This window comes from Niallia sp. RD1 (assembly GCF_024219955.1).
Taxonomy (GTDB): Bacteria; Bacillota; Bacilli; order Bacillales; family Cytobacillaceae; genus Niallia; species Niallia alba.
The window spans coordinates 1,400,001-1,515,343 of record NZ_CP100420.1 but is presented as its reverse complement, the minus strand read 5'-3'; the positions used below and the strand labels follow the sequence as shown (position 1 = coordinate 1,515,343).

Genomic DNA, 115,343 nt, shown 5'->3' with positions numbered 1-115,343 from the left:
TCGAGCGATCGCTTTGCGTACTTCACGAATGCGAGCTGTATTTTCAAGTTGTCCAGTCGCTAATTGAAAGCGAAGGTTGAAAAGCTCTTCTTTTAAGGATTTAACTTTTTGTTCAATTTCAGCAGTGGTAAGGTCACGAATTTCATTAGCTTTCATTAGTTTCACCACCAATTTCTTCACGTTTTACAAACTTACATTTAACAGGAAGTTTGTGCGCTGCAAGACGAAGTGCTTCACGAGCGATCTCTTCAGATACACCTGCTACTTCGAACATAATTTTTCCAGGCTTAACTACCGCTACCCAACCTTCAGGAGCACCCTTACCGGAACCCATTCGGACTTCTAGAGGCTTAGCAGTGTAAGGCTTATGTGGGAAAATTTTAATCCAAACTTTACCGCCACGTTTCATATAACGTGTCATTGCAATACGAGCAGACTCGATTTGACGGTTTGTAATCCAAGAAGCTTCTAAAGATTGTAAACCATATTCACCGAATGCTACTTCTGTACCACCTTTTGCTTGACCACGCATTTTACCACGATGTACACGGCGATATTTTACACGTTTAGGTAGTAACATATTATTTGCCTCCTTCCTCAGTTTTCTTCTTCGTTGGAAGGATCTCTCCACGATAGATCCAAACTTTTACACCTAGTTTTCCATAAGTTGTATCAGCTTCTGCAGTAGCATAATCGATATCTGCGCGTAGAGTGTGCAATGGAACAGTTCCTTCGCTATAAGACTCTGAACGTGCGATATCTGCTCCGCCTAAACGACCTGATACCATTGTTTTGATACCTTTAGCGCCAGCACGCATTGAGCGTTGGATAGCTTGTTTTTGAGCACGACGGAAAGATACACGGTTTTCTAATTGACGAGCAATGTTCTCAGCAACTAGTTTTGCATCCATGTCTGCTCTTTTGATTTCTAAGATATTGATGTGTACACGTTTGCTAGTAAGTGAGTTAAGAGCTTTACGTAAAGCTTCAACTTCTGTACCACCTTTACCAATAACCATACCTGGTTTAGCAGTGTGGATAGTAACATTTAAGCGGTTAGCAGCACGCTCAATTTCTACTTTAGAAACAGAAGCATCGCTTAGGCGTTTTGTAATATACTCACGTACCTTTAGGTCTTCGTGTAAAAGATCAGCATAGTCTTTACCTGCGAACCATTTAGATTCCCAGTCACGAATGATCCCAACACGTAAACCGACTGGATTTACTTTTTGACCCACTAATTACCCCTCCTTCTTTTCTGATAAAACGATAGTGATGTGGCTAGTACGTTTGTTGATTTGGCTTGCACGACCTTGTGCACGTGGACGGAATCTCTTTAGAGTTGGTCCTTCATTAACGTATGCTTGCTCAACCACTAGGTTGTTAATATCCATTTCGTAGTTATGCTCTGCGTTAGCAACAGCAGATTTTAAAACTTTCTCTACGATTGGAGAAGCTGCTTTTGGAGTTAACTTCAAAATAGCTACCGCTTCACCAACTTGCTTTCCTCGAATTAAATCTACGACTAAACGAGCTTTACGAGGAGCAATACGAACTGTATTTGCAACAGCTTTTGCTTGCATTGGAATGCCCTCCTCTCATTAACGTCTTGTTTTCTTATCGTCACTTGCATGACCTTTGTAAGTACGAGTTGGAGCAAATTCTCCAAGTTTGTGACCTACCATGTCTTCAGTAACATAAACTGGAACATGTTTACGACCATCATAAACAGCGATTGTTTGACCGATGAATTGTGGGAAGATCGTAGAACGACGAGACCAAGTTTTAACAACTTGTTTCTTATCACTATCACTTAATTTTTCGATCTTTGTCAGTAAATGATCATCAACAAAAGGTCCTTTTTTTAAGCTGCGACCCATAATGGAACCTCCCTTCGTGATTGTTCTACGGTTCTATCATTGAACCGTAGTTCAACCCCGTTATTTTTTACGGCTACGTACAATAAATTTATCAGATTTATTTTTCTTGCTACGCGTTTTGTAACCAAGTGTTGGTTTACCCCATGGAGACATTGGTGATTTACGTCCGATTGGAGCGCGTCCTTCACCACCACCGTGTGGATGGTCGTTAGGGTTCATTACAGATCCACGTACAGTTGGACGTTTACCTAACCAACGATTACGACCTGCTTTACCAATGTTGATTAATTCGTGTTGTTCATTACCAACTTGACCGATTGAAGCACGGCAAGTAGCAAGAATTAAACGAACTTCACCAGAATTTAAACGTACAAGTACGTATTTTCCTTCTTTACCAAGCACTTGAGCGCTTGTTCCAGCAGAGCGAACTAATTGTCCACCTTTACCTGGTTTTAATTCGATGTTGTGGATTACTGTACCAACTGGAATGTTAGCAAGTGGTAATGCATTACCTGGCTTGATATCAGCCTCTGGTCCTGACATAACTTCTAATCCAACTTCTAAATTTTTCGGTGCAAGAATGTAGCGTTTCTCACCGTCTACATAATTGATTAACGCGATGTTAGCAGATCTGTTTGGATCATACTCGATTGTAGCAACGCGTCCTGGAATGCCATCTTTGTCACGTTTAAAATCGATTACACGATATTGACGCTTATGACCTCCACCTTGATGACGAACAGTTAACTTACCTTGGTTATTACGGCCGCCTTTTCTGTGTAAAGGAGCAAGCAATGACTTCTCAGGAGTACTTGTAGTGATTTCACTAAAGTCTGAAGACGTCATGTTACGTCGACCATTGGAGGTAGGTTTGTATTTTTTAATCGCCATTTGTGTTCCCTCCTCTTCTAAATATTATTATTAAGCTTCAAAGAATTCGATTTCTTTGCTGTCAGCTGTTAATTTAACAATTGCCTTACGACGTTTGTTTGTGTATCCTCCGAAACGTCCCATACGTTTGAATTTACCTTTATAGTTCATGATGTTAACTTTTTCAACTTTTACGCCAAAGATTTCTTCAACAGCATCTTTAACTTGAGTTTTATTAGCTCTTACATCAACTTCAAACGTGTATTTTTTATCAACCATTAAATCAGTAGAACGTTCAGTGATAACGGGGCGCTTAATCGTATCGCGTGCATCCATTATGCAAGCACCTCCTCTACTTTTTCAACCGCTGCTTTTGTCATGATTAATTTATCATGGTTTAAAACATCTAAAACTGTAATTCCAGTAGCTGTAACAACTGTTACCCCCGGGATGTTACGAGCAGATAATGCTACGTTCTCATCAAGGTCAGCAGTAACGATTAATACTTTCTTCTCAATAGAAAGGCCACCTAGTACCGCTTTGAAATCTTTTGTTTTAGGCGCATCAAAAGCAAGGTTTTGTAATACTAAAATATTTTCTTCTAATACTTTAGTAGATAATGCAGATTTAATTGCTAATCTACGAACTTTTTTAGGTAATTTGTAGCTGTAGCTACGTGGAACTGGTCCAAATACTGTTCCACCACCACGCCATTGTGGAGATCTGATAGATCCTTGACGTGCACGTCCTGTACCTTTTTGGCGCCATGGCTTACGTCCACCACCAGCAACCTCAGAACGAATTTTAGTTTTATGAGTTCCTTGACGTAAAGAAGCTCTTTGCATAACAACTGCTTCAAATAAAACATGTTTGTTAGGCTCGATACCAAATACTGATTCGTTTAATTCGATATCTCCAGCTTGCGTACCGTCTTGGTTGAATAATGCAACTTTAGGCATTCTTATTTCCTCCTTTCCAGATTAATAATTATGCTTTAACAGCAGTTTTGATTTTTAATAAAGCTTTTCTAGCTCCAGGTACATTACCTTTAATTAGAAGAAGATTGCGTTCTGCATCTACTTTAACGATTTCTAAGTTTTGAACAGTGATTTGCTCTCCACCCATACGTCCTGGCAATGCTTTACCTTTAAATACACGGTTTGGTGCTACAGGTCCCATTGAACCTGGACGACGATGATAACGAGATCCGTGAGCCATTGGTCCACGAGATTGTCCATGGCGCTTAATTGAACCTTGGAAACCTTTCCCTTTAGAGATACCTGTTACATCTACTATATCGCCCTCAGCGAAAATACTTACATTGACTTCTTGACCAACCTCGTACTCATCCACGCTAACATCTCTAAATTCACGAACGAAGCGCTTAGGAGCAGTACTTGCTTTAGCAACGTGACCTTGTTCAGGTTTGTTAGCTAACTTTTCACGTTTGTTTTCAAAACCGATTTGAACTGCAGTATAGCCATCAGCTTCAACAGTTTTCGTTTGAAGAACAACGTTCTCAGCAGCTTCAACTACTGTTACAGGGATAAGATTGCCATTTTCAGCGAATACTTGAGTCATACCTATTTTTCTTCCTAAGATTCCTTTGGTCATTTAAGTCACACCTCCTGATAGTTTAAATGTTTATTTCAATTATAATTTAATTTCGATATCTACACCTGACGGTAAATCCAGACGCATTAGTGAATCAACTGTTTGTGGAGTTGGGTTCACGATGTCGATTAGACGTTTATGCGTACGCATTTCAAACTGTTCACGAGAATCTTTATATTTATGAACCGCACGTAAGATTGTGTATATAGACTTTTCAGTTGGTAACGGAATTGGTCCAGATACAGCAGCACCAGAACGTTTTGCAGTTTCAACAATTTTCTCAGCTGATTGATCTAAAATTCTATGATCATACGCTTTTAAACGAATACGAATTTTTTGTTTTGCCATTATTTTCCCTCCTTTTCGCCTATTTTAGAATAGACATTCTCCGTAGGAATTTCCCACACACTCGCCATGGCAAAGCGGCCGGGTGTGTCAGCAACCTCCCACATCATCGCAGTCAAAGACCAACATTGTCTATTATACATAAAAACGCCTAGAAAAGCAACAACTATTATTATTTTTCTTTCGTTTTAGTACACTCAGATTATTATACATATACTGCCATGATATTTCAAGGCAATGTATAATAGTCAGTCAATTAAATATGAAAACGACTAATTTTAACTGATCTCTTAACAGCACTTTCTTATTCTAACAAATATCAATACTATATTATATAGAAAGATTTTGGAAACCTACTTTCTTCTATAATATGTACATCTATCTATTATAGCTTTTCTCTTAACTATTTAAACATGAAGCTTCAGGAGAATAATAGATATTTCTATACAATTTAACAAAAAAACAAGCTGACTAATCAGCTTGTTTTTTCTATTATAAGTTATTACTCAACGATAGTAGCAACGACACCAGCGCCTACTGTACGTCCACCTTCACGAATAGAGAATTTAGTTCCTTCTTCGATAGCGATAGAAGAAATTAATTCAACATCCATTTCGATGTTATCGCCAGGCATAACCATTTCTACGCCTTCAGGTAAGTTACAAATACCAGTTACATCAGTTGTACGGAAGTAGAACTGTGGACGGTAGTTTGTGAAGAATGGAGTATGACGTCCACCTTCTTCTTTTGATAATACGTAAACTTCAGCTTTGAATTTTACGTGTGGAGTAATTGTACCTGGTTTTGCTAATACTTGACCACGTTGGATATCTTCACGAGCAACCCCACGAAGAAGTGCACCGATGTTATCTCCAGCTTCTGCATAGTCAAGTAATTTACGGAACATTTCAACACCAGTTACAGTAGTTGATTTTTTCTCTTCAGCTAAACCGATGATGTCTACAACGTCACCAACTTTAACTTGTCCACGCTCAACACGACCAGTAGCAACTGTACCACGACCAGTGATTGAGAATACATCCTCAACTGGCATCATGAATGGTTTGTCAGTGTCACGAGTTGGTGTTGGGATATATTCGTCAACCGCAGCCATAAGCTCGATAACTTTTTCTTCCCAAGCAGCATCTCCTTCAAGAGCTTTAAGAGCAGAACCTTTAATTACAGGAATATCATCACCAGGGAATTCATATTCTGATAATAGGTCACGTACTTCCATTTCTACTAATTCTAATAATTCTTCGTCATCAACCATATCACATTTGTTTAAGAATACTACTAAGTGAGGTACACCAACTTGACGAGAAAGAAGAATGTGCTCACGAGTTTGTGGCATTGGACCATCAGTAGCAGATACTACTAAGATACCGCCGTCCATTTGTGCAGCACCAGTGATCATGTTTTTAACATAGTCAGCATGTCCTGGGCAGTCAACGTGTGCATAGTGACGAGTTTCAGTTTCATACTCAACGTGTGCAGTTGAGATTGTAATTCCACGCTCACGCTCTTCTGGAGCAGCGTCGATTTGATCATAACCGCGAGCTTCAGCTCCACCTGCTTTTGCAAGTACAGTTGTGATAGCAGCTGTTAAAGTAGTTTTACCATGGTCAACGTGACCAATAGTTCCAATATTTACGTGTGGCTTTGAACGATCGTATTTAGCTTTTGCCATTAGGAAAATCCTCCTTTGATTTGTAAAAAATTAAGTATTTTTATAGAGCTGTGATTATTCATCACAGCTTTATTGCTTACATAGTAGTTATACTTCATTAAAAAGGTAAAATCAACAATTACCCTTTATTTTTTTTGATGATCTCTTCAGAGATTGATTTTGGTACTTCTTCATAATGGTCAAATACCATTGAGAACACACCGCGACCTTGCGTGCTTGAACGTAATGTCGTAGCATAACCAAACATTTCAGATAGAGGAACCATCGCACGAACTACTTGTGCGTTACCACGAGCTTCCATACCTTCTACACGTCCACGACGTGAAGTGATGTTACCCATGATATCACCCATGTATTCTTCTGGAATGATAACTTCTACTCTCATAACAGGTTCAAGAATTACAGGATTACATTTAGATGCTGCATTTTTCAATGCCATTGAAGCAGCGATTTTGAACGCCATTTCAGATGAGTCAACATCATGGTATGATCCATCAAATAATTTAGCTTTGATGTCAACCAATGGGTAACCAGCAAGTACTCCTCTTTGTAATGCATCTTCTAGACCAGCTTGAACTGGAGCGATGTATTCACGTGGAACAACACCACCGACGATAGCATTTTCAAATTCGAATCCTTTACCTTCTTCATTTGGAGCGAATTCGATCCAAACGTGACCATATTGTCCACGACCACCAGATTGACGAGTGAATTTACCTTCAACTGCAGCAGATGAACGGAATGTTTCACGGTAAGCAACCTGAGGTGCACCAACATTAGCTTCTACCTTGAATTCACGACGCATACGGTCTACAAGAATGTCTAAGTGAAGTTCACCCATACCTGCAATGATAACTTGACCAGTTTCCTGGTTAGTATGTGCACGGAATGTCGGATCTTCTTCTTGTAATTTTTGTAGCGCAGTTGTCATTTTGTCTTGGTCAGCTTTTGATTTTGGCTCAATAGACAATTCGATAACTGGTTCTGGGAATTCCATGGATTCTAAGATTACTAAGTTCTTTTCATCACACAGAGTATCTCCAGTTGTAGTATCTTTTAAACCAACTGCTGCTGCGATATCACCTGCATATACTTCTGTGATCTCTTGACGGCTATTCGCATGCATTTGAAGGATACGTCCTACACGCTCACGTTTGCCTTTTGTAGAGTTTTGTACATAAGAACCTGAGCTCAATGTACCAGAATATACACGGAAGAATGTCAGTTTACCAACGAATGGATCTGTCATTACTTTGAATGCAAGAGCAGCAAATGCTTCATCATCACTTGAATGCTTTTCAATTACTTCATCAGAATCAGGAGCAGTACCTTTAATTGCAGGTACATCTAATGGTGATGGTAAGTAATCAATTACAGCATCAAGCATTGGTTGAACACCTTTGTTTTTGAAAGCAGAACCACAGATTACTGGATAGAATTCAACGTTAACTGTACCTTTACGGATAGCAGCTTTTAACTCATCAGTAGTGATTTCCTCACCACCAAGGTATTTTTCCATTAGATCTTCATCAAGTTCAGCTACAGCTTCAACCAATTTTTCATGGTATTCATCAGCTAACTCTTTGTACTCTTCTGGAATTTCACGTTCTTGAACATCTGTTCCTAGGTCATTACCGTAGAAAGTTGCTTTCATTTCAACTAAGTCAATGATACCTTCGAATTGATCTTCAGCACCAATCGGTAGTTGAATTGCATGAGCGTTTGCTTGTAAACGATCATGTAAAGTTTTTAATGAATAAAGGAAGTCTGCACCGATTTTATCCATTTTGTTTACGAATACTACACGAGGTACACCGTATGTTGTAGCTTGACGCCAAACAGTTTCTGTTTGTGGCTCAACACCAGATTGAGCATCAAGTACTGCAACCGCACCATCAAGTACACGAAGAGAACGTTCAACTTCAACAGTGAAGTCTACGTGCCCTGGAGTATCGATAATGTTTACACGGTTACCTTTCCATTGTGCAGTTGTTGCCGCTGAAGTAATGGTAATTCCACGCTCTTGTTCTTGCTCCATCCAGTCCATTTGAGATGCACCTTCATGAGTTTCACCAATTTTGTGGATACGACCAGTGTAATAAAGTACACGCTCAGTTGTAGTCGTTTTACCAGCATCAATATGGGCCATGATACCAATATTACGAGTGTTTTCTAAGGAGAACTCTCTTGCCATTTGGTCTTTCTCCTTTCATAATGAAAGTATTTTTGTATATTATAATCTTACCAACGGTAGTGAGCAAACGCTTTGTTCGCTTCAGCCATTTTGTGTGTATCTTCACGTTTCTTAACAGATGCACCAGTGTTGTTAGCTGCATCCAAGATTTCGTTAGCTAATCTCTCTTCCATTGTTTTCTCACCGCGAAGACGAGCATAGTTAACTAACCAGCGAAGACCTAAAGTTGTACGTCTTTCAGGACGAACCTCCACTGGAACTTGATAGTTAGAACCACCAACACGGCGTGCTCTTACTTCAAGAACTGGCATGATATTCTTTAATGCTTGATCAAATACTTCAATCGCTTCTTTTCCAGAACGCTCAGCAACGATTTCGAATGCTGAATATAGGATAGCTTGCGATTTTCCTCTTTTACCATCGATCATCATTTTATTGATTAAACGAGATACAAGCTTTGAATTGTAAATCGGATCTGGTAATACGTCTCTTTTTGCTACAGGACCTTTACGTGGCATTTGATTTCCTCCTTTCGATTATGCTATAAATTCTAGTTTATTATTTTTTTGCTGCTTTTGGTTTTTTCGTACCGTATTTAGAACGACCTTGCATACGGTTGTTAACTCCAGCAGTATCAAGCGCACCACGTACGATATGATAACGTACCCCCGGTAAATCTTTTACACGTCCTCCACGGATTAGTACAACACTATGTTCTTGTAGGTTGTGACCAATACCAGGAATGTATGCTGTTACTTCGATACCGTTTGTTAAACGAACACGTGCATATTTACGTAATGCAGAGTTTGGTTTTTTCGGTGTCATTGTACCAACACGAGTACATACCCCACGTTTTTGAGGTGATGATACGTTTGTTTGTGCTTTTTTGAAACTGTTATAACCTTTGTTTAACGCAGGAGACTTCGACTTCTCTTCAGCAGATTGACGAGGCTTGCGCACTAATTGGTTAATTGTTGGCATTTCTTTTTCCTCCCTTCCTTTATGTTTGAAGCCCACACATCCAGGTGGTTCATATTAGGGCAAAAACAAAGTTCTCATGGTTAATTCCATAAAAACAGTTTTAATTAATTATGGCAACAGTTGCTGCGCCTACTTCTATTCCGCATGATTCGCCAAGCTTCCTCATGGATTCAACAAGTATAATGGGAATATTCACTTCTTCAGCTACCTCGGATACCTTTCTCTTTAACATTGGATCAGCATCTTCTGCAACGATAACTTCTGTCGCTATTCCTTTTTTTAACGCTTTTACTGTTTGCTTTGTTCCTACTACTATTTTTCTTGCCTGTTGCACTTTTTCATAAGACATATTATATCCTCCAAAGTAACAGGTGAATAGGAGCACCTTTGATATAGTATCATCTATAATTTCAGATGTCAATTATTTTCCTAGAAAACTTTTATAGCGATAACTAGATTGTTTTCGAAAGGTCATGGCTTACGAGAGATTATATCTTCTCTTCTTTATGATAGAGTCGATATAATCCTCGTAATATCCAAGTCCTTATAGATATTAATCATTTATAGGAACGTATTATTCTACAGTAACTGATTCTTCTGTTAGTTCTTCTGCAGTAATAGGTTCAGCATGACGATATCTTGGCATACCCGTTCCAGCTGGAACTAATTTACCAATAATTACATTCTCTTTCAATCCTAATAACTCATCGCGCTTGCCTTTAATTGCAGCATCTGTAAGAACTCTTGTAGTTTCTTGGAACGATGCAGCTGACAAGAATGAATCTGTTTCAAGAGATGCTTTCGTAATACCAAGCAATACTGGTCTTCCTGTAGCAGGAAGTTTTCCTTCTCTTAAAGCTTTTGCGTTTGCATCAGTAAATTGGTGAATATCTAGTAGTGTACCTGGTAATACTTCTGTCTCACCAGCATCTACTACTCTGATTTTGCGAAGCATTTGGCGAACCATCACCTCTACGTGTTTATCACCAATTTCTACCCCTTGCATACGATAAACTTTCTGTACTTCACGAAGTAAATATTCTTGTACTGCTGTAACGTTTTTCACTTTAATTAATTCTTTCGGATCAATAGAACCTTCTGTTAATTCCTGCCCTTGTTCTACTACATCATCAACTTTCACTTTCAGTCTTGCTGTATAAGGAGCAGTATATGTTCTAGTTTCTAATTCACCTTGAACTACAATTTCGTGTTGACGGTCTCTACCTTCATTGATACCAACAACAACCCCTGCCATTTCAGTAATAACGGCTTGCCCTTTTGGATTACGAGCTTCGAATATTTCCTGAATACGAGGTAAACCTTGTGTAATATCATCTCCAGCAACACCACCAGTATGGAATGTACGCATCGTTAACTGTGTACCAGGTTCCCCGATGGATTGCGCAGCTATAATACCAACAGCTTCTCCTACTTCCACCTCTTGGCCAGTTGCTAGGTTGCGACCATAACATTTTTTACATACTCCATGACGAGTATTACATGTAAATGCAGAACGAATCCACACTTCTTCAATATTAGCTCCTACTATTTCCACAGCTAAATCTTCTGTAATAAGTCCATTTTCAGGAACAATAACTTCCTTCGTTTCTGGATGTTTAATAGCCTTTCTTGCATAACGGCCAATTAAACGCTCATCAAGAGATTCAATAATTTCTGTACCTTCTCTAAGAGCAGAAACTAACAATCCTCTATCTGTACCACAATCATCATCACGGACAATAACATCCTGTGCTACATCCACTAGACGACGAGTTAAGTAACCAGAGTCTGCTGTTTTCAGTGCTGTATCGGCAAGACCTTTACGAGCACCGTGAGTAGAGATAAAGTACTCTAATACTGTTAATCCTTCACGGAAACTTGAGATAATCGGTAACTCGATAATTCTACCAGCCGGGTTGGCCATCAAACCACGCATACCAGCAAGCTGTGTAAAGTTAGATGCGTTACCACGAGCACCTGAGTCACTCATCATAAAGATTGGATTTCGTTTATCCAATGATTTCATTAGCTTCGCTTGAATTGTATCTTTCGCAGCACTCCAGATAGAAATTACGCGATCGTAACGTTCTTCCTCTGTAATTAATCCGCGTTTAAATTGTTTCATGACATTATCAACTTTACTTTGTGCTTCGTCGATAATTTCTTGTTTTTCACCTAATACAACGATATCAGCCACACCAACTGTAATACCGGCTTTTGTAGAATGTTTAAATCCTAAGTCTTTCATTCTATCCAACATCTTAGAAGTTTCAGTGATCTTGAATCGTTTAAATACTTCAGCGATTATATTCCCTAAAATTTTCTTTTTAAACGGATCAATAATCTGTAACTCTCTGATAGCAGCAGGAACATCTACACCTGGCTCAACAAAGTATCTCTCAGGAGTTTTTTCTTCTAAATTTGTTTTAGTCGGTTCGTTAATGTATGGGAAAGATTTCGGCAAAATTTCATTGAATATTAATTTACCAACTGTTGTTAATAACAATTGTTTATTTTGCTCTTCTGTAAATGTTTCATTATTTAAAGAGCTAGCACGCACTGCTACACGTGTGTGTAAATGTACGTAACCATTTTGGTAAGCCAATATTGCTTCGCTCGTATCATTGAAGATACTACCTTCTCCAACTGCACCTTCACGTTCTAATGTTAGGTAGTAGTTTCCTAATACCATATCCTGTGAAGGAGTAACAACTGGTTTACCATCTTTAGGATTCAAGATATTTTGAGCTGCAAGCATAAGTAAGCGCGCTTCCGCTTGTGCCTCAGAAGATAAAGGAACGTGAACCGCCATTTGGTCACCGTCAAAGTCAGCATTGTACGCTGTACATACTAGCGGATGTAGACGAATCGCACGGCCTTCTACTAAAGTAGGTTCAAACGCTTGAATTCCCAATCTATGTAGAGTTGGGGCGCGGTTAAGCAATACTGGATGCTCTTTAATTACTTCTTCAAGTACATCCCACACTTCTGGTTGAAGTCTTTCGATTTTTCTTTTTGCAGACTTAATATTATGAGCAATACCTTTTTCAACTAACTCTTTCATAACGAAAGGTTTAAATAATTCAATTGCCATCTCTCTAGGCAAACCACATTGATACATCTTTAAGTTCGGACCAACAACGATAACAGAACGTCCAGAATAGTCAACACGTTTTCCTAGTAAGTTTTGACGGAAACGTCCTTGCTTACCTTTTAGCATGTGAGATAGTGATTTAAGTGGTCTGTTACCAGGACCTGTTACCGGACGACCACGACGACCATTATCAATCAATGCATCAACCGCTTCTTGAAGCATACGTTTTTCGTTTTGAACGATAATACTTGGTGCTCCTAAGTCTAATAATCTTTTTAAGCGATTATTACGGTTAATAACGCGGCGATATAAATCATTTAGGTCAGAAGTAGCAAAACGTCCACCGTCTAATTGAACCATCGGGCGTAATTCTGGAGGAATTACCGGAAGTACGTCAAGAATCATCCAAGAAGGTTCATTACCAGAACCACGGAATGCTTCTAATACTTCTAATCTTTTAATTGCACGAGTTCTTCTTTGACCTTGTGCAGTTTTCAATTCTTCTTTTAATGCTTCTACATCTTTATTTAAATCAATGTCAGATAGTAGTTTTTTGATTGATTCAGCTCCCATAGAAGCTTGGAATTTCACTCCGTATTTATCACGATATGCTCGATATTCTTTTTCAGAAAGAAGTTGTTTTTTCTCAAGAGCAGTATCACCTGGATCTGTTACTACGTAAGAAGCAAAATAAATAACTTCTTCCAACGCACGTGGAGACATATCCAACACAAGACCCATACGGCTAGGAATCCCTTTAAAATACCAAATATGTGAAACTGGTGCTGCTAATTCGATATGACCCATACGTTCACGACGAACTTTTGCACGTGTAACTTCTACTCCACAGCGATCACAAACTACACCTTTGTATCTAACACGCTTGTATTTACCACAGTGACATTCCCAGTCTTTTGTAGGACCAAAAATACGCTCACAGAACAAGCCATCTTTTTCCGGTTTTAAAGTACGATAGTTAATTGTTTCTGGCTTTTTAACTTCACCAAATGACCAAGAACGGATTTTGTCTGGTGAAGCTAGACCTATTTTCATATATTCAAAATTATTAACATCCAACAAGGGTCCTACCTCCCTTTCGATCTTCAGGCTTTTCGCCTTACTTAAAAACTTCTTAAAAACATTTATAATCAAAGACAGGCCGTCACAAAAGGGTCTGACCTCACGTGAATAATCTATTTATAAAAGATATATAAGGATCTTCTATCTAGATGTCTTCATGGTGGAGTCTGACCCTTTCGTTTTTAGACAGGCCATGTTCATTACTTTATTATTCTTGCATGCCTACCTTTTCTGACTCAGGCTCTTTTGTTTCCGAAACAATTGTTAGAGATTCAGCTTGATGAATTTCATCATCATCATCTGTGTCTCTCATTTCAATTTCTTCCTCTGTGCTAGATAAGATTTTTACATCTAAACCTAAGCTTTGCAGCTCTTTCATTAATACGCGGAATGATTCAGGTACTCCTGGTTCTGGAACATTTTCCCCTTTAACAATTGCTTCGTACGTTTTCACACGACCAACAACATCATCTGATTTAACGGTAAGAATTTCTTGCAAAGTATAAGCCGCTCCATAAGCTTCAAGCGCCCAAACCTCCATCTCTCCAAAACGCTGACCACCGAATTGAGCTTTTCCTCCTAGTGGCTGCTGCGTTACTAAAGAATATGGTCCAGTAGAACGTGCATGCAGTTTATCATCAACCATGTGAGCAAGTTTGATCATATACATAACGCCCACAGATACACGGTTATCAAATGGTTCACCTGTACGCCCGTCATATAGTACTGTTTTAGCATCTTGCGCCATTCCAGCTTCTCTAATCGTTTCCCAAACATCTTCTTCACGAGCTCCATCAAATACCGGAGATGCAACATGGATACCTAGGCTTCTTGCAGCCATTCCAAGATGCAATTCTAATACCTGACCGATGTTCATACGTGATGGTACACCTAGTGGGTTTAACATGATATCAACTGGTGTTCCGTCTGGTAAATACGGCATATCTTCTTCAGGTAAAATTCGGGAGATAACCCCTTTGTTACCATGACGACCTGCCATCTTATCGCCTTCATGGATTTTACGTTTTTGAACAATATATACACGAACTAATTGGTTAACTCCTGGTGGTAATTCATCTCCATCTTCTCTATTGAAGACTTTAACATCATGAACAATACCGCCTCCACCATGTGGAACACGTAAACTTGTATCACGAACTTCACGTGCTTTTTCACCAAAGATAGCATGTAACAAGCGTTCCTCTGCTGTTAATTCTGTTACCCCTTTAGGTGTAACTTTACCAACTAGCAAGTCTCCATCTTTCACTTCTGCACCAATACGAATAATACCGCGATCATCTAAGTTGCGTAATGCATCTTCCCCAACATTCGGGATATCACGTGTAATTTCTTCTGGTCCTAACTTTGTATCGCGAGACTCTGATTCATATTCTTCAATATGAATAGATGTATAAACATCATCTTTAACTAAGCGCTCGCTCATGATAATAGCATCCTCGTAGTTGTATCCATCCCATGTCATAAAGGCAACTAATACGTTACGTCCAAGAGCTAATTCTCCAAGTTCCATAGAAGGTCCATCTGCTAGAACTTCCCCTTTGACTACCTTATCACCAACAGCAACAATTGGGCGTTGGTTATAACATGTTCCTTGGTTTGAACGGGTAAATTTAAGCATTTTATACTTATCAAGATTACCTTTAACTTCTTGACCATCTACTTCAGAAATACGTCTTACCCAAACTCCACGTGCTTCTACATGTTCAACAATACCAGGATGCTTACAAATAACAGCGGCACCGGAGTCTTTTCCTGAAACATACTCCATTCCAGTTCCTACCATCGGAGCTTCTGGTTGCATTAAAGGTACTGCTTGACGTTGCATGTTTGCTCCCATCAGAGCACGGTTCGAGTCATCGTTTTCTAAGAACGGAATACAAGCTGTTGCTGGAGAAACTACTTGCTTTGGTGATACGTCCATATAGTCTACACGATCACGTTTGACAACAACGTTCTCATCACGGAAACGTGCAACAACATCTTCATCCAAGAAAGAACCGTCTTCTCCTAATCGAGCATTCGCTTGGGCAACTACATAGTTATCTTGTTCATCAGCAGTTAAGTAATCAATTCGTGATGATACTTTACCTGTTTCAGGGTCAACACGTCGATACGGTGTCTCAATAAATCCAAATCGATTCACTTTTGCATAAGAAGATAAAGAGTTAATTAAACCAATGTTTGGTCCCTCTGGTGTCTCAATCGGACACATACGGCCATAGTGAGAATAGTGAACGTCACGCACTTCCATTCCCGCACGTTCTCGCGTTAAACCACCAGGTCCTAATGCAGACAAACGACGTTTATTCGTTAATTCTGCTAATGGATTTGTTTGGTCCATAAACTGAGAAAGCTGAGAGCTTCCAAAGAATTCTTTAGTAGATGCAATTACTGGTCGAATATTGATTAATTGCTGCGGTGTAATTGTATTTGTATCTTGAATGGACATTCTTTCACGTACAACACGTTCCATTCGTGATAGACCAATTCGGAATTGATTTTGTAGCAATTCACCTACAGAACGAATACGTCTATTCCCTAAATGATCAATATCATCTGTTAAACCTACACCATGTAATAGGTTAAAGAAATAGCTGATAGACGCAATTATGTCTGCAGGAGAGATGTTTTTCACAGCTTCTTCTACATACGCATTACTAATAACATTAATTTCTTTATCACCTTCATCTAATGGTGAATAAATTTTTACCGATTGAACTACAACATCATCTTCTAAAACGCCGCCATATGGGCTTAACTTTTTAAATCCAATATTGTTTTCTAGATTCGGAATAATACGATCAAGTGCTCGGCGATCTAAAAGTGTTCCCTTTTCAGCAATGATTTCTCCTGTTTCAGGATCCACAAGTGTTTCAGCCAAGCGTTGACCGAACAATCTATTTTTAATGTGAAGCTTCTTGTTAATTTTATAACGACCTACATTGGCAAGATCATATCTTTTTGGATCAAAGAATCTTGAAACCAATAGACTTTTTGCATTGTCAACAGTAGGTGGCTCACCAGGACGAAGACGCTCATAAATTTCTAATAGCGCTTTGTCTGTTCCCTCGGTGTTATCTTTTTCTAAAGTATTGCGTAAATATTCATTATCACCAATCAATTCAATAATTTCTTGGTCAGAGCCGAATCCTAATGCACGTAACAGAACTGTAACTGGAAGTTTACGAGTACGATCAATACGTACATAAACAACATCCTTAGCATCTGTTTCATACTCTAGCCAAGCTCCACGGTTAGGAATTACAGTTGCTGTAAATCCTTTTTTTCCGTTTTTATCAATTTTCCCATTATAATACACACTTGGAGAACGTACTAACTGAGAAACGATAACTCGCTCCGCACCGTTAATAATAAAAGTACCAGTTTCAGTCATAAGCGGGAAATCACCCATGAATACATCTTGGTCTTTTACTTCTCCTGTTTCTTTATTCACAAGACGGACTTTCACACGTAAAGGCGCTGAATATGTAACATCTCGTTCTTTCGATTCTTCCACTGAATACTTAGGTTCCCCTAAGCTGTAATCAATGAAATCAAGTGATAAATTGCCAGTAAAATCTTCAATAGGCGAAATGTCCTGGAACATTTCTCGCAATCCCTCATCTAAAAACCATTGATAGGAAGAGGTTTGGATTTCAATAAGATTTGGTAATTCTAAAACCTCACTAATTCTTGCGTAGCTTCTGCGCTGGCGGTGTCGTCCATACTGAACAAGTTGACCTGTCAACTGATTCACCCCTCAAATCAAACGTTATAGTACATCTATTTACATCTTATCAAAAGGATATAAACCCTTTTTTATAAGACAAAAAGAAAAAGGGTTTTCCAATAAAAACCGCATTTTCATATTTCTAATATTATTCTGTTAGTTTTTCCTTTTAACACCAATTTTATACAATGAGTTAGATAAAATTGCGAGTTTCAGAAAAATATTATATTGGCATTATACAATGCTATCACAACAAAAAGGACTAGTCAATCTTTTTTGCTTGAATTATAAAATACCCTTTTTTCTTTTCTACTACATTTACTTCTTTAAAAAACGCTTCTAATTTCGCAATAGCAGACGGGGCTCCTTGTTTCTTTTGAATCACAACCCAAAGCTCACCATTTGCAGCTAAACGTTCATAACTTTGCTCAAGAATATCATGTACAACTTTCTTTCCTGCTCTAATCGGCGGATTCGTTAAAATGGAAGCAAACTTCTCACCTTTCACACCAAGAAGCCGATCACTTTCATAGATTTGAATATTTCCAACGCCATTTTGCCGCGCATTTTCTTGAGCCAATTCAATAGCACGTAAGTTGACATCTACCATATGAACCATTCTATCTGGAGCTTCCTTTGCAATAGAAAGACCTATTGGACCATAACCACAACCTACATCCAATATATCTCCATCTAGGTTCGGAAATGTATAAGTTTCTATTAATAGTCTAGAACCAAAATCTACTTCTCTTTTGGAAAAAACCCCATTATCTGTTTTAAAACGTATTGTATTGCCTTTGAGCGTAAAATTCCAGTAATTTGGATCGCTATTTACATTCTGGGTTCGGGAATAATAATGTTCTGACATACGAACACCTCCTTAGGAGAATTTATATAAGGAAGACTACTACTTGAGGATGATTACAACGCTCATTTGCATGGCAATCAATTAAAAAAGTGCAGATGACTCTTCAAGCTATCACATCCAATTAGAAGTTATTCATAACCTTTCCCATAAAGCAAATCATTCTTCTATAAAGCTAGAGAGTGAATTCACTTACACAAAAAGATGGTTTAGCTCCGTTCTAACTTAGCAGATTAGAATCAGCCTTTTTCTTCAGTCTCACGCACTTTAGGAAAAAAAAGCCCGCTATTATAGCGAGCTTCTTTTTAACTAACATTACTTAACTTCAACGTTAGCTCCAACTTCTTCAAGTTTAGCTTTGATTTCTTCAGCTTCTTCTTTAGAAGCTCCTTCTTTAACAGCTTTTGGAGTGTTGTCAACAAGTTCTTTTGCTTCTTTAAGACCAAGACCTGTGATTTCACGTACAACTTTGATAACTTTGATTTTTTGATCTCCAGCAGATGCAAGAACTACATCAAACTCAGTTTTTTCTGCAGCAGCTTCTCCGCCACCTGCAACTACAGCTACAGGAGCAGCAGCAGTTACTCCAAATTCTTCTTCAATCGCTTTTACTAAATCGTTTAATTCTAAAACAGTCATATTTTTAACTGCTTCTAAGATTTGTTCTTTAGACATTATATGTTTCCTCCTTGTTTTTTGGGTTTTTATGATACGTTTCCGTATAAAATATTAAGCGCCTTGTTCTTCTTTTTGATCTGCAACTGCTTTTGTAGCAAGAGCAAGGTTGCGGATTGGTGCTTGAAGAACGCTGAGTAACATAGAAAGTAAACCTTCGCGTGATGGAAGTTCAGCTAGAGCTTTCACTTCTTCAACAGTTGCTAAGTTTCCTTCGATTACTCCTGCTTTAATTTCTAACGCTTCATGTTTTTTAGCGAAGTCGTTTAAAATTTTTGCTGGTGCAACAACATCCTCATTACTGAACGCAATAGCGTTTGGACCAGTTAATGATTCGTTTAAACCTGCTAATTCAACAGATTCTGCAGCACGGCGAGTTAAAGAGTTTTTGAAAACTTTGAACTCGATTCCTGCGTCACGAAGTTGTTTACGAAGTTCAGTTACTTCTGAAACAGTCAAACCACGGTAGTCAACAACGATAGTTGATTTACTTGCTTTGAATTTCTCAGCAATATCAGATACTATTTGTTTCTTTTGTTCGATTACGCTGCTCATCTTTACACCTCCTGTAGAATTTCTACATTCATACCGACAAATAAAATCCTCCATATCTTTTTAGACATGGAGGTGTATACAATAGTCGTTCTCACAACTGATCAAATAATCTATCGTATTACCTCGGTAGGAAATTAAGCTTATATAAGCACCTACTGTCTACGGTACAAATGTTATTTATTTTTTCAACAAGATGAAGTATATTCTATCTATCTTGTTTTGTCAAATACCAATTTTTATCAAACAGTAGAAGGATCTACTTTTACGCCAGGTCCCATTGTTGAAGTAACAGAAACGTTCTTCATGTAAGTTCCTTTTGCAGCTGCTGGTTTTGCTTTTGACATTGTATCAAAGATAGTTTTGAAGTTTTCAACTAGTTTTGCTTCATCGAAAGAAACTTTACCAATTGGAACATGCACATTACCAGCTTTATCTACGCGGTATTCTACTTTACCAGCTTTGATTTCGTTAACTGCTTTTGTTACATCAAATGTAACTGTACCAGTTTTAGGGTTTGGCATTAAACCTTTAGGTCCTAATACACGACCAAGTTTACCAACTTCACCCATCATGTCTGGAGTTGCAACGATTACGTCAAAATCAAACCAACCTTGTTGGATTTTAGTTATATATTCAGCATCGCCTACAAAGTCTGCTCCTGCTGCTTCTGCTTCTTTTAATTTTTCACCTTTAGCGAAAACTAAAACGCGTTGAGTTTTACCAGTTCCGTTCGGAAGAACTACTGCTCCACGGATTTGCTGATCAGCTTTCTTAGGATCTACTCCTAGACGGAAAGCAACCTCAACTGATGCATCAAATTTTGTAGTGCTAGTTTTTTTCACTAACTCAATTGCTTCTTGAATTGGGTAAGTTTTAGTACGATCAACAAGTTTGATAGCTTCTAAATACTTCTTACCTTTTTTAGCCATAACTTTATTTCCTCCTTGAATTGTGGTTTTAGCGGAATTACCTCCCACGAATAAAGGTTGCGACTAAAGATTCACCGTCGTCACAACCTTAATCAACACCAAGCCTATATAGGTTTAGTCTTCAATAACAATACCCATGCTGCGGGCTGTACCTTCAACCATGCGCATAGCTGCTTCAACATCAGCTGCGTTTAGATCAGGCATTTTTGTTTCAGCAATCTCGCGTACTTTATCACGCTTAACAGTTGCTACTTTATTACGATTTGGTTCACCTGAACCAGACTCAATACCAGCTGCTTTTTTAAGTAAAACTGCAGCAGGTGGAGTTTTTGTAATAAATGTAAATGAACGGTCTTCGAAAACCGTAATCTCAACAGGAATAATTAAACCAGCTTGTTCAGCTGTACGAGCGTTGAACTCCTTACAGAATCCCATAATATTTACGCCAGCTTGACCCAATGCAGGACCAACTGGTGGTGCCGGATTCGCTTTAGCTGCTGGGATTTGCAATTTAACAACTTTAATTACTTTTTTAGCCACGAGACACACCTCCTTAAAGTCCGTGATGTGGTAATAGGGGTTTCCCCTCCCACTCAACTTATCGTCTTTATATGAAATAAAGAAATTTGACAATATCTTATCTCTTTATGAGATATACTGACCTATGAAATAGTAACACTTTTTCAATATCATTTCAAGTTTTCTGGTTAAAATTTTTCAATTTGTGTAAAATCCAGTTCTACCGGGGTATCTCTTCCAAACATATTTACCAGTACTTTAACCTTCGCTTTATCTTTATCAATTTCCTCAACAGTCCCAGTGAAATTAGCAAATGGTCCTTCATTCACCTTCACTGTTTCTCCTAATTCAAACTCAATTTCAATTCTTTGTTCCTCAACACCCATGCGCTTCAGAATTACTTGGACTTCTTCTGGCAAAAGCGGAGTTGGTTTAGACCCTGAACCAGCAGAACCTACAAACCCAGTTACCCCAGGCGTATTACGCACTACATACCAAGAATCATCTGTCATAACAATTTCCACCAGCACATAACCTGGGAAAACTTTTCTTTTCACTACTTTTGTTTTACCATTTCTGATATCTGTTTCTTCTTCTTCAGGTACAACAACGCGGAAAATTTTATCTTGCATCGCCATTGTTTCTACCCTTTTTTCCAAATTGGCTTTTACTTTATTCTCATATCCAGAGTACGTATGCACTACATACCAGTTTTTTTCCATAAAAGAGGACTACTTCGTCCGTCCCTCCCTATAACTTTATTTTTATTTTTCGTGCTGTTTTTTTATAGTATCTGTAAGGAACAAGTCATTTATTTTTCAGCAAATGAAAAAACCCGTTACCGGGCTTTTGTAAATGTTTCCTATCGTTTTACCATTATACCATGAGTAGACAACTGTTATTCAAGTATTAAACGAATAAGTTCAGAAATTCCTAAATCAACAACTGCGAAGAAGATAGCAAAAAAGACAACAGTCACAAGTACTGTGATTGTATAATTAGTTAACTCTTTCTTTTTCGGCCAACTAACCTTCCTTAATTCTCTACCAACTTCGCGAAAATACTTAACAGCACTTTGCATGTTTGGTTACCTCCATCTTTAAAGCGGGCAATTTATCCAAGATCGTTATTTTGTTTCTTTATGAACGGTATGAGCATTACAATTTTGACAAAATTTTTTCATTTCCAAACGTTCTGTTCCATTGTTACTCACAGTAGAATAATTTCTTGTCCCACATTTTTCACACGCTAATACAAGCTTTTTCCTCATTTTACCTACACCTACTACGTCCTTTATATCTACTCAAACTGTATCATGGACACGCGTAAGATGTCAATATCAGTAAATATTTGTTATTTCAAAAAACTATTTACGTCTATAGCGAAAATTCTCTTATTTCTAAATACCGCTCTAACTTTCTTTTCACCCTTTGCAAGGCATTATCAATAGACTTCACATGCCTATTCAACTCTTCAGAAATTTCTTGATAGGATTGACCATCAAGATATAGAGACAATACTTTTCTTTCTAAATCACTTAATAATTCAGACATTTTTATCTCAATGTGATCATACTCTTCCTGATTAATGATCAATTCTTCTGGATCAAGCACTTTTGCTCCAGATATAATATCCATTAACGTTCGATCAGATTCTTCATCATAGATGGGCTTGTCCAAAGAAACATACGAATTTAAAGGAATATGTTTCTGCCTAGTTGCCGTTTTGATAGCAGTAATGATTTGTCTTGTTATACATAATTCCGCAAACGCCTTAAACGAGGAGAGCTTGTCCTCCTTAAAATCACGGATTGCCTTATAGAGACCAATCATACCCTCTTGTACAATATCTTCTTTGTCTGCTCCGATTAAGAAATAGGATCTGGCTTTAGCTCGCACGAAGTTACGATACTTTTGAATTAAATAATCTAAAGCATCACTTTCCCCTTGGTGCACCAATTCCACTAACACTTCATCTTCAAGTTCCATATAATTTCCAATATATTCGTTACTCTTAGTCCAGTTGTCAGTACTCATACAGATCCCCCCGACCGTGCAATCATGGATAAATCCATTATACTCTAGCCTTTTTTTGAGCGTCAACAACTCATTTTTCTCCACGGCGCCATTTTTCGAAAATTTCTTCCACTTCTCTTGAAAGCGGAATCTTTGCAACCGGCTTTTTTTCTTTGATTTTCTTTACTTTTTTCCCGATTTCTTGCTCCATGCCAGCCATCTCTAACAATAATTCTCTCGCTGATTTTCGCAAAGCTCCTTGTCCAAAAATAGCCCATTGCTCTGTAAAATCAGATGTCGCAACATGTATTTGTGTTTTTCTGTTATTGAGCTCAATTGCTAATTTCTCAATACGTTCATCTGCGGTTTCATTTTCCCTAGTAAAAATAACTTCCACTTTATAATCCTTATATTTTTTCTCTGTGCCTTTTACATAGTACGCATCAAAAACAACAATTACCCTGTATCCAGAATAACCCTGATATTCTGCCATTTTCGCTACTAAAGTATCTCTCGCTGCTGCAAGGTCTCTATTCTTTAGGACGTTTAATTCTGGCCAAGCACCAATAATGTTATATCCGTCAACAATAAGAATGTCCATTATTATCCCTCAAGTGGATGGCGTTTCCGATATACCTCATACATTAAAAGTGCGGCTGCAACAGAAGCATTTAAAGAAGTAACAGCTCCGGCCATAGGTAAATGAATAAGAAAATCACATTTTTCCTTAATCAACCTTCCCATGCCTTTCCCTTCGCTGCCAATCACTAATCCTAATGGCATCGTTCCATCAAATCTGCGATAATCTTCACTTCCTTTTGCATCTGTTCCTGCAATCCATATCCCTCTCGTTTTAAGTTCATCTATCGTCCTTGCCATATTCGTTACACGTACAACTGGTATATGCTCAATAGCGCCAGTAGATGCTTTAGCAACAGTAGCTGTTAAGCCTACGGCTCTTCTTCGTGGAATAATAATCCCATGGGCACCTACTGCATCAGCAGTCCTCATAATGGAACCTAAATTATGTGGATCCTCAATTTCATCAAGCAGCAAGAAAAAAGGCGTTTCTTGCTTTTTTTCTGCCAGTGCAAACAAATCGTCTATTTCTGCATATTGATACGCAGCAACTTGAGCTACTACTCCTTGGTGATTTGCATCTACTAAGCTATCCAACTTTTTCTTCGGTACAAATTGAACAAGCACATTTGCTTGTTTCGCTAAACCAATTACGGTTTGCATTTGTCCCTTTTGAGAACCTTCAGCAATGAGTATTTTATTTACATCTCTTTCCGATTTTAACGCTTCAATTACTGCATTTTTTCCAACAATAAAGTCACTTGACACTTTTCGCTCCTCCTATTTGCTTTCAATGACAGAAAGAGCTGCTTTGATTATTTCTTCAAGTCGCTCTTCTTTCTTTGCTAAATATAAAAAACCTAATACCGCTTCAAAACCAGTGCTATATCGATAGGTCTGTACATCTGTATTTTTAGGTACTGTACCGGATTTTGCATTACGCCCTCTCTTCAGTACCGCTATCTCCTCTTCGGAAAAAAATCCTTTTTCAAGAAGCTCATGTACTACTTTAGCCTGTCCTTTAGCAGAAACATATTTGGTAGCCTCTCTATGAAGCTGGTTAGGTTTTACCTTTCCACTATACAACAAATGTCTTCTTACATATATCTCAAGAACAGCATCGCCCATATAAGCAAGGGCAAGGCTGTTCAATTGTTTTTCATCCACTTTTTTATCATAGAGGAGCATCTTTTACCCTCTTTTCCATCGTATACCTTGTGCGGTGTCTTCTAATATGATATTCATTGCTTTTAATTGATCTCTAATCTGGTCAGCAAGCACAAAGTCTCTATCTTTTCTTGCTTGTGTTCTTTTTTCAATTAGTGCTTCAATTTCCTCATCTAATAATTCTTCATTAGCAGATAAAGATAAGCCCAGCACTGCAAATAATTCTTCAAACTCTTGCATAAACGCATGAATAACAGCAGGAGAGGTTGTTTTTTCTAGTAAATAGTAATTTGCTTGTTTCGATAATTCGAACAAAACAGAAATGCCGTTTGCTGTATTAAAGTCATCATCCATACTTTCAACAAATTGTTTTCGAAGATCAGTAATTTTAGCAATCCATTCATCATTTGTATCAGTAAGATCAGTACTCGCTGTACTGCGATGCTTTAAGTTTTCATAAGAAGTTCTAATTCTTTCTAATCCAGCTCTTGTATTTTCCAATACCTCTTCACTATAATTAATCGGATTGCGATAATGTACGGAAAGCATAAAGAATCTTAGCACTTGCGGATCATGAATTTTAATTATATCGTTTACCGTAATAAAATTCCCAAGCGACTTAGACATCTTTTCATTATCAATATTAATATACCCATTATGCATCCAATAATTAGCAAAAGTCTTGCCTGTTAATGCTTCTGATTGTGCTATTTCATTTTCGTGGTGGGGGAATGCTAAATCTTGACCACCTGCATGAATATCAATTGTATCCCCTAAATATTTACGAACCATCGCAGAGCATTCAATATGCCAGCCTGGGCGCCCCTCTCCCCATGGACTATCCCAGGAAATTTCGCCATCTTTTGCTTTTTTCCATAACGCAAAATCTAATGAATCTTGTTTCTTCTCCCCTACCGCAATGCGTGCGCCTGAACGCAATTCATCAATGGATTGATGGGAAAGCTTTCCGTATCCGTCAAAAGCTCTTGTATGATAATATACGTCTCCTTCAGACTCGTAAGCAAATCCCTTTTCTACTAACGCTGCAATAAAATCAATAATAATATCCATATTCTCTGTTACACGCGGATGCGAATCAGCCTTTTTGCAGCCTAATGCGGAAACATCTTCAAAATATGCGTTAATAAAGCGGTCAGCGATAACAGGTACTGTTTCTCCAAGCTCATTTGCTGCTTTAATTAACTTATCATCCACATCGGTAAAATTAGATACAAATTGGACATCATATCCTCGAAATTCTAAATAGCGACGAACGGTATCAAAGACAATTGCAGGTCGAGCATTTCCAATGTGGATATAGTTGTAAACAGTTGGTCCACATACATACATTTTTACTCTTCCCTCTTCCAGGGGAACAAAGTCCTCCTTCGCTCTTGTTAATGTGTTATATATTTGAATAGGCATTACTTATAGCTCCTTTCTTCCTGTAATACTTTTAGTTGTTCTCTTAAATGGGCAATTTCCAATTCCATTTCTTTTAGTCGATCTGCAACCGGATCTGGTAAATCACAATGATTTAAGTCTTTTTTTATTTTAATACCATCTTGTACTTTAACTCTTCCTGGAATACCTACTACTGTAGAATTTGCTGGTACATCTTTTAGCACAACTGATCCTGCACCTATTTTGGCATTTTCCCCAATAACAATGGATCCAAGCACTTTTGCACCAGAAGCAATAAGGGCGTTATCTTTAACGGTCGGATGCCTTTTTCCTTTTTCCTTTCCCGTTCCGCCAAGTGTTACTCCCTGAAAAATAGTAACATTATCCCCTATCTCACACGTTTCTCCGATCACTACTCCCATACCATGATCAATGAATAGACGATTGCCGATTTTTGCTCCCGGATGGATTTCAACCCCTGTCATAAAGCGACTAAATTGCGAAATCACTCTCGCTAAGAAAAACCGTTTATGTCTAAATAAGAAATGAGCAATTCTGTGAAACCATATAGCATGCAACCCAGAATAAGTTAAGATAACTTCTATTGAGCTTCTTGCAGCAGGATCTTGTTCAAACACAACAGCTATATCCTCTTTTATGCGCCGAAACATATAAATCACCCCCATTTTGCTACTACATTCTGCTTTCTAGCAATCATTACTCTTTTAAAAAGTTATGATTCCCTTTATTCTTTTTCCCCTATAAACATCTCTATATCTTTATACACAAGAAAAGCTTCTTAATTCCTAAGAATCAGCTTTTCTAATCTTGCCCAGCAGTTAAAAATGCATTTGTTTTCCCTATATAAAAAAGCGCCTCTGTCTAAAAGACAGAGACGCTTTTTCCGGCGCGGTTCCACTCTGTTTAGATCATTGCTCTTCGCAATAATCTCCACTCATCCCTGTTAACGGATAGGTTCCGCCTCTATCTACTAATAAATCATTCTTTTCGATACAGGACTCTGAGGCGCACTTCAAAAAAGAGGTTACTTGAATCACTTTCAGCCGGGTGATGATTCTCTCTAATAAGCTTCTCTTTTTTTACTTTTCCTCTTCTTCGTTTTTTTCGATATAGCTTTCCTACTACTATATTACATTTCACCGAAAATGTTAACTAATTAATGCTGTTAATCTTGCTTCAATTTTTTCTTTTCCTAAAAGCTCAATTGCTTTTGGTAAATCTGGTCCATGGGTTTGTCCAGTTGTAGCCACACGAATTGGCATAAATAAGTTTTTCCCTTTTTGACCTGTAGCCTTTTGAACCGCTTTAATAGAAGCCTTTATCTGATCTGCACTCCATTCCGGCATTTCAGATAAGGCATCTTTAAACGCTTGTACTACACTAGGAACCTGCTCACCAGCTAAAACTTCTTCTGCTTCTCCATCATAATGGATTTCATCACTGAAGAATAAAGTAGATAAGTTTACAATATCTGCTCCACAGCTCATTTGCTCTTGATATAGACCAACCAGATTATTTACCCATGCCGCTTCTTCAGCCGAACGATTTTCACTCACTAAACCGGCTTTTTCTAAGTGGGGAACAGCTAGACGAACAACCGTTTCTAAATCTGCCTTCTTAATATATTGATTATTCATCCATGCCAATTTATTTTGATCAAATAGTGCAGGAGATTTAGATAATCTCGCTGGATCAAAAATACGGATAAATTCTTCGATAGAGAATAATTCCTCTTCTCCTTCTGGTGACCATCCTAATAGAGCAATGAAATTAAATAAAGCTTCAGGTAAATAGCCTAACTCTTCATATTGCTCGATATATTGAATAATCGATTCATCACGCTTACTTAATTTCTTTCTACTTTCATTGACAATCAAAGTCATATGGCCAAATATTGGTCTTTCCCAACCAAATGCATCATAGATCATTAATTGTTTTGGTGTATTGGTAATATGGTCATCTCCACGTAGAACGTGGGTAATGTCCATTAAATGATCATCTATTGCAACCGCAAAATTGTATGTTGGAGTACCATCCTTTTTAACAATGACATAATCGCCAATTGTTTCTGACTCAAAGGAAACGTCCCCTTTTACCATATCATTAAACTCATAAACGATATTTTCCGGAACACGAATTCGAATACTAGGTTGTCTTCCTTCTGCTTCTAATTTTTCTTGTTGTTCCTTTGTTAAATGACGACATTTTCCAGAATACTTAGGTGTTTCTCCTCTACTTACTTGCTCTTCTCTTTCTGCTTCAATTTCTTCTTCCGTACAATAACACTTATAAGCAAGATCCTTGTCTAGCATCTCTGTATAGTACTTTTTATAAATATCATTTCTTTCAGACTGGCGATACGGACCGTATTCTCCACCAATATCCGTACTTTCATCCCAGTCCATTCCAAGCCACTTCAAATATTTTAACTGGCTTTCTTCTCCGCCTTCGATATTTCTTTTTTTATCCGTATCTTCAATGCGGATGATAAACTTTCCGCCTTTACTGCGTGCAAATAAATAATTAAATAATGCTGTACGTGCATTCCCTATATGCAAATGCCCTGTTGGACTTGGAGCATAACGAACACGAATTTCGTTAGACATGGTTGTGCCTCCTTGATAAATTACGCTTTTTCTCATCTATTCTATCACTTTGTTTTTTTCTTTAAAAGGTGTTCACCTTTATAATACCTATCATTTACACATTTCTTTTTTGGAGCAATACTACCGCTTGCGAGGCAATACCTTCTCCTCTTCCTGTAAACCCTAATTTTTCTGTAGTTGTCGCTTTGACATTTACATTCTCTTTCTCTGTTTCAAGTAAATCCGCAATTCTTGCTTGCATCGCTTGAATATGGGGGGCCATTTTAGGCAGCTGAGCCATGATGGTACAATCAGCATTCACTAATTTGTAGCCTTTTTCCTTCACTATTTGCCATACATGCTGCAATAGCTTTGCCGAATCAGCATCTTTAAATGCTTCATCTGTATCTGGAAAGTGTTTTCCAATGTCTCCTTCTCCAATCGCCCCTAAACAAGCGTCTGCAATCGTATGTAACAAGACATCAGCATCAGAGTGTCCTAATAGCCCTTTTTCGTATGGAATTTCTATCCCTCCAATAATAAGTGGTCTTCCGCTTACTAATTGGTGAACATCAAATCCTTGACCAATTCGAAACATCTTAATTCCTCCATTCTTTTATTTACAAAATCTAAATTTATTCCAAAAGTCCTGACTATAACGGTACATTACTTGCTTTTTTTTCGCTTCGCCACTATCGCCTCAGCAAAGTATAAATCCTCTGGTGTCGTTAATTTAATATTGTCATAGTTTCCTTCTACAATTTGCACAGCTTGTCCTAATCTTTCCACCAAACTAGCATCATCTGTTCCTATATATGTATCTACAACAGCTCTTTCATGCGCTTCCTTTAAAATGGAAATGCGAAAAGCTTGTGGGGTCTGAATCGCCCACAAGCTTGAACGCTCAACTGTTTCCACTACCAATTCACCATTCACTTTTTTGACGGTGTCTTTAATCGGTACTGCTAAAACAGCTGCGCCACTTTCCTTTGCAACCTTTGTTAATCTAGCAATTTGCTCTGTTTGTATAAAAGGTCTCGCCGCATCATGAACAAGAACAATTGTATCATCCGGTATTTCCTTTACTGCATGGTAAACACTATGCTGTCTCTCTGCACCACCCTCAATTAGCGCAGTAACTTTTGTAATGCTATGTTTCTTTACTAGTTCATCCATTATTTTTTTATCGTCTGAACTAACTACCAACCATATTCCATTACAGTTCGGATCATTTTCAAAGACAATTAAGGTATGAATAAATACTGGTAAACGGTCTAACTCAAGAAACAGTTTGTTTTTCCCTAGTCCCATTCGTCTCCCTTGTCCTGCTGCCGGAATAATGACTTCATAAGTCATGTAACTAACCCCTATTCTTACAATGCTTTTTCTAATAATTTTGGTTTAGCAAAAATCATTCGCCCTGCAGATGTCTGCAAAACACTCGTTACTAGAACATCGATATGTTTTCCAATATAATTGCGTCCTTCTTCTACTACAATCATTGTTCCATCATCAAGATATGCAACGCCTTGATTGTGCTCTTTTCCATCTTTTATAATTTGTATCTTCATCTCTTCTCCTGGAAGAACAACCGGTTTTACAGCATTGGCTAAATCATTAATATTAAGAACAGCAACCTTCTGCAGTTCACATACTTTGTTTAAGTTAAAATCATTCGTTACAACAACGCCGTTTGTTAATTTAGCTAATTTGACTAGTTTACTATCTACTTCTGCGATATCTTCAAAATCACCTTCGTAAATTTCCACTTTAATTGCTAATTCCTTTTGTATTCGATTAAGGATATCTAAACCTCTTCTTCCACGATTACGTTTTAGCGCATCGGATGAATCTGCTATATGCTGAAGTTCTCCAAGAACAAATTGCGGAATAACAATCGTGCCCTCTAGGAAACCCGTTTGACAAATATCAGCTATTCTTCCATCAATAATAACACTAGTATCCAATATTTTTAAATTACTTTTCTCAACTTTTACGGGTTCCTCTTCCACTACTTTTTTCTTTCTAGCTGTGAAGAGTGTTAATAATTCATCTCTCTTTTTAAACCCAACTTGAAAGCCTAAATATCCAAAAAGTAATGATAAAAGGATTGGAGCGACAGTATTAAGCACAGGGACCGACGTCAAAGCATACCCTACTAAAAAGGCTAACGTTAATCCAAATCCGATTCCAAGACTACCAAAGATTATATCCGTAATTGGAGCCTTTACAATTGATTCTTCTAAAAACTTAATAAAGTTAACAATATAATCAATCGCCCAAAAAGTAATAAGATAAAAAATAATGGCACCAAGTATTGCTGACACATATGCGTTATTAATAAGATCATGATCGATAGACATTACTGAGAATAAATCAGGAATAAATAAAAATCCGATTGTTCCTCCAATAATTAAAAAACAAACTTGAACAATGCGTTTTAACAATACTTCCACCTCCTCTTTCACATTATAAACAAATTCCCAGTTTTGAAACCTAATATTACAGGAAATTTTAATTTGTAATGAAAAAGTTATTTTTATAGATATGATGACTATGTCAAATACTAGTGTTAATAGATAGAATCTCTCACATTGCGCGGGAAATAAAATGCCTGCATACCCCTATCAAAAGTAATAATTTTATAATGGCAAGATACTTAAAAATACAAAAACCCTGGCAAAAATGGAAATATAACACAGACAAAGAGATAAATACCTATTTTATTTGATAAAACTAGATTAGCATTAAAAACAAATGCCTGTCAAATAAATAAATATTCCATTTTAACACAACTGAAAATTCACATCAATGTATTTTTTTTGAAATTAATGGCCTAAAGCAGCTGTTAAAGCTTCTGCTACTGTATGTACTCCGACAACTTCTAAACCTTTTGGAGCCTTTAAACCGCTTAAATTATTTGATGGGATAATAACACGCTCGAAACCTAATTTTGCAGCCTCTTGTACCCTTTGTTCTATTCGAGAAACTCTTCTAACTTCTCCAGTTAATCCTACTTCCCCTATAATACAATCAGTTGCTCTTGTCGGTTTATCTCGGAAGCTTGAGGCAATGCTAACTGCGATTGCTAAATCAATAGCGGGCTCATCTAACTTTACACCGCCAGCTACTTTTAAATATGCATCTTGATTCTGCAATAACATTCCTACTCTTTTTTCCAATACAGCCATTAACAACGGGACTCTATTATGATCTATCCCAGTTGCCATCCTTCGTGGATTTCCGAAGCTAGTCGGTGAAATCAATGCTTGTATTTCAACAAGAACAGGTCTCGTTCCTTCCATTGAGGCTACCACCGTAGAACCAGCAGCACCTTGTGAACGTTCCTCAAGAAAAATCTCAGATGGATTCTCTACTTCTTCAAGACCAACTTCTTTCATTTCAAAAATTCCCATCTCATTAGTTGAGCCAAAGCGATTCTTTACAGCACGTAAAATACGATATGTATGATGTCTTTCTCCTTCAAAATACAATACAGTATCAACCATATGTTCAAGCAATCTCGGTCCTGCAATCGAACCTTCCTTTGTTACATGTCCTACAATAAAGATTGCTATTCCTTTTGTTTTTCCGATTCTCATTAATTCTGCTGTACATTCTCTAACTTGAGAGACACTTCCTGGTGCAGATGTAACCTCTGGATGGTAGATTGTTTGAATCGAGTCAATCACAACAAACTCTACATTCGTATTTTCAATAGTTCTGCTTATATCCTCTAGATTTGTTTCTGAATAAACGAGCAAATGGTCGGAAACTACGCCTAAACGATCTGCTCTTAATTTTGTTTGTTTTTGAGACTCCTCTCCAGACACATATAGCACAGAGTGTTTTTTTTGTGCCAATTGGGAAGATACTTGTAAAAGAAGCGTTGACTTCCCTATTCCTGGATCTCCACCTATTAATACTAGCGAACCACGAACCACTCCTCCCCCAAGAACACGGTTTAATTCCATTAAGTCCGTATATATTCTTGGCTCATTGACTGTTTCAATGCTAGTTATAGGAATAGGTTTTGCTGCAATAGTACTGGTAGCTGAGTGCGCAAATGCTCCTTTTCTTTGAACAGTGCTTTTTTCTACTTCTTCCACCATCGTATTCCAGTTTCCACAACCAGGACATTTCCCCATCCATTTTGCAGATTCATATCCGCATTCCTGGCAAAGAAACTTGGTTTTTCTTTTAGCCATATTCAGCCTCCTTTCCCTTCATTCTCTAACTTTCCCCATCGTAGCATATGTATCCTAATCTGATCGTCATGATTAAGTAGAGGATTAGTTTTTTTCCTATTTTACATTAAATAAAGAAATGACACACGTAAAGCTGTAATACGTGTGTCACTTATTTAAATGTTGTTAGCGTTATTTTTGTAGATTTACTGCCGGCTCTTCACCATTTACCTTAACAGTAAACTCACCATTTTCTACATCCAATTCAATTTGTTGACCAGTTAATACCGTTCCTTTTAGAAGTTCTTCTGATAATCGATCCTCTACATGCTTTTGGATCGCACGACGTAGTGGTCTTGCCCCATACTCCGGATCATATCCTTCTTCTGCAATTTTTTCTTTCGCTGCTTCTGTAATAGTCAACTGAATATCCTGTTCAGTTAGGCGCTTAACTAACTGATCTGCCATTAACGTAACAATTTCTTTTAAATGCTTCTTCTCTAAGGCATGGAAGACAATTGTTTCATCTATACGGTTTAAGAATTCTGGACGGAATGCTCTTTTTAGCTCTTCCATTACTTTGCCCTTCATATCTTTATAGTCTTGATCTCCATCTTGAACGTTAAAACCAACATATTTATTTTGCTTTAACGCTGAAGCACCTACATTGGAAGTCATAATTAAAACTGTATTTCGGAAATCAACTGTACGTCCTTTAGAATCTGTTAAGCGACCATCTTCAAGCACTTGAAGTAAGATATTAAACACATCTGGATGAGCTTTTTCAATTTCATCTAAAAGCACTACAGAATATGGCTTTCTTCTTACTTTCTCTGTCAATTGTCCGCCTTCTTCATATCCAACATATCCTGGAGGGGATCCTACTAATCTTGAAGTAGAATGCTTCTCCATGTATTCAGACATATCGATACGAATCATAGCATCTTCATCCCCAAACATAGACTCAGCAAGGGCACGAGCAAGTTCAGTTTTCCCTACTCCAGTAGGACCAAGGAAAATAAAGGAGCCAATTGGTCTTTTTGGATCTTTTAACCCAGCTCTTGCACGTCTTACTGCCTTGGAAATAGCGATAACAGCTTCTTCCTGGCCAATAACTCGGTTATGAAGAATATTTTCCATATTTAACAACTTATCTGTTTCTGTTTGCGCAAGCTTAGATACAGGAATCCCAGTCCAACTTGAAACAACACTTGCAATATCTTCCACTGTCACTTCTGTATTCTCTTGGCCTTGTTTTTCTTTCCAATTTTTCTTTGTTTCTTCTAATTGTTCTCTTAATCTTTGTTCTGTATCTCGTAAAGAAGCAGCCTTTTCAAATTCTTGACTTTGAACAGATGCGTCCTTCTCTTTGCGTACTTCCTCTAACTTCACTTCTAACTCTTTTAAATTTGGTGGAGTAGTATATGATCTTAATCGAACCTTCGAACCAGCCTCATCAATTAAATCAATTGCTTTATCCGGTAAGAAACGATCAGAAATATAACGATCAGACAATTTAACAGCTGCATCAATTGCTTCATCTGTAATAGAAACGCGATGATGAGCCTCATATCGATCTCTTAATCCTTTTAAAATTTGGATTGATTCTTCACTAGTTGGTTCATCTACTGTAATAGGTTGAAATCTTCTTTCTAAAGCAGCATCTTTTTCAATGTATTTACGATATTCATCTAATGTAGTGGCACCAATACATTGAAGCTCTCCTCGAGCTAAAGACGGCTTCAGTATATTGGAAGCATCAATAGCTCCTTCTGCACCACCTGCACCAATTAAAGTATGCAACTCATCGATGAACAGAATAATATTCCCCGCTTGGCGAATTTCATCCATTACTTTCTTCAGACGATCTTCGAATTCACCACGATACTTCGTTCCAGCAACCACTGTACCCATATCCAATGTCATTACCCGTTTATCTCTTAAGATTTCAGGAACTTCATTTTGAACAATTTGTTGTGCTAGGCCTTCAGCAATAGCTGTTTTACCTACACCAGGTTCCCCTATTAACACTGGGTTATTTTTAGTACGTCTACTTAATACTTCAATAACACGCTGGATTTCCTTGCTTCTTCCGATAACTGGATCTAGACTACCCTCTCTTGCGATAGCTGTTAAATCACGAGCTAAGCTATCAAGTGTTGGTGTATTCGCACTAGCAGCTGAGCCACCTGGGTGATTTCCAGATTCACTACTTCCAAGTAACTGAAGTACTTGTTGTCGTGCTTTATTTAGACTTACACCTAGATTATTTAATACTCTGGCTGCTACCCCTTCTCCTTCTCTAATTAAGCCTAAAAGAATATGTTCTGTACCAACATAAGAATGACCTAATTTTCTTGCTTCGTCCATTGACAGTTCGATCACTTTTTTAGCTCTTGGCGTATAATGAATAGTTTGGGCAGCATCTTGACCACGACCAATCAAATTTTCTACTTCCTCTTGAATTTTTTCAGCTCCTAATCCAAGCGCTGATAGAGCTTTCGCTGCTATTCCTTCTCCTTCACGAACTAACCCAAGTAAAATATGCTCTGTACCAATATTATTGTGTCCTAAACGAATTGCTTCTTCCTGGGAAAGTGCTAATACCTTCTGCGCTCTTTCTGTAAATCGACCAAACATCATACTTTCATCCTCCTTAGAATCTCTATTCTGTTTCCAATTTTAATCTTTCTCTTATTAAGGATGCACGACGTATATCGCGATCATTGGGATTCATTTGTTCCCCAGCATATAGTTGTAAAAACCCTGGCTGAGTAAGAATCATTAATTCATTAAGGATACTTTTGGATATATTTTTTATATATCCCATATCAATACCTAATCGAACATCAGACAGACATTTTGCCGCTTCCTTTGTTTCCATAATACGACTATTACTTAATATTCCGTAGGAACGGAAGACTCTATCTTCTAATTGTATGTTAGAGGTTTTGGCTAATGCATTTCTCGATTCTTTTTCTTGATCAATTAATTGAGTAACAACACTTTTTAATTCCTCAATTATGTCTTTTTCGGATCTACCCAAAGTTATTTGGTTAGAAATCTGAAAAATATTTCCGAGAGCCTCGCTACCTTCCCCATAAATGCCTCTAACTACTAAGCCAAGCTGTTGAATAGCTGGGATAATCCGATTCATCTGTTGCGTTAATACCATTCCTGGTAAATGCATCATAACAGAAGCTCTAAGACCTGTTCCGATATTAGTCGGACAACTTGTCAAATATCCCGTTTCTACATGGTAAGCATAATTAATCTTTTTTTCTAATAAATCATCAATCCTATTAGCCTCTTTAAAGGCCTCTACTATTTGAAGACCAGGCTTGATACATTGAATGCGAATATGGTCCTCTTCATTAACCATGATGCTTACTTCTTCATCTTCTGATAATATTGCTGCTCCATAAGGAGATTGTTCAGCAAGTTGAGGACTGATTAGATGTTTCTCTACAAGAACTCTTTTTTCCAATTCATTTAAGTCACTCATTTCAAGCAGTTCCATCTGATCATTTGATTCCTTAACTATTGCATGTTCTACTTGCTGGATCACATTCTCAGCTTCTTCTTTCGAAAATAAAAGAGGAAATTTCACATCCTGTATATTCCTTGCTAATCGAATTCGAGAGGTAAGAACGATTTCAGAGTCTGGTCCATCAGAACACATCCATGAAGTTCGTGCTTTACTTATAAATTTTTCTAAAGACACGTTACTCCCCTCCCTCGATAAAAGAAGTTAACTGTTTTTCTTTACTTTTTATTTCATCTCGAATGACTGCTGCTTTTTCAAATTCTTCGTTATTAATTAGTTCCTTCAACTCCAATCGCAACTGCTCAATTTCCTTTTTGATAAGAAAATGACCACCAATGCGCTCCGGGATTTTTCCTTTGTGTTCAATATTCCCCCCGTGGAGTCGTTTAATAAACGGTAACAGTTGTTCCTTAAATGTATCGTAACAATGAGGACATCCTAATTTACCTATTTTCCTGAATTGAGAAAATGTCATTTGACAATCTTTACACTGTAAAGGTTTTTGTCTCTTATAAGTATCTTCTGTGATGTGTTGAAAACTTGGCTCTATATTTAATAACCCAGCTAATAAATTATTCAAAGACAAACCAGATGAACCATTAATCATAAATATATCGCCATTTTCCTTTGCACAATGCTCACAGAGATGAAACTCTGTTACTTTCCCATTAATATTTTTTGAAAAATGTAAAGTAGCTGGTCTTTGATTACATTCCGTACACATCATAGTTCTCACCTCAATTTAATCAAAGGGATATTATTTATATTTTAATGACGTTAACATCGCCTTTAATAATCTTGCTCTTAATTCATCTCTATATGGTAATTCTAAATATAATACAGAGCGATCGATTACACTTAACATAATTTTTGCTTCTCTCTTATTAATAACATCTTCTTCTACTAATCGAAGAATTAAATTTTCTGCACTATTTTGAGGTATCCGACTTTGAATAAGGGATAGTAATTGGTCAATTAAATGGGCATGATCATACGTTTGAACTTTCATAATTCGAATAAAACCGCCACCACCACGTTTACTTTCGACTACATACCCTTTTTCTATAGTAAAACGGGTATTTATTACATAGTTAATTTGTGATGGTACACATTCGAATTTATCGGCGATTTCACTTCGCTTGATTTCCACTAATGATTTTTCGCTCATTTCTAATACTTCTTTTAAGTAATTCTCAATTATATCCGAAATATTTCTCACCAAGCCTCCCCCTTCTGACTTTGACTATATTTGACTATAATTATACACGATAAAAATAATATTTAGCAAGGAAGACGTTTTATTAATTTTCCCATTTTTTAGCTATTCCAAACCTGTTATAGTCATTCTTTCATGAAAGAAGAGGTGGTTGTATAAAGATTATATTAACTATAGTCTGATTTATCACAATTTTCAAGTTTGATTGTTTAGCAATTCTGCATTTAGGTATAGTTTAATTAAAAAGCTGTTTTCGTAAAGTTTGTTGCTATTACCCACAGCCGGAACATTTCCAACTAATTTTTTTCTCTGATTGAAAAAACAACAATCTTTTAGAAAACAGCCAATTAAAAAACGCCGGCTTATATCAGATGGGGAAGTATTGAATGAAGTTATTATCCATGGAGAAAAAATAACAGTAAAAAAACATAAAAAAAAGCCCTAAAAGCAATAAGCCTTTAGAACCTTTTGGCAGCCTGGCGACGTCCTACTCTCACAGGGGGAGAACCCCCAACTACCATCGGCGCTGAGAAGCTTAACTTCCGTGTTCGGTATGGGAACGGGTGTGACCTTCTCGCTATCGCCACCAGACTATTTTATTTTGAGGTTATTCCCTCAAAACTAGATTATGAAGTAAAAAGAAAGAAATGAGTAATCATTTTGTCCAGCTCCAACGCCTATCGCCTATCAAACTTCCGATCATCTCCCTACGATAAGTCAACATCGATTCACTTACGTTCATCGTGTTTCCTTTATCTCAGTCGATGCTCCTCCAGTTTCTACGTCGATAAACAGGCGTTTCCGCTTTTCATTTTAGTTAAGTCCTCGATCTATTAGTATCAGTCAACTCCACATGTCGCCACGCTTCCATCTCTGACCTATCAACCTGATCATCTTTCAGGGATCTTACTAGCTTACGCTATGGGAAATCTCATCTTGAGGGGGGCTTCATGCTTAGATGCTTTCAGCACTTATCCCTTCCGCACATAGCTACCCAGCGATGCCTTTGGCAAGACAACTGGTACACCAGCGGTGCGTCCATCCCGGTCCTCTCGTACTAAGGACAGCTCCTCTCAAATTTCCTACGCCCACGACGGATAGGGACCGAACTGTCTCACGACGTTCTGAACCCAGCTCGCGTACCGCTTTAATGGGCGAACAGCCCAACCCTTGGGACCGACTACAGCCCCAGGATGCGATGAGCCGACATCGAGGTGCCAAACCTCCCCGTCGATGTGGACTCTTGGGGGAGATAAGCCTGTTATCCCCGGGGTAGCTTTTATCCGTTGAGCGATGGCCCTTCCATGCGGAACCACCGGATCACTAAGCCCGACTTTCGTCCCTGCTCGACTTGTAGGTCTCGCAGTCAAGCTCCCTTGTGCCTTTACACTCTACGAATGATTTCCAACCATTCTGAGGGAACCTTTGGGCGCCTCCGTTACTTTTTAGGAGGCGACCGCCCCAGTCAAACTGCCCACCTGACACTGTCTCCCACCCCGATCAGGGGTGCGGGTTAGAATGTCAATACAGCCAGGGTAGTATCCCACCAATGCCTCCACCGAAGCTGGCGCTCCGGCTTCCAAGGCTCCTACCTATCCTGTACAAGCTGTACCAAAATTCAATATCAGGCTGCAGTAAAGCTCCACGGGGTCTTTCCGTCCTGTCGCGGGTAACCTGCATCTTCACAGGTACTATAATTTCACCGAGTCTCTCGTTGAGACAGTGCCCAGATCGTTACACCTTTCGTGCGGGTCGGAACTTACCCGACAAGGAATTTCGCTACCTTAGGACCGTTATAGTTACGGCCGCCGTTTACTGGGGCTTCAATTCAGAGCTTCGCACTACACGTGCTAACCCCTCCTTTTAACCTTCCAGCACCGGGCAGGTGTCAGCCCCTATACTTCGCCTTGCGGCTTCGCAGAGACCTGTGTTTTTGCTAAACAGTCGCCTGGGCCTATTCACTGCGGCTCTCTCGGGCTTTAACACCCAAAAGAGCACCCCTTCTCCCGAAGTTACGGGGTCATTTTGCCGAGTTCCTTAACGAGAGTTCTCTCGCTCACCTTAGGATTCTCTCCTCGCCTACCTGTGTCGGTTTGCGGTACGGGCACCATAAATCTCGCTAGAGGCTTTTCTTGGCAGTGTGGAATCAGGAACTTCGGTACTATATTTCCCTCGCCGTCACAGCTCCGCCATATGGTAATGGGATTTGCCTCATTACCGGCCTAACTGCTTGGACGTGCTAATCCAACAGCACGCTTACCCTATCCTCCTGCGTCCCCCCATTGCTCAAACGATTTAAAGGTGGTACAGGAATATCAACCTGTTGTCCATCGCCTACGCTTTTCAGCCTCGGCTTAGGTCCCGACTAACCCTGAGCGGACGAGCCTTCCTCAGGAAACCTTAGGCATTCGGTGGATGAGATTCTCACTCATCTTTCGCTACTCATACCGGCATTCTCACTTCTAAGCGCTCCACCAGTCCTTACGGTCTAGCTTCAACGCCCTTAGAACGCTCTCCTACCACTGACATCATAGATGTCAATCCACAGCTTCGGTGATACGTTTAGCCCCGGTACATTTTCGGCGCAGAGTCACTCGACCAGTGAGCTATTACGCACTCTTTAAATGGTGGCTGCTTCTAAGCCAACATCCTGGTTGTCTAAGCAACTCCACATCCTTTTCCACTTAACGTATACTTTGGGACCTTAGCTGGTGGTCTGGGCTGTTTCCCTCTTGACCACGGATCTTATCACTCGTAGTCTGACTCCCAAGAATAAGTATTTGGCATTCGGAGTTTGTCTGAATTCGGTAACCCGATGGGGGCCCCTAGTCCAAACAGTGCTCTACCTCCAATACTCTCAATCTTGAGGCTAGCCCTAAAGCTATTTCGGAGAGAACCAGCTATCTCCAAGTTCGATTGGAATTTCTCCGCTACCCACACCTCATCCCCGCACTTTTCAACGTGCGTGGGTTCGGGCCTCCATCCAGTGTTACCTGGACTTCACCCTGGACATGGGTAGATCACCTGGTTTCGGGTCTACAACCACATACTATTTCGCCCTATTCAGACTCGCTTTCGCTGCGGCTCCGTCTCTTCAACTTAACCTCGCATGTAATCGTAACTCGCCGGTTCATTCTACAAAAGGCACGCTATCACCCATAAAAGGGCTCTAACTACTTGTAGGCACACGGTTTCAGGATCTATTTCACTCCCCTTCCGGGGTGCTTTTCACCTTTCCCTCACGGTACTGGTTCACTATCGGTCACTAGGGAGTATTTAGCCTTGGGAGATGGTCCTCCCTGCTTCCGACGGGATTTCTCGTGTCCCGCCGTACTCAGGATACACTCAAGAGGGAACGAAGTTTCGACTACAGGGTTTTTACCTTCTACGACTGACCTTTCCAGATCGATTCGTCTACCCCGTTCCTTTGTAACTCCATATAGAGTGTCCTACAACCCCAAGAGGCAAGCCTCTTGGTTTGGGCTAATCCCGTTTCGCTCGCCGCTACTCAGGGAATCGCGTTTGCTTTCTCTTCCTCCGGGTACTTAGATGTTTCAGTTCCCCGGGTCTGCCTTCAGTACCCTATGTATTCAGGTAAAGATTCTATCCCATTACGGATAGAGGGTTCCCCCATTCGGAAATCTCTGGATCAAAGCTTACTTACAGCTCCCCAAAGCATATCGGTGTTAATCCCGTCCTTCATCGGCTCCTAGTGCCAAGGCATCCACCGTGCGCCCTTTCTAACTTAACTAATTGGCTTAAAAGCCTTAGTTTTTAATTCTTCTATTTACATAGAGAATCTAAGATGGCGATTACTCGGTTTCTTTCTTGTTTTTACTATTCATAATCTAGTTTTCAAGGAACAATTTCGGCTAAAGATAAACTACGCATCCCTTCGTCAGCTTCTTCGTTCTGCTCCTCACGTACTGTTGTACGCTCCGGTGCTCACTCAGGCGCTTCCTTGATCTACTCGTTTCTCTTTACCCTCAAACTTCTTACTGTTTTGAGGAATTAATTGCTCCCTCAAAACTGAACAACAAATCGTCAACAATCTATGATGGAATGTAAATTCCATTTTCCTTAGAAAGGAGGTGATCCAGCCGCACCTTCCGATACGGCTACCTTGTTACGACTTCACCCCAATCATCTATCCCACCTTAGGCGGCTGGCTCCAAAAAGGTTACCCCACCGACTTCGGGTGTTACAAACTCTCGTGGTGTGACGGGCGGTGTGTACAAGGCCCGGGAACGTATTCACCGCGGCATGCTGATCCGCGATTACTAGCGATTCCAGCTTCATGTAGGCGAGTTGCAGCCTACAATCCGAACTGAGAATGGTTTTATGGGATTTGCTCGACCTCGCGGTTTTGCTGCCCTTTGTACCATCCATTGTAGCACGTGTGTAGCCCAGGTCATAAGGGGCATGATGATTTGACGTCATCCCCACCTTCCTCCGGTTTGTCACCGGCAGTCACCTTAGAGTGCCCAACTTAATGCTGGCAACTAAGATCAAGGGTTGCGCTCGTTGCGGGACTTAACCCAACATCTCACGACACGAGCTGACGACAACCATGCACCACCTGTCACTCTGTCCCCCGAAGGGGAACGTCCTATCTCTAGGAGTGTCAGAGGATGTCAAGACCTGGTAAGGTTCTTCGCGTTGCTTCGAATTAAACCACATGCTCCACCGCTTGTGCGGGCCCCCGTCAATTCCTTTGAGTTTCAGCCTTGCGGCCGTACTCCCCAGGCGGAGTGCTTAATGCGTTTGCTGCAGCACTAAAGGGCGGAAACCCTCTAACACTTAGCACTCATCGTTTACGGCGTGGACTACCAGGGTATCTAATCCTGTTTGCTCCCCACGCTTTCGCGCCTCAGCGTCAGTTACAGACCAAAGAGTCGCCTTCGCCACTGGTGTTCCTCCACATCTCTACGCATTTCACCGCTACACGTGGAATTCCACTCTTCTCTTCTGCACTCAAGTCCCCCAGTTTCCAATGACCCTCCACGGTTGAGCCGTGGGCTTTCACATCAGACTTAAAGGACCGCCTGCGCGCGCTTTACGCCCAATAATTCCGGACAACGCTTGCCACCTACGTATTACCGCGGCTGCTGGCACGTAGTTAGCCGTGGCTTTCTGGTTAGGTACCGTCAAGGTACAAGCAGTTACTCTTGTACTTGTTCTTCCCTAACAACAGAGCTTTACGATCCGAAAACCTTCATCACTCACGCGGCGTTGCTCCGTCAGACTTTCGTCCATTGCGGAAGATTCCCTACTGCTGCCTCCCGTAGGAGTCTGGGCCGTGTCTCAGTCCCAGTGTGGCCGATCACCCTCTCAGGTCGGCTACGCATCGTTGCCTTGGTGAGCCGTTACCTCACCAACTAGCTAATGCGCCGCGGGCCCATCTGTAAGTGACAGCGAGATGCCGTCTTTCAGCTTTTCCTCATGAGAGGAAAAGGATTATCCGGTATTAGCTCCGGTTTCCCGAAGTTATCCCAGTCTTACAGGCAGGTTGCCCACGTGTTACTCACCCGTCCGCCGCTAACTTTAAAAGCAAGCTTTCAAAGTCCGCTCGACTTGCATGTATTAGGCACGCCGCCAGCGTTCGTCCTGAGCCAGGATCAAACTCTCCAATAAAGAGTTGATTAGCTCATTGCTAAACTCTAGCTTTTGTATTACTTGTTTTCACTCTATAACATTCGTTATAAAACGATTATTGTTGACGTTTGTTTGTTCAGTTTTCAAAGAGCAATTTGTTTGTTGCTATTAGAAGCAACCTTTATATAATAACAGTTATTAAACATACTGTCAATATATTTTTTGGTGGAGCCTAGCGGGATCGAACCGCTGACCTCCTGCGTGCAAGGCAGGCGCTCTCCCAGCTGAGCTAAGGCCCCGTATAATTGATAATGGTCGGGAAGACAGGATTCGAACCTGCGACCCCTTGGTCCCAAACCAAGTGCTCTACCAAGCTGAGCTACTTCCCGAAATATAATGGCGCGCCCGAAAGGAGTCGAACCCATAACCTTCTGATCCGTAGTCAGACGCTCTATCCAATTGAGCTACGGGCGCTTTATATTTAAAAACAATGGTGCCGAGGACCGGAATCGAACCGGTACGGTAGTCACCTACCGCAGGATTTTAAGTCCTGTGCGTCTGCCAGTTCCGCCACCCCGGCATTGTTTTTCATGGAGCGGAAGACGGGATTCGAACCCGCGACCCCCACCTTGGCAAGGTGGTGTTCTACCACTGAACTACTTCCGCATATATTTAATTATAATTGGTGCGGGTGAAGGGAGTCGAACCCCCACGCCTTGCGGCGCTAGATCCTAAGTCTAGTGCGTCTGCCAATTCCGCCACACCCGCAGACAAAAATAAGATGAGCCATGGAGGATTCGAACCTCCGACCCTCTGATTAAAAGTCAGATGCTCTACCGACTGAGCTAATGGCTCACAAATGGTGCCGGCTAGAGGACTTGAACCCCCAACCTACTGATTACAAGTCAGTTGCTCTACCAATTGAGCTAAACCGGCATATAAAAGTTTGTCCAATAAAAATGGTGGAGGATGACGGGATCGAACCGCCGACCCTCTGCTTGTAAGGCAGATGCTCTCCCAGCTGAGCTAATCCTCCATTATAATATAATCGCCTGGCGACGTCCTACTCTCACAGGGGGAGAACCCCCAACTACCATCGGCGCTGAGAAGCTTAACTTCCGTGTTCGGTATGGGAACGGGTGTGACCTTCTCGCTATCGCCACCAGACTATTTTATTTTGAGGTTATTCCCTCAAAACTAGATTATGAAGTAAAAAGAAAGAAATGAGTAATCATTTTGTCCAGCTCCAACGCCTATCGCCTATCAAACTTCCGATCATCTCCCTACGATAAGTCAACATCGATTCACTTACGTTCATCGTGTTTCCTTTATCTCAGTCGATGCTCCTCCAGTTTCTACGTCGATAAACAGGCGTTTCCGCTTTTCATTTTAGTTAAGTCCTCGATCTATTAGTATCAGTCAACTCCACATGTCGCCACGCTTCCATCTCTGACCTATCAACCTGATCATCTTTCAGGGATCTTACTAGCTTACGCTATGGGAAATCTCATCTTGAGGGGGGCTTCATGCTTAGATGCTTTCAGCACTTATCCCTTCCGCACATAGCTACCCAGCGATGCCTTTGGCAAGACAACTGGTACACCAGCGGTGCGTCCATCCCGGTCCTCTCGTACTAAGGACAGCTCCTCTCAAATTTCCTACGCCCACGACGGATAGGGACCGAACTGTCTCACGACGTTCTGAACCCAGCTCGCGTACCGCTTTAATGGGCGAACAGCCCAACCCTTGGGACCGACTACAGCCCCAGGATGCGATGAGCCGACATCGAGGTGCCAAACCTCCCCGTCGATGTGGACTCTTGGGGGAGATAAGCCTGTTATCCCCGGGGTAGCTTTTATCCGTTGAGCGATGGCCCTTCCATGCGGAACCACCGGATCACTAAGCCCGACTTTCGTCCCTGCTCGACTTGTAGGTCTCGCAGTCAAGCTCCCTTGTGCCTTTACACTCTACGAATGATTTCCAACCATTCTGAGGGAACCTTTGGGCGCCTCCGTTACTTTTTAGGAGGCGACCGCCCCAGTCAAACTGCCCACCTGACACTGTCTCCCACCCCGATCAGGGGTGCGGGTTAGAATGTCAATACAGCCAGGGTAGTATCCCACCAATGCCTCCACCGAAGCTGGCGCTCCGGCTTCCAAGGCTCCTACCTATCCTGTACAAGCTGTACCAAAATTCAATATCAGGCTGCAGTAAAGCTCCACGGGGTCTTTCCGTCCTGTCGCGGGTAACCTGCATCTTCACAGGTACTATAATTTCACCGAGTCTCTCGTTGAGACAGTGCCCAGATCGTTACACCTTTCGTGCGGGTCGGAACTTACCCGACAAGGAATTTCGCTACCTTAGGACCGTTATAGTTACGGCCGCCGTTTACTGGGGCTTCAATTCAGAGCTTCGCACTACACGTGCTAACCCCTCCTTTTAACCTTCCAGCACCGGGCAGGTGTCAGCCCCTATACTTCGCCTTGCGGCTTCGCAGAGACCTGTGTTTTTGCTAAACAGTCGCCTGGGCCTATTCACTGCGGCTCTCTCGGGCTTTAACACCCAAAAGAGCACCCCTTCTCCCGAAGTTACGGGGTCATTTTGCCGAGTTCCTTAACGAGAGTTCTCTCGCTCACCTTAGGATTCTCTCCTCGCCTACCTGTGTCGGTTTGCGGTACGGGCACCATAAATCTCGCTAGAGGCTTTTCTTGGCAGTGTGGAATCAGGAACTTCGGTACTATATTTCCCTCGCCGTCACAGCTCCGCCATATGGTAATGGGATTTGCCTCATTACCGGCCTAACTGCTTGGACGTGCTAATCCAACAGCACGCTTACCCTATCCTCCTGCGTCCCCCCATTGCTCAAACGATTTAAAGGTGGTACAGGAATATCAACCTGTTGTCCATCGCCTACGCTTTTCAGCCTCGGCTTAGGTCCCGACTAACCCTGAGCGGACGAGCCTTCCTCAGGAAACCTTAGGCATTCGGTGGATGAGATTCTCACTCATCTTTCGCTACTCATACCGGCATTCTCACTTCTAAGCGCTCCACCAGTCCTTACGGTCTAGCTTCAACGCCCTTAGAACGCTCTCCTACCACTGACATCATAGATGTCAATCCACAGCTTCGGTGATACGTTTAGCCCCGGTACATTTTCGGCGCAGAGTCACTCGACCAGTGAGCTATTACGCACTCTTTAAATGGTGGCTGCTTCTAAGCCAACATCCTGGTTGTCTAAGCAACTCCACATCCTTTTCCACTTAACGTATACTTTGGGACCTTAGCTGGTGGTCTGGGCTGTTTCCCTCTTGACCACGGATCTTATCACTCGTAGTCTGACTCCCAAGAATAAGTATTTGGCATTCGGAGTTTGTCTGAATTCGGTAACCCGATGGGGGCCCCTAGTCCAAACAGTGCTCTACCTCCAATACTCTCAATCTTGAGGCTAGCCCTAAAGCTATTTCGGAGAGAACCAGCTATCTCCAAGTTCGATTGGAATTTCTCCGCTACCCACACCTCATCCCCGCACTTTTCAACGTGCGTGGGTTCGGGCCTCCATCCAGTGTTACCTGGACTTCACCCTGGACATGGGTAGATCACCTGGTTTCGGGTCTACAACCACATACTATTTCGCCCTATTCAGACTCGCTTTCGCTGCGGCTCCGTCTCTTCAACTTAACCTCGCATGTAATCGTAACTCGCCGGTTCATTCTACAAAAGGCACGCTATCACCCATAAAAGGGCTCTAACTACTTGTAGGCACACGGTTTCAGGATCTATTTCACTCCCCTTCCGGGGTGCTTTTCACCTTTCCCTCACGGTACTGGTTCACTATCGGTCACTAGGGAGTATTTAGCCTTGGGAGATGGTCCTCCCTGCTTCCGACGGGATTTCTCGTGTCCCGCCGTACTCAGGATACACTCAAGAGGGAACGAAGTTTCGACTACAGGGTTTTTACCTTCTACGACTGACCTTTCCAGATCGATTCGTCTACCCCGTTCCTTTGTAACTCCATATAGAGTGTCCTACAACCCCAAGAGGCAAGCCTCTTGGTTTGGGCTAATCCCGTTTCGCTCGCCGCTACTCAGGGAATCGCGTTTGCTTTCTCTTCCTCCGGGTACTTAGATGTTTCAGTTCCCCGGGTCTGCCTTCAGTACCCTATGTATTCAGGTAAAGATTCTATCCCATTACGGATAGAGGGTTCCCCCATTCGGAAATCTCTGGATCAAAGCTTACTTACAGCTCCCCAAAGCATATCGGTGTTAATCCCGTCCTTCATCGGCTCCTAGTGCCAAGGCATCCACCGTGCGCCCTTTCTAACTTAACTAATTGGCTTAAAAGCCTTAGTTTTTAATTCTTCTATTTACATAGAGAATCTAAGATGGCGATTACTCGGTTTCTTTCTTGTTTTTACTATTCATAATCTAGTTTTCAAGGAACAATTTCGGCTAAAGATAAACTACGCATCCCTTCGTCAGCTTCTTCGTTCTGCTCCTCACGTACTGTTGTACGCTCCGGTGCTCACTCAGGCGCTTCCTTGATCTACTCGTTTCTCTTTACCCTCAAACTTCTTACTGTTTTGAGGAATTAATTGCTCCCTCAAAACTGAACAACAAATCGTCAACAATCTATGATGGAATGTAAATTCCATTTTCCTTAGAAAGGAGGTGATCCAGCCGCACCTTCCGATACGGCTACCTTGTTACGACTTCACCCCAATCATCTATCCCACCTTAGGCGGCTGGCTCCAAAAAGGTTACCCCACCGACTTCGGGTGTTACAAACTCTCGTGGTGTGACGGGCGGTGTGTACAAGGCCCGGGAACGTATTCACCGCGGCATGCTGATCCGCGATTACTAGCGATTCCAGCTTCATGTAGGCGAGTTGCAGCCTACAATCCGAACTGAGAATGGTTTTATGGGATTTGCTCGACCTCGCGGTTTTGCTGCCCTTTGTACCATCCATTGTAGCACGTGTGTAGCCCAGGTCATAAGGGGCATGATGATTTGACGTCATCCCCACCTTCCTCCGGTTTGTCACCGGCAGTCACCTTAGAGTGCCCAACTTAATGCTGGCAACTAAGATCAAGGGTTGCGCTCGTTGCGGGACTTAACCCAACATCTCACGACACGAGCTGACGACAACCATGCACCACCTGTCACTCTGTCCCCCGAAGGGGAACGTCCTATCTCTAGGAGTGTCAGAGGATGTCAAGACCTGGTAAGGTTCTTCGCGTTGCTTCGAATTAAACCACATGCTCCACCGCTTGTGCGGGCCCCCGTCAATTCCTTTGAGTTTCAGCCTTGCGGCCGTACTCCCCAGGCGGAGTGCTTAATGCGTTTGCTGCAGCACTAAAGGGCGGAAACCCTCTAACACTTAGCACTCATCGTTTACGGCGTGGACTACCAGGGTATCTAATCCTGTTTGCTCCCCACGCTTTCGCGCCTCAGCGTCAGTTACAGACCAAAGAGTCGCCTTCGCCACTGGTGTTCCTCCACATCTCTACGCATTTCACCGCTACACGTGGAATTCCACTCTTCTCTTCTGCACTCAAGTCCCCCAGTTTCCAATGACCCTCCACGGTTGAGCCGTGGGCTTTCACATCAGACTTAAAGGACCGCCTGCGCGCGCTTTACGCCCAATAATTCCGGACAACGCTTGCCACCTACGTATTACCGCGGCTGCTGGCACGTAGTTAGCCGTGGCTTTCTGGTTAGGTACCGTCAAGGTACAAGCAGTTACTCTTGTACTTGTTCTTCCCTAACAACAGAGCTTTACGATCCGAAAACCTTCATCACTCACGCGGCGTTGCTCCGTCAGACTTTCGTCCATTGCGGAAGATTCCCTACTGCTGCCTCCCGTAGGAGTCTGGGCCGTGTCTCAGTCCCAGTGTGGCCGATCACCCTCTCAGGTCGGCTACGCATCGTTGCCTTGGTGAGCCGTTACCTCACCAACTAGCTAATGCGCCGCGGGCCCATCTGTAAGTGACAGCGAGATGCCGTCTTTCAGCTTTTCCTCATGAGAGGAAAAGGATTATCCGGTATTAGCTCCGGTTTCCCGAAGTTATCCCAGTCTTACAGGCAGGTTGCCCACGTGTTACTCACCCGTCCGCCGCTAACTTTAAAAGCAAGCTTTCAAAGTCCGCTCGACTTGCATGTATTAGGCACGCCGCCAGCGTTCGTCCTGAGCCAGGATCAAACTCTCCAATAAAGAGTTGATTAGCTCATTGCTAAACTCTAGCTTTTGTATTACTTGTTTTCACTCTATAACATTCGTTATAAAACGATTATTGTTGACGTTTGTTTGTTCAGTTTTCAAAGAGCAATTTCAGTGTCGTCATCGGGCGACTTTTTAATATTACCAGAAGTCATCGTTCGAGTCAACACTTTTTTAAAATTCTTTTTTGTTTCATCATTGCTTGTTTCAGCAACGAATATTAATATACCACCGTTTCATTCTCTGTGCAACTACTTTTTAAAAGAAAAAATATTCTTATTATTCGATCCTTCTTTTCCTATGATCCATTTAAGTATTCTTGAATTTTCTTATCTTATTATATACTTCCCCAATGCTTCTATTTAATTAGTTCGTAACTATTCTCTTTAAAGATATCAGATAGCATATAAATAATTATCCAGCTATAAACCTCTTATTCAAAATCAACAGCTAGTCAATACAATATTTATAAAATAAGACAGGATACTTTTAAAGGTATCCTGTCTTATTTTTAGCGATGTCTCATCAACGGGAATAATAATACATCTCTAATAGAAGGAGAGTTTGTTAACAGCATAACTAGGCGATCAATACCAATACCTAATCCACCTGTTGGAGGCATTCCATATTCCAACGCCTCTACAAAATCTTCATCCATTAAGTGCGCTTCATCATTTCCTTGTTCACGCTCTTTTAATTGTGCTTCAAATCTTTCACGTTGATCAATTGGATCATTTAATTCAGTAAAGGCATTCGCGTGCTCTCTACCTACGATAAATAATTCAAATCGATCTGTAAAACGAGGATCCTCCTCATTTTTCTTTGCTAATGGTGAAATTTCTAATGGGTGACCATAGATAAATGTAGGCTGAATTAATTTTTCCTCAACTCTTTGCTCAAAGAACTCATTAACTATATGACCATATGTCATATTATCATTAATTTCTATATTATTTTCTTTTGCTAATTTTCTTGCCTCTTCTACGCTCATCTCTGGCCAGAAATCTACTCCTGTATATTGCTTAATAGCATCTACCATATGAAGTCTTGTCCATTCTGGTTTTAAATCAACTTGGTAGTCTCCATAAGTTACAGTAGTGGAACCGTGAATTTCTTGTGCAATATGTGCAACTAAATTTTCTGTAAGGCTCATAATATCACGGTAATCCGCATAAGCCTCATAAAGCTCAATCATCGTAAATTCTGGATTATGTCTTGTTGATACGCCTTCATTACGGAATACACGACCGATTTCATATACTTTCTCTAATCCACCAACAATCAATCTTTTTAAGTGAAGCTCAATAGCAATACGCATATATAAAGGCATATCTAATGCATTATGATGTGTAATAAATGGACGTGCCGAAGCTCCTCCTGCGATAGAGTGCATCATCGGTGTTTCTACTTCTAAATAGCCGTGGTTATCTAAATAACGGCGCATAGATTGAATAATTTTACTGCGAAGAATAAAAGTGTTCTTGCTTTCTTCACTTGAAATTAAATCTAAGTAACGTTGGCGATAACGTTGCTCAATATCTTTCAAACCATGGAATTTATCCGGTAATGGACGAAGAGCTTTTGTCAGTAAAGTAAAATCTTTTACTTTAACAGAAAGTTCTCCTACATTCGTTTTAAATAAAACACCCTCAACTCCGACAATATCTCCTAAATCTACAGAGTTGAAAATAGCATACTGCTCTTCCCCTACATTATCTTTACGAACATACAATTGGATCTGTCCTTCAAGATCTTGGATATGAGCAAATCCAGCTTTCCCTTTCCCTCTTTTCGTCATTACTCTACCAGCAATTGTAACAGCAATATTTTTTTCCTCTAGCTCTTCTTTCTCTAGAGATTCATATTGTTTTTTTAGAGCTTCTGATAAATGAGTTCTATCAAAACGTTTACCAAACGGATCTATTCCTTGTTCACGTAACTCATTCATTTTGTTACGTCTAACTAGTAATTGGTCATTTAAGTTTAATTCTTCATGACTCATGCTTAATCATCTCCACCATCTTTTTATGTATGATCACCTAAAAAAGGAATCGTTCAATTTTATACATACTTTATTATTCTACACAATGTCACGATTACAGACACTAAAAAAGAAAAAAAACTGTCAGATTTTTTGTCCAACAGCTTTATTTTTACACATATTACAGGAAAATTAAACAGATACGTTCAAAATTAGCCTACTTCCATTTCAAATCGTTCTCTTTCCTCTACCTCTAAGACTAAAGCGTTCAAGAGTGTCACTAGCTGCTCTCTAGTCTCACATTCATTAACTGCGTTTCTTGTTTTTGCATTCCCTTTAATGCCTTTCAAATACCAAGCAGCATGTTTTCGCATTTCTCTAACTGCTACATACTCGCCTTTTAAGCTAATTAATCGATCTAGATGAAGAATACATACATCCATCTTTTCACGTATTGACGGATCACTTACTAATTCTCCTGTTTCTAAATACTTAACCGTACTATAAATCATCCACGGATTACCTAGAGCGGCTCTCCCAATCATTACACCATCACAGCCAGTTTCATCTAACATTCTTTTTGCATCTTGTGGTGTATTTACATCTCCATTACCCATTAAGGGAATATTGATCGATTGTTTTACTTCACGGATAATATCCCAATTTGCTTTTCCTTCATACAGTTGCACACGTGTCCGGCCGTGTAATGCAACCGCTGCTCCGCCTGCACGTTCAACTGCTTGTGCATTTCTTACTGCATATATATGGTCTTCATCCCATCCCATACGCATTTTAACCGTTACTGGTTTATCAACATTTTCAACCACAGCAGAAACCATATCATAAATTTTATCTGGATCTAACAACCATTTAGCACCTGCATCACATTTTGTAATCTTTGGCACAGGACACCCCATGTTAATATCAATAATATCTGCATTAGTATTCTTATCAACAAATTGCGCCGCTTCCACTAATGTTTCTTTTTCGCCGCCAAAAATCTGTAAACTCATTGGATTTTCGCGCTCATCTATATAAAGCATGTTCATTGTTTTCTTGTTTTTTAAAACAATGCCTTTATCACTAATCATTTCCGCACAAACAAGACCCGCTCCAAATTCCTTAACCGTTAGACGAAAAGCAGAATTTGAAATACCAGCCATTGGCGCAAGCACAACACGGTTACTGATTTCAACATTTCCTATTTTAAACAACCTTTTACCCCCTGATGAACCGCGCTTATTTATTTTGATGTGGATCTAACTCTTCTCTTGTTATCTTTAGTACCCCTACAATAGAATCAATCATTTCTTCTGAAGGCATACGATTCCCCCGCTCAATCTCTCCTAATATAGAAACAGAAACAAGTAACTCTTTTGCTAAACTTTCCTGTGTATATCCTTTTAGCTTTCGAAAAGCTCGAATACGTCTTCCCCATTTTTCTGTCGTTTCCATACCTTTACTCCTTCTCTATCTCGCAAAAGCTTCAAACTTTCTTTTAAAAGTATTGATTTATTTGGTAACTTTATATCTGGAGCAATTTCTATTAACGGAACTAAAACAAATGCTCGCTCTTCTATTCTTGGATGTGGAATAATTAGCTTCTCTGATACTATATTTTCATGATTATACAATAAAATGTCAAGGTCTATTGTTCTTGGGCCCCACTTAATTATCCTTTTTCTTCCAAGTTCACTTTCTATCCTCTGGCATTGTTCTAATAAAGATAAAGGGTTTAATGAAGTTTCAATCTGGACGACAATATTCAAAAATAGTGCTTGTTCCTCATATCCAACTGGATCTGTTTCATAAATGGATGAAATATTTACCACTTTTATTTCTTCTTGACTTTGCAACATTTGCACAGCTTCATATATGTATTCAAACCGATTTCCAATATTCGATCCTAACGATAAATAAACTTCATTCATCCTTTTCTCTTCCTCGTAATTTCCACAGCAACCGATTTATAGTGACCTGGAATAGGTGGGTCTGGTTTAATGATACAAACGGTTATACTTTCAATGAGGGAATAAGATGATAAAAGTTTCCGTGTGATATTCTCAGCTACCGCCTCAATCAATTTATACGGTTTTCCTTCCACTATCTCCTTGACATCTAAAAAAAGCTGTCCATAATTCACCGAATATTGTAAGTCATCTGTTTCTCCAGCCTTTGCTAAATCCACTTCTGCCTGTAAATCCACAATAAAGCGTTGACCCAATTTATTTTCTTCTTTAAAAACACCATGATAACCATAGAATTCCATTTGATTTAATATGATCTTATCCACTGTATTCTCCCTTTCCCATCAGTGCATCCATCATGCGTGCCATCCGCGTCATTTCTTTTACATCATGAACACGGATTAGCTGACATCCTTTTTGAATACCATAGCAAATAGTTGCACCTGTTCCTTCTATTCGTTCTTCTACAGGTAAATTCAAAACATTTCCAATCAATGATTTTCTAGAGGTAGCAAGCAACACTGGATATCCCATAGCTACAAGTCTATCTAAGCCCCTCATCATTTCCAAGTTTCCGTTTAAATCTTTCGCAAAGCCAATACCAGGATCAAGGATAATTTTCTCGTTAGAGACTCCTGCTCCTATAGCAATATCGATACTTTCCTGCAAATCAGAGACTACATCTTCTAAAAAGGACGTATAGTTAAGATTATCTCTATTATGCATTAAGATAAGTGGAGCTTGATATTCAGCTGCAATAGCTGCCATGTTAGAGTCTCTTTTCGCTCCCCATATATCATTAATAACATGAGCACCTGCTCGTAAAGATTGTCTTGCTACTTCACCTTTATATGTATCAATCGATAAGGGAACTTCTACCTCCATCTTTAATCGTTCAATAATCGGGATAACTCGTTCCAATTCTTCTTCGACCGAAATTTCTGTATATCCAGGTCTGGTAGACTCCCCACCTATATCAATAATATCTGCTCCGTCCTCTACCATCTGGATCGCACGCTCTACCGCTTTGTCTACTTCGTTATATTTACCGCCATCGGAAAAGGAATCCGGATTTACATTTAAAATTCCCATTACAATTGTTTTTTGTTCATAATCCAATGTATATGGGCCACACTCTATTTTATTTACCATTCCTTTATTCCTCCTAACTCTTTTACCGACCATAATTGATTAGTATGTTTTCTATACTTTTTATGCAGCATTGTAACAATAGGACCTTCCATTCCCTTATATACATTAGTTTCTATTCTTTTAATCGGTATTATCTCCTGGATAGAATTTGTTGCAAATACCTCCTGGGCATGCTCAAGGATATCAAGCGAAAACATACCTTCTTTAATAACTATCCCTTTATCCTGTGCAAGTTTTAAAATAAACTGCCTCGTAATCCCATTCAAGATGCCCGTTTGCAAGCTAGGGGTATAGAGCTCACCGTCAATAATCCAGAAAAGATTAGATGTAATCCCCTCTGCTATATATCCTTCCTTTGTTAAGAAGATTCCTTCCATGGTCATCTCCGGTCCAATCTCACGCTTAGCAAGGATATTATTAAAAAAATGATGGGATTTTAAGCGAAAGGCTCCTTCTGGCGTATTCCTTGAAATTGCAACTATTTTCCCCGTTTTTTCAACCATACCAGCTGCCTTTGGAAGAGGCTTTATATACACAATGGTATTTGGTTGTTTATATGGCTCTGTTTGGAGTCCGATCATTCCACTTCCTGCTGAAATATTCCAGCGAATATAAGCATTTTCAATCTTATTTTTACTCAGTAGAGCTTTAATAATAGATACTGCCTCTTCTCGTCCAAAAGACTTCTCTATATTCATCTCTTTTAATCCTTCATTTAATCGTTCAAGATGATCTTCTAATAAAAAGGGATGACCTTCATATACACGCAACGTTTCAAATAAGCCTACTCCATACATAAAGCCGTGGTCAAAAACCGATACAACAGCTTCTTCCTGGGGAATAATCTTTCCATTTAAGTATATATACATCTTCTCACTCGGTTCCTTCTCGATAAGATTGAATAAAGTTATGCAAAATTTCCATACCAGCTTCAGTCATAATAGATTCCGGATGGAACTGCACGCCTTCGACTGGAAGCTCTTTATGCCTAAGCCCCATAATCTCCCCTTCTTTCGTCCAAGCAGATATTTCCAAACACTCAGGTAATGTTTCTTTTTTTACAATCAAAGAATGATAGCGTGTAGCCGGGAACGGATTAGGCAAACCTTGAAAAATAGTTTTGCCATCATGATAGATAAGCGAAATCTTTCCATGCATTAAATTGGCTGCTTGTACAACCTCTCCTCCAAAAACTTGTCCAATTGCTTGATGACCAAGACATACACCAAAAATCGGTAATTTACCAGCAAAGGTTTGAATAGCTTCCAAACTAATCCCTGCATCATTCGGAGTACACGGTCCAGGAGAAATCATTAAATATGCTGGGTTGTCCTTTTTTATTTCCTCTATAGAAGTTTCGTCATTTCTTTTTACTTGTAATTCTTGTCCTAATGAACCTAAGTATTGCACAAGGTTATAGGTAAAAGAATCATAGTTATCAATCATGTAAATCATTTCCTACCACCTAGTTTCTCTTCCGCCAATTCTTTCGCATTCCACAGCGCTCTAGCCTTTTTCATTGATTCTTTGTATTCATTTGCAGGTATAGAATCAATCACTATTCCCGCACCCGCTTGTACATATGCTTGGTTGTCCTTCACCAGCATCGTTCTAATCATAATATTTAATTCCATATCATGATTAAAGCCAATCCATCCTAATGAGCCAGTATAAGGGCCACGACGCACTGGCTCTAATTCTTCAATGATTTCCATTGTGCGTATTTTCGGAGCTCCCGTGATTGTTCCACCCGGAAACATGCTATCAATAAGATCAAATTCATCTTTCTCGTCTGCAAGTTGTCCTTTTACATTGGATACTATATGCATAACATGGGAATACTTTTCAATTACCATAAATTCGTCGACTTGCACGCTCCCGTACTCACATACTCTCCCTAAATCATTTCTTTCTAGGTCTACTAACATAACATGTTCTGCTCTTTCCTTTTCACTCTCGATCAACTCACGAGCAAGTACTAAATCCTCTGTCTTATCCTTCCCACGTGACCTTGTTCCCGCTATCGGACGTGTGCTTACTTCTTTTCCCTTCTTTTTGACAAGAAGCTCTGGCGACCCACTAACTAACTGAAACTCAGGTGTATGAAAATAGCCCATATAAGGAGATGGGTTTAATATTCTTAGTTGCTTATAGACATCGAGCGCAGACACGTGCAACGGTTTAGCCTGTCGAACAGATAAATTAACTTGAAATACATCACCCTGCGAAATATATTTCTGAATCTTGCGCACAGATTGTTGAAATTCATTATCTTCAATCGATACCTTTACACCCTCAGACTTTACTACATCACCTTGTATTTGTTCCTCTTTACTTTCGTCCCCCCATCCTAATGCATAGGTTTCGACTTTATCCCGAACGATGGCTAATTGATTTTCTTCATATAACCCAGATATCCATAATTCATTTTCTTGATGATCATACGTAAACCACTCTTCAAATAACAAAAAGAATACATCCGGGATATCCATATCATCAACTGTCTGATTAGGAATCTTTTCAATATATCGAATATAATCATAGCTAATAAACCCGAGTGCTCCTCCTTGAAACTCAGGCAGCTTCGGATCAGCTTCTACAACATAATTATTCATTACCTCTTTAATCGAATGAAGCGGATTGCCTTTGATTAATACAATGCCTTGTTTATCTATCACTTCTAACCGATTATTTCTACCTATCATTTTTACTACAGGGGAAATAGCACCAATGCTATATCTGCCACCCCGTCCACTTTCTAATAAAACATAATGGGATTCATCTTCAGCAAGTGTTAAAAAACTCCTAAAAAACTGTTCATACGAGAGAGAAATCGTCTTACTATATATCTTGTAATTCTTCAATCAGGCTTCGCTCCTTACGTTTTTATATGTTCTCATCATACAGGATGAACAGAGAAAAATACAAAAAAATCATATGTTTTTGTGCTTAACTATTTAACATTGTTTCAGCATAACAAAAAACAAAAAGCCCCCTTTTTAAGGAGGCTTCTGTAAGCTTAACTTTTATTATTCTTCTTCATCAAATTGATAAAGAGGTGTGCTTAGGTAGCGTTCTCCGTTACTTGGGATAATCGCTAATACTTTTTTCCCTTTTCCTAGCTCTTTTGCAACTTGTAACGCTGCGTAAATAGCTGCACCTGAAGAAATCCCACCTAATACGCCTTCTTCTTTACCTGCACGACGCGCATATTCAAAAGCATCTTCTGTTGAAACTTTAATGATGCCATCGTATACTTCACTATTTAAGATATCTGGAACAAATCCAGCACCAATTCCTTGGATTTTATGCGGTCCTGGTTTTCCACCTGACAGCACTGGAGAATCAGCAGGTTCTACTGCATAAATTTTGATATCATTATATTTTTCTTTTAACACTTCCCCAGCACCAGTGATTGTTCCACCTGTACCAATACCAGCAATGAATGCATCTAAACCTTCATCACCGAAAGCATCCACGATTTCTGGTCCAGTTGTTAACCTATGTACTTCAGGATTAGAAATATTTTTAAATTGTTGGGGAATAAAATAGCCATTTTCTTTTGCTAATTCTTCTGCTTTGCGGATAGCTCCACCCATTCCTTCTGGTCCTGGTGTTAATACTAGCTCAGCACCATAAGCTTTTAGCAATCTACGACGTTCAATACTCATTGTTTCTGGCATAACTAAAATAGCACGGTAGCCTTTTGCTGCAGCAACCATAGCAAGTCCAATACCTGTATTTCCACTTGTTGGCTCAATGATAGTGCTACCTGGTTTTAAATCCCCGCTTTTTTCAGCAGCTTCAATCATCGCTAACGCAATACGATCTTTTACACTGCTTCCCGGATTCATGTATTCTAATTTTAAATAAACATCTGCACTAGAATCATCCACTAAACGATTTAATTTTACAATGGGTGTTCCACCGATAAGATCTACTACAGAATTTGCGATTTTTGACATTTGCAATCTCCCCTTATCTTTATTCCGAGTATTTTAATTGGTTTTATAATATTAATTTACCAAATGGCACCTTCATTTGTCAATCTATATGTTTGTATTTTCCGAAAAATTAATTATATTTCCATTCCCAAAAAACTCTCTCCCTTTCAATAAAAAAACACCTTGAAAATGGTGGAAAACAACCAGCCTTTCATGGTGTTTCAATTTTTCTTCTTACTTCGCCTCTTCAAGTAATTTTTCTAGCTCGTCTTTGTTAAACATATACTTCTCATTACAGAAATGGCATTCAGCTTCCGCTTGTCCGTCTGTTTCGATAATATCTTCGATTTCTGCTTGCCCTAAGCTAATAATAGCATTAGAAAATCTTTCTTTCGAACATGTACACGTAAATGAAATAGGCATTTTTTCAATTACTTTTACATTATCTTTTCCACAAACCTCTTCTAATAATTCCTCTGGTGTTAAACCTTTCTCAATTAACTTAGAAATAGGTGGTATTTCGCTTAGCCTATTCTCAATTTTCGTAATCGTATCCTCTTTTGCACCTGGCATTAATTGAATAATAAATCCTCCTGCAGCTAAAATGCTGTCATCCGGATTTACTAACACGCCAACTCCGACAGAGGAAGGTACCTGTTCTGAATTAAACAGATAGTAAGTAAAATCTTCTCCAAGCTCCCCTGAAACGATAGGAACCTGACCGGTAAAATAGTCGCGCATTCCGATATCTTTTACAACAGATAACGTCCCTTCTGTCCCAACCGCTCTTCTCACATCTAATTTCCCATGCTCATTTAAATCGAAATGAACTTGTGGATTGGTAACATATCCACGTACTTCGCCTTTTGCATTACCATCAACTAGGATAAGCCCAATTGGACCGCCACCATCGATTTTCACTGTTAATTTTTGATCTCCTTTAAGCATTGCACCTAACATTGCTGTTGCTGTTAAAGATCTACCTAAAGCAGCTGATGCTGTTGGCCAAGTATGATGTCTTCTTTGCCCTTCTCCAACTGTTTCTGTACTTCTTACTGCATATGCACGAACTTCACCATCAAACGCTAACGCTTTTACTAAATAATCACTCATAATTTACTCCTTTATCTTATTCCGTTTCCAAACAGTTCATCTTTTCATTTTGCTATTTTAGTGTATCCTTATTTTTTTTATAAATAAGCTGCAATCCCTTTAATGTTAGAAACGGATCTATTGCATCAATAATATTTGATTCTTTGGCAATAAGGTTTGCTAATCCTCCTGTTGCAATAACCTTCGGCTTAACAACACTGTCTTCCTTCATTCTCTTCACTATGCCTTCAACCTGTCCTACATAGCCAAAAAGAATTCCTGATTGCATCGCAGAAACAGTATTTTTACCGATTACTCCTTCTGGTCTCGCAATCTCGATACGAGGCAATTTAGCTGCTCTAGAATACAAAGCCTCTGTAGCTATATTAATCCCCGGCGCTATAGCACCACCCATGTATTGCTTATGTTCATTTATATAGCAGAAAGTCGTCGCTGTACCAAAGTCCACCACGATCAACGGGCTTCCATATTCATGAATAGCTGCGACCGCATTAACAATTCGATCTGCCCCTACCTCTTTCGGATTATCATATTTTATGTTTAAGCCGGTTTTTGTTCCTGGACCAACTACTAACGGTTTCAATTGGAAATACTTTTGGCACATTCTTTCTAATGAAAACATGATTGGAGGAACAACCGATGAAATAATAATCCCATCAATATCCGAAAATGTTAAACCAACATGGTCGAATAGAGATTTAATGATCATACCATACTCATCTTCCGTTTTATAACGATTTGTTTCGATTCTCCAATGATGTTTTAATTCTTCTTTATCATATACACCTAATACTATATTTGTATTTCCAATATCAAAAACAAAAATCATTATGGTCACCACTTCTTTATTAATATAATTCTATTTACCATATAGCTTTCTCTTTACTTATTATTAGTATCTTTTCACACCTATCACTAACACCTTACCTAAGCTATATGTAAACGTTCATGTTCAATACTGGAAATATCATAACATACAACAGGAAAGAGACAAAGCCTAAAGCAACAGCTGCTATCTATACACCTATTATTGTAGTATTAACAAATAGATAAAAAAGGACACGCTTTTAAGCGTATCCTTTTTACTGATGATCGAGATTTACTCGTCTCTATCATCCTTTTTATTAATATTTACCTTTACATCCTCTGAACCTAAAGTAGTATCTACCTGTTTCGTACGATCTGGCAGAACACCGTCTTTATACAAACTATTGATTTGTTCTGCGTCCAACGTTTCGATTTCAAGAAGTGTTTCAGCGATTAGGTTTAACTTCTCACGATTTTCTGTAAGAATTTGTTTCGCTCTTTCATAACACTCTTTTATGATTCGTTGAATTTCTAAATCAATATCATATGCAATTGCATCAGAATAATTTTGTTCATTATTTAAATCTCTGCCTAGGAACACTTGACTTTGTGCTTGACCGAATTGTAATGGTCCAAGCTTATCACTCATCCCATACTCTGTTACCATCTTACGAGCAATCCCTGTAGCTCTTTGGAAATCATTATGTGCTCCGGTACTTACTTCACCAAATACGATATCCTCTGCCACACGACCACCAAGTAATCCAGTAATCTTATCAAGAAGCTCTTGTTTTGTCATTAAGAAACGATCTTCCTTAGGAAGCATAACTGCATATCCACCAGCTTGACCTCTAGGTACGATTGTTACTTTATGAACCATATCAGCCTCATCTAACACAACACCGATAATTGTATGACCTGCTTCATGGTAAGAAACAATATTTCTTTCTTTTTTAGAAACAACTCGGCTTTTCTTGGAAGGTCCAGCAATAACACGGTCTGTTGCCTCATCCATGTCTTCCATATCAATTTTCTTCTTATCAGCTCTCGCAGCAACAAGCGCTGCTTCATTTAGAAGATTTTCTAAATCAGCTCCAGAAAATCCTGGTGTACGCTGAGCAATGCTTTTTAGATTGACAGACTCATCTAATGGCTTATTACGAGCATGTACACGTAAAACTGCCTCACGACCATTAACATCTGGTCTGTCTACCGTAATTTGTCGGTCAAAACGACCTGGACGTAATAATGCAGGGTCTAAAATATCAGGACGGTTTGTAGCAGCGATAATAATAATACCTTCGTTTGCACCGAATCCATCCATTTCAACTAATAGTTGGTTTAAGGTTTGTTCACGTTCATCGTGTCCTCCACCTAAACCAGCTCCACGCTGACGACCGACTGCATCTATTTCATCAATGAAGATAATACAAGGAGCATTTTTCTTCGCATTTTCGAATAAATCACGAACACGTGAAGCCCCTACCCCTACAAACATTTCTACGAAGTCAGAACCACTGATGGAGAAGAAAGGTACGCCAGCTTCTCCTGCAACCGCTCTAGCAAGTAGTGTTTTACCTGTTCCTGGAGGTCCATTAAGAAGGACTCCTTTTGGTATTCTTGCACCTAGCTCAGCAAATTTACGTGGATCTTTTAAGAATTCCACTACTTCTACTAGTTCTTGCTTTTCTTCGTCGGCTCCTGCTACATCATTAAAGCGAACTTTTTTCTTTTCTTCATTGTAAAGCTTTGCCTTACTTTTACCAAAGTTCATTACTCGGCCGCCGCCGCCACCTTGGGCTTGATTGAGTAAGAAGAAAAATAAGATGAAAATAATCACAAACGGGATAATTGAAGTAAAGAATGTGATCCATCCACTTGTTTCTTGTGCAGGCTGAACATCGATATCAGAACCTTCTGTAGCAGCTTTCAAGATCACTTGAGCATTTGTTTCATTGTTTGTTACATAAGAAACAAATGTTTCATTTTCTTTGTAGCCCTTTAATTTCCCTCGTACTTCAAGTACACCTCTTTCAGGCTGCTGCGTTATTTCTGCAACATCACCAGCTTCAAGGTGATTTATTAATTCAGTATATGTTAAATGCTTGGTAGGCTGATTATTTCCATTGAAAAAACTAACCACACCGATAATTACTAAAAAGATTAATAAATAAAAAATGGTATTACGAAAAATACGGTTCATCCCTTACCTCCTCCCACGGTAAACAAACTATAGAGTATAGTAACATAGAAAATTAAGTAAATTCAAGGAATTACCCTTTCTGGATCTGAATTCCTTTCTTTTATCCTTATTTACTATCACTTGCATAAACTTCCGGTTTTAAAACACCAATATAAGGTAGATTACGATATTTTTCTGCGTAGTCTAATCCATACCCCACAACAAAAGCGTCTGGCACGTTAAATCCTACATAATCTGCTTCAAGATCCGTTTTTCTACCAGAAGGTTTATCAAGAAGAGTCACAATTTTGATTGATTTTGCTTTACGATAACGGAACAACTCTACAAGATAACTTAATGTTAATCCACTATCAATAATATCCTCAATAATTAGTATGTCTCTTCCTTCAACAGAAGTATCCAAATCTTTTAAAATTTTTACTTCTCCAGAAGAAACAGTAGAGTTACCATAACTTGATACATCCATAAAATCCATCTCTAGGTATGTATCCACTCGCTTTAAAAGATCGGCCATAAAGGGCATAGCACCTTTTAACACTCCAATTGCCAAAGGAAATTTATCTTGATATTCCTCTGTAAGTTGAAAAGCCAAATCCTTGATCTTACCTTGTATTTCTTCTTCAGATATCAATATTTTTTCAATATCGTGTTTCATTTCTTGTGTGCCCCCTAGAAGATCATTGCTTTTTATATGTTATTAATAGATTACTACCACTATTCGTATTACTATGAGAATATATCGATTTTTTTAGTCCTGGTATCCAAAGAATTTCACCATTACTATCTGTAATAATTGGCCAATTCTCTCTTTCATGGATTGGAATCTTCTCATCGATAAAAATGCGGTTCACTTTTTTCTTACCATTCATCCCTTTTAAATGGATTCTATCGCCAGCGCTTCTTGTACGGATAATAAGAGGGAAGGAAATAGAAGAATCCAAAAGAATACAATGATTATCAGTATGATGTTCACCGTCTATATATTCTACCTTAATATTATACCCATTTGGTAATAATAACTCTCCCATTTTTGATAATTCATAATAAAAGGATTTTGTTGGAGAAAAATTAAGCTGAAAATGAAGATAATGGTACGACTTTTTCACTTTCAGACCATTCGGGAGATCAATATTTCCAGAAGAATGAGGACTCTTAAGTAATATCATCATTTGCTCAGTATGTAATGCGGATAATGAAATAGGTATCTCGTCATAGAGATAATTTAATATTAGTTGAATACATCTTCTTTGTAAAGGAATAGCTATTGAAAGAAATCTATTAATATCAACTACTGCTTCCTGTTCTCGTTTTTCGACTAATATAAATGAAAGCCTTTCTTCTGCCTGCTCCATTAAATAAGCTTCATCGTCTGCTAATTCTTCACTAAACCGCTGGAAATGCTTTGCCGCGTGTATATTTTCTTTTTTCAAAAAGGGCACAACATATTTTCTATATCGATTGCGGCTGTATGTGTCTTTTTCATTGCTTGGATCTCTTCTTGGATTTAAATTATGTACTTTACAATATTCCTCAATGTCTTCCCTTTCTAAACATAAAAAGGGACGAATAATATTTCCTGCTCCGAAAGGACGGATAAAAGGAATTCCAGCTCTCGCCTTACCTGAACTTCCTCTCGTTAATCGCATCAGAATTGTTTCTATTTGATCATCGCCATGATGACCTAATGCTAAATAGTCTAAATTAAATTCTTTCATGATTTTTTCATAAAAAGAATATCTACATTCTCTTGCCGCTTTTTGTGAGTTCACCCCTGTTTTTTTAATAAACATTGGTAAATTTATCCTCTCCCAAGAAAAGGGAATGTTCCTTTTTTCACAGAACAATTTTACAAATTTGGCTTCCTCTAGCGACTCCCCCCCTCGAAACATATGATCAACATGCCCGGCATAAACCTTGATTTTCCACTCTTCCTCTTTTGTCCATAAAAAATGAAGAAGTGCTAAAGAATCGGGGCCCCCCGACACTCCAACTAAGATTTTTTTTCCTTCTAAAGTCACCTTTTTTCTTTGCAGGTAATTTGAAACTTGATCCTCAAACATTTCTGATTACTTCCTTATCACTATCACTATTCTACCAACACTGATGTTATTACTTTTTCATCAGAGATTGTAGTCTACTATAGTCAAGGATATCACTTTTTTAAAAGTGATACCAAAGACTATTCTCTAAAATTGTTAAAATTCCTCTTTTCAAGTTAATTGACCATATATATACAAAATATAACAAATGGAAATAAGAATAATGATAAGCAAAGATTCGACCCAACCAGCCTTTTTCTTCTTTTTAGCCATATTGCTTCTTGTTTTAGTAGATTGAGTAGTTTGCCCTCTTACTTGCCGGGAGCTATTTCTATTAGCTCCCGCTGTTACGGTGCTTCTATTAGGTTTTGTCGAATCTCCACTTGTTAATTTTAAAAAGTCTAATCGCATTTCTTTAGCGCTTTGATATTTTCCGGTTAACGCTTTTTGAAGAATTCCCTCATAGCGCACGAGACCTTGTTTTTGTCGAATCATCGTTTGCAGTTGTTTCAGTCCACCCACTGTTTTATTAAACCTTTTTGGATAATAAAGATTGAGCATAATCATGGCGACAGCAAATAAATCATAACTTGGTTCTGCCTTTCTTGTACCTAGCCCCCAATACCCTCTATCAAAGAACTCTGTAAATTCTTTAATCGCTCTACCGGTAATGGTTGTTCCGCCTACATCAATACATCTAATTTTTGTTGGAGGTCCTGTAATAATCAGATTCTCTGGTTTTAAATCTCCAAATATCCAATTATTTTCATGAAGGTTTTGTAAATCTTTTAACAATTGAATCATTAACACATCAACCCATGATCCTTCCTTATGTTGAATAAATGTTAGTAAATCAGGTCCATTGATGTATTCCATTACATAAAAAGAAATAGTTCCTCTATTCGTTACCCAATCATCTACATCTATTAAAGAAGGTCCAAGGCTATAACCTTGGACCTTTGCAAAGGACTTCAACACATTTACTTCGGAAGTTATAGATACACTATTATTACTTAATTTCAAAGCAACTTTTCCTATTCTGGAATCTGCCAAAAAAACAGTACCATTCGCTCCATAGCCAAGTTCCTTTATAATTGTATACTGCTTGTTATGCCACTTTCCTTTTATTACTGTACCACTATTTATTTTAAATTGACTCTTCGATGTATTCATCATCATTTGAAATCAAGCTCCTTAATGAGCGCTTATGCTTAAAGTAACGAACTGCTTCTTTTAAAGCTGGACCTGTCGGTGTAATTCCTCCTGTCGATAATTTCGGAAAAATACTTGTAAGAGATTCTAAACGAGGAGTCCAATCCATTAATTTTTCGACATCTTTCTTTTTCCCGGGAAATACAAATACAGAATAGCGGTTTTCACCAGATCTAGCATTCAAGCTTAAGGACAAATCAATTAATGCTTCCTTAACTGTTGGAAGTTTATGCTTCATACTAGCACTTGTATCCAATAAAATTAGCACCTCAAGTTCGACTGTTTCTCCTAGTTCGTCAACAACCTCCATTACTTCCCCTCTTTTTTCTGGCGGCAGATCCTCCATTGTCTTTGAGGAACCTAGAATTTGCTGAAGCTCTTTATTTATTACTCCTTGTAGCGTTTGGGTCATTGCCTTTTTCGTTACCATTTGGACAGTCTGACTTAATTGTTGTGCGTATACTACTTGACTAACACCGCCCCCAGAGAGTGCAATGCCTTCAATTTCCTTCATACCTTGCTCATCAATTGTATCTTGCTCCATGACTCCAATAACATTGACTGTAATTCCTTGTTCACTAGCTAATGCTGCCATCGCAATAGGATCTTCTCCTTTATTTGAGCATCCATCTGTGATAAGCAAAATTTGCTTTAACGTACCTGTTTTCATAAATATCTCCCCTCCATCTTTATGAGTTAGTCCCATTTTCGACGAAAAAGGAAGTATTTATACCCTCATATGAAGGATAAACAGAGGATATAGAGTGATACTTCTCTCAGTGGGGGTTAGTTGAACCAATCGGACCTTTACGGACAGTTGATGTCCCACCAATCTCATAAGCTTGTGGGGATGTCCGTTAAGAGTGGATAAAATAAAACTAACAACCATGCTTACCCTTTACGCTGGTTGTTAGTTGAATAAAACAGTATTATTATTATCAATTTTATTAAGAAGGCTTCCATCAATGTTTTTTCTTTATCCCCCACCTAGTTCCTTTGATTTCCCACAGCTCGCGGTTGGGTATTAATACTGTCCAGTGGGATAAATGTTTTGCAAGTTACCAAACTTAATTTGCCATTTGCTTAAAGCCTTTTACTGGAATAGATGCCCATTTAGGAATATTATGATCAATTTTTGCAACTAACACCGTCATATCATCCTCAATTAACCCGAGACGAGATCGTATAACCTCCTCCATAATTAAATCGGCTACCTCTTGAGGATTTTCTGTCTTCAATTCTTTGATTTTTCTCTTCATCCAAATTTCAAAGTTTTCAACATGTTTTGGCCCTTCAAAAACACCATCACTCATCATAATTAACAAATCTCCGGCTTTTAATTGTTCACTTACAACATCGACATCAAATTCTTGAAGGATACCCATTGGTAAATTACTTGCCTGTATCTTCATTATTTTCGAACCTCTTTTAATAAAACTAGGTGTAGAACCAATTTTCAAAAATTTCACTGCTGCATTTTGGAGATCAATCATCGCTAAATCTAAAGTTGAAAAAATTTCATCTGTTGTTCTTAAAGAAAGAATGGAATTAATCGATTTTATAGCAACCTGTTCCTCAATCCCTGATTGAAGAATTTTTTGTAATAATTGAAGTGTTTCTTCACTTTCTACATGGGCGCGCTTACCATTACCCATTCCATCGCTTATGGCCATTGCATATTTTCCTAATCCTAACTCGATTGTAGAATAGCTGTCTCCTGATATAAATCCACCATCCTTGGCCGCATGGGCAACACCTGTATCCACTGTATAAGCTTTTGCCGACCGAAATGTTGCATGACTGTAATCATTAGAATACTCGGAAACCTCCTCTTTATTGACAATAATCGTTTCTCCAAGAATATCAGATAGCATCGGTGCAATTAGTTTTTCACATTCTCCATAGCCTGTATTATATGGAATCGTTATATCGATATCGACATTCCCCTGTTCCAAACTATATATTTCTACATTTTCAATATGAATACCAAACTCTTGAATAGCCTCTAGTATTAATTCTTCCTGCTTATAATGATTTTCTCTTTCTCTTTGAATTTCTTTCGCAAAGTCACCCATTACTTCGGATACACCGAGCAATTGATCGGCAACTAGTTTTCTGCTTTCCTGCACTTGTTTTTTTAATTTTTGATTAGCTTGATACAATGTTAGTTCTTGATGGATTGCATCAGTTACCTTCTTCGATCTTGTACAATGCTTATCCCATTCCCTTGAAAGACTAGGAGAAATATTTCCACCAGTATCAGCCATTTCAGTCATAATATCTTTCATATAATCATAGGTTGTATTAAAGTTACGCGCCCAGCAATGTTCCTTTCGAAAGCATGTTTGGCATGTTTTTTCCGTAACATTACTTAAAAAGTAGTCTAACTCCTTATCTTCCTCCTCTATCATCTCACTTATGTTGGGAGAGGAAAAACTTTTAGAGAGTGCCTGAAAAACATTGGAAAATTGAGAAACTCTTTGTGCTGTAACGTCTCTCATCTTTCTCATATATTGCTGTTGTTCTTGGGAATATTCTGCTGTTCCAGGTATATGCTTTGCAATGCGAGAGGTCAAACTTTTTGGTGTTAAAAGGAATAGGAAAACAGCTATTGTCGTTTCCATTAAGGAAACGGATAAGACGCCTCCTCCTTCTCCATACATTCCAATTAGAAGCGTAGCAATAAACAAGCCCAGTGCCACACCAATCTTCTTACCTTCTTTCAACAAACCACCTAAAAGTCCTGAAAAAGCTAATAAGCTCATATGATAAAAGCTAGAAATGCTTGCAAGACTAAAAATTAATCCAGTTACCACACCGACAGTCGATCCAATAGTTGCCCCAGCAATAAAGGAAAACACGAGAACTAAATAACGAGACATAATATGTTCAATTGATAAGCCATAAACCGCCCAACCAATTGTTCCGGTCATAATAGAAGCTAGCATGATGATAAGACATACAATCTCTTCTGTTTTTAGTGCTTGTCTCCTTTTATTAACGGTCATCAGGGGTAGGCTTTGCAAAAAGATTAATGTTAGAATATACCCAAGGCTTCCTTCTACAAACGCTAACATTCCACCATACAATGTAAAACCATTTGTTAAAAGATAGGCTTTCACTAAGCTGCCTAGAAAAACAAGCCCAAACACAAATACCGGTACAAGTTGTTGTTCTTTACTTTTCCAATTCAAAATGATTTTATAGCTAATCAAAAAGAAGAAAGACAAGACAAAATTAGAAGCAGCCTCAGTTATCCCTAAAGTGGCCGCACCAGCTATTAATCCAATAAGGGCAAGTGGGGCTTTATCTTTCCTTGATAGATACACAGCTGCAAAAAATGGAAGAGCAAAAGGAGTAAGCTGCCCTAATATTAAGGCACGTCCAAGCAAAAAACCAATGATTAGTAACAAATAACCCTTTACTAAAAAGAAACTCTCCAATTTTGTATTAAATTTATGAACAAATGAGCTGAAGCTATCCCGCGACTTCCCAAAATCAACTTCACCAATCGGATCGATTATATCCCTTTCTACTTTCTCCATAAAACCACACTCCCTATCAAGTATCGTTGCTCCACATTATAGAAGGTAGCTATTTAAAAGTTTGTCAAAATAACGAAGCAGTTCCAACTTTTCGCTCGACTTCTTTCCTCCATTTTTTTATCGAAATACAAAATTCGATAGAATCTTTCTAGTTAGATTTGTCAGGATATTCAATAAAAAGTAGCTACCCTATTATTGGAAAGCCTTCTTTATTGGGAACGGGGTATATGTGAATCGTCTTATTTGCTGTCACCATTTTTACATTTATTGCTTATTTTTGTCAGTTCATGCAATATGTTTTTTTAGATTCTTTATTCGTTAAAACTATTTAAATAGAGTAAAAACTAATATCCTAAATAAATGATTAAAATCTATTGACATTATATTTATTTCTTTGTATTATATTAATTGTCTTGTTAATATTATGGCGGTGTAGCTCAGCTGGCTAGAGCGTACGGTTCATACCCGTGAGGTCGGGGGTTCGATCCCCTCCGCCGCTATCGAAAAAACCACGTAAATTTACGTGGTTTTTTTTTTGTGTTTTTTTATCAGGAATGCTCTAAAAAAAAGCAAGCCAAATCGGCTTGCTTAAGCTATGGGAATATATAAACGATAAACCCTGCTATCTATTGGTTATTCAGCAGCAAGTTACCCGCGTCTAGCGCCTCTTCCCCCGCGTTTCGACTCAGTATTTCTTTTCAAAGAAGCTAATCGATCTTCACTATCTTTTAAGAAACGAGCCATTTTCGATTCAAAATTCTCTTTAGGAGCACGATTATCATTTGATTTTGCATTACGTGACCTTTGAGAATTTCCTCCGGAATAGCCGCCTCTCGATTCTCTTCTTTCTCCGCGTTCGTATTGTGGTCTCTCTGGTCTTTCCGGTCTTTCTGGTCTATCCTTCGCCTTCTTGATAGATAGTCCAATTTTCCCATCTTTCTCGACATTAATAACTTTAACTTCGACTTCATCGCCTACTTTTAGGTGTTCATTAATGTCCTTCACATAATTGTCTGCGACCTCACTAATATGAACAAGACCTGTTGCGCCTTCTGGGAGCTCAACAAACGCACCAAAATTAGTAATTCCTGTTACCTTTCCTTGTAACTTGCTGCCTACTTCGATTGACATAAAAAAGTTTTGCCTCCTTAAGGATATAAAAAATCGTACTTATTTATATTATACAGAATGGAAAAAAAGAGTGTCAATATTACTGACAACCTTATTATTTTCCAGTTGCGTTTTTTGCTTCTTTTTCAGGGATATTAAAAATAATTTCCCCTTTTTGTGATAATAATAAATCTTTCCTTGCTAATTTAGCTAAATATTCTTCATCGTTCAATCTAGCAATTTGATCCTTTAGGTCTGCTTCCTGCTTCTCCAATGCAACAAGTTGTCCTTCTAACTGTTCTTTCTCTGCTCTTTTTTCTTTTAAAGTGGAGCTTTGTGATATGAGTGTGGAAATCATGATAAAGCCAATAACAGCAGCACAAACGAAGAAGGTTGTCAGTCGGCGCATCAATAGCTTTTTCTTTCTGGCTCCACTAAGACTATCAGCTTGATGCTGTAGATTATATTCTGTTGGAAATGTTGTAACATCTGGTTTTCTTATAGCACTCATATGAGGCTCCTCCTTTCATTATTTTTTTCTATTAGCTATCCATTCTTTCAAATAGTTCTTTATTTTAAAGTAATATCCTGCCAATTTGCTAGAGATTCTCTCGACGAATAATTTAACCTTTTTCGGCATAATTAGCCACAATAGGGATAAAAGCCATTCTATTGGTTTTAATAGTATCCTTATGATAAATCTTAATACCCTAATTATACCACTGACAAGTGCCATAAGTCCCTTGCCTAATGCAATTATTATCGACAAAAGAAATAAAACAATAGATTTAATTGGTCTATATACGATATTAACTATTATCTTAATCAAAAAGCGATACGAATGGATGCAAAAGGAAATAATTCCTTTTAAGAGTCGAAGATAAAGAGCTTGAAATAAACTTTTGTACATCGCAAAGCCTAATAGCAAGGCTAAGACCAAATAAACGCGAACCTCTCCCTTATTTACTAGGAAAAGGACATAAAACATCAGAAGAGCTTGCAAAATCCAGAAAAGGATATCATGGATAAAAACTATACTTCTTTTCCGTGTCGGTCTTTTCAAGAAGTATTGATATGTATCTAAACTTATCCCAAAGAATAGGCCCATGCTAACCATAGCTAGCATGGTCATAAATTGTGTAGAAAGTGTCATCGGAATATCTTGCTAAAGAATCCCTTAGCCTTATCTCCACTTTGATCGTCTACATAAACTAAATCAAATACCTTACCTTTGATGGAGACGATTCCCTTTTCTACATCCAGATTTTTCATTTGAAGATTTTGACCTCTAATGGATAAAAAACCCATTACTGTTTCAAGTATAAACTCTTCGTTGTCAAAGCTCTCCACTTGCTTAACTCCTGTAATATCTAGCAGCTTTCTTCCTCTCATAATCACGTCATGTTCCACCATATTACTTTTAGTCGTATTTGAATCATAATATTGGCTCATCATTATCCCTCACAATCACTTAGTACAATCTCTACTTGTACAAATATATGTGGACAATAATAAATTTAGAACAAGCCTTATAAAGGATGTGAGGAAAACAACTCTATCTTGTTTATTACCAATAATAAAGCTTAATAAACTTAATCCTTATTGTAAAATTTTCTTAAAACTGCTTCAAATTAAGAAAGCGTCTCTTCTTTAATTATTTTGTACATATTTGCAGCATCTTCTTTTTTTGTTGATTCCTGCAACATTTCCACTTTAGCAGTAACTAACTTTTGACCGAAACGAACCTGCAGCTCATCGCCGACCTTCACATTTGTACTTGCTTTTGCTTGCTGTCCATTTACCAAAATCCTCCCCTGATCAGCAACTTCCTTTGCTAATGTTCTTCGCTTAATTAAGCGAGAGATTTTCAAGAATTTATCTAGTCGCATCCTAACAGCTCCTTCTTAACGTTATTTTCCCTTTGCTTCATTCCAAAAACCGTCTAATTCCTCTAAACTCATATCGCTCCAATCTCGTTCAGACTCCTTCACCTTTTTTTCTATATAAGAAAAACGCTGGAGAAATTTTTTGTTTGTCTGGAAGATGGCAAGTTCAGGATCTACTTCATAAAACCTAGCGATATTTACCAGTGAAAATAAAACATCGCCAAATTCACTTTCTATCTGCTCTCTATTATTTGCCGCTTTTAATTCCTCTTGAAACTCAAGAACCTCCTCTTTTACCTTTTCCCAAGCTCCTTCTACATTCGGCCAATCAAATCCTACCTTTGCAGCTTTTCTTTGTAATTCATAAGCCTGTAACAAATTAGGCATTGCACGGTTTATTCCATCTAAGATAGATTCTGTTTCTTCCTTCGCTTCCTGTTTTTTGGCATTTTGCCAATGCTTCATTACATCATCGACCGATTCTGCTTGTTCTTCCCCAAATACATGTGGATGTCTGCGAATCATTTTATCGGAAATTCCTTCAATTACATCATCGATTGAAAAATATCCCTCATCTTCTCCTACTTGACTATGAAGCATTACTTGTAATAACACATCACCAAGCTCTTCAATAATATGGTCTATATCCCTTTCATTGATTGCCTCAATTAATTCATAGCTTTCTTCCAATAAGTATTTACGCAAGCTTTCATGAGTTTGTTTTTTATCCCACGGGCAGCCATTTGGCCCACGAAGTTCCGCTATTATATGTCTAAGCTGGGAAAATTCTTTATAAAGCAACTTTTCCTCTTGAACAGGTGGCACATATATACTTGTTAAATTATTTAAATCGATCTCTCTATCTAATTCATGTAGCTCAATTTCTTTTATTTTTTCTAAAATACTTCCAGCTGCAGTGACAATCTTAATTGGATAATCATATGGCAGTACATCCATTAGCGTTAATTTCACTTCAGATGCAGAAAAAGCATCATAGACTTGGCCAATAATCAAATGATTTCTAAGCTGGATGCTTGAGCGGTCAAGAGCTGTTCCGTCTAAGAGTTGAAACCCTTCAATTGGATCTATTCGCAATGCTTGAAAAATACTGTCTAGAAAGCTTTGACCCCCAGCAATTTCAATCGAGACAATTCCTTCTTTATCCTTTTCTATTAAGAGCTGGACCGTTTTTTCTGCAACAAGCGGATGACCTGGAACCGCATAGACAATGTCTGTTTCCTTTGCTTTCTCTAATAGAACTTCAACGATTTCCTTATATACCGCTTCAAATTGTTCATGCTTCTCATAAATAGAATCAAAAGAATGAAAAATAACTCCTTCTTCTTCAAGAGTTGATATGACGGGATGATCATTCGTCCGTACATAAACAGCTTTATTCTCATCGATTAGACTGCGATAGACACCTAATGGCAGCTGATTTATATCCCCTGCACCTAATCCAATAACCTTTATTTGCTTCATTTAGTTCCCTTCCTTTTTTTCGGTAAAAACCATTTTAGTTTACTTCCTAACGGTAATAGGGATAATTCCTTTTCTTTAAAAACATTACCTCGCAACACAATAACCACATATATTATTCCACCTATTATGACACCAGATAATGCTTGGATAGCACTTTTTATACGTTCATGCTCTATATATTTAAGCAGCAGAGAGGAAAATGGTATATATCCTTTAAGGACAAAGAACATAACAAGACTTGCTCCGCTGATAATCAGTATCTGCTTTATGTCCATAAGCGGCTCTTTGACTATTCTTCTCAATTTTACCATCATTAAAAGCAAAATCATAAATAATACAATAAGAGATGCATAAGCTGCCCCGTAAATTCCATAGGAGGAAACAAGTACGATGTTAAGCGCATATTTTCCAACAAATCCTAATATGATCAAAATTGCTGGATATAAAGAATAGCCTAATCCCTGAAGAATGGCCATTACTGTAGCAATAATGGCATTAAGAAAAATGACAAAAAATAAAATAGTAAGAACATCTGAACCAGCATCATTTTTAAATAGCATACTGTTTGTTTCATTTATGATGCCAATTAAGCCGATCGTTGCCCCAAGACCAATAAAATAACTGACTAAGAGAGAAAAATGAATATTTCCCATCAGATCTTTCTTACTTGTCTTTTGACGATCCTTCGTAATTAGGGGAACAATGGTTAAAGCCATAGAAGTGGAAATAATACTTCCAATTTGAATAAGCGGCTGCCCCCTGTCATAAACCCCTTTCATTACTTTAGCACTTTCATCAGCCATGCCAGTTTCGATTAATAAAGAATATAAATTCAAAGAATCAGCGAGTTGCAATAACACCAATAACATACTACTAATGGAAATAGTAATGCCTTCGTATATTATTCTTTTGCATAGTACACGATTCTCCTTTTCAAAAAGAAGAGAAAACCGAAAAAGAGAGAAGGATAAAGAAGATTTTCTATAAAAATGGATTAAGACTATTAGAGAAAGCAACCCACCTATTACAGAACCAAACATGGCGCCAGAACCAATTGCATATAAGGAATATCCTTGATAGGAAAAAAAGACAGCCACAAATAAGATAATCCCCACTCTCATTAGTTGTTCACTTACCTGGGACACTGCGGTCGGAATCATATTTCCTTCTCCTTGAAAAACACCTCTCAATATAGCAATGAAAGGAGAAACAAGAAATGCAAAAGAAATAACCTTTAACAAAGATGCCAAATAAGGATCACCCATCAAAGAGGCTAGCCTACCTGCATTTAAAAACAAGACAAGAAAAGCAACAACCCCGATTGGAACAAATAAGAAAAAAGAGGAACTCACAAGTCTATTTATACCCGATTGATTCCCCTCTACTTTCATTTCCATATACAATTTTGACAGCACAACTGGAAAACCATATGTAGATAAAGCAATAATTACCCCATAAAAAGGATAAACCTGCTGATAGATATAGAAGCCTGTATCACCAACAATATTTTGAAATGGTATACGATATACAGCACTCAATACTTTAGTTATTAAGGCAGCGATCATTAAGATAAAAGCGCCTTTAAACCAGACATTTGATTGCGAAGTCTTCACATGTCTAGCTCCTTCCATAATTACTTTCGCTTGTATTATAGCATAGTTAGATGGAAGATGTGTTCTTACATCCGAATCCATTTCTTACATATATTAATACAATAGAGGTAAAGATACTTTCCATGAGCAGCCCTGTTGCCTGGAAAGTATCTTTACCTCTACAAAAAGAAGCAAAACTAATTACATAAAGCTTAATAATAAAATAATAAGCAACGGAAGAAAGATGATAACATACCCAATAGGATTAGCAAAGTTTAGCGTCCATCCAATTCCAAAACGCTTTTCAACAAAAATAGAAGGATCATTTTTATTAAAGTAAAATAAGCCTCCCTTCCAGTAGCTATCCGTATCAAAAGAAGAGATTTCTTGTGTGGGGTGTTCCTTTCCATCCAACCCACGATTTAGTCTTTCTACCTTTATCGTAAATAGAATTGTCCCAATTAATATCAATACGGTAATGAGAATAGGAATAAGGAAAAGCAAGTAATCACTGAAGATATTATTGTATAAAGTTGTTAATTGTAAAAGGATAAAAAGCACAGTTACGGCAATAGAAGTAAGAAAACTGAACCAGCTTGAATATTTACGATACTTTAGCTGTCTATGCTTGGATGCTTGTTTATTGTTAGCAATCATTTTTATCCCTGATTTTTTTTTGGCAATATTAATTCCTAGAAACATAATCTGCATCGTTAGTAAAACAAGCAGCAAAGTCACAGCAGATAGGGGTGTCTTTGTTGTAAATCGATCTGGTTTCCCATCCGGTCCCCAGTGAACAGGTATTTCCGCTGGCAATATGTGATACTGCGTTATAGTAAAAAGAAGGAATCCTACTGTAATGATCATTGGAATAATAAATACATACCAAGGAAGCATCTCATCCTTTTGCCTAACTCCCAGTTCTGTTACATTGACTTCCTTTAGCTGCTCCTCCCACTTATTATCACGCTTTAACCAAAGCATTTTCCCATGAAAATAAAAATAAAGGCTTAAGCTCCAAAATAACATACCGAACAATAGTGACGTTCCGATAATGGCTACTTGATCTGCTTGGATATTATTAGCAGCTTGCCAAATGCAATAAGCAACAATACTAAGAATGGAGGGGATAATGACAAAAAGTGAATATCGTTTTTTATAGGTAGAAATTTGAGGATGCTTTATTTGTGTACTTGGAACTGAAACGCCAAATACGACTGTCTTTCTTATCAGAAAGGGGATGGCTGCTTCAAATAAGACCGTTATTAACAACATAATAATAAAAATAATAGCTTCCATTTTTTATGCCTCCTTCATTTTTTGAATAATCGATTTCATTAATCTTGTTATTTCTTCCTCCTTCATTCCTAGTACGATGGCTTCCACAATTGCCGGTTTTAAACTATCAGAGACTCTGTTCTGTTCTTCTGCTGTCACTCTCCTACTAATTGTCCGTATAACTGCACCTGATTTAGGAATAATTTGAATTAGTCCCTTTTTTTCTAATTGATGGTAACTTTTATTTACAGTATGCATATTGACACCCAAATCAGCTGCCAACGAACGAACAGAAGGTAGCATATCTCCGTCCTGTAATTCCTTTCTTATTATCCCTATCATAATTTGCATCGTAAGCTGTTCATAAATCGGCATTTCTAATTCAGGGTTTATTTGAATATACATCATCATCCACCTTAAACTGTTATACACTTATTATAACAAATTTGTTATAGTTTTAATAGAACAAATTTGTTATAGTTTTAATAGAACAATCTTATTTGTTAAGATACTTCCTAAAAACAAAAAAGTCGACAACTCCTTTCCGAGTTTGTCGACAGTTTAAGGCATATAAAGATTAGTAAAAAACGTTATGCAATCATTATGATTCCATTTGGCGAGCTAAAAATCCTGCTGCAGTCTCTACAGCCTTTTTCTCTACATCACCAAGTGAGTCTTCTTTTGCGAAAATGACAACTGCTCCAATTGGATCACCATTTGCAATGATAGGACCAATTGTATAAGCTGAAATTGTTTCAGTATGACCATCTACTAATGCTACTTGGTCTTGTTGATTCATAAGAATTGAACTTCTATCTTCCATTGCCTTTTCCACTACACTACTAATATTTTTATTCAGATAATCTTTCTTCGATCCACCCGAAACCGCAATGTAAGAATCTCTGTCACAAATTAGCACCGCATTTCCTAAACTATCATAGAGAGCTTCGGCATACTCTTTTGCAAAATCACTTAATTCACTAATCGGTGAATATTTCTTTAAAATCACTTCTCCATCTCGATCAACAAAAATCTCTAATGGATCACCTTCACGAATTCGTAATGTTCTTCTGATTTCTTTTGGGATAACGACACGACCCAAATCATCGATTCGACGCACAATTCCAGTTGCTTTCATTCCGTGTTGCCTCACTTTCATCAGATGATTTTTTAAATTGGTGAATGCATTCTCACTATACATGAAATGTTCACCATATTTAAACATAGTATCTTTCATATGGTAAGTTCTATACATTAAACATGCAAAATTTTCTCTAGGTAGCTTTATTTTCCTTGGTGAATATTTCACTTACCGAAAAATATTTACCATATCATCCATCCATGGGAAGTTCACTTCCCAAATCGGGGATGAAACATTTATCTATTCAAGTACTGAACTTAGATGTCATCAATCAGAAAACTTTTTAACTTTTATTTATTTTGTTTATACCCTTGTCCCTCCATATTAAACATTCCTTTTACGTAATATTCTTTATAATTACGGGTATGAAAAAGAAGCTCTCCTAATGGAGAGCTTCTCAGACTGTAGACAAACTCCTTGAAATTTAAGGTTTTTACCTATGGTCTTTTTGTTGATTTCCACTACAGGGGTTCGCTCCTGCAGGGTCTCGGTCTTTCTCGAATCTCCCTTAGGATCCTTACCTATCCGCTCCAACCAACATGGTTGCATCAAGTTAGTCTAGAATTCTAATTCCGACAAACTTTCCTACTTAAAATTTCTTTTCATCATTTTGTAACTTGCTCTGGTTCTTTTTTAAATGTATTTAACGCTTCTACCATTTCGTGACACGCTTTAAGCCATTTTTCTTTTTCGACACCTTTTACATGGAAAATCATTTTTAGTTTTCTTCCATCCATGCCAAGACCAATCATTCGACCATATTTAGAACTTTTCTCAAATATTTTTTGTCCATCCATACGATCACTACCTTGTTCTGATAACAGAATAAGAACTTCATCCTTTGTTTGTTTAATCAATTCTATTCCCGCTTGCTTTCCATAAATCTTCATTTCTGTGATTTTGAAAAGATAAGAAACTTCCTCTGGATAGTCTCCAAAACGGTCGATTAATTCTTCTCTTAGTTCTTCCATATCCTCTAAGGTTGTAACACCTCTAAACCTTTTATACATCTCAATCTTTTGCTGTCCATCACTAATATAAAAATCTGGAATATAAGCATCAATATCTAAATCAATTTCAATTGTCTGTTTTTGTTCTTCCGTTATCGTTCCTCTTCTCTCTTCTATTGCCTCTTTTAGCATTTGAGAGTATAAATCAAACCCGACCGAATCAATAAATCCATGCTGTTGAGCACCGAGAAGGTTTCCAGCCCCACGAATAGTTAAGTCACGCATAGCGATTTTAAAACCAGATCCTAATTCTGTAAACTCTTTAATTGCCTGCAGTCTCTTTTCTGCCACTTCTGTTAGGACTTTATCTTTCTTATACGTAAAATAGGCATAAGCTACTCGATTAGAACGACCAACTCTTCCCCTCAATTGATATAACTGGGACAACCCCATACGATCTGCATCCTGAACAATTAATGTATTTACATTAGGAATATCTACTCCTGTTTCAATAATCGTTGTACTTACTAAAACATCGTATTCTCCCTCTAAAAACCCGATCATTACTGATTCTAATTCATTTTCCGTCATTTTCCCGTGAGCATAGGTAACCCTTGCATCAGGGACTAACATGGAAATTTCTTCGGCCTTTCTTTCAATGTCTTCCACACGATTATATAGAAAATAAATCTGCCCATTTCTCGCAAGTTCTCTTTCAATAGCTTCTCTTACAAGCCCACCATTGTATTCCATAACATAGGTTTGAATAGGGAATCTATTTTCAGGAGGTGTTTCGATAACAGATAAATCTCGTACACCTAACATAGACATATGGAGTGTTCTAGGAATTGGAGTTGCCGTTAGTGTCAACACATCAATATTAGTTTTTAATTGTTTAATCTTCTCCTTATGCGTTACCCCAAATCGTTGTTCCTCATCAATAATCAATAAGCCCAAATCTCGATATGATATATCTTTTGATAGAATCCGATGTGTACCTACAACAATATCAATCGTTCCCGCCTTCAACCCTTTGATTGTATCGTTTTGCTGCTTTCTTGTCCGGAATCTACTTAGCAAACCAATTTCTATCGGGTAGTCTTGAAAACGCTCTCTCAACGTTTCATAATGCTGTTGTGCCAAGATAGTCGTTGGAACTAAGAAGGCAACTTGTTTTCCGTCAGCTATCGCTTTAAAAGCTGCTCGGATAGCAACTTCTGTCTTTCCATAACCAACATCTCCACAAAGAAGGCGGTCCATCGGTCTTTCTCTTTCCATATCTATTTTTATCTCATGAATAGATCGTAATTGATCCTCCGTTTCCTGGTAAGCAAATGCCGCTTCAAATTCCCGCTGCATTTCCCCGTCTGGAGAGAAGGCATAACCAACAGAAGCCTCTCTTTCCGCATACAGCTTAATAAGATCATCCGCTATATCTTGAACAGAAGACTCTACCTTTTTCTTTACTTTCTTCCAATCGTTACCGCCTAATTTGTATATTTTTGGTTCTTTGCTCTCTGATCCAACATATTTTTGGACCAAATCAATCTGCTCAACAGGAACGTATAACTTATCATTTCCTTGATATCGTAAATGTAGGTAATCCTTGTGGACACCATTAATTTGAAGTGTTTCAATCCCAAGGTATTTACCAATACCATGGTTAACATGGACTACATAGTCACCAACATTTAACTCAGAGTAACTCTTTATACGCTCTGCATTTGTTAGTTTTTGTCTTCTTTTGGATAACTTTTTAGTCTTTGTCTTAAATAGTTCTTCTTCTGTTATTACCGCTAGTTTTAGGATAGGAAGCTCAAACCCTGACTGCAGATGACCTTCTAATAATTGAATTTTCCCTTCGGAAATCTTCTTAGCGTTTTTTTGAATCATTACTTCCATATCATAATCTTGAAGAACTTGCTCTAACTTTTCTAAGCGCTCCTCACTATTACCAAGCAGAACAACGGTGTAATGATTTTTTTTCCATCTTTCCATTTCTGTCTTCAAAACATTCATTTGCCCGTGGAAATTCTGCATTTGTTTACAGGATACATTTATGATATTTTGCGGATTAGTATTTGGAACATGGCGTAAGAATAAAGATAAATAGACAATTGGCTGTTTTGCCTGATGTAAAAGATGATTGATACTTTGAGATAAGGTTAACCCATGAATAATTTCTCCCTCACCTAACAAGCTTGTATACCAATCAGCTTCTTCTTTCTCAAGCGTGTCATTCATTTCTTGCACTCTACTAATTTCATCGACAATTAAAAAACCGTTACTCGGTAAATAATCTACTAAACTGACATGTTCTCCATAAAGGATGGATAGGTATTTATATATCTGTTCTGGCTTCTGTCCATTTCGTAGCTGTTCTATTTCGCTACCGATGTTTTGTGTTAGTAATGTTTTGGTTGCTTCATCTTTTATTTTTTTTAAACTTTCAGCTAAGCCCTTTTCAAGCTTTTCTATTAGGTTGCTAACCGCCTTTTCATCATAAAGAATCTCTGTAGCAGGACCAATGCTAACGGTTTCCTTCTTTTCCTTCGAGCGTTGATCTTCAAGTGAGAACGCTCTAATGGAATCAATCTCTGTATCAAATAATTCAATACGAAGTGGATCTTCTTCTGTTAATGGATAAATATCCAAAATTCCACCACGCACACTAAATTCCCCCGGTGATGCAACCATCTCCGAGCGAACATACCCCATATGAACGAGTTTCAATAAAAATGCTTCTAAATCTAAATCCTGCCCAATTTCAAGCTTTAACTGAGCTTCCTTCCATAACTTTTTAGGAGGAAGTAGCTTTCTCAAACCTGCTACTGGCACAATCATTATTCCCGATTTTTTCTTCGCCCAATAGTTCAATACTTCTATACGCTGGGCCTTAAGTTCAGGACTCGCAATGCTAATTTCCGCCGCAATTAATTCATTAGCCGGATAAAGAAAAACATCCTTTTCATCCACTATATTGGTAATATCGTCATAAAGCTTTTGTGCCTGCAATAAATTATGCGTTACGATTAATAACGGTTTCTTTGTTCTTTCATAAATAGAAGTCATATATAAAGTACGTGCTGAATTAGAAAGCCCTGAAACTAATTGCTCATGTAATCCAGCATCTAACCCAGAAATGACATTTTGTATATCTTCTTGCTGTTTAAATAAATCTTTTAGCCCTAACAAAAAATTTTCCCTCCCATTCGAAAGCAAAGGCACCATAAAAGTGGTGCAGAGCTAGTTTATTTCAAGTATTTAGTAAAATGGTTACCCCTAGCTACTAGCCCTTTTATCTTTAAGGTTTAAATCAATCCTAATAATTTGTTTCTCTTTTACATGAAGATTTATAATTGCAATCTATTTGTTTCCTCATAAAATACCTTAGTATATAAGGTCTTTCAAAAATCTTAAAATTTGAAGTTCTCCATACATCATATAAGAAATTTTGCTAAAAGGAAGAAGAAATACTTCTTAATGTTGTTATATACGAGATATCTTGCCTATATTCCTGCAATACAAAAGAAAACATATATACAGACAACGGAAAAATGGGGCTGGGACAAAACTAGATAGCCAATCTGTAAAGACGAACAATCTCTAATTTATCTCTTAAATAAAGGTTCCTTTTATACAATGGTTATTTATGTTTTTAAATATAGTCAAGTGTAAAAACTAATTCGTTCCATTGCGCTACAGAAACTCGTCTTCCGCTCCATTCCACTCTGTTTTTAAAGGCAATTCCCTAAAAAATATTGTTTTTTTAGAAAAAATGAATTAGTAGGAAATATGGAGCAGCCTGAATACACGTAGACTCCTATGGGAGCTGCGAGAAAGTCCGAGACCCTGCAGGCCATAGGCCGAAGCGGCTCGGCGCTCGCCCCATGGAAAGCGAAGTGTATTCAGGCTGCGGATATTAACACTAACTGTACTGAAACAGCCTTTTATAAAACTAATAAAACCCGAACAATCATTTAGGATTATTTGATAGTTGTTCGGGTTTATCTATGACTGGAATACTTATGTCCCAGCCTCTTTTTCCCGAATTAAAAACTGCCATTTTATTTGAGCGCGCTTTTAATGAATCAAATAATCGTTTTCATAATAACCAGGATTTTTCGATAATGACTCTTGACAATCTTCACAAATAGATTTTACCTCAACATCACCTGTTTGATGGTACTGAATCATTTCGGAGCGGTCTTCTTCTGTTAAATGATCAAAACCTAATCGATTTGTTTCTACTGATTCCACATCAATTGACCCTATATGCACACCACAATGTCTGCAATGATAGTGTATAGCCATTCCAAGGCCTCCTTACTAGACATTAAATATAATGCTAGTATTAACCTATTCGAATGAAAATATAACCAAAACAACTGGAATGCACCTATATAGCTTACTGGATATTATATTTATTCATTACTTGCAAAAAAGGTTCCTCTGTCCAATGTGCACAAGCATCTGCACATTTCTGGATAGTCCCTTCTAATATATCCATCTCTTCCTTTGTAAATTTCCCAAGGACATAATCTACAACCTTCATTCCATTTTTCGGGCGATCAATCCCGACTCTTATACGATTAAATTTTTCAGTCCCCACATGAAGAATGGTTGACTTAATTCCATTATGTCCGCCAGAGCTTCCTTTTTGACGAAGTCTTATCTTTCCGACCGGCAAGTCTAAATCATCATAAATAACTACTAAATCTTCTGGCTGTAAATCGTAATAGTCCATAATAGGACGAATAGATTCTCCGGAAAGATTCATATATGTAAGCGGCTTTAATAAAATTATCTTTTCACCGCCAATATTTCCCATTCCAAAATTCCCTTTGAATTTTGCTTTATCTAATGGAATATTATAATGGCTTGATAAAAAATCAACTACTTCAAACCCGATATTATGTCTTGTTCTATCATATTGCTTACCTGGATTTCCAAGTCCTACGATTAATTTCATTTGAATCCCCCTGCTTTTAATTCTATACTTATAAACCATACAAGAAAAAGGTTTGGCCAATAGAAAGCTAATCGGTCAAACCTTTTCTTGCTTATGTTTTTTAGAAACCTTCTTTCTAAAAAACGTACAGGGAGAATATATTTGAATGGATCGGATTACTCTTCTGCTGTATCTGGCTTTGTTTCTCTGCCTTCTACATTATCAGGCATTCCTTCTTCTTGTTGTTCTCCTGTACTAATTTCCTCTTCCTGTCTTGGTGCAAGAATGGATGCTATTACTTCTTCTTGTTCATGATTAATTTCTATTTTATCATAACCCTTAACATCTCCGACAGTAATCGTATCTCCTACTTGAAGATTTGTTACATTAATATCAATACTAGTCGGTATATCATTAGGTTTTGCTGTAACTGTTAATTCATGTAGAGCCTGTTGCATAACGCCTCCATCTTTTACTCCAGCTGCTTCGCCTACTAGAGATACCCTTACTGGTGCACTGATTGCTTTTGATAAATCTACTGCTAAAAAGTCCACATGTACGATGCCGCGTTTAATTGGATCAGAATCATATTCATTTAAAACAACATTATAGGTTTCTCCGTCAATATCTAACGAAATAACACCATTTCTTCCAACCTCTCGAATTGTTTTTAGGAAATTCGCTTCATTTAAAGAGATCGCAGTATTTTCTACTTTTGATCCATAAACGATACCTGGAATTTCTCCCACATTTCTTAATTTCGTTAAGTTTGAATGCTTTTCCGTCGTACGTTTTTTTGCCTGTAAAGTTGCTGTCATGATTTCACCTTCCATTATTTATTTAAATGAACACTCTTATATAAAAAATGCCCTAAATGGAAGATATTTAAACATAAAGAATTTGCTTTCCTCTGTAAAAAGCAAACCATAATACTAATAGTCGCCTGCCTTAAGACAAGCGACTATCCGTAATCATATAGAGTACTATCAATCAAACAAGAAACTTACAGACTGATCTTGGTGAACGCGAAGAATAGCCTCACCTAATAAATCAGCTACTGATAATTGAATAACATTAGCAGAAAGTTTCTTATCTCCCAGTTCAATAGAGTTTGTTACAACTAGCTCTTTAATTTTAGAATTGTTGATTCTTTCCATGGCAGGTCCTGATAATACAGGATGTGTACAGCATGCATAAACCTCTTTCGCGCCATTTTCAGCAAGAGCATTGGCACCAAGTGTAATAGTTCCAGCTGTATCAATAATATCATCAATCAGAATAGCAATTTTCCCTTCGATATTACCAACAATATTCATTACTTCCGCCACATTTGGCTTTGGTCGTCTTTTATCAATAATAGCAATCGGTGCCTTTAATCGTTCTGCAAGCTTTCTTGCTCTTGTAACACCGCCATGATCTGGAGAAACAATAACAAGTTCTCCATCGAATTCACGTTGACTGAAATAGTTACCTAGAATTGGTACACCCATCAAGTGATCAATCGGAATATCAAAGAAACCTTGAATTTGTGGTGCATGCAAGTCTAATGTAATAACACGAGTTGCGCCAGCAGTTTCTAGTAAGTTAGCTACTAATTTTGCTGTAATTGGTTCACGAGCTCTCGCTTTTCTGTCTTGTCTAGCATACCCATAATAAGGAATTACTAGGTTAATCGTCTTAGCTGATGCACGTTTTAATGCATCAATCATGATTAATAATTCCATAATATGCTCGTTAACAGGTGCACTAGTTGACTGAATAACATATACGTCACAACCACGGATACTCTCTTCAATATTAATTTGAATTTCTCCATCGCTAAAACGTGTTACAGAACATTTCCCTAATTCTACTCCAATTGACTCGGCAATTTCCCCCGCTAATTCTGGATTAGAGTTTAAACTGAATACCTTCAAATTTGGATCTAAATTCTTAACTGGCATGCTGAACCTCCACTGGTCTTTTTCCACTAATAGTACGAAGAATGAAGTATAGCTATTATTACAAATTATTCTTCTTTGTTTAACCTTTTTATTTACGTTTATAATTCTCTTTATTAACTTGGCGGGCACGTGCAATAGAAAGTGCCTCAGACGGAACGTCATCTGTAATGGTGGAGCCTGCTGCAACATAAGCTCCTTTACCAATTGTGACAGGTGCAATTAAATTGGAATTACAGCCAATAAATGCGCCATCTTCTATCGTAGTCAAAAACTTATTTTTCCCATCATAATTAACCGTGATTGTACCACAACCTATATTCACATCACTGCCGACGCTCGCATCTCCAATATAACTTAAGTGAGATGCTTTACTTCCTTTTCCGAATGTTGCTTTTTTAATTTCAACAAAGTTTCCGATTTTCACTTCATCATCAATGATAGATGCTGGACGAATATGTGCAAATGGTCCAATATTTACGTCAGAACCAATGCTGCTATCATGGGCAACAGACTGTTTGATAGCCGTATTATTTCCTACAACACAATTTTTTATTTCTGTATTTGGCCCAATCGTGCAATCTGAACCAATTACAGCATTTCCTGAAATCGTACTTCCTGGGTATATTACGGTATCTTCTTTAATTGTTACGCCTGCTTCAATATAAGTATTTAACGGATCAATAATCGTTACGCCGTTACGCATATGCTGTTCATTGATTCGCTTTCTCATAATTGATTCTGCTTCTGATAAAGCAATCCGATCATTCACACCAATTGTTTCATTGAAATCAATTGTTTGGAACGCACTAACTGTTTCTCCCTGTTGTTTCAAAATCTCAATAACATCTGGCAAATAATATTCACCTTGCACATTTTCATTTGAAACATTATTTAAAGCCTGAAATAACAAAGCATTATCAAATACATAGGTACCTGTATTAATTTCTGTTATTTTTCTTTCTGCTTCCGTTGCATCCTTATGCTCAACAATTTTTTCTACTACCCCCATTTGATTACGAATAATTCTGCCATAACCATCTGGATTACTTGCCTTTGCCGTTAAAATGGTTGCCTTCGCTCCCACTTTCTCATGGTGTAAAAAGAGTGCCTCTATCGTCTCACTTGTCATAAGTGGGGTATCTCCACAAACGACAAGTGTCACTCCTTCTTTGTCTCCAAGAAGATCTTTTGCTTGTATTACTGCATGTGCCGTTCCAAGCTGCTCTTGTTGGTATACGTAATTCACACTATTACCAAGCTGCGCTTTTACTTTTTCTGAACCGTGGCCAATTACTGTTACGATTGAATCCACTTGTAGCTTTTCTACTTGATCTACAACGTGCTGTACCATCGGCTTTCCACAAACAGGATGAAGTACTTTATAAAGTTTTGACTTCATTCTAGTTCCCTGTCCTGCGGCTAAAATCACTGCGTAACGAGTTGTCATTCACAGGCCTCCAATAACCTTTTTATCCACTAAAAAATATATCTTAAATAACTCTTGATTTCAAGGAAGGATTCACAATTTATGTACGCTTCTTTCTAAAAGGTGTTTTTAGATTGTAACATTTTCCTTTTTTCACATAAGCAAATCTTCTAAAAACAAGGATACTGTAGAAAAAATTTCTGTCTCTCTTATGATACTAAAAGTATTGATTGTTTTCATTGGAAAATCAAGGGGTATATAGGAAAGAAATAGGTGGCAAAAAAAAGAGCCTTACTCTTAAGAAGTAGGCTCTAGCTGTAGATTATTTTAGGAAGCTCCAGCTTCTTCAAATTCAATTTCTAATTCACCCAGGCGGTGGTATTCTGCCAAAACTGCTTCCTGGATTTTTCCTCTTGTACCAGAGTTAATTGGATGCGCGATATCCCTAAATTCACCATCCGGTGTTCGTTTACTTGGCATCGCTACAAATAATCCATTATTTCCGTCAATTACCCTAATATCGTGAACAACAAATTCATTATCTAGTGTAATAGAGGCAATAGCTCTCATTCGTCCATCCGTATTAACTCGGCGTAGCCTTACATCAGTTACTTCCATCCTGTTCACCACCTTTACTAGAAGATAAAATCTAGTTATTAAATTCAACAGAATTTTCATAACTCCTTCTTAAAAGGTGAAATTTTTTAGAATATTTAGGATAAAATAAAGAAAATATGCCGAAAAGTGATAAATTCCTCTATTTTTCCACTTTACCTTCGACTATCTTCCTTTTTCTGTAAGTAACTTATTTACAAAGAGCAATTACTTCGATTTCTACTAATACATCTTTAGGAAGTCTAGCTACTTCCACACAAGAACGAGCAGGTTTATGAGTAGAGAAATACTCCCCATATACTTCATTGATCGCTTGGAAGTCTTCCATATTTTTAATAAATACAGTTGCTTTCACCACTGTTTCAAAGGATGCACCAGCCTCTTCTAAAACTGCTGCTAAATTCTTAAACACTTGGTGTGTCTGTGTTTGAACGTCCCCTTCTACTAAGGTACCTTCTGCAGTTAAAGGAATTTGTCCAGAACTGAAAAATAGATTATTTACAATAATTCCTTGAGAATACGGTCCGATAGCTGATGGTGCATTGCTTGTTTGAACAACTTTCATTTATCATTTCCCCCTAAGGTCTACTTTTTGTCAAAATAATTACCATTTTCCACAGAAATTTTCTTTTCTTTTACATCAACACCTGATAATTTGACTAGTGATAAATAATCATCTACTAATCTTTCCTCAGCCTCTTCAGCTTCCACTAATACTGCTATTCCCGCAACACTTGCATTGAATTCCTCTAATAGACTAATCATGCCATTGATCGTACCGCCAGCCTTCATAAAGTCATCCACAATTAAAACTTTGGAACCATCTTCTAAACTTCTTTTAGACAGTAGCATCGTTTGGATTCTTTTAGTTGAACCAGAAACATAATTGATACTCACAGTAGAACCTTCTGTTACTTTGCTATCTCTTCTAACCATAACCACAGGAACATTTAAATAAGTTCCTACTGCATATGCTATAGGAATTCCCTTTGTAGCAACTGTCATCACTACATCTATGTCAGTATCAGCAAAAGCTGATGCAAAAAGTTTTCCAACTTTTTGAACGATAGCCGTATTTCCCAGTATATCATTCATATAGAGGTATCCACCTGGTAAAAGCCTTTCTGGACTTTTAATCAAATCACAAAGCTCTTCTACAAATGGTTTAGCTTCCTCTTCACTGACTCTTACTTGATATTTTACTCCACCGGCTGCTCCTGGCAATGTATGCAAGGTACCAATTCCTCTTTGCTCAAATGTTTCTTTAATAATAGCCAAATCCTCACTTATGGAAGACTTGGCTGAGCCGTACTTTTCTGCAAAATAAGAAAGAGATACTAACTGCCTAGGATGCTCCAGCAAGTAATTCGTCATGTCTATTAAACGCTCACTACGACGAAACTTCATAACCAAACCCCCAAAATCCGAATATTTAAGGACAATTTTACATTATTATACGGATTTAATCAAGAGTATGTCGATGTCCAATCATTCGGACAGCAAACACTTGATCACAAAACCCTCTTAATCCATTGTAAACGCGGTTCATTCTTGAATCATGTTGAATTAATCCAAAAACAGTGGGACCACTCCCGCTCATTAGAACTGCATCTGCCCCAAACTTACATATTTGTTCTTTAATTTGGGCGACCTCTGGATATAAGGATAAAGTGACATTTTCTAGTACATTCCCGACGTTTTCACACATCAAATCATAATCCTTTGATGAAATGGACTCAATCATTTTCTCCGTATTGGGATGCTCAATTTTCTCTACATCTAGTCTTTTATAAATATCTGCTGTTGATACACCGATAAATGGCTTCGCCAATATCACCCAACAAACTGGCGGCGCAGGCAATTCTTTAATGATTTCCCCTCTTCCAGTTGCTAGTGCCGTCCCTCCGTATACGCAAAAAGACACATCAGACCCTATTTCAGCTCCAATGACGGCCAATTCATCCAATGTTAACCCTAAATCCCATAACTTATTTAGACCGCGTAATACGGCCGCTGCATCACTGCTGCCTCCAGCAAGACCTGCTGCAACAGGAATGTTTTTCTCTATTTTTATTTCTACACCTTTTTTTACATTAAACTTTTCTTTTAATATAATTGCCGCCTGATAAGCAAGATTTCTTTGGTCATCAGGAACAAATCTATTAAGAGAAATTATTTTTATTACATCGCTGTCTAGCAGTGCTAGTTCAATTCTATCTGCTAAATCAATTGTTGTCATAATCATTTCTACTTCATGATACCCATCTGGTCTCTTATGAAGCACATCTAATGACAGATTGATTTTAGCTGGCGCTTTAACCAAAAGCTTCAATATTTCCACCCACTTAACAAATTTCATCATTTACTTTTTTCCTCCACCTAACGAAGGAGGATTTTCCAAGGAGGTAATAATAGTAGGCTAGACGAACTTTATCTTTTACCTTATTCCGTACCTAACAAGCATTATGCTCATCTAATCTTCTATATGGATATAGTGATTTTACCACAAATCATTCTCTTACATACAATAGAGATTACGTTTTCCCGATAATTTATCATTCATTTTATGATGGATTCTAACTCCCCATTACTTTGGAACAAAAAAGAACCTATCATTAACCCTAATATCTATACCATTTGTCGATAATATAGATATAAGCTAATGATAGATTCTATTGTACCGTGGGTAACTCCATTATGATTATAATACAAAAAAGATGGACGTAAAGTGACTTTTGAAGTTAGTCTTTATTTTGAGTAAGAAGACTTTGCTCTGCTATTTCTATTGCTCTTTTGACCATATTCCCTGCATCTCTTGCGCGAATACCGCCCCAGCCCTCTTTCTGAACTACATCATAGAAACCAAGTTCTTTTGCTAATTCTTCCTTTAGCCCTTCAGACATAATCCCTTTTCGTCTACCCAAAGTGAATCTCTCCTTTCATCACCCACGGTATGTTTAGTATGTAACCATCACTAGTTTTTCATGTTATCTATTTGTTGCCAAAACTTATGCTTATTTATACATTTACAATCGACTTTATTTAAATATCATCCTGAAATATTCATAGCACTTTAAAAGATGCACGTTTTTCTAAAATGCAGGTGAGAGTTTTCTATCTTTTTATAAGATTGAACATTTTCTAACCTTTAAAATCTAATTAATTTATTTCCCATTGGAAATGTCCTATTTTTAGGCAGACTTCTCCCCTTAACTGAAATTTAAATTTTTTTCAGTTGGTAAAACCAAGTTAAGCTACTCAATCTGGAGTTTTTGTATTTGACCCAATACGTTCCAAAAGAATTTCTGATAGACAAAACTTGATGACAATTTAAAGTAATAAGATCTACCTGATTTCACTAGTTTACTGGCAACTTTAATAAGCCTTGTACGTATGGTATCAATTTGCATCATCTTTTGACCTTGTGGAAAGCAAATGGTTCGTAACCAATTCGTTAAATTATAAGCAAGCAGGCTTAGCATCATTTTTACCGTGTTGACTTGAAAAGAATGACTATTCATGTGATCCAAATAAAAGCCATTCTTTGATTCCTTGATATAGTTCTCCATCGTTCCTCTTTTTTGATAAGCTCGTACGATGTCTTTTGGAGAAGCTATTTCAAAATTTGTAACAAAAAAGGAATGGGCAAAAAGTAATTCACCAGCTGGTCGTACCGATTGGATAATCACTTTTCTTGGTTTCGACCATGACTTGGCTTGATAAGTGGCTTCTTCAAAATAGCGCTCTGTTTCTGAAACATCTCGTGGTGCAGAAGAAGGATGGTATTCTTTAGCAAGACTTTGTAATTGTAGGTTAGATTTTAATCGGATCACATATAAAACGGATTCCTTTTCACACAATTCGTACAAGTCGGGGACGGCAAACCCACTGTCTCCACGAAGGAATAAATTCGTTTCAGGGAACTTTTGGTTGTAGTGTTCAATTAATGGCTGAATAAACTCAACAATACCATTTGAAGTATATACATTTCCGGGACGAAGCTTCGCTTTAAGAAAGTCACCTGTAGCACCATCAAAAGCAACCAATGGATGAAAACCCATTGTTCCATAATGCATATTGTAGGAAGAATCCTCTTGATTTCCATAAGTATCCGAATGGGTTGAATCCAAATCGATAAATAAAGCTTCGGACCCCCGAAATGAATGGATTTTATCAAGTAATTCTTGGTTTGCTTGATTTAAATGATCAATAGACTCTTTATCAAAACGTGTGTAAAAACGAGATAAACTCGGTTGTGAAGCGAGCGCTGGCGTTCCTATGATTTGGGTGAAAACTGGATCTTTCGTTAAATGATCAGCTGCATCATCCTCGGAATAGCCCGCAATCATTTGATAAATCTTTTGACGTAATAAGTTCTCGTTTGAATGGAGGTAATAGGCCCTAGAATCGTTTAACCTCAAATGGTTTTGTAGTGTTTTTGAAAATCCAATTTTCTCATCGAATTCCCTAAAAAGAAATTCACCAGTATCGGAGGACAGATCCCAATGTCATCAAGTTAAGAAACCAGTAATTACCAGTGGTAAACCAAAATTGATGTTTATAATATTCTGATAACTAAAAAAGCCAATAGGATGCCCGGGAAGTGCCTATTTAATTTTTTTGGCATTTCCCTGATTTTCCTATTTGTTCGTTTTGTTAGATAGCTGGTCGTTGTCCAAATCCATGTTTATTCGCATTTAGCCCTCTGGAACGTTTAAATTTCCTTCCAGGTCTAATTGGGACTCTATTTCGCTGAACTTCGTTCAGTAGGTCTTTATACATCTTTTTTCTTCGCCTTTGACTTGGTTCAATGATTAAACAAATGAGCTTATCTTTTAGTGCGCCAATTAAAATATTGGTGTTAGTTTTATATTTGTGCTTTAAGTCTTTATCCTTCTGATCCTCGGCGATGATCACATCTGACTCATGCTTTAGTAGGGAAGCCATGTTGCTTAAAAATAAAGCAGCATAAAACTCTTGTTCAATCGTCTGTTTTGTTTCGCCTGAGAATCTTTCAATCTGTATTTTGTTTTTTAAGACATCGTATTTTGTTTCGATTGACCATCGTTTAAAGTACAACTCTTTAAAAGCCGGAATATCAAAAGACTCATCTAATATATTCGTTATAAGTAATTCATCTTCTCCAGAGCCTAATGGGATACGGACCGCACGCAAACGCATGACGTTGCTTTTATACTTGAGTTCAATGACCTGATCAGGGATCCCTTCTTTTATAGCGGCTCGGTAAAAATTAACTGGCGTTCTAACAACAAAATTCACTTTATTCTTCAAAAGATAGTGAAAGAAATATTGAGATGGATACCCACGGTCAAAAAGAAAAAGGTCGTGGTTAGAACGCAGTTCTAGGAAACTATCAATTAATTCTATCGCTACTGTGCGCTCGCTATCTGTACATTTTGTGATTATCCCCTTTACAAATAAATCATTTCCGATATCATAAATAGTAGATACCATGGCTCTGGCAAGTTCCTTGCCATTGCCCTTTGATGCGCCGAAGGTATCTCTTAGCCTTTGGGAATTGGCTATTTCTATGATAGACGCATCAATCGCATATAACCGGAAGCCCTTATATTTAAAGGAGTTATTTGTCTGATAAAACCACGTCGTAATGGTGTCAAATAACGTCTTGAAGGCTTCTGGTTTTATTTTTTTTCGCGCTTGTGAAAATCCCTGTTTACTTATAATTTCTCCTTCTTTTTTAATCAACTCAAAAAAGTCATTCAACTCAATCTGCAAGCTTCTCGTTACTAGATTTAGCACAAACAAAATTGTTTCTGGGAAAGTCAATTTGCCTCCTTTACGTGTAAAGTAGGTTGATTTCATGCGGGAATCGCACATGAAATGGAAATCGTACAATACCTCCCTACATACTTCAATCGCTTCTAAAAACTTGCTTTTTTTCAACAAAAAAACCCCATTTCGTACGAGATATACCAAGAACTGGTATTCACGCTGATTATGGAGGTGTTTCTGAAAAGTCAAGGGGTTTTTTCAATTTTATACAACAATTTTATGAATCTTTTTTAATATTTACATATTTTTACAATTTAGGTTTATGACATTGGGACAGATCCCCTCCATCATTTGACAATTTAATTTTGCGATTGAAATCAAGGGTAATTTGCGGTAAAGTAGCCATTATAAGAATCCTTTCTGTGGTTATTTCGTCGTTGTTTTAACCTTATCAGAAATGGATTCTTTTTTCATTTATCAAGTGAATTAACATTTAACAAAAAAGTTTATTGGAATAACGATTGTAACCAATTAATGATTTTCTATGAATAATTCAGGATCATTATTATTATTTGTATTTTTCCCATAAGAAAAACCGGGCATAGCCCGGTCCTTTTCATGGTTAGAGAATATCCGATAATTTGTACTCTATGCCATGTACCCCTTTATAATACTCAGGATACATTTCACCCCCACATTTTTCACATGCAAACATAGGAGGAGTTGTCGGATCTCCATCATCCATTAAATCGAAATCCCTTACCACGTTAATAGGAATCTCTTCTTTCTCATGACACGCCAAACAAACATAGCTGACGCTCTGTTGCTTGGACTGGTTTAGGCTTATGTTTTTCTTCTTTTTCTTTCCCTTTTTGCGGGTTTTTGATACCGGTGAGATCGTTAATCATCCTTTCTAAATAAGCTCTTGTAGTTTTGCATAAGGCTACCTTTATTTCTAATTTACCATTTTCAAGGCAGACTTCTCCCTTGTATTCATAGTAACATTCACACCTCTGACAAACGAGAGGGTCTTTCTTGCCACTGGCTACTATTCTTTCACGCCACGTCTGGCGACGTAAGGTTTTCTTAACTTTTACAACCCAACGTCTTGCTTTTTGTTGCCAAGTACTCAACACTTTTTTACACAAGTTTTTTGATCTTCTAGAATACATACCGTAATGCCGAATAGTTTTAAATTGCTCGTCTGGGATATGGCGAATTAAACGTGAAATAAATTCTTCGACACTTACGGTTTCGAATTTGTCTTTTCCGTCAGTTTTATCCTTATATTTGAACGTAACGAATTGCCCATCATATGCCTCAATCCGATTGATTCCAATCGCTGGTCGACGAATATAACGGCCAATATAACGAAGTTGTTCTTTTATTTTCCCCCTCTGTTTAGGTGCATACACATAGAAGCCTTCGCCATTATTGGTGAACGCCTTTTGAAGTCTTGGTTGGATTCTTTTCTTTTCTCTTGGTGAAACTCCGTTTCTAATTAATTTTAATACGACCGTTTGCCATTGTTTACGAAGCATCGTAAATGGCAAGAAATCATACTGCTTCCATTCTCCTTTTTCTGTTAATCCACCCATTGTAACTAACATATGTACGTGAGGATTGAAGTTGACCCTTGAACCAAAAGTGTGGAGTCCAGCAATAATCCCAGGTGTTACCTTTGCTTTCTTTTTGAAGAAGTCAGTAAGTAGTCTTGCAGAAGCATCCATTAAATCTTTTAATAGATGTCGGTGAAGGAGAAATACATCTCTTAGTCCTTCATCAATCGTAAAAATTACGTGCCGATGATTAACCTGAAGAACATCTTCAGTAAGTAACCTACTCCATTCTTCACTTTCTCCAACAGAGCACGTGGTACAAAATCGACCTTTACATCGGTAAGGAACCTTTCGCACATCATGACAACCTTCACACACAAATAACTTAAATCCATTTTTGATATCCCCACAATCTCGAAATTTCTCAACCTCCTTAATTACGATAGGGCGGATTTTAGCACCGTGTTTTCTTTTGAAAGCTTCCCAATGTTGGTGTTTATCAAAAAATATTCTTCTCAATATATTGGTCTCCATAAAATGAAAATACCACAGCTTAAATGACTGTGGTAGACCCAAATTTTTATACTTTCTTATCTTTTGAAAAAAGCAGCAAACAAATTGTTCACTGCCGCTTAATGCTTTCAAGCAATAATAGTTAGCTTAAAGCAATTTGTCCTGATGTATCCTCAAAGAAGGTAATTTGAACCGTTTCTGTTAAAACATCTGCATAGCTGTATGATACACGTTCAAATGCATTTTCATCCTGATCTAACTCCACTACAAATACAGATGGATAAGTCTCTGCTAATACTCCTGAACGTTCTATTGTCTTGCGACGACCGCCATTTGCCTTCAGCATAAGCCTTTTTCCTAAATTTGAATCAAGAGCTTTTTTTATATCTGATAATGTTTTTGCCATTCGGTCCACCTCACTGTGTAAAGTATATCACACTGACATAACAGAGTCAAATAAAAACATAAATTATAACAGTCTTTTTCAGAAGTTGTCAATATTTTTTATTCTTATTTTTCTCCAATTTTTCAACAAAGATAGTTTGCACAATGTGAGGATAAATATGTAGAAAAATTCAATATTTTTCTACTATCTATTAATTACCATTAATATGAAGTAGCCAAACAAAAAAGTGGTCTTCCTGTTACTACCATAAATGAAGCACATATTGTAATAGTCCATAACCAGGACACCTGTATACAATGATATTCAGCTGTCTAAGGCTTACTTGCTATTTGCATCATACCTCTTCTGATTGATTTGTATGATATGGCATACCTGTTCGAAGGACTCCTTTCGTTTCAATTCCCCCTAACCCTTTTTCGCCAGTTAGTGTATTCCTTAAAACATCCCAAACGTTTACTCTTTCCATAAATGGCGTAAAGCTAATTTTTGCAACAATATAAACCGGATCAAGCGCATGAATATTTACTCTTGAAGGGGAACTAGCAAAATTGGCTCCTGCATAAATCAGAGATTCAAAGTGAGATTGACAAGCTCCAGCAAAGATGACTAACTGATCCAAATTAGGAAGCTTCTTTCTCGCCTCTCTGACGGTCTGTACAAAATATTTTGAATGGCGGTATGCATTGATATCATTCTTTTCTCCTAACGCCTTAGAATAAGCGTCATGACCTGTTATAACTAGTATATCTGGGTGATAGTAATCCAGCAAACTCCCTATCTTACTAGGCATCTCTTTTTCTTTACAATGCACTCCATTTACAGGTATCCCGATTTTTTCATATAAGGTGAGACATTTTTTTAAATAGTTGGGATCTCCATCAATATGAAGCACTTTTCCTGGTAATTGAAAATAGTTAGAAGGTTTGCTATAAGCTTCAGTTACTTGATACTCCTGCTTTCTTCTTAAGAGATTCACATCTTGTCGAAATAACTGGAGAGATTGTTCCTCCATCAACTGCACTTTTTGTGAAATCTTCCGTTGCATTGGCTGATTAACTAACACTAAATCTTCGTATGGAGCATCAGCAATTAGTCGAAAATCCTCTCCATAAAGAATGGCTATTTTTTTGCCATTCACTTCTTTTGTATCGATGATTCGAAATAATAGATCACAATTATAAGACTCTCTACCGACGATATCCATGATATTTATAGTCACTGTCGTCACTCCAATTAACCCAAACACACTTCTGAGTGTTTATTAGTATTCAATATCTATCTCTGATAAATTATGCATATGTCTATAAAGTTGTGAGCAATTCGAAAGAGAAGAATCGAAACATAAAGAAAACTAACCATCAGTGGGGACTTTTCCTTATCCCCCACCTGACTTCCTCGATTTTCCGCAGCTTAGTTAGAGATTTTACCGTCCGTTAAGAGTGGGATAAAAAAAGTGCACGAAAGTTTTTTCTCCCCTTATATTTTTCGGGGAAGAGAAAACTAACCTGTGCACCTTTTTGTATCATCAATTAGCTAAACTTTTCATACAGCGCATCGCTTAACTTCGCAAACTCTTCGATAGATAATGATTCTCCGCGCCTAGAAGGTTCGATATTCGCTTGGTTAAGCGCCTCTATAATGTCTGCCTTCTTTTCTTTTCCTCTCTCTAATTGGCTCGATAGATTATTGAGGATGGTTTTTCTTCTTTGTGCAAAACTTGCTCTTGTTACTTGAAAGAAAAAGTCTTCATTTATTACTACAACAGACGGTGTTTCCCTGATAGTAAGACGAATAACAGCTGAATCTACATTTGGTTGTGGAACAAAAACAGTTTTTGGAACAATCATGACTACTTCTGGTTTCGTATAATACTGAATAGCAATGGACAGAGAACCATATTCCTTCGTTCCTGGTTTAGCAGAAATTCGTTCCGCCACCTCTTTTTGAAGCATAACGACAATTCCTCTCAAAGGAAGCTTTTCTTCTAAAATCTTCATAATAATCGGTGTGGTAACATAATAAGGCAAATTAGCAACGAGCATAACATCACGAATATCACTAAACTCTGTGTCTAACATTTCTTTTACGTTAGCTTTTAAAATATCCTGATGAATAATTTTTGCATGAGGATATGGCTCGAGTGTTTCCTTTAAAATAGGCAATAGACGTTGGTCGATTTCATAGGCAACAACCTTTTTGCTGCGCCTTGCTAATTGTTCTGTTAATGCACCAATTCCAGGACCAACTTCAATTGCACCAGATTCTTCTGTTAGCTGTGCATGATCCACAATATTTCGTAAAATGTTTGTATCAATCAAAAAATTCTGCCCTAAGCTTTTCTTAAAAGAAAAACCATACTTATCTAGAATTGCTCTTGTTCGTGCAGGTGTTGCTATATCTTTATACATTCTTATCCTCCTGGCGTATTTCCTTAATGGCTTGTGCAAATTCTTCCTTTGTAATATGAAACATCAATAATCTTTTATAAAGTTGTTTCCCATTTGTATACCCGATTTTAAGAAACTTACCTAACTGTTCTCTACGTTCCTTAGAATCAGCACCACCAATTAATCCCGCATCAATTAAATCTTCTTTTGAAATTTCTTCTATTATTGCTTCCTGCATAGGATGAGCATCTTTTAATGCCTCTCGAATTGCCTCTACTGAAGCGTGTTCCACCCCAACCCCTTTTCCATGCTTATGAATAGCAAGTTCTTTTGGAATAAAGGCATGTTTACAATCTGGAATATGCTTTTCAATTGTATGACGAATTTTTTGACCGGGATAGTCTGGGTCAGTCAATACAATAACTCCTCTTGTTTTTTGCGCTAGCTTTATTTTATCCAATGTTTCCTGATTAATTGCTGATCCATTTGTTTCGATTGTATCTGCATCAACCGCTCGCTTAATAGCGGTAGTATCATCTCGTCCTTCCACTACTATTATTTCTTTAATCTTCATGGAACCTCCAAAAAAATAATTATAAATTTGAAAAAAAAATGAAACATAATTGTAACATGAATCGTCTATATATACAGAGAGAGAGAAAAATTATAATCATTATCATTATAGCTAATATTTTTGTTTTAACAAATGGCTGTTTTCTGCAGTCAATTACAAGTAAGAACGTGTTAAAAGAAGCAAAGAAAAAGACAGAGGAATGCTTCCTCTGCCAGATTGCCTATCTTTTTTTCCATGAGAAATCATGGATAAGTGTCGAGATTTACTAATTGTTAATTAATTATTTTAATCTTGACTTGCTTGTTACCCCAACGGTAAGCTTCTGCTTTTGTAGCAAAGAAAACATCAATTTTCTGCCCTTTTACACTTCCGCCTGTATCCGCTGCAACAGCATAGCCATAGCCTTCTACATAAACCTTTGTTCCCAATGGGATAAAGCTTGGGTCGACAGCAATTACTTTCGCATTCGGATTAGCCTTCAGATCAATCCCAGTAGCCGTCCGGCCAGAACATCCATTACAGCTAGCAGTATACGCTGTTGAATTGACATATACTTCTTGCCCGCTTTCTTCGCCTCGGGATGCAAGTTGTACGACTTCGCCTTTTGTTCCAACAGATACAATTTTATCCTGCTTTTCTTTCACTGTTGTTTCACTGAGTAATTTTCGGGAAATCTCTTTGCCATTTTCCTTCGTAACTTCATACTTTTTAGAGACTAACCCTTCTGTACCCTCTTTAAGTACTTTTTCTGTTCCGTGAGGAAGATCATCGTCTTTTTGGGTGATTACGGCAAAATTAATCGGTTGTTCCACTACATCGGTGACCTTTTCTATTCTTGTTATATGAACAACAGTTTCCTCTTTCACTTTTTCCTTTAGAGCTGGTTCAACTCGGTCTAATTTTTCAAGTGATATTTCATGTTGTGTTAAAAAGTCAGCGACCGTAGTCGAAGTGGACCATACTTGTTTTTTCTTTCCTGCGTCTACTAGTGTTACTGGAAATGCTGTATGTACGACAACTTCCATGTTATGTTCTATTGCATTGTTTTCTTTCTGATTGATCTGATCATGCTCGTTCAAAGAAATTTTTTGTTCTTCTAAAAATTCCTTAACAGTATCTACTGTTGTCCAAACCGTTTTCTTCTCGTCGTCTTTTTGCAGTTCAACCTGTTTAGCTTTCTTCCAGACAACTTCTAGGTTATCTGTAACTTTTGTGTTTAACGAGGGAAACACATAATCTTCTGAGCCAACGGTAATGTCTAAGTCATCAAATATTTGTTGTATAGTAGATGAGTGCGTCTCGATGATTTGTTCTTTACCATTTAGCGTTAGTGCCACTGTATTTTTAGTAGTTTCATAAATTAAAAATCCTAAGCTACTCGCAAAAACGATGAAACTAGCTAAAAAGATGGACACTTTTTTCCTGCTCAAAGATTTCGAAAACAGGTTTTTCATGTTTTTGATTACGATGAAAAACGCCTCCTTTTCTCTCGGAGTGATTATATAGAGTATCATGTCCGCTGTCAACCCTTAAGAATCTTTGAACGTATATCTTATTATGCAAAAAAAACAGGCGAAAGGGAAGAAAGAAATCTCGACATAATTAGTCTATGAGAAAGGAAAGCGATGTAGAACGATTAAAAATGAATGAGGTTTGGACAAGCTCTTTCTTCATTCGACAAAAACCTTTATCAGTTTATGCCGAATAATTTTTTTGCATTTTCTGTTGTTTTCGAAGCAACTTCTTCATAAGACATTCCTTTAATTGCCGCAATCTCTTCCGCTACTAGTTTTACGTAACTTGGTTCATTCCTCTTACCTCTAAATGGTGTTGGTGCTAAATATGGACAGTCTGTTTCAATTAATAAATGATCTAATGAAATAGCTTCTGCAACCTCTTTTTGTTTGCGAGCATTTTTAAAAGTAACTGTTCCACCTAATGAAATATAAAAATTCATATTTATGCATTCAAGTGCTGTCTCTACACTTCCACCATAGCAATGCATAATGCCACCAACCTCTTTTGCCTCTTCTTCCTTTAAGATTTCTACAATATCAGCAGTAGCTTCTCGATTATGAATAACTATCGGTAGTTTCACTTTTTTTGCCAGTCTAATTTGTTTTCTAAATACTTCTTTTTGAATATCCTTTGGCGATTTATCCCAATGATAATCTAGACCCATCTCGCCTATTGCAATTACTTTTGGATGACTTGACAATTCTTCAATCCAAACTAAGTCCTCCTCTACCATATCAATAGCATCTACCGGATGCCACCCTATACTTGCATATACAAAGTCATATTGTTCAATGAGCTCCATTGCCTTGGTAATAGTAGGTCTATCAAACCCAACAACCACCATTTTTTCCAACCCTGCATCAAGTGCACGCTGTATCACTTCTTCTACATCTTCTTGAAACTCATTTGCATTAATATGTGTATGTGTATCAAATAACATGATATCCATCCCTCCATCTTTTGTTAGATATACTTACATTTTTTTGTTAGGCAAGCTATATCCGGAAAGTAATTGTTGCATAAATACACTCCGCTTTCCGTGACTCCAAGTTCTCCCTTGTCTTGCCACTTCCCATGGCTTCTGTACGTATTCAGCCTGCTCAGTATTACCTTTTACATTTTTTCTATTGAAAAAGAACAACCGTTAGAAAACAGCCTGGATGAAAGAAGAAAAACATAGAGATGTTTAAAATATGGATTTCTCGCCGATTCCCTTAAAAATATCGGCGAGTTTATCCACTAAAAACATCTCCATGTTTTTCATTCATTTTATTTTACTTTTGCACCTAATGGTAAAGCTTCTGCTATTGTTGCAAGAGATAATTGACCGTCATGACTTCCAGCTAAAATCATTCCTTGCGAAAGTTCTCCTCTTAGTTTAACCGGTTTTAGATTGGTTACACAAATAACCTTTCTTCCGACTAAATCTTCTGGAGAATAGTACTTAGCGATCCCAGAAACAACTTGTCGTTTCTCATAGCCCAAATCTAATTGCAACTTTAATAACTTGTCTGCTTTTTTGACAGGCTCTGCTTCAATAACTTGTGCTACACGTAAGTCAACTTTCATAAAGTCATCTATTGTAATTTCCTCTACTTCCGGTACTTCCTGAACTTCTGGTTTTTTCTCTTCTTCTTTTTGAGGTCCCTTCATTTCTCCTTTGATAAATTCTACTTCTTCTTGAATATCTAATCTAGGGAAAATAGGTTCTCCTTTTTCTACTACAGTGCCTGAAGGAATTACCCCAAAACGTTCAAGACTATCCCAAGTTTGTAAAGATGCGTCTTGAATGTTCAATTGTTTAAAAATCTTGTCAGGCGTTCTTGTTAAGAACGGCTTTAGTAATATAGCAATTCTTCTTAACGATTCTGCTAAATGATTCATCACAACTGCTAACTCTTCCGTTTTTTCCTCTTTTGCTAATACCCATGGTTGCGTCTCATCAATATATTTATTATTTCTGCTAATTAATTGCCATAATGTTGTTAATACAACAGAGAACTCCATATTTTCCATATGCTCCGTGTACTTTTCTGCTGTTGCTCTATGTGCCTCAACAAGAGATTTTTCAAATGTTCCTTCTGAACCTTTATAAGTAGGAATTTCTCCGTTAAAGTATTTATTGATCATCGCCACCGTACGATTTAATAAATTCCCTAAGTCATTGGCTAAATCAAAATTTACTCTTTCTACAAATGCCTCTGGAGTAAATACACCATCTGATCCAAACGGAACTTCTCTTAGTAAATAGTAACGTAGAGCATCTAATCCATAGCGATCGATTAATGTTACTGGATTAACTACATTTCCTTTAGACTTGGACATTTTTCCATCCTTCATAAGAATCCAGCCATGTGCAAATACTTTCTTCGGCAATGGTAGATCTAATGCCATAAGCATAATTGGCCAATAAATAGTATGGAAACGTACAATTTCCTTCCCCACTAAGTGGACATTTGCAGGCCAAAACTTCTTATATAATGTTTCATCATCTGAACCATATCCTAGAGCAGTAATGTAATTAGAAAGTGCATCTATCCACACATAAACAACATGCTTCGGATCTCCTGGAACTTTAATTCCCCAATCAAAAGTTGTTCTTGAAACCGCGAGATCTTCCAATCCCGGTTTAATAAAGTTATTAATCATTTCATTCTTGCGGGATTCTGGCTGAATAAATTCTGGATTTTCCTCATAAAAGGCTAATAAGCGATCAGCATATTTTCCCATTCTAAAGAAATAAGACTCTTCCTTTACTAATTCTACTGGATGGCCACTATCAGGACTCTTCCCTCCAATAACTTTTCCATTTTCATCATAAATTGGATCAACTAACTGTAGTTCTGTGTAATAAGTTTCGTCTGAAACAGAATACCAGCCTTGATACTCATCTAAATAAATATCACCTTGATCTACTAATTTCTTAAACATTTTTTCGACAATATCTGTATGTCTTTTTTCTGTTGTACGAATAAAATCATCATAGGAAATATCTAGTTTATCCCATAATTCTTTAATCCCAGCGACAATTTCATCTACATATTGAATAGGCGTAATCCCCGCTTCTTCTGCTTTTCGCTGAATTTTTTGTCCATGTTCATCCGTCCCAGTTAAGTACCGAACTTCATAGCCTCTCAGTCGTTTATAACGGGCCATTGCATCTCCAGCAACTGTTGTGTAAGCATGTCCAATATGTAAATTGCCACTTGGATAATAAATTGGCGTAGTAAGATAAAAAGTTTTTTCTTGATCCTTCACTTAGTTCCCTCCTATATATATGTATACAATATGTACCTATACTAAAATAACCGCTATTACTATTGTAACCATTCTTCTTTTTTATCGAAACAAAAAAGTATAAGAACATTCGTAAACCGCATAATCATTGCCATTTTTTCCTTTTATCCCATCAAAATATACCTAAAATCAATAGTTAATGCAACAGACATTTTTCTGTCTGTAGGAAAAGAAGTAAAATTGTAGGTTTTTGTCGAAAAAAGAACAAAAATAGAACAAATAGACCATACCAATTTATTCCAATAAATGTTTAAATATTGCACACCACCTTAGAAAAACCTAATTTAATAAGGTTTATAAAATACATTAATTTCAAAATAAAATAATTGACGTTTATGGGAATGGCTGGTATTATAATGACATACAAAGAAATTTGTCGAAAATTAGCGAAAAAAATATAAATATTTACTTTTGGGAGGAGAAATGAAATGAAATCTACAGGTATTGTTCGTAAAGTTGATGAATTAGGTCGTGTGGTTATTCCAATCGAATTAAGACGTACATTAGGAATTGCAGAAAAGGATGCTCTAGAAATTTATGTAGATGATGAAAAAATCATCTTAAAAAAATATAAACCAAATATGACTTGCCAAGTTACTGGAGAAGTTTCAGATGATAACTTATCTTTAGCTGGTGGTAAATTAATTCTTAGCCGTGAGGGTGCTGAGAAATTAATTGAAGAAATTAAAAGCAACTTTGAACTTTCAAAATAAGATTAAAATAAGAAATGTGTAAGTGCTTTACTCATTTAACTAGTCTTTATGTTCTACTGAAAGCTTCTTGAAATGACTACTCAAAGAGAAGAGCTTATTCATTCTTTTTTATAAAATAAAGGGCTGCCGCCTTAAAAGGGAACATTATGCTATTTTTACTGTTCCAATTTAAGGCAGTAGCCCTTTTCTTATTCAATATGATATTCTTGATAAACGTCTCTTTTTTGCATTCCTCTATCTAACGCTGTTTTTTTGATTGCTTCTTTTACTGTAATATCCTCTTTTTGTACATAGTAATCTACTTGCTGGACAATTGTTAACTCATCCCACCAATTATCTTCTTCCGCTTGTAATTCACCCTGTTCGATAACCAAACAAAACTCTCCTCGGATTTCTTCTGACTGAGACCAAGCAATTGCTTCTTCAACCGTGCCTCGAATGAATTCCTCATATAGCTTTGTTAGCTCTCTACATAAAGTAATTTTTCTATTACCGAGAATCTCCATTATTAAAACTAATGTTTCTTTTAAGCGATGTGGTGATTCATATAATAATATTGTACCAGGAACATTCTTTAGGAAAAGCAGTTCCTTTTTCTTTTCCTTCTTTTGTCGATGAAGGAATCCATAAAAATAAAAAGGATGTGTTGGAAGGCCGGAAGCTATAAGGGATGTTAAGGCTGCATTGGCTCCTGGCAGGGGGATAACTGGAATTCCTTGATCAATTGCATCTAAAACAAGCTCATAGCCCGGATCTGCAATAGTAGGCATTCCTGCATCACTAACTAAAGCAATTACTTTTTCCTCTTTCAAAGCTTGTATTATCTTATGACCGCTTGTCTCTTTATTATGCTCATGATAGCTAATAACCGGGGTAGTGATTTCAAAGTAATTACAAAGCTTTTTCGTATTACGTGTATCTTCAGCTGCAATAATATCTGCCTCTTTTAAAATCCTGATTGCTCGAAAACTCATATCCTCCAAATTCCCGATAGGTGTAGGTACTAAATATAAAGATCCATTCTTTTCTTTAAAACTTTTTTGTTGTCTCATATGCTTCACCAACTTCCTTCATTAAAAACTTCTCTTTCTTCTTTCTATCCAATTGTTTAAAGGCATACTCTGCTTTCATAGCCTCTTGCTTTGTTTGGAACTCCTCATGATAAATAATAGACACTGGCAAACGACCCCTTGTGTATTTTGCCCCTTTTCCTTCATTATGTGTTTTCAAACGCTTTTGAAGATCATTTGTATATCCTGCATAATAGCTTCCATCATTACACATCAATACATAAAAATAATGTCCTTTACTTTCCATAGAGTATCTTACTCATTTCCTCTGTATAATTGTTGCCATCTTCATAAACAAATAACGGAGGTAACACCTTTAGATCAGGTTTTCCATCTTTTATTGCTTCCACTAGTAAAATATTCGCTTCTTTCCCTTCCTTTGGATATACAAATCGTATACGCTTCGGCTCCAGTCGATTAGCTCTCATCAAAGAAATAATATCTAATAGTCTTCCTGGCCGATGAACAAAAGCTACTTTACCGCCTTGCTTAACTAGTTGACTGGATATACGAATGGTATCTTCTAATGTACAAAGAAGTTCATGTCTCGCAATAGCAAGATGTTCATTTATATTAATTTCCTCAATAGAATTAGTCTTCTTAAAGTAGGGTGGATTACAAGTTACCGTATCATACTTCTCATAACCGAGTAAGCTAGGGGCCTCCTTAATATCACCATGAATCATTTTTATCTTTTTTTCTAAATGATTATACTGAATACTTCGATTTGCCATATCGTACAATCGTTCCTGAATCTCAACTCCAATAATATCTCCTTCTGTTCGAAGTGACAAAAAGAGCGGAATAACTCCATTACCACTACATAAATCCACAACTTTTCCTCTTTTTAAGGGAACAGACACAAAATCAGCTAATAATACTGCATCTAATGAGAAAGAGAACACAGATGGACTTTGAATAATTCTTAACCGTTCATCCAGTAAATAATCTAATCTTTCGTCTCCATTTAATGGAACCACTCTTTCTTTCCCTCCATTTTACTTATTTCTTGCATAGAAAAAGAGATGCCTCAAGAAGAAAGAGTCATCCCGCACAATACGATCATTGTATTGCTTACATACTCGGGCAGTAGTTTCTTTGAGACATCCTTATTTTTTATTAAGAAATGATAAACAAAATAGACAATCTCCATCTTTTCGGGGACTTCCAAAATGAAGATTACAAATATGGAAACCTTCTTGATATAGTCTTGCTAGGTTATCATAGCCTTCTCCTATATCAATGTTTTTTTCCTCCAACGTTTTATTTTGTTTTGCATTTCTTTTTTTATGTTTATCCTGTTTCGATTCTTTCTCTCTTGGTATATCCTCTAAGTGCCTTCTTAGATTCTCATTTTCAAGCTGCAGCCTATTATTTTCTTCAATAAGCTCTGCTACATGCTGTTTAAGATCACCTAACTGCTTATATAAATTACCAATTTGACTTTCCATATTTATTACTGATTCAAAAACTTCTTTTTTATCCACTTTTCCACCTCATTAATCTGTGGATTGAACTGAAACAGCATCCTCTTGCAGTATTTCATCTAATGTATATTCAAGCACTCGTTCTTGTTCCGAAATTTCCACTTGGAGTACACGTTCTAAAATATTTAAACCAACAACTTTTCCCTTTCCATCTGGCGTATTGATCCAATCACCTAAATCTGGTAAGAGTTCCTTTGCAGCTTCATAATCGTCATTTTCATATTTTAAACAACACATTAATCGTCCACATAATCCAGAAATCTTTGTTGGGTTTAATGAAAGGTTTTGGTCTTTAGCCATTTTAATAGATACTGGTTCGAAATCTCCTAAGAAAGTTGAACAGCATAGCATCCTCCCACAAGGGCCTATTCCTCCAAGCATTTTCGCTTCGTCTCTGACACCAATTTGACGAAGTTCAATTCTTGTTCGAAAAATGGAAGCTAAATCTTTAACCAATTCCCTAAAGTCTACTCGACCATCTGCAGTAAAATAAAAAATAATTTTATTACGGTCGAATGTATATTCTACATCTACTAATTTCATATCTAATTCATGTAGCGTCACTTTCTCGCAACAAACATCATATGCTTCTTTTGCTGCACTCTTGTTTTCCTCTACAATCATTTGATCTTTATGATCCGCAATCCTTAATACTTTTTTTAAAGGTAACACAACATCATTTTCATCTACTTTTTTCGGTCCAATAACTACTTTCCCGAATTCTACCCCACGAACAGTTTCGACAATGACGAATTCACCTTTTTGAATAATTAATTCATTTGGATCAAAATAATATATTTTTCCAGCTTTTTTAAAGCGGATTCCTACAACATCATACAACTGAAGATCCCTCCTGCAGCTCTAGCACCAGCTGCTCCATCAATAACTGTGGATTCATATTCCCCTGCAGCTTTCGCTTTGCTTCAAAAATAGCTGTCATTTGTTCCGTTAAGCGTCTGTTAGATGTTTTTAAGGCATAAACCTCTAACCGATCTCTTTCGTTAACGTATACAATCTGATCGTGCTTGCCAAGCTGTATATATAATAAATCTTTATATAGTAGCAATAATAAATCGAGCCCTCTGTCAAACTGGTCTTTATCTTTAAATTGCGTAAACCAATCTCTTTGAAGAGCAACTAATGCTTCTAACGGAGCTCCCTTAAGAGCCTCATATAATTTTACCACTATTTTTCGCGCTTGTACAAACCATTCATCCGTACTTAGTGTCAGTGCCTCATCAAAATTATTGGTAATTTGCGCGAGTAAAGGAGCTTCATTTGGTTTAATTCCATTTCTTACTAATTCTTTTGCCATTTCATTTGGAGATAAAGGCGTAAAGGAAAGGACCTGGCATCTTGACAAAATGGTTGGCAATATTTGCTGAATTTGTTCGGTTAATAGAATAGCAGTTGTTTCCGCATTCGGTTCTTCCAAGAATTTCAACAAACTATTAGCAGCATTCGTAGTCATTTTATCTGCATGAACAAGAATGTATATCTTTTGCTTTGATTCCACCCCAGTTTTTGAGAATTCTTCTTGCAGGCTCTGTATCTGATGTTTTTTTATCGATAACCCATCTGGTTCAAGTAAATGAACGTCAGGATGATTTCCATTATTTATTCGCTTGCAATTTGAACATGTTTCACATGGAACATATCCTTCTATACTATTTTTACATAAAATGCTCTTTGTGAGAACAAGACTTATTTCTCTTTTACCCGTTCCCTTCATTCCCTCAAAGAGGTAGGCATGTGCTAGTCGTTCTTTTTTTAAGCTGTTTCTTAGCATCTTTAAAACAATGGGTTGTGTCTGTTCAAGCTGTTCCCACGTTCTTGTCAAGACAATCACTCCATTACGTATATATATTAATCAGCAAACCTTTAATTTCGCCAATTTTATCTAAGATATTTAAGCTGTTTTTTTCTTTAGCAATTACTTCTTCTGTTAGTTCAACTAATTTATCATCAATTACTTGTACAACACTGAGGTCTCTTCCTTGACCAAATTGATCCCATGAATTATCCTTTTTCACTTGCATCCCAAATTCAACAGCTTCTTTTACAAACTGTTTAACAAGCGTTTTATATTTAGTCAAATCCTTTAAATTTTGAAATCGACCTAATATATTCCCGGTATCATCAATATTTTTCATTAAGTTTTGTAGTTGTTCAACCTTTAATTTCTCATTTTGTTGTTGGACATACCCTCGAAATTTTGAATTACCTAAACTACCTTTCGTCTCAATTCTCGTTCCTTCTGAATTGAGACGAATGTCTTTATTAATCTTCATATTCTTCCTCCTGAAGAATGTTCTAACTTCTTACTAAGAGATAGGAGTATCTTGAGTTTGTCATTTAACCGTGAAAATACACCGATAAAAAGTTAACCGACGTTCAAATTAAAATTGCTTAAATTGCTCAACAGGTAATACAAAAACAGTTGCTCCTCCAACTTCCACTTCTACTGGATAAGGGACATAGGAATCTGCATTTCCTCCCATTGGCGACACAGGTGCCACTAACTGGTCTCTTGATTGACAGTTTTCTTTTATTATTTGCAGTGCCTTTTCTACACGTATATCTTCCGTCCCTATCATAAAGGTAGTATTCCCAGATTTCAAAAATCCGCCAGTACTTGCAAGCTTTGTCGCTCTAAAATTATTTTCAACAAGTGCATTAAGCAATTTATTACTATCTTTATCTTGAATGACTGTCAGAATTAATTTCATTTTTATCCCGCCCTTATTATAGTTTCCGAATGTTTTATAACTTGTCCCTATTATAGCAATAAATACAAAAACAAACAGCTGATAGAAAAATTATTTCTATACACTCTCATCTTTAAGAAGAACCCTATTTGCATATTACCCTATTATAAAAGTAAACATTATTACTTTAAGTAGTGATCAATAATTGCGATTGTATCTTGAAAAACTTGTTCTAAAGGCTTCGATGCATCCACCTTCCTAATTCTGTCTGGAAACTTCTCTATGACCTTATAATAGCCTTCTTGCACCAATTCATGAAATTCTATTTTTTCTAAGTCTAGTCGATTGATTTCCCTATCAGTGGTATTATTAATTCTTGCTAAACCAACTCGTGGATCTAAATCAAAATAAATCGTAAGCTCAGGCATTACATTACCGATAGCAAATTGATTGATCTCCCAAATTTCATCCATATCAATTCCTCTAGCATAACCTTGATAAGCCAAAGAGCTATCAATAAAACGATCACATAGAATAATCGAACCATTATTGAGAGCTGGTATCACCTTCTCTACTAAATGCTGTCTTCTTGCTGCTGCATAAAGTAATGCTTCTGTCCTAGCATCCATTTCAGTATGTTTCGGATCTAATATAATACTTCTAATTTTTTCTGAAATTGGAATACCACCTGGTTCCCTCGTCTTTATGATTTGTTTCTCTTGTTCTTGGTAATAGGTTAACAACATATCGATAATCGTTGTTTTCCCTGCTCCTTCTGGTCCTTCTAATGTAATAAAGAGCCCTTTTGTCACTTTATTGTCCTCCTAAAGCTGTCATTTCTCGTAAATATTAATTTTATTGTTATAAATAGAAGAGCTTCCTTGGAATCTTGCTCCATTCTTTAATAATTTCTTAATTTGATCGATGTGATATTCAGTGATTTCCTCACCAGGCATTAATAGCGGAATTCCTGGCGGATACGGAATAATCGCTTCTGCACAAACAGCATGAAGTGCGTCACTTAATAATACTTCTAATTTGCTTCGTTGTGCCTGTTCTTTTTCACTAAGTTTTAATTCTACTATATCCTCTCTCTTTTTTATAGATTGATCTAGTTCCTTTTTAAAGGAATATCCAGATGAAATCCCAGTAAGTGCTTTTTTAATCTTGATTATTATGTTATCAAGAGGAAAAGCCATCTGTTTTTTTAACAATGGAAAAACAAATAAAACATTATAAGAATCTGCTAGTTCTGTATATATACCTTCCTTTTCTAGCCGTTTTTGAATTTCAAATCCACTTATATCAGTTGTAGATTGAACAGTAATTTTTAAAGGATCCCCTTGATAGGGATAGTTTAATACGTTTAGCTGTGGAATCATTTGCAGCTCATTACGAAACTCTGCAATGGTCTTTTCAAGGTAATCCCAATCTTCCATCTTATATGTTGCTAAATACTGTCTTGCCTTATCTAATGAGGCCATGATTAGATAAGACGGACTGCTAGACTGTAACATTTCCAAATAAGATTTCACTTCCTGTTGTCTTATAAAATCTGTATTATAGTGTAAATAGGCTCCCATTGTTAAAGCTGGTAACGTTTTATGTGCGGACTGAACCACTATATCTGCTCCTAATTGAACAGCGGATGATGGAAAATGAGAATTACCTCTAAAATGGGCACCATGCGCTTCGTCAACTAATACGCAAATTCTGTTAGCGTGTGCTAATTGAATAATTTTCTCTAACTCTCCCACCATGCCATAATAATTAGGATAAGTTAATATTAATGTTTTTACATTAGGGAATTGTGCAATTGCCTGCTTAATTGTCTTTACTGAAAGAGGCATCTCCACTTTCCAATCTTCCTCATAATCTGGACTCAGTAAAATGGGTTGTGCTTTTGCAAGCTTTATTCCATTCATAATTGATTTATGACTATTTCTTTGCACAAATACTTTATCTCCTTCTTTTAAAGCAGATAATATCATTGCTAGGTTTCCGACTGTACTTCCATTTACAAGAAAATAGCTTTTTTTGACTCCATAAAAATCTGTTAATAGTTGTTCTGCATCTGCTATAACGCCTGCTGGAGCATGTAAATCATCTAAACCATTTAGCTCTGTAACGTCTAACTTCCATAATAATCCTTTCCATTCATCGTCTTGGGATAACAACTCGCCGTTCTTATGACCAGGTACATGAAAGGATATATTATTTTCTGACTGAAATTGTAAGAGTTTAGAATATAAAGGTGTTTGTTCTTGCAATTGTATTTCCCCTTTTCTTGTATCACTTTTTTTATTTTATCACTTTTTTTACATAGGAAGTAAGCTGTATGGCCATCACTTTTTTTCACTAGCTTATTTATAAAATAAATGACTAACTATGTATTCCTTTTTTCTTAACTTGCTAGATAAAAAATTTTTTGTTGATTAATAGATTTTGAGAATCAATGTATACGTGATTGCTAAAATGGTTAGAATAGTTGCTATGGAGGTGGAGAAATGGGAAAATATCATACAATCCAATCAAGCAAAGGGGAAAAATGTCTTATATGTGAGCAAAATAAACTTGAAGGGATTCATCTCTTTCAATCCTTTATATGCCTAGAATGTGAAAGAGAAATTATTAACACAAAAACAAACGATCCAAAATATCAGTACTTTGTTTATCAAATGGCAAAAGTAAGAATTCTACAAGAAAGACGCCAAGCTTAACATCGACTTCCCATAAGAAGCTTTTTAACTATTAAAAGTTTAGAAATAAGAAATAGCATACAACAAAAAACAAGCACCTACCAAAGTAGATGCTTGTTTCCTATTGCCTGGCGACGTCCTACTCTCACAGGGGGAGAACCCCCAACTACCATCGGCGCTGAGAAGCTTAACTTCCGTGTTCGGTATGGGAACGGGTGTGACCTTCTCGCTATCGCCACCAGACTTCTTTATTTAGAGATTTGTTCTCTCAAAACTAAATCATTTAGAAGGAAACCAATTTGCCAAGTAATCATTTTAGTTAAGTCCTCGATCTATTAGTATCAGTCAACTCCACATGTCGCCACGCTTCCATCTCTGACCTATCAACCTGATCATCTTTCAGGGATCTTACTAGCTTACGCTATGGGAAATCTCATCTTGAGGGGGGCTTCATGCTTAGATGCTTTCAGCACTTATCCCTTCCGCACATAGCTACCCAGCGATGCCTTTGGCAAGACAACTGGTACACCAGCGGTGCGTCCATCCCGGTCCTCTCGTACTAAGGACAGCTCCTCTCAAATTTCCTACGCCCACGACGGATAGGGACCGAACTGTCTCACGACGTTCTGAACCCAGCTCGCGTACCGCTTTAATGGGCGAACAGCCCAACCCTTGGGACCGACTACAGCCCCAGGATGCGATGAGCCGACATCGAGGTGCCAAACCTCCCCGTCGATGTGGACTCTTGGGGGAGATAAGCCTGTTATCCCCGGGGTAGCTTTTATCCGTTGAGCGATGGCCCTTCCATGCGGAACCACCGGATCACTAAGCCCGACTTTCGTCCCTGCTCGACTTGTAGGTCTCACAGTCAAGCTCCCTTGTGCCTTTACACTCTACGAATGATTTCCAACCATTCTGAGGGAACCTTTGGGCGCCTCCGTTACTTTTTAGGAGGCGACCGCCCCAGTCAAACTGCCCACCTGACACTGTCTCCCACCCCGATCAGGGGTGCGGGTTAGAATGTCAATACAGCCAGGGTAGTATCCCACCAATGCCTCCACCGAAGCTGGCGCTCCGGCTTCCAAGGCTCCTACCTATCCTGTACAAGCTGTACCAAAATTCAATATCAGGCTGCAGTAAAGCTCCACGGGGTCTTTCCGTCCTGTCGCGGGTAACCTGCATCTTCACAGGTACTATAATTTCACCGAGTCTCTCGTTGAGACAGTGCCCAGATCGTTACACCTTTCGTGCGGGTCGGAACTTACCCGACAAGGAATTTCGCTACCTTAGGACCGTTATAGTTACGGCCGCCGTTTACTGGGGCTTCAATTCAGAGCTTCGCACTACACGTGCTAACCCCTCCTCTTAACCTTCCAGCACCGGGCAGGTGTCAGCCCCTATACTTCGCCTTGCGGCTTCGCAGAGACCTGTGTTTTTGCTAAACAGTCGCCTGGGCCTATTCACTGCGGCTCTCTCGGGCTTTAACACCCAAAAGAGCACCCCTTCTCCCGAAGTTACGGGGTCATTTTGCCGAGTTCCTTAACGAGAGTTCTCTCGCTCACCTTAGGATTCTCTCCTCGCCTACCTGTGTCGGTTTGCGGTACGGGCACCATAAATCTCGCTAGAGGCTTTTCTTGGCAGTGTGGAATCAGGAACTTCGGTACTATATTTCCCTCGCCGTCACAGCTCCGCCATATGGTAATGGGATTTGCCTCATTACCGGCCTAACTGCTTGGACGTGCTAATCCAACAGCACGCTTACCCTATCCTCCTGCGTCCCCCCATTGCTCAAACGATTTAAAGGTGGTACAGGAATATCAACCTGTTGTCCATCGCCTACGCTTTTCAGCCTCGGCTTAGGTCCCGACTAACCCTGAGCGGACGAGCCTTCCTCAGGAAACCTTAGGCATTCGGTGGATGAGATTCTCACTCATCTTTCGCTACTCATACCGGCATTCTCACTTCTAAGCGCTCCACCAGTCCTTACGGTCTAGCTTCAACGCCCTTAGAACGCTCTCCTACCACTGACATCATAGATGTCAATCCACAGCTTCGGTGATACGTTTAGCCCCGGTACATTTTCGGCGCAGAGTCACTCGACCAGTGAGCTATTACGCACTCTTTAAATGGTGGCTGCTTCTAAGCCAACATCCTGGTTGTCTAAGCAACTCCACATCCTTTTCCACTTAACGTATACTTTGGGACCTTAGCTGGTGGTCTGGGCTGTTTCCCTCTTGACCACGGATCTTATCACTCGTAGTCTGACTCCCAAGAATAAGTATTTGGCATTCGGAGTTTGTCTGAATTCGGTAACCCGATGGGGGCCCCTAGTCCAAACAGTGCTCTACCTCCAATACTCTCAATCTTGAGGCTAGCCCTAAAGCTATTTCGGAGAGAACCAGCTATCTCCAAGTTCGATTGGAATTTCTCCGCTACCCACACCTCATCCCCGCACTTTTCAACGTGCGTGGGTTCGGGCCTCCATCCAGTGTTACCTGGACTTCACCCTGGACATGGGTAGATCACCTGGTTTCGGGTCTACAACCACATACTATTTCGCCCTATTCAGATTCGCTTTCGCTGCGGCTCCGTCTCTTCAACTTAACCTCGCATGTAATCGTAACTCGCCGGTTCATTCTACAAAAGGCACGCTATCACCCATAAAAGGGCTCTAACTACTTGTAGGCACACGGTTTCAGGATCTATTTCACTCCCCTTCCGGGGTGCTTTTCACCTTTCCCTCACGG

Annotated in this window: 102 protein-coding genes, 10 tRNA genes, 8 rRNA genes, 2 pseudogenes and 2 other annotated features (2 of these 124 cut by a window edge); of the genes and pseudogenes, 4 read left to right on the top strand and 118 right to left on the bottom strand. The window is 38.0% G+C overall.

The genetic code is table 11. From position 1 onward, the window contains the following. The 40 genes from rpmC to NKG37_RS06915 form a co-directional block, all read right to left on the bottom strand. A protein-coding gene (rpmC, locus tag NKG37_RS07110) for a 50S ribosomal protein L29 (protein WP_003351417.1) crosses the window boundary here: on the bottom strand, window positions 1-156 show its 5' portion. 48 nt of this gene lie to the left of the window's left edge; 156 of the gene's 204 nt are visible here — the first part of the coding sequence; the start codon lies at window positions 154-156; its stop codon lies off the left edge, out of view. Beyond that, entirely contained in the window at window positions 146-580 is a 435-nt protein-coding gene (rplP, locus tag NKG37_RS07105) for a 50S ribosomal protein L16 (RefSeq protein ID WP_016204565.1), read from the bottom strand. The genes rpmC and rplP overlap by 11 nt, the downstream gene beginning before the upstream one ends. A 1-nt stretch (window position 581) precedes the next feature. Then, entirely contained in the window at window positions 582-1,238 is a 657-nt protein-coding gene (gene rpsC, locus NKG37_RS07100) for a 30S ribosomal protein S3 (RefSeq protein WP_016204564.1), read from the bottom strand. A gap of 3 nt (window positions 1,239-1,241) precedes the next feature. After that, window positions 1,242-1,583, bottom strand: coding sequence for a 50S ribosomal protein L22 (gene rplV / locus NKG37_RS07095; RefSeq protein WP_016204563.1), 342 nt, complete (start codon window positions 1,581-1,583; stop codon window positions 1,242-1,244). A gap of 18 nt (window positions 1,584-1,601) precedes the next feature. Then, the gene (rpsS, locus tag NKG37_RS07090; RefSeq protein WP_016204562.1) at window positions 1,602-1,880 is read right to left on the bottom strand and encodes a 30S ribosomal protein S19; all 279 of its coding nucleotides are present in this window, start codon (window positions 1,878-1,880) and stop codon (window positions 1,602-1,604) included. A 60-nt stretch (window positions 1,881-1,940) separates the two neighbouring features. Beyond that, a complete protein-coding gene (gene rplB / locus NKG37_RS07085; protein WP_016204561.1) occupies window positions 1,941-2,771 on the bottom strand; it encodes a 50S ribosomal protein L2 in 831 nt (276 codons plus the stop codon). A 30-nt stretch (window positions 2,772-2,801) separates the two neighbouring features. Beyond that, the gene (gene rplW, locus NKG37_RS07080; protein ID WP_016204560.1) at window positions 2,802-3,086 is read right to left on the bottom strand and encodes a 50S ribosomal protein L23; all 285 of its coding nucleotides are present in this window, start codon (window positions 3,084-3,086) and stop codon (window positions 2,802-2,804) included. Continuing rightward, window positions 3,086-3,709 carry a 50S ribosomal protein L4 gene (gene rplD / locus NKG37_RS07075; RefSeq protein WP_254416021.1) on the bottom strand — a complete coding sequence of 208 codons (624 nt, stop codon included), beginning with the start codon at window positions 3,707-3,709 and terminating at the stop codon, window positions 3,086-3,088. Before rplD ends, rplW begins: the two co-directional genes overlap by 1 nt. A gap of 28 nt (window positions 3,710-3,737) precedes the next feature. After that, window positions 3,738-4,364, bottom strand: a complete 627-nt coding sequence (gene rplC / locus NKG37_RS07070; RefSeq protein WP_016204558.1) for a 50S ribosomal protein L3 — start codon at window positions 4,362-4,364, stop codon at window positions 3,738-3,740. A 39-nt stretch (window positions 4,365-4,403) separates the two neighbouring features. After that, on the bottom strand, window positions 4,404-4,712 hold the full coding sequence (gene rpsJ / locus NKG37_RS07065) for a 30S ribosomal protein S10 (RefSeq protein WP_009336571.1): 309 nt from the start codon (window positions 4,710-4,712) through the stop codon (window positions 4,404-4,406). Window positions 4,713-5,211: 499 nt separating this feature from the next. Continuing rightward, window positions 5,212-6,399 carry an elongation factor Tu gene (tuf, locus tag NKG37_RS07060; RefSeq protein ID WP_016204556.1) on the bottom strand — a complete coding sequence of 396 codons (1,188 nt, stop codon included), beginning with the start codon at window positions 6,397-6,399 and terminating at the stop codon, window positions 5,212-5,214. 118 nt (window positions 6,400-6,517) lie between these two features. Further along, window positions 6,518-8,593, bottom strand: a complete 2,076-nt coding sequence (fusA, locus tag NKG37_RS07055) for an elongation factor G (protein ID WP_016204555.1) — start codon at window positions 8,591-8,593, stop codon at window positions 6,518-6,520. A 47-nt stretch (window positions 8,594-8,640) separates the two neighbouring features. Continuing rightward, window positions 8,641-9,111: a 30S ribosomal protein S7 gene (gene rpsG / locus NKG37_RS07050; protein WP_016204554.1), complete on the bottom strand. Its 471-nt coding sequence runs from the start codon at window positions 9,109-9,111 to the stop codon at window positions 8,641-8,643. A gap of 40 nt (window positions 9,112-9,151) precedes the next feature. Next, window positions 9,152-9,574 carry a 30S ribosomal protein S12 gene (rpsL, locus tag NKG37_RS07045; RefSeq protein ID WP_016204553.1) on the bottom strand — a complete coding sequence of 141 codons (423 nt, stop codon included), beginning with the start codon at window positions 9,572-9,574 and terminating at the stop codon, window positions 9,152-9,154. Between the two features lie 100 nt (window positions 9,575-9,674). Then, a complete protein-coding gene (locus NKG37_RS07040) occupies window positions 9,675-9,923 on the bottom strand; it encodes a 50S ribosomal protein L7ae-like protein (protein WP_016204552.1) in 249 nt (82 codons plus the stop codon). Between the two features lie 225 nt (window positions 9,924-10,148). Next, window positions 10,149-13,748 (bottom strand): DNA-directed RNA polymerase subunit beta', encoded by a 3,600-nt coding sequence (rpoC, locus tag NKG37_RS07035; RefSeq protein ID WP_016204551.1) that lies wholly within the window; start codon window positions 13,746-13,748, stop codon window positions 10,149-10,151. A 208-nt stretch (window positions 13,749-13,956) separates the two neighbouring features. Beyond that, window positions 13,957-17,517, bottom strand: a complete 3,561-nt coding sequence (gene rpoB, locus NKG37_RS07030) for a DNA-directed RNA polymerase subunit beta (RefSeq protein WP_016204550.1) — start codon at window positions 17,515-17,517, stop codon at window positions 13,957-13,959. A 244-nt stretch (window positions 17,518-17,761) separates the two neighbouring features. Continuing rightward, entirely contained in the window at window positions 17,762-18,367 is a 606-nt protein-coding gene (locus NKG37_RS07025) for a class I SAM-dependent methyltransferase (protein WP_101728776.1), read from the bottom strand. Window positions 18,368-18,679: 312 nt separating this feature from the next. Beyond that, complete coding sequence (gene rplL / locus NKG37_RS07020; protein WP_016204548.1) at window positions 18,680-19,039, bottom strand: 50S ribosomal protein L7/L12; 360 nt, start codon at window positions 19,037-19,039, stop codon at window positions 18,680-18,682. 54 nt (window positions 19,040-19,093) lie between these two features. After that, window positions 19,094-19,594 carry a 50S ribosomal protein L10 gene (rplJ, locus tag NKG37_RS07015; protein ID WP_016204547.1) on the bottom strand — a complete coding sequence of 167 codons (501 nt, stop codon included), beginning with the start codon at window positions 19,592-19,594 and terminating at the stop codon, window positions 19,094-19,096. Window positions 19,595-19,626: 32 nt separating this feature from the next. Continuing rightward, window positions 19,627-19,777, bottom strand: a sequence feature (ribosomal protein L10 leader region). 56 nt (window positions 19,778-19,833) lie between these two features. Next, window positions 19,834-20,523 carry a 50S ribosomal protein L1 gene (gene rplA / locus NKG37_RS07010; RefSeq protein WP_016204546.1) on the bottom strand — a complete coding sequence of 230 codons (690 nt, stop codon included), beginning with the start codon at window positions 20,521-20,523 and terminating at the stop codon, window positions 19,834-19,836. A 114-nt stretch (window positions 20,524-20,637) separates the two neighbouring features. Further along, entirely contained in the window at window positions 20,638-21,063 is a 426-nt protein-coding gene (rplK, locus tag NKG37_RS07005) for a 50S ribosomal protein L11 (protein ID WP_016204545.1), read from the bottom strand. Window positions 21,064-21,230: 167 nt separating this feature from the next. After that, entirely contained in the window at window positions 21,231-21,764 is a 534-nt protein-coding gene (nusG, locus tag NKG37_RS07000; protein WP_016204544.1) for a transcription termination/antitermination protein NusG, read from the bottom strand. A 176-nt stretch (window positions 21,765-21,940) separates the two neighbouring features. Then, entirely contained in the window at window positions 21,941-22,123 is a 183-nt protein-coding gene (gene secE, locus NKG37_RS06995; RefSeq protein WP_016204543.1) for a preprotein translocase subunit SecE, read from the bottom strand. A 45-nt stretch (window positions 22,124-22,168) separates the two neighbouring features. Beyond that, window positions 22,169-22,312, bottom strand: a complete 144-nt coding sequence (gene rpmG / locus NKG37_RS06990; RefSeq protein ID WP_016204542.1) for a 50S ribosomal protein L33 — start codon at window positions 22,310-22,312, stop codon at window positions 22,169-22,171. A gap of 106 nt (window positions 22,313-22,418) precedes the next feature. Then, window positions 22,419-23,078 (bottom strand): RNA polymerase sporulation sigma factor SigH, encoded by a 660-nt coding sequence (gene sigH / locus NKG37_RS06985; protein ID WP_016204541.1) that lies wholly within the window; start codon window positions 23,076-23,078, stop codon window positions 22,419-22,421. Window positions 23,079-23,148: 70 nt separating this feature from the next. Then, window positions 23,149-23,658, bottom strand: a complete 510-nt coding sequence (locus tag NKG37_RS06980; RefSeq protein ID WP_016204540.1) for an NYN domain-containing protein — start codon at window positions 23,656-23,658, stop codon at window positions 23,149-23,151. A 2-nt stretch (window positions 23,659-23,660) separates the two neighbouring features. After that, a complete protein-coding gene (rlmB, locus tag NKG37_RS06975) occupies window positions 23,661-24,404 on the bottom strand; it encodes a 23S rRNA (guanosine(2251)-2'-O)-methyltransferase RlmB (protein WP_016204539.1) in 744 nt (247 codons plus the stop codon). Between the two features lie 12 nt (window positions 24,405-24,416). Next, a complete protein-coding gene (locus tag NKG37_RS06970) occupies window positions 24,417-24,824 on the bottom strand; it encodes a Mini-ribonuclease 3 (protein WP_016204538.1) in 408 nt (135 codons plus the stop codon). Window positions 24,825-24,827: 3 nt separating this feature from the next. Next, window positions 24,828-26,228 (bottom strand): cysteine--tRNA ligase, encoded by a 1,401-nt coding sequence (cysS, locus tag NKG37_RS06965; protein WP_101728774.1) that lies wholly within the window; start codon window positions 26,226-26,228, stop codon window positions 24,828-24,830. After that, window positions 26,228-26,878, bottom strand: a complete 651-nt coding sequence (gene cysE, locus NKG37_RS06960) for a serine O-acetyltransferase (protein ID WP_101728773.1) — start codon at window positions 26,876-26,878, stop codon at window positions 26,228-26,230. Before cysE ends, cysS begins: the two co-directional genes overlap by 1 nt. A 217-nt stretch (window positions 26,879-27,095) precedes the next feature. Continuing rightward, window positions 27,096-27,333: a binding site (T-box leader), on the bottom strand. Between the two features lie 43 nt (window positions 27,334-27,376). Then, window positions 27,377-28,834 carry a glutamate--tRNA ligase gene (gltX, locus tag NKG37_RS06955; protein ID WP_224427558.1) on the bottom strand — a complete coding sequence of 486 codons (1,458 nt, stop codon included), beginning with the start codon at window positions 28,832-28,834 and terminating at the stop codon, window positions 27,377-27,379. 94 nt (window positions 28,835-28,928) lie between these two features. Then, complete coding sequence (gene ispF, locus NKG37_RS06950; protein ID WP_016204534.1) at window positions 28,929-29,411, bottom strand: 2-C-methyl-D-erythritol 2,4-cyclodiphosphate synthase; 483 nt, start codon at window positions 29,409-29,411, stop codon at window positions 28,929-28,931. 68 nt (window positions 29,412-29,479) lie between these two features. Beyond that, entirely contained in the window at window positions 29,480-30,169 is a 690-nt protein-coding gene (ispD, locus tag NKG37_RS06945) for a 2-C-methyl-D-erythritol 4-phosphate cytidylyltransferase (RefSeq protein WP_016204533.1), read from the bottom strand. 17 nt (window positions 30,170-30,186) lie between these two features. Beyond that, on the bottom strand, window positions 30,187-31,260 hold the full coding sequence (locus NKG37_RS06940) for a PIN/TRAM domain-containing protein (protein ID WP_016204532.1): 1,074 nt from the start codon (window positions 31,258-31,260) through the stop codon (window positions 30,187-30,189). Window positions 31,261-31,641: 381 nt separating this feature from the next. Then, entirely contained in the window at window positions 31,642-33,021 is a 1,380-nt protein-coding gene (gene radA / locus NKG37_RS06935) for a DNA repair protein RadA (RefSeq protein WP_016204531.1), read from the bottom strand. Window positions 33,022-33,192: 171 nt separating this feature from the next. After that, window positions 33,193-35,643 carry an ATP-dependent protease ATP-binding subunit ClpC gene (gene clpC, locus NKG37_RS06930; RefSeq protein ID WP_016204530.1) on the bottom strand — a complete coding sequence of 817 codons (2,451 nt, stop codon included), beginning with the start codon at window positions 35,641-35,643 and terminating at the stop codon, window positions 33,193-33,195. A gap of 22 nt (window positions 35,644-35,665) precedes the next feature. After that, on the bottom strand, window positions 35,666-36,724 hold the full coding sequence (locus tag NKG37_RS06925; protein ID WP_169187593.1) for a protein-arginine kinase McsB: 1,059 nt from the start codon (window positions 36,722-36,724) through the stop codon (window positions 35,666-35,668). Between the two features lies 1 nt (window position 36,725). Beyond that, window positions 36,726-37,274, bottom strand: coding sequence for a protein-arginine kinase activator protein McsA (locus tag NKG37_RS06920; protein ID WP_040344102.1), 549 nt, complete (start codon window positions 37,272-37,274; stop codon window positions 36,726-36,728). A gap of 30 nt (window positions 37,275-37,304) precedes the next feature. Then, window positions 37,305-37,766, bottom strand: a complete 462-nt coding sequence (locus NKG37_RS06915) for a CtsR family transcriptional regulator (RefSeq protein WP_016204528.1) — start codon at window positions 37,764-37,766, stop codon at window positions 37,305-37,307. A 310-nt stretch (window positions 37,767-38,076) separates the two neighbouring features. Here NKG37_RS06915 and NKG37_RS26030 point away from each other — a divergent pair, with 310 nt between their 5' ends. Then, window positions 38,077-38,208, top strand: coding sequence for a hypothetical protein (locus NKG37_RS26030; protein ID WP_302183211.1), 132 nt, complete (start codon window positions 38,077-38,079; stop codon window positions 38,206-38,208). A gap of 29 nt (window positions 38,209-38,237) precedes the next feature. Here the strand turns inward: NKG37_RS26030 and rrf (NKG37_RS06910) are convergent. The 33 genes from rrf (NKG37_RS06910) to spoIIE all read right to left on the bottom strand — a co-directional run bounded on the left by rrf (NKG37_RS06910) (window position 38,238) and on the right by spoIIE (window position 69,537). Then, window positions 38,238-38,354, bottom strand: a 5S ribosomal RNA gene (rrf, locus tag NKG37_RS06910). A 222-nt stretch (window positions 38,355-38,576) separates the two neighbouring features. Further along, window positions 38,577-41,514, bottom strand: a 23S ribosomal RNA gene (locus NKG37_RS06905). Window positions 41,515-41,847: 333 nt separating this feature from the next. Then, window positions 41,848-43,397 (bottom strand): 16S ribosomal RNA (locus NKG37_RS06900). Window positions 43,398-43,581: 184 nt separating this feature from the next. Further along, window positions 43,582-43,657 (bottom strand) — tRNA-Ala (locus tag NKG37_RS06895). Between the two features lie 13 nt (window positions 43,658-43,670). Next, a tRNA-Pro gene (locus tag NKG37_RS06890) sits at window positions 43,671-43,747 on the bottom strand. An 8-nt stretch (window positions 43,748-43,755) separates the two neighbouring features. Next, window positions 43,756-43,832: transfer RNA gene (locus NKG37_RS06885), tRNA-Arg, on the bottom strand. Between the two features lie 17 nt (window positions 43,833-43,849). Beyond that, window positions 43,850-43,938, bottom strand: a tRNA-Leu gene (locus tag NKG37_RS06880). An 11-nt stretch (window positions 43,939-43,949) separates the two neighbouring features. Continuing rightward, window positions 43,950-44,024, bottom strand: a tRNA-Gly gene (locus NKG37_RS06875). A 17-nt stretch (window positions 44,025-44,041) separates the two neighbouring features. Continuing rightward, window positions 44,042-44,126: transfer RNA gene (locus tag NKG37_RS06870), tRNA-Leu, on the bottom strand. 14 nt (window positions 44,127-44,140) lie between these two features. Further along, window positions 44,141-44,213: transfer RNA gene (locus NKG37_RS06865), tRNA-Lys, on the bottom strand. Between the two features lie 5 nt (window positions 44,214-44,218). Continuing rightward, window positions 44,219-44,294 (bottom strand) — tRNA-Thr (locus NKG37_RS06860). Window positions 44,295-44,318: 24 nt separating this feature from the next. Next, window positions 44,319-44,394: transfer RNA gene (locus NKG37_RS06855), tRNA-Val, on the bottom strand. A gap of 14 nt (window positions 44,395-44,408) precedes the next feature. After that, window positions 44,409-44,525 (bottom strand): 5S ribosomal RNA (gene rrf, locus NKG37_RS06850). Window positions 44,526-44,747: 222 nt separating this feature from the next. Beyond that, window positions 44,748-47,685, bottom strand: a 23S ribosomal RNA gene (locus tag NKG37_RS06845). Between the two features lie 333 nt (window positions 47,686-48,018). Further along, window positions 48,019-49,568 (bottom strand): 16S ribosomal RNA (locus NKG37_RS06840). The 16S, 23S and 5S rRNA genes sit together here with 9 tRNA genes alongside, the layout of an rRNA operon. Window positions 49,569-50,085: 517 nt before the next feature. Beyond that, on the bottom strand, window positions 50,086-51,576 hold the full coding sequence (gene lysS / locus NKG37_RS06835; protein WP_169187592.1) for a lysine--tRNA ligase: 1,491 nt from the start codon (window positions 51,574-51,576) through the stop codon (window positions 50,086-50,088). Between the two features lie 191 nt (window positions 51,577-51,767). Further along, complete coding sequence (gene dusB / locus NKG37_RS06830; RefSeq protein ID WP_016204769.1) at window positions 51,768-52,769, bottom strand: tRNA dihydrouridine synthase DusB; 1,002 nt, start codon at window positions 52,767-52,769, stop codon at window positions 51,768-51,770. A gap of 25 nt (window positions 52,770-52,794) precedes the next feature. Continuing rightward, window positions 52,795-53,010, bottom strand: coding sequence for a helix-turn-helix domain-containing protein (locus tag NKG37_RS06825; protein WP_016204768.1), 216 nt, complete (start codon window positions 53,008-53,010; stop codon window positions 52,795-52,797). Continuing rightward, window positions 52,959-53,486: a 2-amino-4-hydroxy-6-hydroxymethyldihydropteridine diphosphokinase gene (gene folK, locus NKG37_RS06820; RefSeq protein ID WP_016204767.1), complete on the bottom strand. Its 528-nt coding sequence runs from the start codon at window positions 53,484-53,486 to the stop codon at window positions 52,959-52,961. Before folK ends, NKG37_RS06825 begins: the two co-directional genes overlap by 52 nt. Continuing rightward, window positions 53,483-53,848: a dihydroneopterin aldolase gene (folB, locus tag NKG37_RS06815; protein WP_016204766.1), complete on the bottom strand. Its 366-nt coding sequence runs from the start codon at window positions 53,846-53,848 to the stop codon at window positions 53,483-53,485. Before folB ends, folK begins: the two co-directional genes overlap by 4 nt. Beyond that, complete coding sequence (gene folP, locus NKG37_RS06810; protein WP_016204765.1) at window positions 53,841-54,674, bottom strand: dihydropteroate synthase; 834 nt, start codon at window positions 54,672-54,674, stop codon at window positions 53,841-53,843. Before folP ends, folB begins: the two co-directional genes overlap by 8 nt. After that, window positions 54,668-55,543, bottom strand: coding sequence for an aminodeoxychorismate lyase (gene pabC, locus NKG37_RS06805; protein ID WP_101728765.1), 876 nt, complete (start codon window positions 55,541-55,543; stop codon window positions 54,668-54,670). Before pabC ends, folP begins: the two co-directional genes overlap by 7 nt. A 4-nt stretch (window positions 55,544-55,547) precedes the next feature. Then, window positions 55,548-56,129: an aminodeoxychorismate/anthranilate synthase component II gene (gene pabA, locus NKG37_RS06800; RefSeq protein WP_101728764.1), complete on the bottom strand. Its 582-nt coding sequence runs from the start codon at window positions 56,127-56,129 to the stop codon at window positions 55,548-55,550. Beyond that, a complete protein-coding gene (locus tag NKG37_RS06795) occupies window positions 56,126-57,538 on the bottom strand; it encodes an anthranilate synthase component I family protein (RefSeq protein WP_254416020.1) in 1,413 nt (470 codons plus the stop codon). Before NKG37_RS06795 ends, pabA begins: the two co-directional genes overlap by 4 nt. Before the next feature lie 165 nt (window positions 57,539-57,703). Next, window positions 57,704-58,639, bottom strand: a complete 936-nt coding sequence (gene cysK / locus NKG37_RS06790; RefSeq protein WP_101728763.1) for a cysteine synthase A — start codon at window positions 58,637-58,639, stop codon at window positions 57,704-57,706. 213 nt (window positions 58,640-58,852) lie between these two features. Beyond that, window positions 58,853-59,731, bottom strand: a complete 879-nt coding sequence (gene hslO / locus NKG37_RS06785) for an Hsp33 family molecular chaperone HslO (RefSeq protein WP_016204760.1) — start codon at window positions 59,729-59,731, stop codon at window positions 58,853-58,855. 52 nt (window positions 59,732-59,783) lie between these two features. After that, window positions 59,784-60,560: a type III pantothenate kinase gene (locus NKG37_RS06780; RefSeq protein WP_169187588.1), complete on the bottom strand. Its 777-nt coding sequence runs from the start codon at window positions 60,558-60,560 to the stop codon at window positions 59,784-59,786. 270 nt (window positions 60,561-60,830) lie between these two features. Then, the gene (ftsH, locus tag NKG37_RS06775; RefSeq protein ID WP_169187587.1) at window positions 60,831-62,741 is read right to left on the bottom strand and encodes an ATP-dependent zinc metalloprotease FtsH; all 1,911 of its coding nucleotides are present in this window, start codon (window positions 62,739-62,741) and stop codon (window positions 60,831-60,833) included. Window positions 62,742-62,847: 106 nt separating this feature from the next. Then, window positions 62,848-63,396 (bottom strand): hypoxanthine phosphoribosyltransferase, encoded by a 549-nt coding sequence (gene hpt / locus NKG37_RS06770; protein WP_048719106.1) that lies wholly within the window; start codon window positions 63,394-63,396, stop codon window positions 62,848-62,850. A gap of 22 nt (window positions 63,397-63,418) precedes the next feature. After that, window positions 63,419-64,801 carry a tRNA lysidine(34) synthetase TilS gene (gene tilS / locus NKG37_RS06765; protein ID WP_254416019.1) on the bottom strand — a complete coding sequence of 461 codons (1,383 nt, stop codon included), beginning with the start codon at window positions 64,799-64,801 and terminating at the stop codon, window positions 63,419-63,421. A 150-nt stretch (window positions 64,802-64,951) separates the two neighbouring features. Further along, complete coding sequence (locus NKG37_RS06760) at window positions 64,952-65,959, bottom strand: protein kinase domain-containing protein (RefSeq protein WP_302183210.1); 1,008 nt, start codon at window positions 65,957-65,959, stop codon at window positions 64,952-64,954. Further along, the gene (locus NKG37_RS06755; RefSeq protein WP_212121279.1) at window positions 65,928-66,662 is read right to left on the bottom strand and encodes a vWA domain-containing protein; all 735 of its coding nucleotides are present in this window, start codon (window positions 66,660-66,662) and stop codon (window positions 65,928-65,930) included. The genes NKG37_RS06760 and NKG37_RS06755 overlap by 32 nt, the downstream gene beginning before the upstream one ends. A gap of 397 nt (window positions 66,663-67,059) precedes the next feature. Further along, a complete protein-coding gene (gene spoIIE / locus NKG37_RS06750) occupies window positions 67,060-69,537 on the bottom strand; it encodes a stage II sporulation protein E (protein ID WP_254416018.1) in 2,478 nt (825 codons plus the stop codon). Between the two features lie 426 nt (window positions 69,538-69,963). Here spoIIE and NKG37_RS06745 point away from each other — a divergent pair. Continuing rightward, window positions 69,964-70,037: transfer RNA gene (locus NKG37_RS06745), tRNA-Met, on the top strand. 148 nt (window positions 70,038-70,185) lie between these two features. Here the strand turns inward: NKG37_RS06745 and NKG37_RS06740 are convergent. From NKG37_RS06740 to metG, 33 genes and pseudogenes are all read right to left on the bottom strand, one after another. Further along, on the bottom strand, window positions 70,186-70,668 hold the full coding sequence (locus tag NKG37_RS06740; protein ID WP_224427946.1) for a S1 domain-containing RNA-binding protein: 483 nt from the start codon (window positions 70,666-70,668) through the stop codon (window positions 70,186-70,188). A 94-nt stretch (window positions 70,669-70,762) separates the two neighbouring features. Further along, a complete protein-coding gene (locus tag NKG37_RS06735) occupies window positions 70,763-71,158 on the bottom strand; it encodes an FtsB family cell division protein (protein WP_016204750.1) in 396 nt (131 codons plus the stop codon). 18 nt (window positions 71,159-71,176) lie between these two features. Continuing rightward, complete coding sequence (locus NKG37_RS06730; RefSeq protein WP_367976442.1) at window positions 71,177-71,587, bottom strand: hypothetical protein; 411 nt, start codon at window positions 71,585-71,587, stop codon at window positions 71,177-71,179. 6 nt (window positions 71,588-71,593) lie between these two features. Next, window positions 71,594-71,755: pseudogene (gene yabQ, locus NKG37_RS26250) on the bottom strand (spore cortex biosynthesis protein YabQ); the annotation flags it as partial. Window positions 71,756-71,796: 41 nt separating this feature from the next. Then, window positions 71,797-72,099: a sporulation protein YabP gene (gene yabP / locus NKG37_RS06725; protein WP_016204748.1), complete on the bottom strand. Its 303-nt coding sequence runs from the start codon at window positions 72,097-72,099 to the stop codon at window positions 71,797-71,799. 179 nt (window positions 72,100-72,278) lie between these two features. Next, window positions 72,279-72,536, bottom strand: a complete 258-nt coding sequence (locus tag NKG37_RS06720) for an RNA-binding S4 domain-containing protein (RefSeq protein WP_016204747.1) — start codon at window positions 72,534-72,536, stop codon at window positions 72,279-72,281. A 21-nt stretch (window positions 72,537-72,557) separates the two neighbouring features. After that, on the bottom strand, window positions 72,558-74,015 hold the full coding sequence (gene mazG, locus NKG37_RS06715; RefSeq protein WP_212121289.1) for a bifunctional methyltransferase/pyrophosphohydrolase YabN: 1,458 nt from the start codon (window positions 74,013-74,015) through the stop codon (window positions 72,558-72,560). Further along, window positions 74,012-75,709: a putative polysaccharide biosynthesis protein gene (locus tag NKG37_RS06710; RefSeq protein WP_254416017.1), complete on the bottom strand. Its 1,698-nt coding sequence runs from the start codon at window positions 75,707-75,709 to the stop codon at window positions 74,012-74,014. Before NKG37_RS06710 ends, mazG begins: the two co-directional genes overlap by 4 nt. 99 nt (window positions 75,710-75,808) lie before the next feature. Next, window positions 75,809-76,906 (bottom strand): DUF1648 domain-containing protein, encoded by a 1,098-nt coding sequence (locus NKG37_RS06705; protein WP_254416016.1) that lies wholly within the window; start codon window positions 76,904-76,906, stop codon window positions 75,809-75,811. A 3-nt stretch (window positions 76,907-76,909) separates the two neighbouring features. Next, window positions 76,910-77,290 (bottom strand): GntR family transcriptional regulator, encoded by a 381-nt coding sequence (locus NKG37_RS06700; RefSeq protein WP_101728757.1) that lies wholly within the window; start codon window positions 77,288-77,290, stop codon window positions 76,910-76,912. 196 nt (window positions 77,291-77,486) lie between these two features. Beyond that, entirely contained in the window at window positions 77,487-78,023 is a 537-nt protein-coding gene (gene spoVT, locus NKG37_RS06695) for a stage V sporulation protein T (protein ID WP_254416380.1), read from the bottom strand. Window positions 78,024-78,631: 608 nt separating this feature from the next. Next, on the bottom strand, window positions 78,632-82,171 hold the full coding sequence (gene mfd, locus NKG37_RS06690; RefSeq protein ID WP_254416015.1) for a transcription-repair coupling factor: 3,540 nt from the start codon (window positions 82,169-82,171) through the stop codon (window positions 78,632-78,634). An 888-nt stretch (window positions 82,172-83,059) separates the two neighbouring features. Further along, a complete protein-coding gene (locus NKG37_RS06685; RefSeq protein ID WP_016204739.1) occupies window positions 83,060-83,290 on the bottom strand; it encodes an anti-sigma-F factor Fin in 231 nt (76 codons plus the stop codon). Window positions 83,291-83,384: 94 nt separating this feature from the next. Further along, complete coding sequence (gene pth, locus NKG37_RS06680) at window positions 83,385-83,948, bottom strand: aminoacyl-tRNA hydrolase (RefSeq protein ID WP_016204738.1); 564 nt, start codon at window positions 83,946-83,948, stop codon at window positions 83,385-83,387. Window positions 83,949-84,103: 155 nt separating this feature from the next. Beyond that, window positions 84,104-84,745, bottom strand: coding sequence for a 50S ribosomal protein L25/general stress protein Ctc (locus tag NKG37_RS06675; RefSeq protein WP_254416014.1), 642 nt, complete (start codon window positions 84,743-84,745; stop codon window positions 84,104-84,106). A gap of 168 nt (window positions 84,746-84,913) precedes the next feature. Further along, the gene (locus tag NKG37_RS06670) at window positions 84,914-85,870 is read right to left on the bottom strand and encodes a ribose-phosphate diphosphokinase (protein ID WP_016204736.1); all 957 of its coding nucleotides are present in this window, start codon (window positions 85,868-85,870) and stop codon (window positions 84,914-84,916) included. An 88-nt stretch (window positions 85,871-85,958) separates the two neighbouring features. Next, the gene (glmU, locus tag NKG37_RS06665; RefSeq protein WP_016204735.1) at window positions 85,959-87,317 is read right to left on the bottom strand and encodes a bifunctional UDP-N-acetylglucosamine diphosphorylase/glucosamine-1-phosphate N-acetyltransferase GlmU; all 1,359 of its coding nucleotides are present in this window, start codon (window positions 87,315-87,317) and stop codon (window positions 85,959-85,961) included. Window positions 87,318-87,623: 306 nt separating this feature from the next. Continuing rightward, complete coding sequence (spoVG, locus tag NKG37_RS06660) at window positions 87,624-87,914, bottom strand: septation regulator SpoVG (RefSeq protein ID WP_026574035.1); 291 nt, start codon at window positions 87,912-87,914, stop codon at window positions 87,624-87,626. A gap of 187 nt (window positions 87,915-88,101) precedes the next feature. Beyond that, a complete protein-coding gene (locus tag NKG37_RS06655) occupies window positions 88,102-88,476 on the bottom strand; it encodes a RidA family protein (RefSeq protein WP_254416013.1) in 375 nt (124 codons plus the stop codon). Window positions 88,477-88,496: 20 nt separating this feature from the next. Beyond that, window positions 88,497-89,318 (bottom strand): pur operon repressor, encoded by an 822-nt coding sequence (gene purR / locus NKG37_RS06650; protein ID WP_254416012.1) that lies wholly within the window; start codon window positions 89,316-89,318, stop codon window positions 88,497-88,499. A 55-nt stretch (window positions 89,319-89,373) separates the two neighbouring features. Beyond that, entirely contained in the window at window positions 89,374-90,243 is an 870-nt protein-coding gene (gene ispE, locus NKG37_RS06645) for a 4-(cytidine 5'-diphospho)-2-C-methyl-D-erythritol kinase (protein WP_254416379.1), read from the bottom strand. A 409-nt stretch (window positions 90,244-90,652) separates the two neighbouring features. Next, window positions 90,653-90,835 (bottom strand): small, acid-soluble spore protein, alpha/beta type, encoded by a 183-nt coding sequence (locus NKG37_RS06640; protein WP_254416011.1) that lies wholly within the window; start codon window positions 90,833-90,835, stop codon window positions 90,653-90,655. A gap of 330 nt (window positions 90,836-91,165) precedes the next feature. Continuing rightward, window positions 91,166-92,410, bottom strand: a pseudogene (locus NKG37_RS06635) (IS1380 family transposase); the annotation flags it as partial. Window positions 92,411-92,567: 157 nt separating this feature from the next. After that, the gene (locus NKG37_RS06630) at window positions 92,568-93,755 is read right to left on the bottom strand and encodes an IS4 family transposase (RefSeq protein WP_254414795.1); all 1,188 of its coding nucleotides are present in this window, start codon (window positions 93,753-93,755) and stop codon (window positions 92,568-92,570) included. Between the two features lie 532 nt (window positions 93,756-94,287). After that, on the bottom strand, window positions 94,288-94,467 hold the full coding sequence (locus NKG37_RS06625; RefSeq protein ID WP_254416010.1) for a hypothetical protein: 180 nt from the start codon (window positions 94,465-94,467) through the stop codon (window positions 94,288-94,290). Then, window positions 94,454-95,743, bottom strand: coding sequence for an IS91 family transposase (locus NKG37_RS06620; protein ID WP_254416009.1), 1,290 nt, complete (start codon window positions 95,741-95,743; stop codon window positions 94,454-94,456). Before NKG37_RS06620 ends, NKG37_RS06625 begins: the two co-directional genes overlap by 14 nt. Before the next feature lie 136 nt (window positions 95,744-95,879). After that, a complete protein-coding gene (gene veg, locus NKG37_RS06615) occupies window positions 95,880-96,143 on the bottom strand; it encodes a biofilm formation stimulator Veg (protein WP_016204729.1) in 264 nt (87 codons plus the stop codon). Between the two features lie 334 nt (window positions 96,144-96,477). Continuing rightward, window positions 96,478-97,362, bottom strand: a complete 885-nt coding sequence (yabG, locus tag NKG37_RS06610; protein ID WP_254416008.1) for a sporulation peptidase YabG — start codon at window positions 97,360-97,362, stop codon at window positions 96,478-96,480. Between the two features lie 310 nt (window positions 97,363-97,672). After that, the gene (rsmA, locus tag NKG37_RS06605; protein WP_254416007.1) at window positions 97,673-98,551 is read right to left on the bottom strand and encodes a 16S rRNA (adenine(1518)-N(6)/adenine(1519)-N(6))-dimethyltransferase RsmA; all 879 of its coding nucleotides are present in this window, start codon (window positions 98,549-98,551) and stop codon (window positions 97,673-97,675) included. Further along, on the bottom strand, window positions 98,544-99,104 hold the full coding sequence (rnmV, locus tag NKG37_RS06600; protein ID WP_101728753.1) for a ribonuclease M5: 561 nt from the start codon (window positions 99,102-99,104) through the stop codon (window positions 98,544-98,546). The genes rsmA and rnmV overlap by 8 nt, the downstream gene beginning before the upstream one ends. Window positions 99,105-99,376: 272 nt before the next feature. Next, window positions 99,377-100,534 (bottom strand): resuscitation-promoting factor, encoded by a 1,158-nt coding sequence (locus NKG37_RS06595; protein WP_367976418.1) that lies wholly within the window; start codon window positions 100,532-100,534, stop codon window positions 99,377-99,379. A gap of 260 nt (window positions 100,535-100,794) precedes the next feature. After that, window positions 100,795-101,562 (bottom strand): TatD family hydrolase, encoded by a 768-nt coding sequence (locus NKG37_RS06590; protein ID WP_254416006.1) that lies wholly within the window; start codon window positions 101,560-101,562, stop codon window positions 100,795-100,797. A 329-nt stretch (window positions 101,563-101,891) separates the two neighbouring features. Then, complete coding sequence (metG, locus tag NKG37_RS06585; RefSeq protein WP_254416005.1) at window positions 101,892-103,880, bottom strand: methionine--tRNA ligase; 1,989 nt, start codon at window positions 103,878-103,880, stop codon at window positions 101,892-101,894. Window positions 103,881-104,347: 467 nt separating this feature from the next. Between metG and NKG37_RS06580 the strand changes: the two genes are divergently transcribed. Then, the gene (locus NKG37_RS06580) at window positions 104,348-104,632 is read left to right on the top strand and encodes a transition state genes transcriptional regulator AbrB (protein WP_101728752.1); all 285 of its coding nucleotides are present in this window, start codon (window positions 104,348-104,350) and stop codon (window positions 104,630-104,632) included. A gap of 188 nt (window positions 104,633-104,820) precedes the next feature. Here NKG37_RS06580 and rsmI read toward each other — a convergent pair whose 3' ends face one another. From rsmI to NKG37_RS06530, 10 genes are all read right to left on the bottom strand, one after another. Further along, window positions 104,821-105,684, bottom strand: coding sequence for a 16S rRNA (cytidine(1402)-2'-O)-methyltransferase (gene rsmI, locus NKG37_RS06575; protein ID WP_016204720.1), 864 nt, complete (start codon window positions 105,682-105,684; stop codon window positions 104,821-104,823). Further along, window positions 105,662-105,949: a GIY-YIG nuclease family protein gene (locus NKG37_RS06570; RefSeq protein WP_016204719.1), complete on the bottom strand. Its 288-nt coding sequence runs from the start codon at window positions 105,947-105,949 to the stop codon at window positions 105,662-105,664. Before NKG37_RS06570 ends, rsmI begins: the two co-directional genes overlap by 23 nt. Beyond that, window positions 105,939-106,682: a tRNA1(Val) (adenine(37)-N6)-methyltransferase gene (locus NKG37_RS06565; protein ID WP_254416004.1), complete on the bottom strand. Its 744-nt coding sequence runs from the start codon at window positions 106,680-106,682 to the stop codon at window positions 105,939-105,941. The genes NKG37_RS06570 and NKG37_RS06565 overlap by 11 nt, the downstream gene beginning before the upstream one ends. Window positions 106,683-106,811: 129 nt before the next feature. Continuing rightward, a complete protein-coding gene (yabA, locus tag NKG37_RS06560) occupies window positions 106,812-107,189 on the bottom strand; it encodes a DNA replication initiation control protein YabA (RefSeq protein WP_016204717.1) in 378 nt (125 codons plus the stop codon). A gap of 12 nt (window positions 107,190-107,201) precedes the next feature. Further along, window positions 107,202-108,029: a PSP1 domain-containing protein gene (locus NKG37_RS06555; protein WP_016204716.1), complete on the bottom strand. Its 828-nt coding sequence runs from the start codon at window positions 108,027-108,029 to the stop codon at window positions 107,202-107,204. Then, complete coding sequence (holB, locus tag NKG37_RS06550; RefSeq protein WP_016204715.1) at window positions 108,022-109,029, bottom strand: DNA polymerase III subunit delta'; 1,008 nt, start codon at window positions 109,027-109,029, stop codon at window positions 108,022-108,024. Before holB ends, NKG37_RS06555 begins: the two co-directional genes overlap by 8 nt. Before the next feature lie 13 nt (window positions 109,030-109,042). Next, window positions 109,043-109,480 (bottom strand): YaaR family protein, encoded by a 438-nt coding sequence (locus NKG37_RS06545; RefSeq protein ID WP_254416003.1) that lies wholly within the window; start codon window positions 109,478-109,480, stop codon window positions 109,043-109,045. A gap of 108 nt (window positions 109,481-109,588) precedes the next feature. After that, complete coding sequence (locus NKG37_RS06540; RefSeq protein ID WP_016204713.1) at window positions 109,589-109,918, bottom strand: cyclic-di-AMP receptor; 330 nt, start codon at window positions 109,916-109,918, stop codon at window positions 109,589-109,591. Between the two features lie 161 nt (window positions 109,919-110,079). Next, complete coding sequence (tmk, locus tag NKG37_RS06535) at window positions 110,080-110,709, bottom strand: dTMP kinase (RefSeq protein WP_016204712.1); 630 nt, start codon at window positions 110,707-110,709, stop codon at window positions 110,080-110,082. Between the two features lie 21 nt (window positions 110,710-110,730). Further along, complete coding sequence (locus NKG37_RS06530; RefSeq protein WP_254416002.1) at window positions 110,731-112,167, bottom strand: aminotransferase class I/II-fold pyridoxal phosphate-dependent enzyme; 1,437 nt, start codon at window positions 112,165-112,167, stop codon at window positions 110,731-110,733. A 237-nt stretch (window positions 112,168-112,404) separates the two neighbouring features. Here NKG37_RS06530 and NKG37_RS06525 point away from each other — a divergent pair, with 237 nt between their 5' ends. Beyond that, a complete protein-coding gene (locus NKG37_RS06525) occupies window positions 112,405-112,617 on the top strand; it encodes a sigma factor G inhibitor Gin (protein WP_016204710.1) in 213 nt (70 codons plus the stop codon). 105 nt (window positions 112,618-112,722) lie between these two features. Here NKG37_RS06525 and rrf (NKG37_RS06520) read toward each other — a convergent pair. Both rrf (NKG37_RS06520) and NKG37_RS06515 read right to left on the bottom strand, forming a co-directional pair. After that, window positions 112,723-112,839: ribosomal RNA gene (gene rrf, locus NKG37_RS06520) — 5S ribosomal RNA — on the bottom strand. A 72-nt stretch (window positions 112,840-112,911) separates the two neighbouring features. Beyond that, a 23S ribosomal RNA gene (locus NKG37_RS06515) occupies window positions 112,912-115,343 on the bottom strand (it continues 506 nt past the right edge of the window).

What these genes read in the sequence shown, in the direction of transcription:
- hslO (WP_016204760.1), bottom strand. Translation starts at nt 59,731, where the DNA reads ATGAGTGATTATTTAGTAAAAGCGTTAGCGTTTGATGGTGAAGTTCGT.
- purR (WP_254416012.1), bottom strand. Translation starts at nt 89,318, where the DNA reads ATGAAGTTTCGTCGTAGTGAGCGTTTAATAGACATGACGAATTACTTG.
- pabC (WP_101728765.1), bottom strand. Translation starts at nt 55,543, where the DNA reads ATGTATATATACTTAAATGGAAAGATTATTCCCCAGGAAGAAGCTGTT.
- rplA (WP_016204546.1), bottom strand. Translation starts at nt 20,523, where the DNA reads ATGGCTAAAAAAGGTAAGAAGTATTTAGAAGCTATCAAACTTGTTGAT.
- NKG37_RS06970 (WP_016204538.1), bottom strand. Translation starts at nt 24,824, where the DNA reads ATGCTCCTCTATGATAAAAAAGTGGATGAAAAACAATTGAACAGCCTT.
- NKG37_RS06735 (WP_016204750.1), bottom strand. Translation starts at nt 71,158, where the DNA reads ATGAGTGCTATAAGAAAACCAGATGTTACAACATTTCCAACAGAATAT.
- NKG37_RS06710 (WP_254416017.1), bottom strand. Translation starts at nt 75,709, where the DNA reads ATGGATTCGGATGTAAGAACACATCTTCCATCTAACTATGCTATAATA.
- rsmA (WP_254416007.1), bottom strand. Translation starts at nt 98,551, where the DNA reads ATGTATAAAGATATAGCAACACCTGCACGAACAAGAGCAATTCTAGAT.
- rpsL (WP_016204553.1), bottom strand. Translation starts at nt 9,574, where the DNA reads ATGCCAACAATTAACCAATTAGTGCGCAAGCCTCGTCAATCTGCTGAA.
- rpsG (WP_016204554.1), bottom strand. Translation starts at nt 9,111, where the DNA reads ATGCCACGTAAAGGTCCTGTAGCAAAAAGAGACGTATTACCAGATCCG.
- nusG (WP_016204544.1), bottom strand. Translation starts at nt 21,764, where the DNA reads ATGGAAAAAAACTGGTATGTAGTGCATACGTACTCTGGATATGAGAAT.
- spoIIE (WP_254416018.1), bottom strand. Translation starts at nt 69,537, where the DNA reads ATGGAGAAAGTAGAAAGGGATATAATCGATCCGATTGGTGAAGTTGAT.
- rplL (WP_016204548.1), bottom strand. Translation starts at nt 19,039, where the DNA reads ATGTCTAAAGAACAAATCTTAGAAGCAGTTAAAAATATGACTGTTTTA.
- NKG37_RS06700 (WP_101728757.1), bottom strand. Translation starts at nt 77,290, where the DNA reads ATGTATATTCAAATAAACCCTGAATTAGAAATGCCGATTTATGAACAG.
- rsmI (WP_016204720.1), bottom strand. Translation starts at nt 105,684, where the DNA reads ATGAGACAACAAAAAAGTTTTAAAGAAAAGAATGGATCTTTATATTTA.
- rplP (WP_016204565.1), bottom strand. Translation starts at nt 580, where the DNA reads ATGTTACTACCTAAACGTGTAAAATATCGCCGTGTACATCGTGGTAAA.
- rplW (WP_016204560.1), bottom strand. Translation starts at nt 3,086, where the DNA reads ATGGATGCACGCGATACGATTAAGCGCCCCGTTATCACTGAACGTTCT.
- pabA (WP_101728764.1), bottom strand. Translation starts at nt 56,129, where the DNA reads ATGATTTACATGATTGATAACTATGATTCTTTTACCTATAACCTTGTG.
- ispD (WP_016204533.1), bottom strand. Translation starts at nt 30,169, where the DNA reads ATGACTTATGAAGTCATTATTCCGGCAGCAGGACAAGGGAGACGAATG.
- ftsH (WP_169187587.1), bottom strand. Translation starts at nt 62,741, where the DNA reads ATGAACCGTATTTTTCGTAATACCATTTTTTATTTATTAATCTTTTTA.
- folK (WP_016204767.1), bottom strand. Translation starts at nt 53,486, where the DNA reads ATGAATGAAGTTTATTTATCGTTAGGATCGAATATTGGAAATCGGTTT.
- rplV (WP_016204563.1), bottom strand. Translation starts at nt 1,583, where the DNA reads ATGCAAGCAAAAGCTGTTGCAAATACAGTTCGTATTGCTCCTCGTAAA.
- cysE (WP_101728773.1), bottom strand. Translation starts at nt 26,878, where the DNA reads ATGTTTCGGCGCATAAAAGAGGATATAGCTGTTGTGTTTGAACAAGAT.
- cysK (WP_101728763.1), bottom strand. Translation starts at nt 58,639, where the DNA reads ATGTCAAAAATCGCAAATTCTGTAGTAGATCTTATCGGTGGAACACCC.
- NKG37_RS06720 (WP_016204747.1), bottom strand. Translation starts at nt 72,536, where the DNA reads ATGCGACTAGATAAATTCTTGAAAATCTCTCGCTTAATTAAGCGAAGA.
- NKG37_RS06780 (WP_169187588.1), bottom strand. Translation starts at nt 60,560, where the DNA reads ATGATTTTTGTTTTTGATATTGGAAATACAAATATAGTATTAGGTGTA.
- rplC (WP_016204558.1), bottom strand. Translation starts at nt 4,364, where the DNA reads ATGACCAAAGGAATCTTAGGAAGAAAAATAGGTATGACTCAAGTATTC.
- ispF (WP_016204534.1), bottom strand. Translation starts at nt 29,411, where the DNA reads ATGTTTCGAATTGGTCAAGGATTTGATGTTCACCAATTAGTAAGCGGA.
- folP (WP_016204765.1), bottom strand. Translation starts at nt 54,674, where the DNA reads ATGGTAAATAAAATAGAGTGTGGCCCATATACATTGGATTATGAACAA.
- rpsS (WP_016204562.1), bottom strand. Translation starts at nt 1,880, where the DNA reads ATGGGTCGCAGCTTAAAAAAAGGACCTTTTGTTGATGATCATTTACTG.
- tuf (WP_016204556.1), bottom strand. Translation starts at nt 6,399, where the DNA reads ATGGCAAAAGCTAAATACGATCGTTCAAAGCCACACGTAAATATTGGA.
- NKG37_RS06590 (WP_254416006.1), bottom strand. Translation starts at nt 101,562, where the DNA reads ATGTTATTTGATACACATACACATATTAATGCAAATGAGTTTCAAGAA.
- rplD (WP_254416021.1), bottom strand. Translation starts at nt 3,709, where the DNA reads ATGCCTAAAGTTGCATTATTCAACCAAGACGGTACGCAAGCTGGAGAT.
- NKG37_RS06675 (WP_254416014.1), bottom strand. Translation starts at nt 84,745, where the DNA reads ATGACAGCAACTTTACAGGCAAAAAAACGTACGACGGAAAAGCATTCA.
- glmU (WP_016204735.1), bottom strand. Translation starts at nt 87,317, where the DNA reads ATGACAACTCGTTACGCAGTGATTTTAGCCGCAGGACAGGGAACTAGA.
- NKG37_RS06580 (WP_101728752.1), top strand. Translation starts at nt 104,348, where the DNA reads ATGAAATCTACAGGTATTGTTCGTAAAGTTGATGAATTAGGTCGTGTG.
- NKG37_RS06705 (WP_254416016.1), bottom strand. Translation starts at nt 76,906, where the DNA reads ATGGAAGCTATTATTTTTATTATTATGTTGTTAATAACGGTCTTATTT.
- NKG37_RS06920 (WP_040344102.1), bottom strand. Translation starts at nt 37,274, where the DNA reads ATGATGTGTACGGAATGTAATCAAAGACCAGCTACTTTACATTTTTCA.
- NKG37_RS06980 (WP_016204540.1), bottom strand. Translation starts at nt 23,658, where the DNA reads ATGGACATTCTTATTGTTGACGGATATAACATTATTGGTGCTTGGCCA.
- NKG37_RS07040 (WP_016204552.1), bottom strand. Translation starts at nt 9,923, where the DNA reads ATGTCTTATGAAAAAGTGCAACAGGCAAGAAAAATAGTAGTAGGAACA.
- rnmV (WP_101728753.1), bottom strand. Translation starts at nt 99,104, where the DNA reads ATGAAGATTAAAGAAATAATAGTAGTGGAAGGACGAGATGATACTACC.
- NKG37_RS06570 (WP_016204719.1), bottom strand. Translation starts at nt 105,949, where the DNA reads ATGGAAAGTAAAGGACATTATTTTTATGTATTGATGTGTAATGATGGA.
- NKG37_RS06755 (WP_212121279.1), bottom strand. Translation starts at nt 66,662, where the DNA reads ATGAAAACAGGTACGTTAAAGCAAATTTTGCTTATCACAGATGGATGC.
- NKG37_RS06630 (WP_254414795.1), bottom strand. Translation starts at nt 93,755, where the DNA reads ATGAAATCAACCTACTTTACACGTAAAGGAGGCAAATTGACTTTCCCA.
- NKG37_RS06525 (WP_016204710.1), top strand. Translation starts at nt 112,405, where the DNA reads ATGGGAAAATATCATACAATCCAATCAAGCAAAGGGGAAAAATGTCTT.
- NKG37_RS06655 (WP_254416013.1), bottom strand. Translation starts at nt 88,476, where the DNA reads ATGAAAGTTGTTCAAACAAGCAATGCACCATCAGCTATCGGACCGTAT.
- spoVG (WP_026574035.1), bottom strand. Translation starts at nt 87,914, where the DNA reads ATGGAAGTAACTGATGTAAGGCTACGCCGAGTTAATACGGATGGACGA.
- NKG37_RS06540 (WP_016204713.1), bottom strand. Translation starts at nt 109,918, where the DNA reads ATGAAATTAATTCTGACAGTCATTCAAGATAAAGATAGTAATAAATTG.
- rplB (WP_016204561.1), bottom strand. Translation starts at nt 2,771, where the DNA reads ATGGCGATTAAAAAATACAAACCTACCTCCAATGGTCGACGTAACATG.
- NKG37_RS06670 (WP_016204736.1), bottom strand. Translation starts at nt 85,870, where the DNA reads ATGCCAGTTAAGAATTTAGATCCAAATTTGAAGGTATTCAGTTTAAAC.
- sigH (WP_016204541.1), bottom strand. Translation starts at nt 23,078, where the DNA reads ATGAGTACTGACAACTGGACTAAGAGTAACGAATATATTGGAAATTAT.
- cysS (WP_101728774.1), bottom strand. Translation starts at nt 26,228, where the DNA reads ATGCCTATTCAAATATATAACACATTAACAAGAGCGAAGGAGGACTTT.
- tilS (WP_254416019.1), bottom strand. Translation starts at nt 64,801, where the DNA reads ATGTTTGAGGATCAAGTTTCAAATTACCTGCAAAGAAAAAAGGTGACT.
- gltX (WP_224427558.1), bottom strand. Translation starts at nt 28,834, where the DNA reads ATGTCTAACGAAATTCGTGTTCGTTATGCTCCAAGTCCAACAGGGCAT.
- pth (WP_016204738.1), bottom strand. Translation starts at nt 83,948, where the DNA reads ATGAAATTAATCGTAGGACTTGGAAATCCAGGTAAGCAATATGATAGA.
- mazG (WP_212121289.1), bottom strand. Translation starts at nt 74,015, where the DNA reads ATGAAGCAAATAAAGGTTATTGGATTAGGTGCAGGGGATATAAATCAG.
- NKG37_RS06740 (WP_224427946.1), bottom strand. Translation starts at nt 70,668, where the DNA reads ATGTCAATCGAAGTAGGCAGCAAGTTACAAGGAAAGGTAACAGGAATT.
- veg (WP_016204729.1), bottom strand. Translation starts at nt 96,143, where the DNA reads ATGGCAAAAACATTATCAGATATAAAAAAAGCTCTTGATTCAAATTTA.
- NKG37_RS06545 (WP_254416003.1), bottom strand. Translation starts at nt 109,480, where the DNA reads ATGAAGATTAATAAAGACATTCGTCTCAATTCAGAAGGAACGAGAATT.
- rplJ (WP_016204547.1), bottom strand. Translation starts at nt 19,594, where the DNA reads ATGAGCAGCGTAATCGAACAAAAGAAACAAATAGTATCTGATATTGCT.
- rpmG (WP_016204542.1), bottom strand. Translation starts at nt 22,312, where the DNA reads ATGAGGAAAAAGCTTGTATTAGCGTGTGAAAAATGTGGGACAAGAAAT.
- NKG37_RS06825 (WP_016204768.1), bottom strand. Translation starts at nt 53,010, where the DNA reads ATGGAAACGACAGAAAAATGGGGAAGACGTATTCGAGCTTTTCGAAAG.
- lysS (WP_169187592.1), bottom strand. Translation starts at nt 51,576, where the DNA reads ATGAGTCATGAAGAATTAAACTTAAATGACCAATTACTAGTTAGACGT.
- NKG37_RS06685 (WP_016204739.1), bottom strand. Translation starts at nt 83,290, where the DNA reads ATGGCTATACACTATCATTGCAGACATTGTGGTGTGCATATAGGGTCA.
- yabP (WP_016204748.1), bottom strand. Translation starts at nt 72,099, where the DNA reads ATGAGCCAATATTATGATTCAAATACGACTAAAAGTAATATGGTGGAA.
- NKG37_RS06760 (WP_302183210.1), bottom strand. Translation starts at nt 65,959, where the DNA reads ATGATGATGAATACATCGAAGAGTCAATTTAAAATAAATAGTGGTACA.
- spoVT (WP_254416380.1), bottom strand. Translation starts at nt 78,023, where the DNA reads ATGAAAGCAACTGGAATTGTGCGTCGAATCGATGATTTGGGTCGTGTC.
- rpsJ (WP_009336571.1), bottom strand. Translation starts at nt 4,712, where the DNA reads ATGGCAAAACAAAAAATTCGTATTCGTTTAAAAGCGTATGATCATAGA.
- fusA (WP_016204555.1), bottom strand. Translation starts at nt 8,593, where the DNA reads ATGGCAAGAGAGTTCTCCTTAGAAAACACTCGTAATATTGGTATCATG.
- secE (WP_016204543.1), bottom strand. Translation starts at nt 22,123, where the DNA reads ATGCAAAGTGCTGTTAAGTATTTTCGCGAAGTTGGTAGAGAATTAAGG.
- NKG37_RS07025 (WP_101728776.1), bottom strand. Translation starts at nt 18,367, where the DNA reads ATGTCAGAACATTATTATTCCCGAACCCAGAATGTAAATAGCGATCCA.
- hpt (WP_048719106.1), bottom strand. Translation starts at nt 63,396, where the DNA reads ATGAAACACGATATTGAAAAAATATTGATATCTGAAGAAGAAATACAA.
- clpC (WP_016204530.1), bottom strand. Translation starts at nt 35,643, where the DNA reads ATGATGTTTGGTCGATTTACAGAAAGAGCGCAGAAGGTATTAGCACTT.
- radA (WP_016204531.1), bottom strand. Translation starts at nt 33,021, where the DNA reads ATGGCTAAAAGAAAAACCAAGTTTCTTTGCCAGGAATGCGGATATGAA.